The organism is Bradyrhizobium sp. ARR65 (genome assembly GCF_000472385.1).
Lineage (GTDB): Bacteria > Pseudomonadota > Alphaproteobacteria > Rhizobiales > Xanthobacteraceae > Bradyrhizobium.
In genome coordinates this window covers 56,326-170,120 of the sequence record NZ_AWZU01000008.1, presented here as the reverse complement: position 1 = coordinate 170,120, position 113,795 = coordinate 56,326, and the positions used below count along the sequence as shown (strand labels likewise).

The window sequence follows — 113,795 nt, the reverse complement described above, 5'->3', positions numbered from 1 at the left end:
GACGCCGGCGTAGCCGAATGCAGGAGAAGCAACGAGGCCCGCAAGTCCCAGGCCCGTCGCTAGGTCGCCGGCCAGGAGCTGCAATAGGGCGCCCAGCGACAGGTAGGCAACGATCAGGAGGGAGCCGGCGGCCACCATCAACGGCAGGTCTCCTCTGAAGGGGATCTGCAGTACGCCTTCTAGGAAGAGCGGCTCGGCCAACATGATGATGAAGAAGATGCCGAACAGGGGCGCGAGCTTGCCGGCGAGCGCAACGACCGGATCGCCTCCGGCACTTTCGAGCCAGGTCGATGCGTCGCGACGGCGGAATTCGGAGCCGACGGAATAGCCCGCGGCGAGCGTGATCACCACATGGATGATCGTCGGCAGCAGCGCACGGAGCAGGAACTGGGCGTAGTTCTTTTGCGGATTGACAAGCGCAATGGTCTCCCCGGCCAGCGTTCCGATGGATGCTGCCGCAGGCGCTGCGCGCTTAGCGGGAGCCGCGACCGCTGCCGCGGCGGAAAGCGCATCGCTCAGGCCCGAGGATGCAAAGCCGGCCGCCGTCAGGAACTGCTGGTTGTAGAACCCGACAACCTGCGGGCGGCGTTGGGCCTTCAGGTCGCGCTCGAAATCCGGCCGGATATAGATTGCCGAGATCGCCTTGCCGGAGCGTATATCCTGCACGGCCGTGGACAGCGTACCGGAGCGGTCTACGATCTTCAGGCTCGGAGACGCCGCGACATATTCCACCAGGGCACGCGAAGCGTCCGATTTATCCTCGTCGACGACAGTCACGCCGAGGCCCCGGATAACCGGATGGCTGAACACGGTCGTGAGAACCACGAACGCAAAGAGCGGCACGCCAAAGATCAAGAGCAGCGCCACACGATCGTGAAACAGCCAGCGACACTCGCGCTGGGCGACCAGCAGAAATCCCGGCTTTGACGCCAGCCTCATTGCCGCGACCGCCAGTCGAGATAGGCGCTCATTCCCGGTCGCAGCTCGGACACCGGCTGGACCGGGTAGGCACGGATCGAAAATGTCCGCAGATCGAAATCGCCCGAAGCACGCGTGGCCCGCCAGCTCGCATATTCGCCCTTGGTTGCAATGAGCTTGACCTCGACGGTGACGCGGCGGTCATCGAGAGCCGGAATGCGGACATCAAATCGATCGCCGACTTTCAAGCGCTTGACGAGATCTTCGCGAAGATCGAAGTGGATCCAGACATCGCCCAGATCGATCAGGGTCACCAGCGGCACGCCCGGCGATACGTATTCGCCAGGTTCGATGTTGCGCTGATAGATCTGCGAGGCGACGGGGGCATAGACCACAAGCTGATCGATGATCGATTGAACGCTCTGGATATCGGCACTCGCCCTTTCGACGTTGGCCCTCGAGATCGCCCGCTCCTCCTTTGTGTAGCCATTGACGGCCTGCTCGTAGGCCGATTTGGCCTGATCGACTGCGCGTTCACTTTCGTGCAACGTGTCCGTCACTTGGTCGAGACGGGCTTGCGGCGCGTTGCCTTGCTCGGTCAAGGTATGGGTGCGGTCAAACGTCTTCTGCGCCAGCACCAGCGCCGCCTGCGCGCGCTCCATCTCCGCCTTCCGGGCGGCAATGGTCTCCACGCGCGTTCCGATGAGGACGTTGGCAAGCTGAGCCTCGGCGACGGCCTTCGCCGCTTTCATCTGCTCGAGCTTGGCAACAGTTTCCGGATTGTCGATCCTTACAAGCACAGCCTTCGCCGGGACGTTCTGGCCTCGCTCGACGGGTATTTCCAGGACACGTCCGTCGACGCGTGCGGCGATGTCAAGCCGCGTCGCATCCACCTCGCCCTGCACAAGCAACGGTTCGGGTCGCAACAGATAATAGACCGAAAGCCCGACCACGACCGCTGCGACCACGCCGACGATGATGGATGGACCGCGTCTCGTGGAGGACGTGCTCTTCTTCTGCCCGTCACCCGGAGCGTCGAACGTACCTTCAGATTCCTTACCAGAAGTCGACACGTCGTCCATGTCTAACTCCATCTAGCTCGAATTGCCAAAAATGTCTCGTATGACACGACATTCAGGCGTCGCAAGCCGGGCAGATCGTACTCCATATTCGAAGGGACTGGCGAACTATTTTGAGACTGCTCGAGGCCATGGAAGCCTACCTGTTTTAGCGTCGACGCTCTCATTCGAGATCGTGGCGAGCATTCGCAGCACTGTTGCGGTCGAACGCTGACGGAACTTGCGTCGGATCGTCATACAGGTGTTCGCAATGTCAGAAGCCGCCAAGCAGAACAATCGAAGCGGTGGTGTCGGTACTGCCGTCCCTTGTCTCTTTGTCCCTTGGATTGAACGCCAGCCGCATTCATTCCATGAATCGCATTCATTCCATGAATACGGATGGTTCAGGACCGCTTCGCAAATCGGCTCCGCGTCCGTGGTGTCGTTCTTCTGGCGCTTGACGTAGGGCTTCACATAGGCCGGAGGCATCAATCGCACGGTTTGCCCCAACGTCTGCAGCTCACGGGACCAATGGTGGGATGACGCGCAAGCCTCAATTCCAACCAGGCATGGCGGCAGCTTCTGGAAAAATGCCAGGACGTGCCGGCGCCGCAACTGATGGCGTATGACCACCAGGCCGGCTGCATCAATGCCATGCACTTGAAAGACCGACTTCGCGATATCGAGACCGATTGCCGAAATTGACTGCATAGTTCGCTCCTCCGAATCGTGGGAGCCTCAAACGGCGCCCAGTCCTTGGCACTCTCGTGCCCGTGGAGGAGCCGTCCACAGCATCACAAGCGGACTCATGCATCGCAGCAAACATCAGGCAGACCCTTTCCCGCAGTCAGTTTCGTGTACTTGATTGTAACAGTCACTGTGCGGGCACGAGCGCCGGGGCGCTCTTGTCCTTGATCAAGAGCACCAGGAATTTGGCCGGCTGGGTGCCGCTTGCGTTCCGGTCGACGACATGGACGTCATCAGGGCCTTCATAGAAGAACTGTCCTGGTGTCAGTGTCACCTGTTGTCCACCCTTCAACTGCATCACGACGGAGCCCTCCAGGACGTAAACAAACGCATGTGCATTGTGTCGGTGGATAGCGCTCGACCCGCCGGGCGCATGCTCGACTGTGATCATCAGAGCTTCCCTGCCGGGATTCTCCGGAAGATCCTTAGAAATGAGTGAGGTGACCTTGGGCTCCTGAGCCATCGCCGTGCCGATCATGACGCAAAGAACCAACGCAACCAGTTTGATCGTCATAGTCGCCTCTTTCGTTCCGTTGCCCGGGACCCGCTCGTGACAGACCGGGCGCGCCTCCGATGCGGGATCAGGCTGCTGCCTGTGAGCGGCGGAACCATTCGTCGAAACCGATGCGGCCGAGGCGCGCCTCGCCCAGCGGCACGAGCGAGTGCTCGTCAACCCGGCCGCCCCAGTATCGGGCCTCGGGATCGCTCACGACCTCGCGCGGGTCGCCAACCGCCTTCAGGTAGCGGGCGATGATTTCGTTGAACGGCGCTCGTTCCGGGCCGGCGATCTCCACGATGCCGCTTCGCGGCGCCGCGAGTGCCACATCGGCAACGATGGCAGCAACGTCGTCCGCCGCGATGGGCTGGAACAGGATGGGCGGGAGCCTGACTATGTTTCCATCCGCACTTGAATCGGCGATGCCGCGGAGGAATTCCAGGAACTGGGTCGAGCGGACAATAGTATATGGGATGCCGGAGGTCTTGATCAGTTTCTCTTGGCGCGGAAATAGCCATTATCCGTCCGGTCGATTGCGACGATTGATAGTGCGACATGGTGCCGGACGTTCGCTGCGGCCTCCGCCGCGAGAAGGTTGCGTCCGGAGGTCTCGAAGAATTCCAGCACCGCCTTGTCTTCAAAGGAGGGCGAATTGGCGAGGTCGATCACCACCTGCGTGCCCGCCATGGCCTCCTTGAGCCCCTCGCTGGTGATGGTGTTGATACCGCTTTGGGGCGAGGCGGCCACGACCTCGTGGCCGCTCTGGCGCAGACTGGCGACGGTCTTCGAGCCGATCAGGCCGGTGCCACCGATCACGACGATCTTCATAGTTGATCCTCCGTTGTCATTAGACGCGCTTAGCTTCCGGTTGCTTGTGGCAATCGTCATAAGCACACCGGTCACGGCTGTTTCGATTGCTGCTGCGCCGGGGGAGAAGCGTGATGAGGCCCGCCCCTTCGCGCTCAACAATACCATATGGCGCAGCTTTGTCAGAGGTCCGTCAATTGGTCAGCAAAACTGATCGGTTTGTAAGCGGCCGGATGGCTCATTTGCGAGTTGAGCTGAGAGGCCAACATTGCCTGCTGACGTTTATTACTTCTGACCACTTCGAAACCGCCGATTGGCCACCAGTGCACCGGCCAGAGCCGTCCATCCGGTCTGATGCGAGGCGCCAAGTCCTTCGCCGGTATCACCGTGAAAGTATTCGTAGAATAGCAAAAAATCGCGCCATGCCCCATCGCGCTGGAAGCGTGAATCCGATCCCAGTGCTGGTCGCCGGCCGTTTGAGTCTCGGAGGAATAATCTGAGCAGTCGGCGCTCGAGTTCTTCGGCCACTTGCTCGAGGCTCGCCTGCCTGCCTGATCCTGTTGGCAATTCAACGGTAAACTCTTCGCCAAGGTTGGTATGAAGATGTTGTAGCGACTCGACCGCGAGAAAATTGAGCGGAAACCAGATCGGTCCGCGCCAGTTCGAATTGCCGCCGAACAGTCTGGTTCGAGACTCGCCCGGCTCATAGTCAAGACGAGCAACATGTCCGTCCATGTTGACGATGAGCAGATGTTCGCGGTGGTAACGCGACAGGGATCGCAGCCCGTAAGACGACAAAAATTCGGATTCGTCGAGCATACACGCAAGAAGCGTTTTCATGCGCGACTTGCCCACTAACGAGATCAGCCGAGGGCGATCGGCGGTCGAAGGCCAGTGCAGGAATTCGGCAAGGCCCGGCTTGTTGTCGATGTACCAGCGGGCGCGCTTGCGGAACATCGGCAGTCGTTCCCACAGCGCCGCATCGAGCTGTACGGCCGCAAAGATCGGCAGCACTCCGACCATAGAACGCGCGCGTACCATGTAAGTCGAGCCGTCGCGCTTGCGAAGCCGATCTTAGAAAAGCCGTGTTGTTCGTCCCAGAGCTTGCTCATGGCGGCGGCGATTAGAGCGAAATGCTCGAAGAACTTTACCGCGAGATCTTCGTAGCTAGGTTGATGGTTGGCAAGCCGGAGCGCCATCTCCAGCATGTTGAGACAGAACTTGGCCATCCAGGCGGTGCCATCCGACTGCTCCAGCACATCGCCGGCAGGGAGCATCTGCGAGCGGTCGAACGGGCCGATGTTGTCGAGTCCCGAGAAAGCCGCCCTCGAACACGTTGTCGCCACATGCGTCTTCTCGATTTACCCACCAGGTGAAGTTGATCGAGAGCTTTTAAAAAGCGCGAGCCAGAAAAAGCGAAATCGGTGCCGCCATCGATCCGGAACACCGCGAGCGTGGCCCACGCCTGAACCGGCGGATTCACGTCTCCGAAATTCCAGTCATACGCGGGCAACTGGCCGTTCGGGTGCATGTACCATTCGCGCGCCAGCAGCAGCAATTGATGCTTCGCTGCTGACGGGTCGATGTGCGCCAACACCACGCAATGGAAGGCGAGGTCCCATGAGGCATACCATGGATATTCCCATTTGTCGGGCATGACGATGATGTCGTGGTTGTTGAGATGGCGCCAGTCCGCGTTGCGACCGGACGTGCGTGCCTCGGGCGGACGTATGATGTCGCCGTCAAGCCAGCGCGCGACGTCGTAGTGGTAGAACTGCTAGCTCCACACCATTCCAGCGAACGCCTGCCGCATCACTGCGGCCTCATCCTCACTTGCGCTGTCCGGAGTAAGCGCTCTATTGTGCTCGTCAGCTTCGCGGCTCCGGTCGACGTGGATCCGGTCGAAGTCCGCCCTGAGATTCGCAGTCTGGCCGAGCCCATCACGTGTTGGCGAAGCCTGAGCTCGACCGTTTCGCCGGCAGCGACTTTGAGGCGATACCAGCAGGCCATTTTTGTACCCTGCTTGGCTGGATTTACCGTCGCCGCGCCGTGAACCACGCGGTCGTTGATGCCGTCCTTTGGATAGGGCGTCCGCTCAGCGGTGACGCCATACAGGTACCGGGCATCGGTTTCGTTTTCGCAGAACAGCAGCGGCGGCGGCTTTCCGGCCGGATCCGCCCCGGCAGCGAAGCGCCAGCGGCCCAGCAGTTCTTCTTCAGCGATCGCGCCGACGTCGCCAGTTTCAGCGGTCGCCCGGATAATCGGCCGCGCGACGCCAGCCTCCCATGACCAGCGGTTGCGGAACCACAGAGTCGGAAGCACGTGAAGCTCAGCCGGATCGGGTCCCGCGTTACGAACGCTGATGCGCATGCATACGTCGTCAGGTGATGCTTTGGCGTAGTCTGCGATGATCTGCCAGTAACGATCCCCTTCGAAAACACGGGTATCCAGGAGTTCAAATTCGGGCTCGTCCTTGTTGCGCCTTGCGTTCTCCTGCCGAAGCAACGCGTAAGGAAACTCCGCCTGGGGATAGTGGTAACGCCAACGAAGCCACGAGCTGGTCGGTGTTGCGTCGATGTACCACCAGTACTCTTTAGCGTCTTCGCCGTGATTTCCTTCTGGCCACCGAGTCCGAAGATACGTTCCTTGAGGAATGGGTCATGTCCGTTCCAAAAGGCGAGAGCAAAGCACAGGCGCTGCGCTCGATCGCAAAGGCCAGCAAGACCGTCCTCGTTCCACCGATAGGCGCGCGAGCGCGCGTGTTCGTACGGGAAGTATTCCCAGGCTCGTCCATCGGCACTGTAGTCTTCTCGCACGGTACCCCAGGCGCGCTCACTGATGTAAGGCCCGATCGCTTTCCAGTCGCCTGGAGTATCGGGCGACGAGTCGGCAAGCCTTGCATGCTCAGCCGAACGGGGCGGAACGGTTTGCCGGACATCGTCCATGCTATGTGGCTTTCGCAGGCCGCAAGAGCTCCTTGGCCGTCGTCACAACGTTATCGACAGTGTATCCGAACTCCTGCTGCAGGGCCTTCAGGGGGGCGGAAGCGCCGAAAGTGTGCATGCCGATGACCCGACCCGCCGAGCCAACGTAACGCTCCCAGCCGAACGTTGAAGCCTGTTCGATTGCAACGCGGGCTGTGACCTCAGGTGGCAAGACGGCGTCGCGGTACTCCTGCGTCTCGCGTTCGAAGACATCCCAGGAAGGCATCGAGACGACGCGCGAGGGGATACCAGCCAAACTAAGTCTCTCATGAGCGTCGGCCGCAAGGCTCAACTCACTGCCGGTGGCAATCAAGATTATGTCCGGCTTACCGTCGGGGGCGTCGGCAAGCACGTAGGCGCCTCGTGCGGCCCCGGATGCCGATGCATATTTGCTGCGATCGAGTGTCGGTAACGGTTGGCGAGACAGCGCCAGCAAGGCCGGCCGATGACGAAGCTGCAGGACGTAGCGATAGGCCTCGACCACTTCGTTGGCATCGCCCGGCCGGAACAGCGTCACACCCGGCATTGCCCGCATTGAGGCGAGCTGCTCGATCGGCTGATGCGTTGGGCCGTCTTCGCCGTCGCCCATAGCATCATGGGTAAAAACAAACACCACCGGCAGCTCCATCAGCGCGGCCAGCCGTATCGCGGGCCGGGCGTAATCGCTGAAGATCAGGAATGTCGCGCCGAACGGCCGCAGTTTCGATAGTGCCAGACCGTTGAGAATTGCACCCATCGCATGCTCGCGGATACCGAAATGCAAATTCTTGCCACCCGGTGTGGCGGCCTGAACATCGCCTGCGCCTTCGTAGGTCAAAAGCGTCTTGGTCGATGGACCCAGATCGGCCGAACCGCCGATTAACCAGGGAACGTTCTGCGCCAGAACGTTCAGGGCCTTTCCCGACGCCTCACGACCCGCGACGCCCTTCGAATCCGCTTGGAATACAGGCAGGTTGCGGTCCCAGCCCGCTGGAAGCATGCGCTGTTGCATCTGGTCGATTTCGGTTGCCAGCGCCGCATACTTCGCACGGTAACCAGCGAATAGATCTTGCCATCTGCGACGAGCCTCAGCGCCTCGCACGCCCACGCCGGCGGCGAAGTGTTCGAGAACGCCGTCAGGCACAAGGAAATTCGAGTCTTCGGGCCACCCATAAGCGCGTTTGGTGAGCTTGACTTCTTCAACACCGAGCGGCTCGCCATGCGCCGCGGCCGTATCGTGGCGATGTGGCGAGCCATATCCGATATGGCTGTTGAGTATCACCAGCGTCGGTCGGCCTTTCGTATCGCGAAACGCTGCCAAGGCCTGTTCTATCCCGGCAATGTCGTTGGCGTCTCCGACGTGAAGTATATTCCAGCCATAGCCCGTGAAACGAACCGCTACGTCTTCGGTAAACGCGAGCCGCGTGCTGCCTTCTATCGTGATGTGATTATTGTCATAGATCCAGCACAGATTACCTAGAGCAAGGTGGCCGGCGAGCGACGCCGCCTCAGAGCCAACGCCCTCCATCAGGCAGCCGTCGCCGCATACAGCATAGATGTCGTAATCGAAGACGGCAAATTCCGGCTTGTTGTAGTGCGCAGCGAGCCAGCGCTGGGCGATTGCCATCCCGACGCTGGTCGCAATGCCTTGTCCGAGAGGGCCGGTGGTCGTCTCGACGCCGGATACCAGGTGGTACTCGGGATGCCCTGGCGCATGACTCCCGAACTGACGGAAGCGCCGAATATCGTCGATGGTAACGGCAGGCCGGCCCAACGTCTCGTACTCGGCATTCACGGCCTGCGTACGGGTAAGGCAAAGCACCGACCACAGCAGCATCGAGGCGTGGCCGTTCGACAGCACGAAGCGGTCGCGGCCGGGCCAGATCGGATCCTGCGGATCGAAGCGCATCACTCGGTTCCAGAGCGTATAGACAAGCGGCGCAAGCGCCATTGGCGTGCCGGGATGGCCGGAGTTGGCGGCCTGGACCGCATCAATCGACAGCGTGCGGATGGTGTTGATCGCGAGCTGATCGAGTTCGGCGTCTGTCATGGCTGATTTCCTCCCGCGGGTGTCGATTGCAGGCCGCTCGCGCGCGCCAGCCAGTGTGCATACATCATCAGCGACAGGCTGCCGCCATCAAGCAACAGAGCCGGGATCGAGGAGCCCCTCGATCTACATTCTTCACTCCCTGCGTTACGCTACCGTCGGGTTGTGCCAGCCGCCCGGCGGCACGACATTCTCGTCGGCTTCGCGAGGGCCCCAGCTTCCGGCTTGGTATTCGTAGACGGGAGTCGTCTTCTTCAACACCGGATCGACGATCCGCCATGCTTCTTCGACATAGTCCTGTCGTGCAAACAGCGTCCGGTCGCCGTTCATCGCGTCGCCGAGCACGCGTTCATACGCATCCATCTCGTCGGCGCCAGGGCGCCGGCTCGCCAACAATTCGACCGGCTCGCCGACCTCTCGATCATCGTGGTCCATCACCATCGTGCCAAGAGCGATGGCCATGTCGGGATTGATGCGAAACCGCAAATAATTAGGTATCGCGGCGCAATGGGGAAAGATCCGCGGCGCTTCACGAAGGCGTACGATCACCTCCGTGCAAGTCACAGGAAGCGATTTTCCGGCACGGATGTAAAAGGGCACTCCCTGCCAGCGCCAGGAGTCGATCTCCAGTCGCAGCGCAGCGAATGTCTCCACCTGCGAGTCCGGAGCAACGCCCGGCTCCTGCCGGTAGCCGTGAAACTGTCCGCGCACCAGCTCGTTCTCGGCGATCGGCGGAATCGATCTCAGGACCTTGACCTTCTCATCACGCAGCGATTCGCTGTCCGATCGGGCTGGCGGTTCCATCGCCAGGTTGGCCAACACCTGAAACAGATGATTTTGGATCACGTCGCGAACTGTGCCAGTTTGATCATAGAACGCGCCACGACCCTGCACGCCGAAATTCTCAGCCATTGTGATCTGCACGCTGCTCACGAACTTGCGGTCCCAGAACGACTCCAGGAACGCGTTTGCGAAGCGAAAGAAGACCATGTTGTGAACGGGTCGTTTTCCAAGATAGTGGTCTATGCGGAAGATGTGATCTTCGTCGAACCTGGCGAGCAGAATCTTGTTGAGGTTGCGTGCGGAGGCGAGATCATGCCCGAATGGCTTCTCCACAATGACACGCGCGCCGTTGGTGCAATCGGCAGTGTCGAGCCGTTCCACCACGGTTGCAAACAATGCCGGTGGGATTGCCAAATAGTGTGCCGGCCGCTGCGCCGAACCGAGATGCTTGCGGAGGGCGTCGAACGTAGCCGGATCGGCATAGTCGCCGTCTACGTAACGCAAAAGACCGGCTAGCTTGTCAAACGCAGCGGCGTCGAGGCCGCCGTGCTTTTCAAGGCTATCTTTTACTCGGGCCTTGAGCTGTTCGAGTGTCCAGCCGGCCTTTGCGACGCCGATGACCGGCACATCGAGGTGCCCCCGTTTCAGCATCGCTTGAAGCGACGGAAAGATCTTCTTGTAGGCGAGATCGCCGGTTGCGCCGAAAAACACCAATGCGTCGGATTTAGGTTCGCTCATGGCTATCTGGGCCTCTCATTTGGCCGCCTTTCCAAGTGTCCACCGAACTCGTAGCGCATCGCCGAAAGCAGCTTGTTCTGGAAATCAGCCTCGCCACGCGAACTGAAGCGCTCGTAAAGCGCCGTCGTCAGCACCGGGGCGGGGACTGCTTCGTCGATCGCTGCTGCGATGGTCCAGCGTCCTTCGCCGGAGTCGGATACGCGCCCCGCGAATTTGGAGAGCGCCGGATCTTCCAGCAACGCCGTTGCAGTCAAATCAAGAAGCCACGATGCAATCACGCTGCCGCGCCGCCACAATTCTGCGATGTCGTGCAGCTTCAGGTCGTATTGGTAATGCTCGGGAATGCGAAGGGGGGTTGTTTCGGCGTCCGCCGCGTGCGCCTGCTTGCCAATGTTCGCTGCGCGCAGGATACCGAGGCCCTCGGCATACGCCGCCATCAGCCCGTACTCGATACCGTTGTGGACCATCTTGACGAAATGACCGGCGCCACTCTGTCCGCAGTGGAGATAGCCGTGCTCGCAGGTGCCTGCGGTGGCGTGCTCTCGTCCCGGGGTGCGCGGGATATCGCCGAGACCGGGAGCGAGAGTCTTGAAAATCGGGTCCAGCCGCTGCACGGCCTCGTCAGGGCCGCCGATCATCATGCAGTAGCCGCGCTCGAGACCCCACACGCCGCCGCTGGTGCCGACGTCTACATAATCGATGCCGTCCCGCGCCAACTCCTTGGAACGCCTGATGTCATCGATGTAGTAGGAGTTGCCGCCGTCGATCAGAATGTCGCCGGATTCGAGCAGCGGCAGCAGATCGCCGATCGATCTATCCACGACTGCCGCCGGAACCATCAACCAGATCGCGCGCGGTTTTTCTAGCCTTCTCACAAAATCCGTCAGCGAGTCGCTTCCCGTCGCGTTGTCCTTGACCAGTTCGGCAACGGCGCTTGGCGACATGTCGAAAACGACACATTGGTGACCACCCCGGACAAGTCTTCGCACCATATTGGCGCCCATCCGGCCGAGACCGATCATCCCGAGTTGCATGAGTGGCTCCTCTTTTTTGTGCCGCGGTGTGATTTTCCCCTGGTGCGCAGATATCCTGTCGTGTCGAGACCAGTATCTAGTGCGACTTGTCCCTGATCGTGCGATGTCGGCCAATCAATGCGTTGGTCGAGCTGTCGTGGCATTTGGCGGACCTTCCCACATTCGGAAGCCACCCTTGAATGCGTTGGCATTATCCCCAAGCCGGCATAATGGCGGCAGATTTTTTAATAATTTGGCGTTGCCGCCGCCCAGCACGACGTCCTCCGGTTGGAGTGCCGCAACCAGATATTCAACGACATCTTCGACGTGCTTACGCCATGCTTTCCTGCCAAATTCCTCCAACGCGCGGGCGCCGACATAGTCCTCATAGACCCCCTTCTTGTAGGGCAAGTGCCCAAGCTCCATCGGCTGCACGATGCCATCGATGATCATCGCCGAGCCGAGCCCGGTCCCTAGCCCGAGAAACAGCATTTTGCCGCCGCGGTAGCTGCCGAGCGCCTGCATCGCCGCATCGTTGATGACTTTCGTTGGCAGTTTGAATGCCGCAGCGAAGTTGAAGCCGATCCAGCCTTTTCCGAGATTGTGAGGTTCCGCCACTGGCCGGTCATGCACAACGGGGCCCGGATAACCAATCGAGACCACGTCATATTCCCAATCATCGGCCAGTTTCTTGACGCTCGATACCATCTGCCGTGCCGTCAGGCTCGGCCCGGAGTCAATTTCTCGTTTCATTTTTTCGCCGGAGGCAAGGATCTTGACGTGGGTGCCGCCCACGTCAATGACCAGTATCTTCATGGAAGACCTTTGTCTCGATTGGAATTTAGCTTGCCTTCTTGAGCACCTCGGTCTTGGCGGAGATGACGCTCATAAACTCATTCCAGGACTTGATAAACGATTTGGCGCCCTCATCCTGCAATGTCGCTGCTAGCGCTTGGATGTCGACGCCGGCCTTCGCGAATTGCGAGAATACCTCTTCGGAATCGCCGCCATCGGACGGCAACGTCTCTTCGATCTCGCCGTGATCGGCGAGGGCCTTCACCGTGCCTTCCGGCATGGTGTTCACCGTGAGCGGTGCGGCCAGCGCCTTGACGTATAAAACGTCAGACGCTGCCGGATCCTTGGTCCCTGTGCTCGCCCATAACAGGCGCTGTGGCCGCCCGCCCTCGTTGTAGATGCGGCGCGAACGCGCCGAGCAGAGCAATTCGCATGCCGACTTGTAGGTTCGTTTCGCGATCGCGATACCGAGCTGATTGCGTAATTGCGCGGGCACTTCGTTCGCTACGGCGGCATCCCAGCGGCTGACGAAGACCGACGCAACGGATCCAACATCTGGATTTAGGCCGGCTGCGATGCGCCGCTCGATGCCGCGCAGATATGCCTCGGCGGCAGCGAGATAATGCTCCCGGCTGAACAATAGCGTCACATTCACGGGCACGCCGGCAAAGATCGTTTCTTCGATGGCGGGCAATCCTTCCCGTGTACCGGGTATCTTGATGAAGAGGTTGGGGCGGTTCGCCTGAGCATGCAACTCCTTGGCCGCCGCGATTGTGCTGGCCGTCTCATGCGCGAGAAGGGGCGAGACCTCGAGTGAGACCCATCCGTCTACGCCGTTGGTGCGGTCCCAAATCGGGCGGAACAGGTCTGCTGCCTGGGCGAGATCTTCGATTGCGAGTTCGAAGAATAACGTCTCGCCCGACTTTCCCTCCGAGAGCTTGCTGCGGATCGCTGAATCATAGTCAGAGCTGTTCTTGATAGCATGGTCGAAGATTGTGGGGTTCGATGTGAGTCCCGTCAGCGAGAAGTCGGCGATGTAGCGCGTCAAAGTGCCGCTGGTCAGCAGGTCGCGAGTGATGTTGTCGAGCCAAACGCTCTGTCCGAGTTCGTGGAGCTTTTGTGTTGCTTTCATCGCTTCACCTCCGCACAGCGTCGAGTCGTGGGGCTGCCGCAAGCAGACGACCCAGATCGCAGTCGAGTAGGTCTCCGATCCGGTCCACCGTCACGTCGGGTGTGGCGAAGGAGGCGAGGGCGTTCGCGTCGTGCGCATATTGTCCCTGTCGGGGAAGGACGGTGGTGACGCGGATGCCCCAGGCCTCCTTGACCGCGGCAAGGATACGCGGCTTGTCGTCCACCAGAACGTAGTGCAGCGCCGGATAGCGGGCCTCGACATCATCGAGCGCGAGTTCCTTGTGGATGTAGATCAGCACGTGTGAGTTGACTGCCTCCGAAAGCCCGGAGCGCTCAACCTTACGGGGTTGAAACACGACGTCGCCATCGGTGAGAAGGACGGTTGGGCCCCATTGACGGAGTCGTTCGAGCACATCCAGGGATTCCGGATACAAACGATTGGCGAACGGGTAATCGACCAGGAATGACGACATGGACAATAGGTGCATGTCCTGCGGGTGTTCGACGCGGTACCGCTGCAGCGCACCGAGATAGTCTCGATACCCCAGTTCTTCGAACAGATCCTCGAGAATTGCCCAGTAGCGGTCGCGACAGGCGGCACCGTACTGGCGCTCGAGATGGGCCTTGATGTCAGCCTGGATGTGGTCGTTGTCGAGAAGCGTATTGTCGACATCGACCAGAAAGACGACCTGGTTCATCGGTCTTACCTTACGCAACTCTCTGCAATGTGCTCACCGTGTGCGCCTAGCACGCACGTGCATATTCAAGACTATGTTACTCCGACTAGCGCTTCCATCTTAGCGCGCGAAGGCTGGTGCGAACCGACCTTCGACGTGCCCGGTGTCGTTCCACAGCCGGACCGCTGGTTCTGACTGATCGTGTTCGTACCCAAGTATGCTCAGGCTTGCGGTATCGAGCGTGAAGAATCGTCCGGCCCCCGCATCGAGGCCTAACCAGCGTGCCGCCAAAACTCGGAGAAAATGTCCGCTCGAAAACAATAACACGTTCCCTGGGACGTTGCGAACGCGCTGCACGATGCGATCGGCCCGGGCGCCGACTTGATGCGGTGCTTCTCCTCCCGGACAGCCGTCGCGAAACAATTGCCAGCCCGGACGCTCTTCATGGATCTCCTTTGTGCGACGCCCCTCGTATTGGCCGTAATTCCATTCCAGCAGATCGCAGTCGGTTTCCGCTTCGACGCCGAAGCCAGCCAACTCAGACGTCCGGACCGCTCGCTTCAGGGGGCTGGTGAACACTTTTGCGAAAGTGAAACGCAGCAATCGCGTGCCCAAACTCTGCGCATTGAGTTCGCCGCGCTCGGTGAGAGGCAAATCTGTGAGGCCAGTATGCTGGCCTGAGAGGCTCCACGCGGTTTCGCCATGCCTTGCAAGGCAAATGATCGGAAGGACGGCGCTCATGGTCTCGCCCCTTCAGCCTTCGTCCTGCCGGCGCGTGCGGCGGGAAGGACTGAACTCGGAACACTTCGTAAAGGCATCTCTATCGTGAACGCCGTATCAAGGCCCGTACGCACCCGCCCACTGGTAGCGCGACTTCTTCGGAGAAGCAACGACCAGCCCTCTAGCGTTATGACAGTTTGCCACTAAGGGATGTACGTCTGAAACGCTGACCTATTCGCTATAGGCATTTGCGGCTGCGGCGCGGGAGTTCGTGCGTGCGGAAATAAGATCCCCACCGAGCCGGAGCGGGAGAGCAAGGTGTGGTATCGTTCGTCCTGGTCGGAAACCTAATCCGGCTGGCAGATGAGACCGAAACGCGTGATGCTTCTGGCTTAGCAATGCTTCTGCCTTGCGAGAGAAGCTTGCAACCTCATCTGGTCGTTGCTGGTGCCATTGTTGCGATCGTGGGCACCAAGCGGAAGCAGGAATAGCAACTGGTTACGTCAAGGCGCTGCTGCACAGCCTCGAGCAGATGCTCGTGCTCCCATTGTGTAATACGCCGCCCTGACAAAGACTACGACGTTACAGCTCAGCGTTTGGTCGGTAACTTCCCGGAGGCGTTTTCTCCCATTGCCGTTGTCAACCCAGCGCACAATATTATGCATTGAAATTATGCATGAAAACCGTGCGCGCAACGTTCCGGACTGCGCGCTTCTCTGAAGCGGCCGCAAAGCAGGGCGTCGATCGTGTGGAGCGTCCCAATCGTAAACAACCACAAGAGCGAGCCGAGTTCGGGAGCATGCTATGCCATTTAAGGTTCAGGTTGGTCCGCATCAAATCTCGATCCATCAGGGGCAAACGGTGCTGGTCAGCGAACCAGACGCACAAATCAACTGGCCAACCGAAAAGGGACTCTATTTCTTTGATACAAGAGTAATCAGCAGCTGGGCCGTCTACGCAAATGGTGAGCCTTGGGATCTTCTCAATGGAGGTTCCATCACCCATTACGCGTCCCGAATTTATCTTACGAATCCCAGCATTCCCACCGCCGACGGCTTGATCCCGCCGCGCACACTTGGTTTCGTGATCAGCCGATGCATCAATGGCGGGATGCACGAGGATCTCGACATTACAAATCACAGCATGAAGCGGGTACGCTTCCAGCTCGAGATCGCGATACGGTCCGATTTCGCAGATCTTTTCGAGGTAAAGTCGGGCGACATTGTGCGCCGCGGACGGATCACCACGACATGGTCGTCGACGAAGCAGGAACTTCGCACATGCTATCGCAATTGCGATTTCATCCGCGCAGTAGCCGTTTCTCCTGCACATCGCCAGAGCGAAATCGAGTACGCCAATGGTCGGCTGAGCTTCGAAATCGGCCTCGAGCCGGGCGAAGGCTGGCATTGCTGCTTGCTCTATGCGTTGGAGGATGGCGACCGGCACTTCGCTGCACCGGGTGAGTGTGTGGACGACCATGAACGAACCCGCCACGCCGAGGCGCTCTCGGACTGGCTACAATCGGTACTGAAGATCCGCTGCAGTAACGAGGAGTTCTACCGCCTTTATCGCCAGGCGCTGGAGGACATGGCGGCGCTTCGGCTCCCGATCGCCGGCACCGATCACATGGTGTTCCTGCCTGCCGCCGGCTTGCCGTGGTTTGTGGCTCCGTTCGGCCGGGACAGCTTGATCGTGTCGCTACAGAACATGCTGATCTATCCAGATTTCGCCCGTGGAACGCTCGATATCCTGGGCTCGCTCCAGGCGAAGGAACAGGACGATTATCGTGACGCGGAGCCGGGTAAGATCCTGCATGAAATCCGCTACGGAGAACTCGCTCATTTCAGACTGATCCCGCACACGCCATATTACGGCACGGCCGATGCGACGCCGCTCTATCTCATCACACTCCATGCGGCCTGGCGGGCAACGGGCGACAAGGCGCTGTTGGATCGGCATCTTGAGACCGCAGAGGGATGCCTGTCCTGGATAGACAATCACGGTGATAGCGACGGCGATGGATTTCAGGAATATCAGACCCGCTCTCCGGTTGGCTACGAGAATATGGGCTGGAAGGATTCCGGAGACGGTGTGGTTTATCCTGACGGATCTCTCGTCAAGGGACCGAAGGCGCTCTGCGAATTGCAGGGCTACGTCTATGACGCCTGGCTGCGCATGGCAGAAGTGTTCGATGAACTCGGCAAGGCACGCTGCGCCGCGGATCTGCGAAGGAAAGCCGCAGCGCTCTTCAAACGGTTCAACGAGGCCTTCTGGGATGAGGAGTTGGGTTTCTACGCCATGGCGCTGGATGGCGAAAAGAAAAAGGTCCTCACGGTTGCCTCCAATGCCGGCCATTGCTTGTGGTCAGGCATCGTTCCACAGGAACGCTCCGGTAAGATCGTGCAACGTCTCATGGCGTTGGACATGTGGAGCGGTTGGGGTATCCGCACGCTCTCGGCCTCGAACCCAGCGTTCAACCCATACAATTACCAAACCGGGTCGGTCTGGCCCCACGACAATGCCATCATCGCGCTCGGCTTTAAACGATATGGATTCCACGCAGAGGCCGCAAGGATCGCGCGCGATATCAGCGATGCAGGAAGCCACTTCCTGTCCAATCAGCTGCCTGAGCTCTATACGACGATCGAGCGTGATCAAAGGAGCTTTCCCGTTCAATATCTTGGCGCCAACATCCCACAGGCTTGGGCAGCGGGGTCGGTCTTCGCATTTCTTCAGGCGATACTTGGGTTCGCGCCGGACGCTCCGAAGGGAAGGCTGTATATTGATCCAGCTCTGCCGCAATGGTTGCCCGATCTGACCGTACTCGATCTGCGTCTCGGTACAGAGCTTTTCGACATCCGTTTCTGGCGCGATGGCGATGAGACGCGCTTTGACGTCCTGCGAGGCGCTCCAGGAGCCGTCCAGAGGAGGCCCTTCGGTGCACGGCTGGAGCTTCCACGTTCCTAGCGGATTCTGAACTTCAGAAATTTACGGGCCGCGGGCGAAGTGAGCGAGCTTGCGAGCAAGAAAGTTGAACATCCGGTGTGACTTTTTTGCCCCCTCGGGGCATTGACGACACGCCCGCCGTCGGGCTCGATCAGCGTCGAGCGAGCGGAGGAGACGAGATCATGGGCTACAAGCCGATCGAGTCCTACGGCGTCATCGGCGACCTGCACACCGTTGCCCTCGTCGGCATCGATGGGTCCATCGACTGGTGCTGCTTGCCGCACTTTGACTCGCCGAGTGTCTTCGCGGCGATCCTCGACGACCAGAAAGGGGGCTCATTCCGCATCGCCAGTCTCTACGAGGCCCAGCACAAGCAGATGTACATGCCTGACAGCAACGTCCTGGTGACGCGCTTTCTTAGCGACCAGGGCGTCGGTGAGGTCGTGGACTTCATGCCGGTCCAAGGCGCGTGCGAGACCAGAAAGATCCATCAGATCGTCCGGGTCGTGCGGGCCGTGCGCGGGTCGGTCCGCTTCCGCCTCGACTGCCGGCCGGCTTTCGACTTCGCCCGCCGGCCACACGAGGTCGTCCTGGAGGGCCGGGGAGCGATCTTCGAGGCGCAAGGCATGAAAGTCTCGCTGGTCAGCCGCTTCCCGCTTGCTCGGCAGGGCGACGGCGTCGCTGCCGAGTTCGTCCTCAACCCCGGCGAGACGACAACATTCATTCTTCGCCAGGTGGAGGAGAACGGCCACGACGGCGTTCATGACGGCGTCCTGCTCGAGGCGCGGCTGGTCGGCACGGAGGCTTTGACGCGGACGCTGGCGTTTTGGCGGCAGTGGCTGAGGAAGTGCAACTATTCAGGTCGCTGGCGCGAGATGGTTCACCGCTCGGCGCTGGTGTTGAAGCTGCTGACCTTCGCGCCGACCGGCGCGATCGTGGCAGCGCCTACGTGCGGGCTGCCGGAAGAGATCGGCGGGGTGCGCAACTGGGATTATCGATATACTTGGGTGCGCGACGCCGCTTTCACCAATTACGCCTTCCTGCGCCTGGGGCTGACGTCGGAGGCAGAGCAGTTCATGGCATGGTTGGAGCAGCGAGCCTTCGAGGGCGCCCGGGGCGACCCGTTGCAGACTATGTACCGCATCGACGGCGGGCACGAGCTGCCCGAGGAGGTGCTCGACCACCTCGACGGCTACCGCGGCTCGCGTCCGGTGCGAGTCGGCAACGCCGCTGTCGACCAGCTGCAGCTGGACATCTATGGCGAGCTGATGGACGCCGTCTACCTGTACGACAAGTACGGGGCGCCGATCGGCTATGACTCGTGGTGTCACTTGCGCAAGATGTTGGACTGGGTGGCGAACAACTGGGAGCGAGCCGACGACGGCATCTGGGAGGTGCGCGGTGGACAGCAGCAGTTCGTGTACTCCAAGGTGCAGTGCTGGGTGGCGCTGGACCGAGCGCTCCGCCTTGCGCAGAAGCGGAGCCTGCCGCTGGACCACATCCGCCTGGCCGCGGAGCGAGACCGCATCTACGAGGCCATCATGAGGCACGGCTGGGACACCGAGCGGAAGACCTTCGTGCAGCACTTCGCCACCGACGCGGTGGATGCGTCCAACCTGATCATGCCGCTCGTCTTCTTCCTGTCGCCGACCGACCCCCGTATGCGCGGGACGCTCGATCGGATCATGGCGGAGCTCGTCTCCGACAGCCTGGTGCATCGCTACGAGATCGGCAGAGGAGCCGGCGACGGCCTGACCGGCAGCGAGGGGACGTTCAATATGTGTACGTTCTGGCTGGTGGAAGCGCTGGCCCGGGCGGGCCGCGCCGAGGAGGCCCGCTTCATCTTCGAGAAGATGCTGACCTACGCCAATCATCTCGGCCTGTACGCCGAGGAGACGGGTCCGCGTGGCGAAGCGCTGGGCAACTTCCCCCAGGCATTCACTCATATCGGGTTGATCAGTGCCGCGTTCAACCTGGACCGCCGACTCGGCGCGAGGCCTTGAGCAAGAGGTGGACCATGAGCGCGCAGGTCGCTTACCTAGGGACTTCCGTCCCAGACTGGGTGGGGGAGCTTTCGAGCAGCGATCCGCTCCGGCGCCGCCTCGGCGCATACGCTCTAGGCGAGATCGGTCCCGCGGCAAGCGAGGCTGTGTCCGACCTCGCCGCAGCCCTTCATGACCCGGTTGGGTTCGTGCGCGTCTGGGCGGCGGCAGCCCTCGCCCGCGTGGCGCCGCCGGGTGGAGAGTCGGTCACCGTCCTCATCGCGGAGTTGGGCAACGAGCTTGCCTTCGTCCGCAGCCTGGCGGCCTGGCACCTCGGGCGCCTCGGTCCGGCCCTCCCGGGGATCGAACAAGCTCTCCTCTCGCTCCGGCAGCTGGCGGGTGATCAGGATCCGAGCGTGCGGGTGGAGGCCGCGCTAGCGCTGGGGATGCTTGAGGGGAAGGGCGCCCCACCACCAGAGCTGAAGTCCTTGTGCACTTGAGCCTCCGGCGGCATCGCCGCGCGCGGATTTGTTCGCGCACCTCCAGCAATACGATCTCGGCGTCAGTCACCGGGCTCCTTTCTCTCCCAACTCGAAGACTTTTCGTCGCCGCAAAGCGGACATTGGAGTTGACGACCAGGACGGCGGTGGGCCATGTGTCGACGGCTCCAGGTCGGTAAGAGTTTTCTTCACGCTTGCGGCGGTGGTCGGAGTGGCCATATGTTCGGCCCCGTTGGCGTCCTGACCCGCTTCTCTTTATCAGTCGTTACGTCTTTGGCTAGGCCGTCAAGTGGGCCCCGCCTACGAGCGAAACGAGAGAAAGAAACAAGGGAAACGTTCACGGCTCCTTGCAAACTGGGGGTGGCCGTGGGGGCGGTTCTGGATGATCCTTTCGGTATTGAGCAAGAATCGGCTCGAGAACCTCTTTTGGCCAGAATTTCGGAGAGGCGATTTGCTTCAAGCAGAAGGCGCTCCAATACAGCCCAACGCGTGACGGCGACTGACGAGCTGCAATGGCTTGCGCGACGGCTTCGATATCGTGGGATTCCGGATAAATGTAAACCGTCGTCGGGTTGTCCTTCAGCAATGGGATGATTTGCCCGGCGTCAGATCGCGACCAACTGGTACAGCCATCGCTGCGGCCGCCCGAGTAGTCCACCAGATTCCCGAACGGAACGTAACCGTTCTGGTTCGCGTACGGACTACGCGGATCCTTTCGAAGACATACTCCCTTTAATGAGACGGCCGCATGTCCGCCGATGGCGCGCTGTCTAGCGTTGGCGGTCTCGCCTTCGCCATCAAACTGAACAAACGAGCGTATCAGAATCGCATCTTGTTTGGTCGAGACGCGATAATAACCTTTAAAAGACGTTTTCGTCTCACGTGTCACATAAGCGCCGCCGGCCGTCAGATTCGAATTCATCGCATTGCTAAAATTCTTCGCGCACTCTCTCCCGTTCAAGAAATCCGCGACACCCTTCAAATCGCGACCGCTGCCGTGACCGGCGGGAATCGCACGAAACGACTGGTTAGCTTCGCAAATAACGTAAAACCGGTCTCCCAATCTGCCGTCACTCAAATAGTTCGGACGCGTCGCGTCCATGGCAAAATAGCACGGATTTTTCACGACGCCTTCGTTCACCTTTCGCAGATAAAGGGCGCGTGCCCTCTGCAAGACCACTCGTGCGATCTGCCCCTCGCCCTCGCCAATATGGCCCCGCAACCAAGCCGGAACGTCCCACGGCTGCTCCGCTGCAAGAGATCCAGCCGTGACCCACACGGTAATTGCGGCACTGAGACTAACAGTCTTGAGAAAGCCCAATGCAGACTGCAACGGAACATCTCCACCGTCGAAAGGGAGGATGTCGATCCATTTCAGGAGAACGTAGCGTATCGCCTGCATCTTCATCGCAGCAGGTCCACAACATGAAAAGAACGGACCGAAGTAGATACCAATCAAGGTATTCTCAGCGCATTTTGAAATCACAATCGATTTAAGAACGCCGCGGAGATATCGCGCAACCGCATCGCCCGTGTTGATCGCCTGCGCAATCTCGACGTGGCTCTCTGTCCATTCGCAAGGGTCCCATGTGATACTTGAACGTGCGCCGGCGGTTCTTGATGCCGGCCCCACGCCAGGCTTCGGTCAGACTCGTGGGCTCGTGTTCCGCACAATCATCGTTTCAAACGGGAGGCGCGTGACAAAATAACCAAGGGCGCTCAGCAGTGCGATGCAGAAGCTGACCGGCCAGTCCGTATGATAGGCGATGGTGATGCCGAGCCAAGCCTCGGCCAACGCGATCCCGGCTGAAAGTGTAATTCCGCTCCAAAACCCGGTCACCAGCCGCTGTGCGGTCGCCGGCGGTCCTACCATGAGGCTGAAAACCAGGAGAATGCCGACAATCTGGGCGCTCTCCGAGACTGCAAGAGCGACGATTGCGAGGAAGGCGGTGGACACGAAGCGCAGCGGCACACCCTTGGCTTCGGCAAGTTCCGGCTGCAGGCTCGCAAAAATGAGCGGCCGCATGATCGCGGCCAAAGCGGCCAGCGTGATCAGGCCCAGGGCGATGAGCGTCGCGATCATCGACCTGTCGACTGCAAGCACGTTGCCGAACAGCAGCGAAGTGGCTTGGGCAGCGAATGCCGTATAGTAGTGCAGAAACAGTAGCCCGAAGCCGAGTGCCAGCGACAAGACCACGCCAATGGCTACGTCGCGGCCACTGACGCGCTCGCCCATTACTCCCATCCCGATACCGGCGGCAACCGTGAACCCGACAAGCCCCCAGACCGGTGCCAGGCCGAGCAAGATTGCGCCGGTAGCGCCGGCAAAACCGATATGCCCGAGCGCGTGACCGGCGAAGGTCTGTCCGCGTAGCACGAGGAAGTAACCCACCAAGCCCGATACCACGGCTGCGACTCCGGCGGCCGCGAACGCGTTTCTCATGAAATCGTAGTCAAGCATGGTGTTGACGATCCTGAGCATGGTCATGCAGATGGTCGTGGCGCTCGACGTCGCGGCCTCGGGAAAATACGAAGATGTGCCCGTCGGCGTGGACGACGTCGATATCCGTCCCGTAGAGTTGTGACAACACGGGCGACGTCACTACCTCCGCCACCGTCCCTAGTGCGGCGCGGCCATTGCCGAGGTAAAGCACGCGATCGAGCGCTCCGATCAGTTGGTTGAGCTCGTGCGCACTGAATAGTACAGTTATATTGCGCTCCCGAGCGAAGCGGCCAACCAGTTCGATAATCGTCTCCTGATAGCGCTGATCGAGGCTGATCAACGGTTCGTCGAGCAGCAGTAATTTCGGTTCGCCGAGCAGCGCTTGGGCCAGTAGCAGCCGTTGCCGCTCACCGCCCGACATGTCCGACAGCGGACGCTCGGCGAGGTCGAGCGCCCCCACCGCCGCGAGTGAGTCATCGATCATGTTGCGGTCGGCTTGCCCACGCGTCGGCAGACCCCACCGATCGCCGCGAATGGAACTCGCGATAAAGTCGAACCCACGCATGCGCAAGTCCGGCGCCACCGTGCGCACCTGCGGAACGTAACCGATGAGGGCATTCCCGCGCCGTGGCGTACGGCCGAATACGAAGATACTTCCCGCGCTCGGCCGCAGGAGGCCGAGGATGGAGCGCATCAGTGTGGTCTTGCCAGACCCATTGGGACCAAGGACGCCGATGAATTCACCCTGTTTGATCGCGAAGCTCGTCTCCGCCAGGACGACATGGCCGCCGATCCGAATGCTTGCGTGATCGAACTCGAGTACGTTCATCAGGGGTTTCCGGCCAGGGCCTTTTCAGTCGCTTCGAGCTGCGTCAACATCCAATCCTGGTACGACAATCCGGGTGGGGTGGTCTCGGTCACGCCCACGACTGGAACATTGGACTTGTGCGCAAGGTCAACCATATGCTGAACCACCCGATCTGACGCCTGCTTGTTATAGAACATGATGCGCGCATTGTGCCGCTCCAGGTCCCGCTCGAAGGCACCAACGTCACTGGCGCTCGGCTCGGTGTTGTTCATGACCGCGAGCTGAAATCTCTGATTGAGCATCGTCAGACGCAATGCGGCTGCCATGTAACCGAAGACCGGCTCTGTCGCCGTGACTGGGAGACCGGCATACTTATTGCGAATAGTAGCGATCTTGTCGTTCATTGGCCTGAGCGAGGCAAGAAAGGAATTGAGCTGAGCATCGTACCTGTCCGAATGGGCAGGATCAGCTGCGGTGAACGCGGCGGCGACCGCCTTCGCGAGCGCGGGCATCGTGGCCGGATCGTACCATAGATGCGGATTGTCGCCGGCCTTCTTGTGCATCAGGTCTGCAGCCATGATCACAACGCGTCCGGGTTTCGGCGCGGCCTTGAGTAGCCCGTCCATCCATGGGTCGTATTGAGCGCCATTTTCGATAACGACCTGTGCGGCAGCCAAGCCGCGAACGACGGATGGGGATGTTTCGAACAGGTGTGGATCCTGATCGGGACTGCTCAGGACGCTGGTGACCGAAACTGTGTCACCCCCGATCTGCTGCGCTACGTCACCGTAGAAGTTCTCAGCCGCCACGACGACGATCTTTTCATTGGCGGCACGTATATTCGTGACGGCGCCAAGCATGATTAGTGCCGCCGCCGCTACACCGATGTTAATCTTTCTCATGATTGGCGGCCTAGCGTTTTAGGCAAAGCCAGTTCAAATGCTGCTTTAAGTTCATCGGGAGTGACCTCCGGGATCGACCTATGAACTTTTGCGATGGATGGCTTCTCTCCCTCTCTCAAAATCGCGACGACAGTTTCAACATCGGGACATCCCGGCTCACGACAGGAAAGCTCCGTCACGGAGATCGTGACATCATCTGCCAAGCCAAGCAGCTTCTGCGTCTGCAGCTTAAGTTGCTGAACCGCCTCGGGATAGCCGGTTCTTTGGGCGCGCAGACCCAAAGCAAAAGCAGTTTTTGACACGCTCGGCCTCCGAATTTGATTTGCGATTCCTCTCGGCTTGTTAGGCACGACAGGAGACGAAGTGTCTCCTGTCATGCTGTGACCGCGGTCGCCCAAGGTGGGCCTTGCGTCAATGACTCGAACTTTGGCAGCGGTTAAAGCCTTCCCTTAGAACGTCCTCCGGCAAATCGCGGCCAATAAAGACCAGACGACTTGTCCTAGGCTCGTCAGGCTTCCAGGGGCGCTGATGATCGCCTTCGAGCAGCATGTGAACGCCCTGAATGACGAAGCGATCGGGGTCGTCCTGGAATTGAAGAATGCCCTTGAGGCGAAGAATATCAGTCCCGAACTGCTGGGCGACCTCCTGTATCCACGGTAAGAATCTCTGGGCAACGAGCGGCGTCTCAGTCGTCAATGACAGGCTGTTCACGTGACTGTCGTGCTCATGGTCGTGGACTTCGTTGAGGAAGCCGGGCTCGAACTCGAGAACCCTGTTGAGGTCGAACGCATTCCGATCCAGGACCTTTTCGAGATCAAGTGCGCAACGTTCGGTACGATGGATCATGGCATAGGGGTTGATCGAACGAATGCGCGCCTCGATCGCCTTGATGTCTGGCTCCGAAACCAGGTCGGTCTTGTTCAGCAAAACCACGTCGGCGAATGCGATCTGCTCTTGCGCTTCGTGCGCGTGGTCGATCTCTCCGAGGAGATGTTTTGCGTCGATGACCGTGACGATGGCGTCGAGCTTTGTGTTGCGACGAACGTCATCGTCGACGAGAAAGGTTTGCGCCACGGGCGCCGGATCGGCAAGCCCGGTGGTTTCGACGATGATTCCGTCGAACTTCCCGCGCCGCTTCATGAGTCCTTCCAGAATCCTAATAAGGTCACCTCTTACGGTGCAGCAAATGCACCCGTTGTTCATCTCAAATATTTCCTCGTCCGCGTTGACGATCAGATCATTGTCGATTCCGACCTCGCCGAATTCATTCACGATGACGGCGTAGCGCCTGCCATGTGTCTCCGTCAAAATCCGATTCAGCAAAGTTGTTTTCCCGGCACCGAGGTATCCGGTGAGAACGGTAACGGGAGTCTGTCCGGCGGCACTGCTCATACGTTGTCCTTTCAGTTTTTGGAGCTTGTTGAATTCTGAATCGTGGGGGTGGATTCGAAGAGCGCTGTGGCGCGCTCGTGGAAAGTGAGTAATAGCCCCGCGACAAGCGCAAAGCCGAGGACGCTCAGACCTACGAGAGTCAGCACCATTCTGGCCTTTTCACGCGCGGAAATACCCGTGATCGTTGTGAACAGGTTCTTGATTACAGAGTCGTCGAGGTTGTGGGTAATGACGACAATCCGCGTGCGACGATCGTCCGAGGGCCAAGCCGGCAGCCGATGCTGATAGATCGCATGCTGAACGCCGTGCACGACGAGAGGCCGGTCCGGATCGTCCTCTAGTCCAACCAGTCCCTTGAGCCGGAGTAGTTGCGGGCCGGTGACGGCCTTGAGAAGGTCAAGGAAGGTGGCGAGATTTCTCGACGAGACCGGACGGTCTTCGAGCAATGCCAGGCTCTGTATGCCGCCGGCCACATGATGGCTGGGGGTTGGACGTTGCTTGTGAGCGTGTTCCTGTTGGCCCAACGCCTGCTCTAAAGCCAGCCACCCCTCAACGTCGCCACCTTGTTCGGAAGGAACATAGCGACGCGGCGCAAACAGGGTCGGGAGATCGAATCCGACGCCGTGACGGTCCACGATGGCGGCGGCTGGATTGATTTCGCGGACCTTCTGCAGGACTCCCGTCGCACGCGGGTTTGCTTCCACGCCAACATCTGTCTTGGTCAGGACGATACGATCAGCGAACGCCACCTGCTTCATGCATTCGAAATGCCGCTCCATCGAGTCTTCGATGGTGGTCACGTCGATTGCGCAGACGAGGCCAGACAATTGAAAGCATCGTGCTACGACATGATCGCGGTACCCCGCCGCCGGAATTCCACCCGGTGTGATCTGATTGATGATAGGGGCGGGATCGGCGAGCCCGGTCGTCTCGACGATCACGCGCTTGAAAGGCGGGACAGCGTCATTTTCCAGAGCGTCGTAGAGTTCGAACAGGGAAGATCTGATGTCGCTGGCGGCAGTGCAGCAGAGGCAACCCGTCGTTGTCACCATCAGCTCGCGATTGCTCACGCGAACGAGGTCGTGATCGATTGAGACATCGCCGAACTCGTTGATGACAATGGCGGTATCTGCAAACGCTTCGCTCGCTAAGAGCTCATTGAGCAGCGTGGACTTCCCCGCGCCCAGAAAGCCAGTAAGGATCGTCACCGGAATCGGTTGATCTATGTCATCGCCGCACAAGAAGTTGGCCATCGTTGCAACGTTATAACGTTACGTTTGGACAGGCAACGCGATTCTTATGGGCTCATTACGATCGATTGTGCCGCCGCAACATTTGCGGTCTGGCGCAGACGCTCGAATCCTAACATGGGCCTCAATCGGAGAAGTTCTGGCAATGTCCGTTGCCATTGATGGCGCTTCTGGCGGCTTGCTCGCCATGTATGTAACGTTATAATATTACATTGGTCGCCGCCCAAGGCGCCAACGAGGGAGGATCCATATGGCGATGTTCACGCATGTTACTGTCGGGACCAACGACCTGGTCAAAGCGCGATCATTCTACGATAGCGTGTTAGGGACACTTGGATATAAGCGCCTGACCGATCTCGGCGACGGCGGATCGATCTGGGGCGAGTCTGCCCCAGAGTTCTTTGTGTTGAAGCCGGCCAACGGGCAGCCCGCGTGCTTTGCCAATGGTGGCACGATCAGCTTCACTGCTCCAAGCCGGGCCGCGGTCGCCGCCTTCCACAAGACCGCCCTTGCGGCCGGGGGCAAAGATGAAGGGGCCGTTGGCCCGCGCGATTGGGCGCCGAACGCCTACGCCGCTTACGCTCGCGATCTCGACGGAAACAAGATCGCGGCCTATTGTTTCCGGCCTGAGTGACCCAAAAAGCATCGAAACGCGGGCAGTCGGGCGGACCGCTGCCCGTGGAAATTGCTGCTCATGGGCAGCAAGACGAGCCAGCGCAGGCGCTGACGCTTGCGGACATCTCGTCACTTTGCCGGCAGATTCTCGTTGCGCCTTGAAGAGGAGATTGCCCTTCTCTTCTGAGCGCCCAGGGACCGGTCTTCGAGTCTGCCCACCGAACTCAAGATGTCAGCTCACCGATTCGCCCGCGCATTTTGCGCACTCGCCCTCGACCTCAATCATCGGATGTCGGGGCCTGAAGCCAGTCGTTTTCGCCGCGCCTCGCAGGCCGCGTGCCACCAGGTCCGAGGCCGCTTCCTGAACCGCGCCGCACTGGCTGCAAACCATAAAGACCACAGTCTCACCTTCTCCATGGCGATGATCGCAGGCGAAGAAAGCGGAGCGGGAGGCCAACCGATGGACGCACCCTGCCTCCTGCAGGAATTCGAGGGCACGGTAGACCTGAACGGCCTGCACCTTCCGCGAACCGCTAAGCTTCTCGGCGATCTCGTAGGCGGCAATTGGTTTCCCAGTCGCCGCAAGCAACGCCAGCACGCGTTGACGCGTCGGGGTGAACCGCGTCCCTTTCGACGCAGCGTAGGAGCGGGCGCGACTCTGCACCGCCTCGGCGTCGATGACATCACAATGCGCGTGCGTGCAAGCTGCGCTCGGATCCGGATCACGATGCATTTTAAAGTCTCGCCTTGACGACCCGTGGTGTAATACCATAACACGCCATACGTTATAACATTACATTACACCCCGGAGTGTCGATGACCAAGCTCCAAATCGGGAGAGACTCCGACCTCCCAGTCTCGACCCCGTCCGGATACCTATATGGTGGGAAGACAGTCCGCGACACTTCGGCCACGGGAGAGATCGTTCTCGGGATAAACTTCAGATCCAAGCGCCGCGAGCGGGTCTACGACGCAGACAAGGTATGGTCCGGAGAACATACGATCCTGGATTACACCGAAATCTGAGACCGTTGCGCCGCGCAACTATCCGAAGCGCCGCAAAACCTAGCTGTCCCCGGTTCAACGCCGCACCCGCAAGCGACGGAACAATTGGATTTGCCGACAATCTGAAACGGCGCGAGCAACTCGGCTGCTCGCTGCTCCGGCGCAGTCGTGCTCAATTTCGCACGATCTCCACCGGACCGTGATCATCACAGTGGTTGCCGTGCGGATGGTGCAGACGACCGGCGACGAGATAATCGACATGATCGCCATGCGGAACCGCTTCGTGGCCGCAGCCAGGGCCATGAACGTGAGCGGCGTCATGCCCGGAGTTGCGATGGTCGGGCGTGCAACCATCCGGATTCCTGTCGCTCACCTCAATCGCATGTTCATCCACATGATCGGCATGCGGATGGTGAAGATGTCCATCGTGGAGATAATCCACGTGGTCGCCGTGTCGGATGGCAACGTGGCCGCAGCCGGGTCCATGCGTGTGGTCGTGGTTGGTGTGATGCGCAAGATTGCAGGTGGTCATTCGATGTCCTTTCCTTCAGTCAGTGATTTTCGCCGGCGTGCGCGATGGCGTTCTTGACGAGTTTGACCAAACGGGCCTGCAGCAGCACCTTCAGGCGCCCCGAAACCGTGACTATCCTGTCGTGTTCGGCTTGAACGAGTTCGCTAACATTCCGTTCCCCCGCAGCTAAAGTGATGAGAGTCTGGAGCCGCGCGGGATCACACAGAGCCTTGAACATGGCTGCTGCCTCCTCAAGGTGCGAGCGATGAAATCGGCTTGATCATTTATTCCATCATTCTATTGAACGTTGGTCTGTGAATGTGGGGCCAATTGGCTAAGAGAGAAAAGTGCCGCCGAAGCCTTATCGTAAGCCTCTCGGAAGCTGCTAGTTTTCGAGAGGTCGCCCTTTGCCCCCGAGTTTGCCGTTCGCTAGTGGGCTTCACGGCATTGTTGTCGATGACGTGCGATAGATTTCCTCGCAATGGGACGGCGCACATCCAATTGCGTCTGTTGATATGGACCATTGAATGGTCCATATTTTTTGCTCATGGATATCGACGATGCGGCATCAATGAAAATTTCCGTCACCGAAGCCAAGGGCCAACTCACCGACCTGGTACGCCGGGCAGAGGGGGGCGACGAAATAATCCTGACACGACACGGTCAGTCGGCCGTGCAACTTGTCCCTGTCAAGAGCGCGCGTCTGGACGCCCGTGGACGCAAGGAATTGCTTGAGGCTATCCGTGCTTCTGGCGTCGCAAACGCCAAACCCGGACCAAACCCTGCAAGGAGCCAGGATTTTCTTTATGACGGAGATGGGCTGCCCAAATGATAGCCGTCGATACGTCGGCGCTTATGGCGATCATTTTGGGAGAACCAATTGCCGATGCGTGCATCAGAGTGCTGGAGGCCGAAACCGAAGTCCTGATATCTGTAGGTAACCGTGGCGGAAGCTCTCATTGTTGCAGGTCGACAGAACGTCGACAATGAGATGGTACGTTTCATCGAGGGCCTTGGTCTGAAATCATCACGGTCACGCACGGCGCTCGCGATCATCATGGTCGCCTAAGTCCGCATCGCGCCGATCGCCGGCAGACTTGTTGGCTGTCTCCCGCACCGGCTGTTCCTGGTTGCCTGACCTGGTGCGCGCTTCTGGTGCAATTGCGCTGCCGTTCGTGACGCAGGTCTGGGAGGTCTATCTTCGGACTCCACTTCGACCAGTTTCACTGCAACAAATACTTGGCAATCTGCAATTCCGCAGGCGCGGCGCGGATCCTGTGCTTTCTGGCCGGGGTCTTGGACCGCGCGAGCTGCCACCGCACTGGATGTGTTGCGACGGCGTGTTCGGGGAAGCAAACCTCAATCTTGAAACTCGGGTGCGAGATCGCTAGAATCCCGACACGGGGGTGAGCAGACTCCCCGTGAGACTTCGGTCCAAGCTCTGCGCGACAGCTAATCCGTCGTGGAGCTTGCACATGAACACCGAAGGTCGGGCATTTCATCATTCCACAATCGCGATCCTCTGGCGCGGCGACGACAGCGCGCGTCGGGAGGCGACGTCCCAGAACAGTCGTTTCGTCCGGGTATTCGAGGCGCTCGCCGATTCGGGTATCGAAGCCTTTCCGGTTATCTATGACGAGAGCTTCGCTGGCGCGGTCCGGGACCAGCTGCTGACGGCGCACGGTGTTCTGGTCTGGGTCGATCCGATCCATCAAGGCAAGACGCGCGCGGCGCTCGATCCGCTGTTGCGAGAGATCGCAGCGCAAGGCCCATGGGTCAGCGCACATCCCGACGTCATCCTGAAGATGGGCGTCAAGGAGGTGCTCTACCGAACGCGCCACCTGGGCTGGGGCGCCGACACTCATTGCTACGACAGCGCTGATGCGTTCCGCACCGAATTCCCGTCGCGCCTTCGAGCGGGCGGTCCACGCGTGCTCAAGCAGAACCGCGGAAACGGAGGACAAGGCGTCTGGAAGGTCGAAATCTTGCCGGATACGGACACGAGGGTTCGCGTGCTGCACGCGCAGCGCGGTAGCCGACCCGAGGAGATGCCACTTGGGGCTTTCATTGCTCTGTGCGAGCCGTATTTTGGGTGGGGCGGCTGCATCATCGATCAGGCGTTCCAACCTCGACTGCCCGAGGGGATGATCCGGTGCTACATGAGCGGGTCGAAGGTTGCAGGCTTTGGCCACCAACTGGTCAAGGCCTTGATCCCGCCGCCCCCGGAAGGACCGGACTCACCTGAGGCACAACCTGGGCCTCGGATCATGCACGGGCCGGACGCCTTGCCGTTCCAAGCGCTACGAAGATTGATGGAGGATAAATGGACTCCCCAGCTCATGGAAACGCTGGCGATTGATGAATCGTCGCTGCCGGTAATCTGGGACGCGGATTTCCTTTACGGTCCGCAAGACGCGGCTGGCACCGACACATATGTCCTCTGCGAAATCAATGCGAGTTCATGCTTCGCGATTCCTGACGAGGCGCCGGCCGCAATAGCACGGACGGTCATGAACCGCATTCGGCAAACCGAGGGAGCGAGGTGCGGTCGACCGTAGCCTCTAGTGATCGATTACAGAACCTGGTCGAGGAGATTGCGCATGGACGAGAGAGAATTGCCGGCCAGCTCTGGTGGCGACCGCAAGCCGACCGACGTCGAACGCCGTGCACCCGGCCGTGCCACGCGTTGGCGAATTAACATCGGTGCAGATGCCATTTGGTACGTCGTCCGATCAAGTCCTCGGCAATTCTGTCCTTTGTCCAATCGACACAGTCACATACTGGGGGGACCCAGATAGGGTTAGCGAGGGCTTCGGCATCGCGCTCGGTGTATTGGACGCATATGCGGGCGAGCCTGGATCCGATCCGGTGATGCCGACGGCTCCTCGTGTGAGGGATGACAAGGTGCAGCACAAATCGCATTGACCAGATAATCTCGGCTCTGGCGCCGAGCCAGCATTTTCAGGGATAGCGTCCGATGACGGAACTGCCCTGTCGAATAGACGTTGCGATCCGCAAGGACGCTTTCGTGACCAGCACAAAATTGTGGAGCGAAGTCATGTCGGTGCGAACCCTGTCTCGGACTCTGGCCTGCTGCTTGATCGTCGCCTTCTTCACACCTGCGCACGCGCTCACGCAAGAGGAACTCGTCGCCAAACTCCAATCGGCTGGCTACTCTCAAGTCCGGGACATCAAATCTACCGCCGAAGGAATTTCCGCGAAAGCGACGAAGAATGGCAAGGAGGTGTCGATCGTCGTAGACAGCAGTGGCCAAGTCAAAGAGCGGAAGTAGCCGTTGCCGTATCGGCCGCCGACAAGTTCACCTCGCAATCGAGGGTGCGGGTAAGCTGATTGGCGCGGTGCAAACACTGAATCGGTAGAATGGACACTTCAGCGGAGATCGCTCTCCGATTGTCAGTTCGACATCAACTCGCGAATTGGCCAGCGGGCTTGCCCGCTTCACCATCTCTTTCCATAGGCGTAGTACGCATCGTACACAATCTGGTTTAGCCCTGCTTCCTGGATAATGGATGACCTTGTCGGGTCACCGCCAGAACGGCGTATTGGCCTGCTCCAGGGCCTCATCCCGGGTGAGCCCGAGGTCCGCGAGTAGATGCGGGTTGTCGGCGATGGCACGTAGATCAGCGCGCTGGCTCATCCGCTCGCTGCATGAGAGCCATTTGGCGAGCCGCAGCCGCCATATATTGCGTTGATGACCACCGGCTCCTGCACCGCGTCGGACTTGCGGAAGAAGATCGGTACTGCCGAATATCGTTGACATCGAATGGCTCCAAATCCCATCATTTCCTTATTCCGCCGTCTGAATAGGATCGGCGGGGTGAAGCCCGCAAAGCATCGTTTCTCGGGCTTGACCTAGTTTTTCTCATTGACCCGTCCAGAAAGCCTGACGATGCGACCGCGACTGCCGCCGCTAAACGCGTTGAAGGCTTTCGAGGCCGCGGCCCGGCATGAAAACTTTACGCGCGCGGCAGAGGAGCTTTGTGTTACGCAAGGAGCCGTGAGCCATCAGGTCAAGGCACTGGAAACCGAACTCGCAATCAAGCTGTTCAATCGTGAACGGCAGCGCTTGATCATCACTGAGGCCGGCCGGGACTATCTCGCGGTGGTGCGCGATGCGCTTGACCGGATCGGGGCAGGGACGGAGCGCCTGTTGAAGCGCCAGAGCGCAGGCGTCCTCACGGTCAGCACCTCGCCGGACTTGCCGCAAAGTGGCTGGTGCACCGGCTCGGCCACTTTGCCGAAGCCCACACCGGCATCGATTTGCGTGTTTCCGCAACGATGCATCACGTGGACTTCGCGCGGGAGGAGGTCGATCTCGCGGTGCGCCATGGCGACGGCAATTGGCCGGGACTCGACACGGTAAGGCTGAGCCCGGAGCAGCTCTTTGCAGTCTGCAGCCCCAAGCTGTTGTCGGGGCGGCGCCGCCTCGAGAGGCCGACCGATATTCTCAAATTTCCACTGATCCATCTCGACAGCCGCGCCGACTGGCAAAACTGGCTCCAAGGCGTCGGAATCGACTGGGCCGGCGTCACGCACGGTCCGGTCTTGAACCGCGCGAGCACGGTAATCGACGCGGCGGTCAACGGCCAGGGTGTGGCGCTTGCGCGCACGACGCTGGCGGCCTGGGATCTGATCAACGGCCGGCTCGTGCGGCCTTTCCCGGCCTCCATACCGGTGTCGAGGACCTATTGGATTGTTTGTCCAAGGGCGACGGCGACTCTGCCGAAGATCGCGACCTTTCGCGAGTGGCTGCTTGCGGACGCGTCGAGCGATCTTGGTCGGCTGAAATCGCTCGGCTGGACTTCAAAGGCATCGAAACAGCGCGAAGTCGGACGAGCGGGGTGCTGACCAGGGACCCCGCTCACAATCGAATGCCGAAACGCCGGTCATCTCTGCTGGATCAGATGGGTGATGGTGAAACAGCAGCTTCGATAAGAGCAGGTATCTCGATCAATAAGGGAGGTACCCACGACCAGACGAAAATCCCCACTTACCTCCGCCAACTGTACCAACCATCACCCGGTCAGCGAAGTCTGCGCCGGACTGACGTTCGCCGTTCCGTTCCGCTTCGAGGAGCGCGCACAATCGATGATTGGGGGGAGCCTTGTAACCGACAGACGCCGGCGGCTGCGACTCCCGTTGCCGCTTTCGCGAAACAATTCCAGCTTGACCGCGTGACTGTTATCCCGCCTGCTGAGCACCTACTTTTCCGACGAATGGTGCAGCCACCGTGAGCGAGCCCTCGGCGATCGCGAGCGGAAGCACCGCCAGACGCCGGGGTGCGGGCCCGAACACAACTTGTGCGCTTTCTCGTGGATTGAATTCGGAGTTGTGACACGGACATTTCAGAATTTTCTTGTCAGTTTCTGCCGCCTTCACCCACTCGGAGACGGGACATCCGGCGTGAGTGCAAACCACCGAATAGGCGACGATACCATCGGCCGATCGCGATCGAGACTGCTCGTCGAGTTCGCCCGGATCAAGCCTTAGCAGGACAATCTCGTTGAGCCGCGATCCCTTGCGGATCACCGAGGATTGCGGGTCCTTCGGCCAGGCGTGCACGGGCGGCCCGCCTAGCGTGAGATCGCTCGGTTTGATGATTTCGTCCGCATGCTCCCCTTCGGAGTGAACGAGAAAATCACCCTTTTGCGGTCGCTCATCGCTTCCGGGCTGATCTTCCTCAGCCGCAGCAGGTTTGCCAGCCAGGTATGCGCCGGCGGCCAGAGCCGTTAGCAGCAGCGAGCGTCGCACTGGGTCCTGACATACCATAACTTGTCTCCTTTCGACTGTACCTACAACATCTATTCCGGTCCGGACATGAACGCCTCGACACGGCCAGATAAGCGAGACAAACGAACGACTGCCTGGTGCAGTCGGAGAGAACCGACCTCGCTGAAGACGCTTCGGAAATCACCTCAGGCGCGGCTAGAGCTCCGAACGGTGCAAAATATGCAGCTCACCTTCCGCAGGAATGGGCAACCCACGTCGCTCAAGAGGGAATTGGCCGCAGTCCATCTCGCGATCATGCAGCTTTTGGTGTCCTGCTCAATCCAGAAGGAGAACATCAGCCTTTTCCAAGCGCGAATGATTTACCCGTAGGCGGCAAGATGACCCGGAACAAGCTTCCGGCTTTGCCATCGCTCGCGAGTTCGATGTGCCCGCCGTTCGCCTCCACCGCCCAGCGAGCGATCGCGAGCCCCAGTCCGACCCCGCCCTCTTCCCGAGAGCGGCCAGTGTCGACGCGATAGAAGCGATCGAAAATACGATCCCGGTGCGCGGCAGGAATGCCGGGGCCCGTATCTCGTACCTCGATCTTGGCCTGGCCGCCCGTTGCATTCACTTCGACGGTGATCGTGCCGCCATTTGGGGTGTATTTTATCGCATTGTGTATCAGATTCATGAGGGCATGACGGATGAGCGCGGCGTCTGCCCTAGCATAGACCGGGATCGGAGCTCGAAGCGCGAGTGCTTGCTGCTTTTCGTCGGCGAGCACACGGAGCTGATCGACGACATGTCCCGCCAACCCTCCAACGTCCAGGTCCTCTGGGGCCAGCTGGACTTTTCCCGAGTCGGCGCGCGTGAGAATCAGAAGGCTCTCGACGAGCCGCGTGAGCCTGTCGACCTCCTCCAGCATGCTGCCGATGACGTCGCGATACGTGACGGCGTCAAACCTATTCTGTAGCGCCACTTCCCCCACGCTGCGCATCGCGGTGAGTGGGGTGCGCAGTTCGTGCGAAGCATCGGCCGTGAAGCGGCGCAGGCGTTCGAAGGCATCTTGCAGACGGGATAGCGTGTCATTGAATACTGTCGCGAGCTGCCCGAACTCGTCCCTGGCGTTATCGACCGGGAGCCGTTTAGCGAGCGACTCCGCGGTGATTTCCCGAGCCTTTTGCGCCATGGCGCCGACTGGGGAAAGGACGCGGCCGGCAAGGAAGTAACCTCCCGCGACCGCCAGGCCGGCGGCGAAGGGAATACCCATCGCGAGAATGACTGCGAGCGTCCAAAGCGTGTCCCGCAGGGAGGTTTCCTCGATTGCAGCAGCCACGCGATAGGACGGTTCAGAAATGCTATGGACGCGATAGCGACGGCCATCCGACGCCGTCCAGGACAGCGGCGATGCCGAGTCGCCAATCTGCAGCGCACGCGACAGTCCTTCTCGCTCCCATGCTTCGGTTTGCTGACGAACGCCGCCGGCATCGTCCACCCGAAACAAAGTGATGCCCCACTCAGAGGCAAGATTCTTCAGTTCCTCCGGTTCCTCCCGATACACCTTACCGATGGTCGCAATCTCTCGCTCGAGTTGCGCGTCCAAGGCGGCGTAGAGGCGAGCATGGAGGAAAAGCAGAATGCCTGCGGAGAAAATGCATACGATCAGCGTCAGCACCGCAGCGTGCCACAGAGTAAGCCGTGCGCGGACGCTTGGGGGACGGAATCTCATCCTTCCCTCCCGCTCAGTAGGTATCCAAGGCCGCGGACGGTGTGCAGTAGCTTTCTTTCGTAGCGTTCGTCGATCTTGCGACGCAGCCGCGCGATCGTAACGTCGATGACGTTGTCGAGCGGTGTCGCCCTGGCCGTTGCGTGCCAGACATCGCGTGCGAGCATCTCCCGGGATACAACGTGGCCGCTGTGGCGCAATAGGTATTCGAGCAGGTCGAATTCCTTCGTGGTTAGGTCGAGAGGCTGAGCTCCCCTGGTGACTTTGTGCGTGACGAGATCCATCTCAAGATCGTCGTGCTGTAGCTTGAGGATCTGGTCCATGCGCCCGCGGCGGAGCAGCGCCCGGATGCGCGCAAGCAGCTCGGAGAATGCGAACGGCTTGGTGAGGTAATCGTCGGCGCCCTGATCGAGACCAATCACCCGGTCTTCAACAGCGTCCTTCGCGGTAACGACCAATATCGGCGTCTGATTGCCACACTTGCGCAACGTGGCAAGGACATCAATACCGTCGCGGCGCGGCAGCATGAGATCGAGCAACAGAAGATCGAAGGAGCGCTGGCTTGCAAGGAAAAAACCTTCTTCTCCGGTCGCCGCGATCGCAACTTCATAGTGCTCTGCTTCAAGGCCCTCGCGCAGAGCGTTCGCGACCTTCTTTTCGTCCTCAATGATCAGAATACGCACGATGTGCTCCGCCTCGAGAGCTGCTCTCGCATCAGGATTATAGACTGGTTCCTTGCTGCCGCAGCGTTCCTGACAGAGATTTCAGAAACTCTTCAGTGGTGGCGGCGCGGAAACACGACCAGCATTCGATCGCGGATAGGGACCGGGCCGCGCGCTCGTCGGACTGGCGGGAGCCAGTGATTAGAAACGGCGGATGACAATGTTGCGCGACCAGACCACTCGATCAAAGCGCACCGCGCGACAGGCTGCCGGCCGCGAGAGGGAGGTCTCGTCCCTCACGTCCTGCCGCTGGAGACTGAAAAACCGGTTCCGATGGCGCGACGGCCGTTACCGGCCTGATCGCCTGGTCCATCTCCGCAACAGTCACAAGTGATGGTGCAATAACGGATTTGAGAGCAGAGCATCTCGATCAATGAAGGGAGGTATCACATGACCAGACGAAAGGTCTTGCTTACGTCCGTACTCGGCCTCGTTGTCCTGGTGGCACCTTTCGCCGGACAGCGCTCGGCTCTTGCGATTGGCCCGGACCAGGAACAAGCAGAGTTGGCGAACGCATTGGGTGGGGCAAAGGTGAGCTTGCAGCAGGGGTTCACGGCAAGCGAGCGAGAGGGACAGCCGATCTCAGGAAAATTCGAGATGGATGAGGGCAAGCTCCAGCTCTCCGTCTACACCGCAAAAGACGGAAAGTTTTTCGAGGTCATCGTCGATCACGTGAGTGGAAATATCAGCAAGGTCGAGCCGATTACCGAGGGCGAAGATCTCGACCACGCGAAGGCAAAAAAGGCCGCAATGGACAGGGCAAAGGTCAAGCTGGCGGATGCTGCAACCAAAGCGAAAGGACAGGCTAAGGGAGAAGCGGCGGACGTGATCGTCGTAAGCGCCATGCCAGAGCTCAAGGGCGACCGTCCGGAGGCCGCGATCGTTCTGCTGCAGGGAAAGAAGTCTTCGACTGCTTCGGAACGGCTCGACTAGGAGTCTGAGCCGAAGAGAATCGAGCCGGGGAATCTGTGCTGACTGGCATCTTACAGGAGGATGCGATGAGAACTGACCCAAAGTGGATTAGCTTAATGCTGGCGGCCGGCGTGGTGACGATCGGTCTCGGAATTGACAGTGCAGGCTGGAGCGGCGCCGCAGTCGCTCAGAAGAGGTCGGAAGGTAGGGGATCAGTGGATCGGATCGTGAGCTCGTTGCGCGCGGTAGATACGGCCTACGCGTCAGGCAACGCGGCTGAAGCTCAGACCCGCTTCAGGGAAGCCCGTGCGGCCTGGAATGGCGTGGCGCCGAGGATTTCAGCGCGTGAGGCTCGCGAGCAGCAGTTGCTGTTCGATTCGCTTGACAAACAGCTCAAGAGCGGCGCGCCTGCCGCCAAGGTGAAATCGACCGTTTCCGGCATGATCGGCGAGCTCCATGAAGATATCGAGCGCGAACTGAGATAGGAGTGATCGTGTATCGCGGGCTGATTTGGCTCGCCTTTGTCGATCTGAGAAGGGCGTGGCTGCGATCACTGGTAACCGCGCTGGCGATCGCGCTCGCACTGATCGCAGTCACATTCTTTGTGGGGCAGATAGGTCTTCGACAGGCGGAGCTCCTGACCGGCTACGAAGCATCCGGAGCGGCGACGTTTGTTATTGAGCTTGGCAGCGCAGCCAGGGGCGAAGTCACGAATCTGGTTCAGGCGCTACGTTCGATTGCCGGCGTGCAGTCAGTCGTTGCTCCCTACAACGGGACTCAGCTCGGCCTGGTGGCGGACACATCTTTTATAGTCTTCGAGAACGACAAGCAGCAGGAATCTCTCGGTGCCCGGACCACTGTGCTAGGCGTCGATCCGTCATTCGATCCCGTGCGGGACTATTATGTAAATTTCCACGATCTGAATCCGAAGGCGCCCACGGCAGTTCTCGGAGTCCCGCTGCTTGCGACATCTGGCACAGTACGCCCGCCGGATCGCAACGAGGTCGTTGTTCCCTCCGGGGTCACTGACTACGTCGGAATTCGACCTGGTGCAGACGCAACCGTCGATCTGACGTATGTGAATGCAAATCCACCAATCGTTCGACGCTACGAGAAGCTGCGCCTGGTCGGGACATTCGCGCTCATAGGCCCGGATCAGGGTCGATTTGAGCCATTTTGGCGCCTTGCTGCGCGCGGCAGTGAAATCCTCACAGTCCGCCGGCCAGATGCGCCGGAGGGTGTGGCAACCACGCTGCCCATCCTTTTGAACGAACAGCTCGTGGGAGAATTTCTCAGATTCGTCGGCGAGCAATTGGCTGCTCGCGGCATATCACCCCCAAAGGATGCGGTAGCCAAAGAACTGGTCGTGCGAGCGAACTCAGTTCGGGCAGTGCCGTCGGTCGTACGCGAAGCGATATCCTTGTTCGATCAGCGCGGTCTCAAGCAAGACTGCGGCGCCGCTATTGGAGCATCATTCTGCCTAAGAGTGCCGGAGCGAAACAACTTCGAAGCGGCGCTCCAAGAGCAGAAGAAATTGGAAACAGGTGGGTCGTTCTTCATCCTTCTCCTGCTTGTACTCGTGGCGGCCGGAGCCGCTGGTCTGCAGATCCAGCTGGTCCTGGCACGCTGGCGCGAACTTGGCATCTTGCAGGCCGTTGGCTTTTCGCCGCCTAAAGTCCTGCTCTATTTCGCGATACGACTGTACACGGTACTTGCCGCGGGCGTGGTGATGGCCGGAGCGGCGGTCGGCATTCTGCCATTCGCTCGAAGCCCTTCAACGTTCGTCTTTGCCGCCGTGGTTGCGCTTGTCGCAGCAACCATCGCTGCCCTTCCGGCGCTGTTTTGGCCGCTTACTCAAGCGCCCGCCCAGCTCCTTCGGGTGTCTGCATGATCTGGGTGAAGCTTACCTTCGGAGGCTTCGGCCGCCGCTTCGTCGAAGCGCTTGCCGCGACCATCGTTCTCGCCGCTACCGGCGCGACGGTCGCTGCGTCGCTGATGGTCGTCGAGGGGGCTCGAAATACATTGAGTAGGGCCATACGTCAGGATCGGCCCGATGTCGTTGAGGTCAAGAGTCGTTTCAACCGGGCTCTGTTTGAAACGCCACGAAGTGGCAATCTGCCGCCGCTCACAATACCGGTCTATGAACCGCTCATCGATCCCGCCGAGCTGGAAACGGCTGCGGGTGACAGCCAGGTCGTCAAGCGACAGTCGCTCTTTCGTAATGTCCTCTCCGGCGACAGCTTTCTCAATATCTATATTTTCGGTATCGATCCTGATGTCGAACGTGGCTTGAGCAGCTTCTCGCTCGCGCGCGGTCGATTCCTGGGGAGGGGAGATCATGCTGTCGCGGTGCTCGATCAAGCATCAGCTCGGGCGCTCGGCGTAGACATCGGCGCGACCTTCCCGGTTCGGAAGGCGGACGGTACGGACCTGCAGCTCACCGTCGTTGGCATTCTCGACAGATTAGCGCTACGGGGCGCCCCGCCAAGGTCGGCTGAAGCGCCTTCGTTGAGCCCGGATTCGACCTTTGTCTCGAGCGGTGCGTTCGTGAACATCGAGACGAGCGAGGACATTTTCGGTCGCGACAGCCTGACCGATGCCCTCGCCGTTGCAAGAACCGCCTCCGACGTGCCAGCTCTCGTTGCCAAGCTCCGGGAAGCCTTTCGGCTGGAGCCAGGCATCTTCGTAACGGAACGATACAGCCAATACCAGCGCAAGGTGCGCGATTTCGTTCTGACCCTTGCGTTGTTTTCCACCATGAGTGTCGCGACGGTGTTGTTGGCCGGATCCTTTGCTTCAAACCTTCTGCACGACATTTATGTCGAGCGTCGGCGGCAATACGCTACGCTCATAGCCCTCGGCTTTCCGCCCGGGATGGGTATCGCTCCCGCGATCTTCTTGGGTCTAGTGCTTGGAGTGGCTGCGGTCGTGATTGGCGGTCTCGCCGCCCATGCTTTCGTGCCGCGAACCTTCGCGATGCCTTCGCTCATGGCTGATCTTGGCCCGACCGAGCCGACCATCGATTGGGTCGTGGGGTGCTCCTTGTTGGCGATCGCAATCGCTGCGGTCGGCGTCGGATTGGTCTCGACGGCTCTTCGTCTGTTGCGGCAGCCTCTTGCAATAACGCTCTCGGAGGACAATTTGTGATGCAGCCGCTTGTCTCCGTGCGCTCAGTTTCGAAGACATATCGCCGCGAGCGTTCCGTTGTCGGCGCATTGCGCGATGTGTCACTTGAAATCGGACAGGGCGAGCTCGTGCGGATCAGTGGTCCGTCCGGTTCGGGCAAAACCACGCTTCTCAATCTGATTGCAGCACTTGATCGGCCAGATCAGGGGCAAGTCATCGTGGCGGGAATTGATCTCGCCTGCTTGTCGGCGGCCCGGGCATCAAAGTATCGCGCTCAGCAGGTCGGGATGGTCTTCCAGGCCTATAATTTGATCCCGCAGTTGAGCGCTCTGGAAAACGTCCTGCTCCCGATGATTGCGTTGGGGCGAGCGAACAAAACCCGCGCCTGCGAACTTCTCGATCTCGTCGGCTTGGCCGATCGCAGCGACCACAGCCCGTCCCAGCTCAGCGGCGGAGAACAGCAGAGGGTGGCTATCGCCAGAGCACTGGCCAACGATCCCTCGCTCGTCCTAGCCGACGAGCCGACAGGGAATCTTGATGACCAAAGCGCCGAACGTGTCATGGGGTTGCTGACGAGCGCGGTGCGTGAACGTGGCAGGACGCTGCTGCTTGTAACCCACCAGCGCGACACGGCGCAGACGGTCGACAAGCATCTCGAACTGCGAGGCGGAGTAATCACTTCGGTCAGCGGGATGAACACCTCTGACGATCTATGCTCAGCGCCTTGAGCGCCGATCCACTCTAACAGTCGGGAAGGCCAAATGAGGGTATCACGAATTATCTTGGCAGTAGCTACGGTGATGACCACGATCAGCTCCCATGCCTTAGCGGAACGGACCGTTAGAGGGGTAGTCGTAAAGGTGGACGGGTTAGCCGGTATTATTTCGGTCCGCGAAATGCATCCGGGTATGGCCGGCGCGATCTCTTACGGCAAGGTCGAAGGGTTCAAAGCGCAGGATGGTCTGCTGTTTGATGCGGTGCGACCAGGAGACGAAGTGGTCTTTTCCGCTTCGGAGATGAACGGAGCTATGACGATTACAAAGCTTAGCGAGCAGTGACGGGGAGCAGCCGAATGTCGCTTGGATCGCGCCACGAGGCGGCGCATTCGGCGCGGATTTTTCGGCCAAACCGAGAACAGATCTCGCCTCCATTGCACGCTCACTAACCTGTTGTTGGCGTTCATTTACGGACTACGAGGGGCAAGCGCGCGGCACCCAGGAGACCTCAAATAAGAAGCGCCGAAAATCAGAAGAAAGTCGATAAAATCTGGAACTTGGTCAAACATGAACATGCTGCGGTGCTAGTCAGCATCAGAAAAGACGGCTTCCTTGGTTCAATCCCCATGGGATGCGTCCAGAGCGATTTCGACGGAAGGCTCTGGTTTTTAACTTTCAACGATAACCCGCGATTGCTTGAGATCGAGGAGAATGGCCACGTGCTGGTTTCCTATGTCCGGCCGTCACGGTACAAATTCGTTTCAATGAGTGGATGCGCGCGGATCGTGGACGACCGCGCCAAGGTTCACGAGCTTTGGCGTGAAGGGTTCAGTGTGTGGTTTCCTGATGGTCCGCAGAAGGATTGCGCTCATTGAAATCGACGTGAAGACGATTAAGTCCTGGAGCAAACCAGCATCACTCCTGACCTATGCTTACTACTATGTGCAAGCGAAGCTGACCGGAAAATCTCCCTCCCCCGAGCGGATTGCAGAAGAAGTCCTGGTACACTTTTGAAACTGTTCAGTTCGCATCTTCGTTTCGGCCAAGACGGTGTCCGCGGAGTTAGATATCTCTGCGCGAGGGCATGCGACCTCCGCTGCGAACAGGCGTCTGTCAGAAAAAGATCGTCGAGCAATTGATTTAAGCACGCCAACGAACTGCTGCGATTATCCAGCATCGCGCAGCGCTCGTCTAATCACGGTGTATCTCATGAGTGGCCCGTCGTCGGGGTCATTCCCGCAAAAGTGAACTGCGGCGCCGCGCGGCGGTTTGCGCGGCTTTCCGAATTGTTTAACCGAGGCCGCCTCGACAACCCGCAAGGAAGGATCTTCTGCGAACGCAGTCAGTGCCGCGAGTTCGGCGGTGCTTGCACCGCCTGAGCGCCACGACCCCTCCAAGACCCCAGATCGCCATTGACCGCGCTCGTCCACGCCTTGGCCAACGTCATAGTTTCGGCGTGAGGCGAAGAAGCCGGCATATTGAGCAGCATTTCCGTCATAGAGTCGAGCCTGCGTTATGGCGAGACGCGCCTCGGCATTCATCGGCAGAGTTTCCAGCTCTGCCCAGCCTCCGCGCACACAAATCAGATGCGAACCACCGTAAACCGATAGCCCTTGATTGTTTGTGACCGACCGTTGCGTGCCATGGTAGGCAATCGTTTGATCGCCAATCATTGTGTGCCCGATGCTGCGCGTCATAACTCCGCGCAGGTTCGTTTCGAGAACCAGTCCATGGGATGCGACCCTATCGGCCGACGAGTTCTCGAGAAAAGCGTCCAGTTCAGCAATCGTGCTAACCACACTTTGCCCGTGCCCGCCATCTCCTAGTGGCTCCTTGACGCGGACTGGGCCCTGCGACAGTAGCCGCCTGGCAGCCGTTCTTACGTCCTTAGCGTTGAACGCGACGTAGCCTGGCAGCACCGCAGTGCTGACGTTTTCTGCGAATGCTGCTGACCAACCATATGGGCGCGCCGCGTGCTTATTGATCAGGCGATGCGTGATGGCTTTCGTTTTGGCGAAAGGATAGGGCACAACCGCGCCATAAAGCTGACGGGGAGAGTGGATGCCAAGGCCCCGCGCCTCCTCGAGCATGAGTGTGTCGTCCGGAACGAAGAAAACATCCTCAATCGAGTGTTCGTTGGCATCGAAGACACCGGCGCACCTACAGCCTCTAAGCCGCGCGATGCTTTCGGCGACCACGGAAAGCGCAACTTTTTCGTGGAGGTACATCGGCGAGCCCAGCCGAGAGCGGTAGAGGGCGACCGCAGTGATCGCCTGCGGATTGAGCGCGATCTGACCGCCGGTGGCCAGCCGCGATCGGCGAGCATGACCGATAAGAGAGGAAAATTTCGAGCCGTCCATGCGCGCAACCATTCCGACACGAGGGGAGTGGCCAGTGCTTGGACGGAAAACACCCGTCTAACGGGGAGACTGCATTTCCCCGTGCGAATAGGATAGTAGGCGGTCTTCTCGAGCGCAAGGCATCGCCTAAAAAAGGTCATGGACGGTCATGCTTACGGTCAGCGCGCTGACGCGCTTGCACATCTCTGTTTCCTTTGAATTAAAGGATGGCGAATGCATCGCCCTGCAGGGACCTTCCGGAGTCGGGAAAAGCCTGCTGCTCCGCGCTATCGCCGATCTCGACCCGAACGAGGGAGCGGTCAAACTGGACGAAACGCTCAGGGAAGCCGTGCCGGCCCCACTTTGGCGGAAGCAAGTAACCTACCTCGCCGCTGAGCCGGGCTGGTGGGTCGATACGGTACAAGAGCATTTTACCGCCTGGGATGATGCGATGCCGCTGATCGCGCGATTGGGATTACCTCCCGACTGCGGAAGCTGGCCCATCCGAAGACTTTCCACTGGAGAGAAGCAGCGGCTGGGGCTTGCCCGGGCGCTGATGCTGCGTTCGCGGGTGCTTCTGCTGGATGAGCCAACCTCCGCGCTCGACGCGACGTCGACCGCGACCGTGGAATCGATCATTGCTGAGCGCATCTCGAGCGGGACAGCCGTTATATGGAGCACTCACGATAACGCTCAGGCCCGTCGCGTCGGATCGCGGTTGTTTGTTATGGGCGCCGGTCGCATTGAGGAACATCGGCTTTGAGCTATATCCAACTGGCTTACAGTGACCTCCTCCTGCCCGCGCTGCTCGTCGTCATGGACGGCGTTCTCTCGCTTGTGCTTCAACTCAAGCTTGAACGACAACTCGCCATCGCGGCTGTACGGATGGTGGTTCAGCTGGTGCTCGTCGGATATGTGCTCACGTTCTTGTTTGCCGCCGTCTCGCCGTTCTGGACCGCTCTCGCGGCCTTCATAATGGTGATCTTCGCATCGCGCGAGATCGTTGTGCGGCAGAGGCGGCCGCTGCTGGGTATTTGGACCTACGGCTTGGGCGCAGGATGTACGTTGCTCGCTGCTGGTACCGTCACCGTGTTTTCGCTGCTGACCCAGTTGCACCCCGAGCCCTGGTATCATCCGCGCTATGCGCTGCCCCTGTTGGGTATGATCCTGGGCAACACCATGACAGGGGTAAGCCTGGGTTTGGACGTGCTCACGAATGGTCTGGTGCGTGAGCGGGCGGCAGCGGAATCCTATCTCGCGCTGGGAGGTACGCGGTATCAGGCGCTGCTGCCGGTGATCCGCGACGCCTTGCGAAGCGGCTTCATGCCGACGATCAACGGAATGGCGGCGATCGGTCTTGTGTCCCTGCCGGGAATGATGACCGGCCAGATCCTTGCTGGCGTCGAACCTGTCGATGCCGTGAAATATCAACTCCTAATCATGTTCCTGATTGCCGGCGGAACGGGCCTGGGGACGCTTGCGGCCGTTATTGGAGGCGGACGTCTGCTCACGGATCATAGACACCGATTGCGCTTGGACCGGATCGCAAGCGAAACGCCGGGGTAGGGCTGCCTGATGTCATCACGGCCAGGCCGTGTGCTGACCATCCTCTCGAAGGAATTCCGGCACCTGTGGTCTGGACCACTAACGCCAGCAAAGATTCCGCGTGATCGCAGCGACCGCTCGAGTCCCGCGGGTCTTACAGCACGCTCCCGTCCGGAACGTCGCCTAACCTGCGGCTTACCTTGGCGTTCCCGAACCTCCCGAAACGTACCCAGCGCGTTGAAATATCGACCGCGTAGCCGCAAGGGGCAGCCGATTGCGCCTGCGCTTGCGCTCGACTGCAGGAGCAAGATGGCAACGGCTTGCTCGGGAGGGGTAGTCGTGAGCAGCTGTCGATTGGCGTGCCGCACCCAAAATGTCAATCGCGGAGCGGCCGGATGCTGGCACGAAGAGCTCCGCAATCAAAATATTTGCTTTGAAGGAACTCGGCCGACTGCATGCAGTTTCTCGGACGTGGCACCTCCAAGGAGGAAGCACCGCGAGGGACGCCATTCGGCGGCTGTTCGCGCTGCAGGAGGGCGGGTGCATCATCGTTCATAGATCGGGGGCGGAGGAGGAGACGAAATGAGGAAGATGATAGTAGCTGCTGCCCTCGCTAGCGCCGTGTTCGTTCCGGCTGCCATCGCTCAACACAGGGAGTCGGATGTCTCGACCGCTCCAAGTGCGCAAAACTCAGGAGCCGGAATAGCTGGCCAGCCCGGAAGCAAGAGTGGTCCTGCAACCAAGCCAGGAACGGTAGGCTCAAATTCGAGCAACCAAGGCAACCCTGCAGTGCAGCAACAGGATCCCGCGAAGATTCCGGGGGTGCCAGGAAACAAGAGCGGACCTCCCGCGAAGCAACCTTCCCCTCAGTGAGTGAGGGGTGGGGACGGTCGCCGGCGACAGCGGAGGTGTACTCAAATCTCACGGCACAGCTGGCCCAGGGGGCGATTTGAGACCGGTCGCCGTCTGTGGGTGAGTGAACCTCTCCCGCTTTCGTTAAGCAAGTGCTCGCTGGCGGTCCTCTCCTCACACTTTATTGCGAGTCTGGCAGATTATGCGGAGAGCGGGATTACGCGAAGTGCCGCCCTGTGATGGGCTGGTTTTCGCCGATTTCGGCGTGCTCCGCTCCGCATAATCCCAGGCGTCTCGGGCCGCAGTGATGCATTGTCCGCCTTAAGCCGAAGTCGCGTTTGGTCTATGTTGACGCGCGAGATGAACTGGGCGCGGGCTGCGAGCCGGTGGATAAGAATGACCCCTGGGAAGAGATTGCGCGCATCCGACAGCGGTTGGCTGATCTGGATGCCGAGCGGATGGCGCTTGCGCGCGAACTGGAAACACTCGAGAAAAAGCTGATATCCGATCGCCAGGTAGCTGAGCGTGCTCCTTTTGCCGACGCCCCTGTCACCAACAGCTCGTCATCGGCCGAGAAAATTGAGCTGTTCCGTCGGTTGTTTGCCGGGCGCCACGATGTCTTTCCAGTTCGATGGGAAAACAGAAAGGCTGGACGTTCAGGCTATTCGCCAGCTTGCTCCAACGAGTGGGTGAAGGGGGTTTGCGGCAAGCCAAAGGTGAAATGTGGAGAATGTCCGCATCAGGCATTCATCTCACTTTCCGGGGAGATCATCGAAAAGCATCTGCGCGGCAGCGATAAGCGCACGGGTGACTTTGTCGCCGGTGTTTATCCCTTACTGCAGGATGAGACATGCTGGTTCCTTGCCGCTGACTTTGACAAGGAAAGCTGGGCGGATGACGCCAGAGCATTGCTCGGGACCTGTCATGCGAAAGGAATTGCCGCGGCCCTGGAGCGGTCGAGATCGGGGAACGGCGGCCATATCTGGATATTCTTCTCCGAGCCCGTTCCGGCAAGGACCGCCAGGCAGATGGGCTCTGCCCTGATCACGGAGACCATGGAAAAACGGCCGGAAATCGGCTTCACCTCCTATGATCGCTTCTTTCCCAACCAGGACACGATGCCCCTTGGGGGCTTTGGCAATCTGATTGCACTACCGCTGCAAAGGAAGGCTCGTGAGATCGGCAACAGCGTTTTTGTCGACAACGATCTGCGGCCTTACGAGGACCAATGGGCATATCTGTCGTCCCTGCCGAGATTGTCAGCTGACATGGTGTTCAGGATCGCGGACGAGGCGGAACTGTCGGGTCGGGTTTTGGGCGTCCGCATGCCGGTGGACGACGAACATGCCGACGAACCGTGGAAGATGTCGCCGTCTCGCCGCAGTGCGCCGCGGCGTATTGAGGCCGCGATACCGCACAGCATCAGGATCGTGATCGCCGATCAGGTTTACGTCGACAGGACGGAGCTGCCGCCAGCCCTGATTGCGCAGCTTATTCGCCTGGCGGCATTCCAGAACCCGGAGTTCTATCGCGCCCAGGCGATGCGGTTGCCGACATTCAGCAAGCCTCGGGTCGTCTCGTGCGCCGAGCTATACGCGCAGCATGTCGCTCTACCTCGGGGTTGCCTCGAGGAAGCAATCGATCTCATCAAAAGCCATGGCGCTGTTGCCGATTTGGAAGATCTGCGCGAAATTGGCACGGCGCTTCCTGCGAGCGTATCCTTCCGGGCCGAGTTGCGACGGGCGCAGTTGGCGGCTTACGACGCTCTCGTTGCCCACGACAACGGGGTGCTCGCCGCGACGACTGCCTTTGGCAAGACGGTTGTCGCTGCAGCCCTCATCGCACATCGGGCCCGTAATGCGCTGATTCTCGTTCATCGCCGAGAACTGCTCACTCAATGGGTGGAACGACTCGGTTCCTTTTTGAACATTGACCCGAAACAGGTCGGCAGTATCGGGGGCGGGAAAAGGAAGCCGACGGGCGTCATCGACGTGGCGCTGATCCAAAGCCTGGTGCGCAATGGAGAGGTTGCCGATATCGTGGCCAATTACGGCCATCTCATTGTCGATGAGTGCCATCATCTGTCCGCAACAAGCTTCGAGCTTGTCGCTCGGCGGTCCAAGGCGCGATACGTCGTCGGCTTATCTGCGACTGTCGCCCGAAAGGACGGGCATCATCCCATCATCTTCATGCAGTGCGGCCCCGTTCGCCATCGGGTGGATGCGAGGGTCCAAGCGACCGAGCGGGGCATTCGTCATCGTGCCCTCGAGCGTTCGACGAAATTTGAATTGCCGTCGATCCTGGCCTCGGTCGAGCGCCCATCGATACCCGCGATCTATGCGGCCCTGGCACAGGATAGTAGCCGAAATGACCTGATCTTTGATGATGTGCTGAAGTCTCTGGAAGCCAAGCGGTCCCCAATCGTCCTGACGGAGCGAACGGACCACCTCGATTATCTTCGACAGAGATTCTCGCCGTTCGTGAAAAATCTTGTGGTTCTGCGTGGCGGTATGTCCGCGAAGGATCGCAAGCTAGCCAATACGACATTGAATGTTGCTGACGATGACGAACGCCTGATACTCGCGACAGGCCGCTACATCGGTGAAGGCTTCGATGACGCCCGGCTTGATACGTTGTTCTTAACGATGCCGATCGCCTGGAAGGGAACCCTGGCGCAGTATGTCGGTCGTCTGCATCGACAGCATGATGGAAAGAGAGACGTGTTGGTCGTCGACTACGTCGATAATGCAGTCGCCGTTTTGGCCCGGATGGCCGCGAAGCGACGCGCGGGCTATCGCGCGCTGGGCTACGTGATCGAGTAGTGGCGCTCCGCTGTGAGCGGAGCGCCCGCCTTCACCATCGGCATTATGTGGAGCGGAGAACGCCGAGATCGGCGAAAAGCAGCCCATCACAAGTCGGCACTTCGCATAATCCCACTCTCCGCATAATCGACTTTATGTGGTGCACCACATAAAGTCGAGAGAGGGCCAACTTGGGCGGCCTTATTTCGGAGAATCGTCGATCTCGCCTTCTTCGCTGCAATTGATCGCACCGCAGGTGGGCAGCACCTTTTTGTGCGCGAAGTCGTCCGCCTGACTGACTCCTTTGGATAGGAGTTCGATGCCGTCCATCCGCGCTCGGGCGCGCCGGCACCTGCGCAGAAGGCACGGCACACCCTGGTTTATGGAGGCCGGCCGCTCTGAACGTTCGTGGTGCAGCCAGAGGCGTGTGGGCCGCGCGACAGTCGCACAGTTATGCGCAACTATAACGTACCGAGCGAGGTACAGCAGTGCATGGGGCGGTCGGCTTGCGGCAATCCCGCAACGCTTCGAGCGTCCCCAGCGTTCTCCCCGGGCAGGGCGATCGGGTCGTGGCCCACAGGGAGATTGGTGCATACAATTTTTTAACCATTCGTTAACCATAGGTTTTCATGATGCCGCTCGCTGGTGTGTGTTCGTGACAGGGCGTAAATTACATGGCTCAGCGTAGTTCCAGAGCGTCAGTACGGAAAGACGAGAACGTCCTAAGCTTTGTCCCAGCGTCGACACCCGAGGACGGAGCGACAGCACTAGATTTGGTAGATCAAGCGGCGGAGGTCTTCCGCAGCATGGAGGAGCACGCCCGCGGGGCCGAAGCCCGCGCGCAGTCGCTTTGCACGAGCGCCTTGGAAAGATTGCGGGTTGCCGAAATGCGAGCCGAGGCCGCCGAGCGGGCACAACGTGAATTCGTTATCTCCACCGAAGATAAATTGAAAGAGGCGTGCAGAGCCCTTGAACAAGCGCAGACTTGTATCGAAGCCCAAAAGAATAAGTTGACGGCTGCAGAGCTTCGCGCCGAAATTGCTGAAGCCGAAGCGCGACAAGCCAATGAAGCGCTCGCGCTCGTTGAAGAGGCCATCCGCAAGCGTCTGCTTTGCGCAAGGCCGGATACCCATAGCAGGTCGACAGCGGTAGCTTGATGATCGCGACCGCCCTGGCTCGCGCGAAGGCCTTCATGCCTGATGCCTAGTCAGCTTGGGCTTTCGAGCAAACTTACTCGCGGCCAGGGCGGGCGCGGCCGTCCAGGTACTCGACCAGCGCAGGTACATGGCAGTTGTGATGAGGCCGCTCGGCGGTTTCAGGATGAACGAGATAAGCGAGTCGCCTAAGCTGAAAAGCGCCCAGCAGCAGGGCCTGACAGCCGGCTTTCTTTTCTTCTGCGCTCGCGCGCCCTAAGAGAGCGGGCGCAGGATCACTTTTGAAATATGAGCACGATGGTCAGGAGAGGCTCGGGCGCTGTCCGGGCCATCGGATCCACTCGTCATGCTGCGCGGCCGCCTTGCTCCGCAAGCGCTGGCGATCACCCTGGTTTGCGACCTGCTCCTAGACAGGCGATTGAAGCGCGCGTAGCGGTCATCTGGTGAAACCTTCACGCAACAGGCGCTGCAAGCTGCCTCGATCCATCTCGCCCAGACCAAGGCTGTCGAGTGCGCGTCCCCTCTTCATAAAGTCCTTACCGCAAATCGCGCCATCGATGGCGAGAAATGATCGAGCGAGCGGTGCCGAATTGCCTGCCAGTTCGGCTACTGATGCCAGAAACGAAAGGCCGATCTGCAAATCTTTGCGCATGTGGCGTGTTCAGTCAGAACGATTCGCTCTCGCCAATCCCCTGAATCGGTCAAACGATCGTGCGAGCCGCGGCCATACACATTTCAACAAGGTCGGGTGTTCGGCCCCGTCTCTGGTCGATGTACGCGCACGTATCGACCAGGAGCGCTGCCTCGCGATCAGGCCCGCGTAGTCGTATGGGTTTCCCGCAGAAGCGCGGGAAACTACGTTGCTTTTGGAAGCAGTCATGGCAGTTGCTCGGCCGTATACCCGCTATGGGCACATGAGCAGACGCTGTTCGGTTACTTCAGCGGTCTGGACCCGAGCCGGATGTCAATTTCCGAGCGCAGCAAGGCGAAGGCGATTGGCTTAGGCAAAAGCCGGCGGGCCCCTGTTCGATGGCTCTGCGGCCTCTGGGTCGCCATAGGCCGTGATCATTACCACGGCGCGCCATTCCGGCGCGTCGTGGTCGCGCTTCGGCAGCTCGGTGATGTAGTGTTCCGGGTTCGCGTACCTCGTCAATCACCTCGCTCTATGGAAGGCAAAGTACCAGCCGGATACGGCCCAATAAGGCAGCCAGTCTGCCAAGCGAATATCGCTCGACGATGATCCATCCATGAAATCGGAATTTTGCTGATCGAACAACTCGAACCCGGCAGCCTTGGCCATGTTCAAGACTCGTTGACGGGTGTACCACTGCTGGCGCTCACCGTCCGCGCGGACATAAGGATCGTATCCAAGCAACCGACGCAGCGTGTTGTTGCGACGGAGATATGCTCTTGGATTGAGGCGTTGCTGGGTCAGCTCGAACCATCCATAGCCGTTGGATGTCGAGGCCAAGAGCAGTCCACCGAGCCGCAGATTGGCGGCAGCATTTGCAAGCAGGCTTTCTGGTGGCGTCACGACTTCGGTTAAAACGTCAGCCATGATCACGGCGTCATAGGGAGCGCCTTCCCGGAAGGTTGCGGCATCGCCGACCTGCGCATCGACGCCGTGAGATCGGGCAACTTCGACGCACTCTGCCGAGACGTCGATTCCTTTGACTTGCCAGTTCTTGGCGACCAGCGACATCGCAATGGGCCCTGTCCCGCAGCCCAACTCCAGCACCCTGCGCACGCCCGCTTCGGTAAGATGGCGATGAATGAAATCGAGCTTCTTGATGTCGACGGGGCGGGTATAGGTTGTGGTGTACGATTCAATATTCATGCAGAAGTTCCGCCTTTTCCACTCGCTAGTGCTCACGCTCAATCTTGAGCTTGGCGACAAAGATTCGGAACGCCGGGCGGAGATGGTATCCTACTCCGATGAAATAGCCATAGATGCGATCGAAGCCGATCGAGCCCGTCACCTGCCTTTGGTGCCGACGGGGTTGGTGTCCTAAGCGGCCCTCCACGGACCGTGCTTGCGGAGGTCCTTGGCACTCCCTTCTAGGTCGCTTATGAGCATCGTCGCATAGAACGCACCGATCGGGGTTCGCGGTATGAGTCGCGCGCAACTCTTTCGAGATCGCAGCAGTATTTGCTGCGCCCCGGAATTGGAACTCCCTATGGTGTTACCCATACGTATTTTGCAATTGTGTCAGGTCGCGCATCTGCATCTAAAGTCCCCAATGACGCTGCGAAGCAAAAATTCGCCTCGCCGTCGCGAGTGTTGGAGATTTGTTTTTGAGATTGAGAGCTTCTGCAGCTGAATCGGATCGCGGAGCGCGCAGCGTAGGCAGGTTTAAACAAAGTTCGACGCCGCCGCTCTACGCAAGTCGGAACGGAAGAGGCGGCGGATCACTCACGGCGGGTTACCTGCGGTGATCCGTCCCGACGGAATTGGTAATCGCCTTCTGGCAGCGCTACCGCAAGCTGACTTGGATCTGCTCGCGCCCGGGCTGGAGATGGTCGCGCTCGCTCAGGATGAGGTTCTCTCGCGAGCGGGTGACCCGATCGAACATCTCTTCTTCCCTCATAGCGGTGCCATCTCGCTGATGATCGACATGGCGAACGGGCAGACGGTTGCCACCGCAATCATCGGGCGCGAAGGGGCAATAGGCAGCCTCTCGCTGCTCGGGCCGTCACCTTCGGCCATAACCGCCGTCGTTCGTGCGGCGGGGACTGCCTCGCGGATCCACACCTCCCAATTCCTTGCGGCTTTCAACCGTAGCCCCTCGATCCGGCACGCGATCCAGATTCACGCCAGTGCGATGCTGACTCAGTTTCAGCTCAGCGCGGCCTGCAATGCGCTGCATCCGGTCCAAGCCCGCATGGCCCGCTGGCTGCTGCATCTTCGCGACCACATCGACCTCGACGTTCTCCCGCTCACCCAGGAGGCGCTGTCGCAGATCCTCGGCGTGCGGCGCACGACCGTGAACGTCCTAATGCGCAATCTGCGCGCGTCCGGAGCGATCAGATCCGAGCGACGTGGCCAGATCGAGATCGACCGATCGCGGCTCACTGCGGCTGCGTGCGATTGCCACGGCACCATCTGCCGCGAAATTGAAGAGATATTTTCGATGAATACGGCGCCGATCCCGCTTTCAGGATGTTCCGGATGATGGCGCATCTCGGCGCGTTCGTCAGCCACGAGTCTGTGAGCCGCTTCCGTGCGGCCGCGTGCGCGAAAGGCTCTTTGCCATCGCCATGCGTTAAGGGACATTGATGGATGCTGCTTCAAATTCGTCGGTTCAGTGTTTGCTCGGTTCACGGAAGAACACCCTGATCGGGCGCCCGACCAGCATTGGGAATCGGCTTCTAGCGGTATTGCCACCGCCGGACTTGAGCTTGCTCACGCCTCACTTCCAGAGAGTCTCGTTCGAACCCGATACCGTCTTGGTGCGGTCCGGCGATCAGCTCGATAAGGTCTATTTTCCCCATAGCGGCGCCATTGCCTTCATTGTCGATATGCCAGACGGGCAAACGGTCGCGACCACGTTGATGGGGCGGGAAGGCGCATTGGCGTCGCTCTCCGCGCTCGGCCCCTCGCGTTCGTCCGTTACCGCGGTTGCTCGTGTGGCCGGCACCGCATCGCTGATTTCCGCCGCGACATTCCGGGTCGCCTACGCGCGAAGCGCAGCCATCAGGCACGTCGTGCAGGTCCATGCTCGCGCGCTGTTGTTGCAGCTCCAGCACGTGGCCGCCTGCAACGCATTGCATCGGGTGGATCGCGGCATGGCGCGGTGGCTTCTGCAGCTCCATGACCGGGTTCCGGACGACGTGCTTCCGCTCACGCAGGAGACGCTTGCCCAATTGCTCGGGGTGCGGCGGCCGACGGTGACGTTGATAATGAGCAAGCTTCGGGCGGCGGGCGCGATCTCGTCCGACCGGCGCGGCTTCGTCGAGGTCGACCGGGCGCGGCTCGAGAGCGCGGCATGCGAATGCTATGCGTGGATGCAGCGCAGGATCGATCGCATGTACTGCCAGGAATTGTCCACGCCGCAACCTGACCTTGCGCCAACCCGGGAAAGCTCCGCCGTCGCTCCGGATGAAGCCGACCGGCTCCCTTAGGCCCGCCAGCTTGGCGAACACGAGGAGTCGCAAGCACAACCGTATCAGGTCGGAATTCCCTGGGTCGGTTTCGCTCATTCAGTAGTCCGCACGTTCGCGGTAAGTGCTACAAAGGAGGGCTGTCGAATACCTGATTCCGCTCCGACGCGTTCTGCTTTTTGGCGGGCCCCTTCCCAGGCCCATGCAGGGCGCGACCGTGCCACGAGGACGCAGGCTTTTTAGTTCGAACGAATGGGCATTTGCGCGGAACATCAACTAGGGCCTCAAGGTTCTCAGCAAGTCCTAGCGCTGCCGGCGCGCTAGGCTCTGCCAGCGAAAGTGTCGGAAACCATGGGTCACCAGAGCTATCGTAGGAGCAGGCGCCGTTGCAGGGTATTCCGGCGCACATATGGTGTGAGCGGGCATGGACGTGATATTCATTGAACCGTGGCCCGAGCATGTCGAACGCATGAGAAAGCATGCTTTGCGCGTTACTCGCGCCACGGATGTTGCGGAATTCTCGGTTCCCATGCGGGCGCTGCACGTTACTGATGTGCAGCAGTTCGCGAAGCAGACGCCGGTCGATAGCGCCCTCGTTTGCAATGAAGTCCTACGACACGGCCTGGACGACCAAATGATCCAACAGTATCTTACGTCGGACGGGTACGTTGTCGCTCCAGAACTGCATGAATGAAGAGACGATCGCCAGCATCATTGCCTGCGGCAAGACCCTGGGGTGCACCGCGAGCAGTATCTCTAAACTTGCCCTGAGCCTGGCCACATGCACCGCGGCGAATCAACGCTATGCGTCTCAAAAGGGAGCTGCGGCTAAACATGCATGCGATGAAAGCGATGGCCATTATAGTGCTCCTGCTCCTGCTCGTGGTGAACGCTCTGGAATTGCTGCCGGCAGCGAGCGCATTCCAAATGTATCTATCGGGTGGGGCCGTGGTCCTGAGCCTTGTCGCGCTGATAGCGATTCTGGTCGGGCGCGGCCCGTCACGGGATAACCGAAGTGTTGGCGCTGAGGCGGCCCGACCGATGCCTGTTCCGAGCGGTGCAAACCAAGCAGACGCCGAGATCGTCAGCTTTTTGGCGATGCTGCAGGCAAGGGGCCGGCTGGTCGATTTCCTGATGGACGACATCAACGCGCATGACGACGCACAGGTTGGGGCAGCCGCGCGCGTGGTCCATGCCGGATGCAAAACCGCCCTGCTGGAGCACTTCCGAATCTCCCCCGTGCGCGCAGAGAGCGAGGGATCGACGGTGCAGGTCGCCGCTGGCTATTCACCGGACGAGTACCGACTGCTGGGCAAGATCAGCGGCCCGGCGCCGTTCTCGGGAGTGCTTGTCCACCACGGCTGGAAAACGGATGCAGTGAATCTACCACGCGTTTTGCGGAGCTCGACTGATCGACTTCCAGCAATCGCTCCGGCGGAGGTGGAACTGAGATAAGGGGGCTCGCATTGGCCGGCTGCCGGAGTCGGATCACGCGCAACCGGTGCTTTCCATCACGCGCGGCTATTGACGCGAATCGATAGCACGACAACCAGGACACCCCTCCCTCATGAGCGCTCGTTTCAGTCTTGCTATCGACCTCGGCACCAGCAACAGCGCAATCGCGATCGCAGATCTCGAGAGTGGCGAGACCAGGATTATCGAAATCCCGCAGACCCTAGGGCCAAATCAGATCGGCGAGATGCCGACACTGCCGTCCGCCGTCTATATTCCGCACTCCGAGGAGTTCCCGGAGAGTTCGTTTCCTCTGCCCTGGAACGATGCGGGGCAGCGCGCGATCATTGGCCAGTTCGCGCGCGAGCGGGGGGCGCTCGTGCCTGATCGCCTCGCGACCTCCGCCAAATCCTGGCTGTCCAACCCGCATATCGACCCGAAGCAGCGGATCCTGCCCTGGCGATCCGACATCGCGGAAGAGAAGGTCTCGCCATTCGAATGCTCACGCCTTTACCTCCAACACCTCAGGGATGCGTTCCTGCACACCGAACGGGTACAGGGGCGGGATTGGGACCTCTCGGAAGGCGAGATCGTTGTTACCGTTCCTGCCTCGTTCGATGAAATCGCAAGAAGCCTCACCGCCGAGGCCGCCAAGGATGCGGGGCTCGGGGACGTCACATTGCTGGAGGAGCCGCAGGCTGCATTCTACGCCTGGATGGCGCAGACTCGCAGAGAATGGCGAAACCTGATTGCTGATGGCGACATCGTGCTGGTCTGCGACGTCGGTGGCGGGACAGCCGATTTCAGCTTGATCGCGGTCACCGACGTCGAAGGCCGCCTGGAACTTGAGCGTGTCAGCGTTGGCGAGCACATTCTGCTGGGTGGCGACAATATGGATTTGGCGCTCGCATATGCGCTGAACGCCAAGCTTGAGGCCGCGGGCAAACGGCTGGACTCTTGGCAGTTCCTGGCGCTCGTGCATGCCGCCTCCAAAGCCAAGATCGTTCTGTTTGATGATGGCGCGTTGGCGCAGGCCCCAATCGCGGTGCCCTCGCGCGGCTCTAGCCTGCTTGCCAAGACTGTCTCAACGACTCTCGATCGCGAGATGCTGGAGCAAGTTGTTGTCGATGGTTTTTTCGCCAGAACCAGCCTTGACGACCTGCCGCGCGAGAGCCGCATAGCAGGGCTACACGAATTCGGTCTGCCCTATGCCTCCGACCCTGTCGTAAGCAAGCATATCGCCCGGTTTCTCGTTCAGAGCCTGCAGAACGTGAAGGCAAGCGAAAAGCTTGCCGCTCTGGTGGGAGCATCGGCTGGCGCGCAGGTGCTGATGCCGACCGCGGTCTTGTTTAATGGGGGCGTTTTCAAAGCCGCGCCAATCCGTACCCGAGTGCTTGATCTGCTGGCGTCCTGGAATGGGGGCCAGCGAGTCCGCGAATTGCAGGGTTTCGAACCAGACCTCGCCGTCGCACGTGGCGGCGCGATCTACGGACGTCTCCGCACCACTGGCAAGGGCATGCGCATCAAGGCCGGCGCGGCGCGCTCCTATTACATCGGCCTGGAAACGTCGATGCCCGCCATTCCGGGCTATAAGCCGCCGCTGAAGGCTTTGTGTGTTGTCCCGCAGGGGATGCAGGAAGGCACGGAACTGCTGATCGAAGGACGCGAGTTCGGGCTTGTGACCGGCCACACGGCGGAGTTTCGGTTTTTCTCCTCCTCGGTACGAAGCGGTGATACGCCGGGACAGATAATCCCCGATGCCGAGCGTGAGCTTGATGACGCTGGCCTGCTCGAAGTCGCGATCCCGGCACTGGACGTCCCCGTGGGGCAGGTAGTGCCGGTTCGCGTCAGCCCCGTCGTCACCGAACTTGGCATCCTTGAGCTTTGGATGAGGCACACGAACTCCGATCGCCGATGGAAGGTTGAGTTCCAGGTCCGCACGGAATAAGGGCCGGACCGCCTCTGGAGGTAATCCTTGAGCAAAGACCGCGCCCGCTTCGCCATTGGTATTGATCTCGGCACGACCAACTCCGCACTCGCATTCGCCCCGCTGCTCGGCCAGGGAACGCCAGAGGTCCTTCTCGTCCCGCAATGGGAAGGTCTTGCTAGTCTGACCGAGAAGCCAACGCTACCTTCTTTCCTGTACCTGCCAGAGGAAGCGGTCGCAGCACATTTGCGCGGGGAGGAGGTCGGAGCCGGGCAATGGATCGTCGGCCTTTTTGCACGCATGAAGGCAAGCGAAGCGCCCGGACGGGTGGTCCATTCCGCGAAGTCGTGGCTTTGCCATCACGCCGCCGACCGGTCGGCACCTTTTCTGCCATGGGGATCGGCCGTTCTGGCACGTGAGCAGAAAATCTCACCGCTACGCGCCTCGGCACTGATTCTGAACTATCTGCGGGGGATCTGGAACAGGCGGTTTGCCCAGGCCGGGTTTGCGTTCGACGATCAGGACATCACGGTTACCGTCCCGGCTTCCTTCGATGTGGCGGCGCAGCGGCTGACAATTACCGCTGCCGAGGAAGCGGGCTTCCCCGGCGATGTGCGACTGCTCGAAGAGCCGCAGGCTGCGTTCTATTGCTGGCTGGAAAGCCACGACCCAGCGCGCGAATTATGGCAGCGGCCCGACAACGGCGATGCCGGGCTGCGACACGTGTTGGTCATCGATATCGGCGGCGGCACCTCCGATTTCAGCATTTTTGAAATTCGCCTGAACGAGCAAACGCCGGACCTCGACATCAGGCGTGTCGCAGTCAGCGAGCACACGCTGCTCGGCGGCGACAATATCGACCTTGCCGTCGCCCATTTCCTGGAGCCGCGGCTTGCCGGGGCGGGCGGCCGGCTTTCCGGCCCGCAATGGGATCAGCTCGTCGCCGCCTGCCGTCATCTGAAAGAGCGCGCGCTGGCCACTACGGGGCCGCCGGATGAGCGGTTCGTTGTTGCACTGGCCGGTCGCGGGTCGGGGATGGTCGGCGGCTCGCAGACGGCGACCGTGATGCGGGCGGAAATCGAGAGCCTATTGCTGGACGGATTTTTTCCCTTCTGCGACGCCGCGGCGCGGCCGTACCGGACGCATGGGGCACTGAGGGAATGGGGGCTTCCTTATCCCCCCGACAGCGCGATAACCCGACACCTTGCCGAATTCCTCAATGACCGCCCGCGCATTGATGCCGTCCTGTTCAACGGCGGATCCGTCCGACCGCCGCTCCTGCGCCAAAGACTGCGCGAGCAGATCGGAGCCTGGCAGGACGGCTTCGTACCGCAGGTTCTGGAGAACGAGGAGCCGGATCTGGCGGTGGCGCGCGGAGCCGCGCGCTTTGGTGCCCTTCTCCACCATCGTTCGGGTCGCATCGCCGCTGGGGCAGCCGCCGCGATCTTTCTCGAAGTGGAGGGGATACAGACAGCGGATCGCGAGACTATGCGTGCGCCCCTCGTGTGCGTTCTTCCTGAAGGTGCAGCGCCGTCGCAGCTTTTTGAGATCGCTGATCTTGAGCTTAAGCTCCGCACCGATCAGCCGGTGCGCTTCCAGGCTTATTCCTCGACCCGGAAGAGCGACAGCCGGGCCGGAGACATCGTTTCCTGGTCCGAAGGCGTATTTCACCCGTTGCCCCCGCTTCAGACCATCGTCAGGACGGCTGAGCTATCCGGTCGGGAAGCGGGCGGGATGTTGCCGGTCGGTCTGACGGCGCGGATGAACGCATTGGGGCTGCTCCACATCTCGTGCGTCAGCGCCGACCCGGCCGTTCAGCAGTCCTGGCCGCTGGAATTCAACGTGCGCGAGCACGTCCAAGGCGTTTCGGGCACGCCCGGGGCGGGGCGGGCGCGGGAGGCAAACGCTCCGATTGCACCGAACGCTTCAGCGGACGCGCTGGAAACGGCACGCAGGCAGATCGGGATCGTGTTCACCCAGCCTGCCAATAACAGCAAAAAGAACAAGATTACTGCTGCCACGATCCTCAAGAGTATGGAGCGCATCCTCGCGTCTGCCAGAAGTGAATGGAACGGGCCGCTGCTGCGCGCCCTTTGGCCTGCGCTCGAGGAGCAGTGGGACGACAGACGACGTTCGGCGGATCACGAAGAGGCATGGCTCATCATGGCTGGATTTCTGCTGCGCCCGGGCTTCGGTGTTGTCGGGGACGAGCTTCGTATCGATGCCCTGTGGCGGGTGCACGATGATGGCTCGTGTTTTCCCGGTCGGCGCATCAAGAGTCAGGAATACATCCTCTGGCGCCGGGTGGCGGGCGGGCTCACGCGCGAACGTCAAACCAGGCTTATGGCCGGAGAGATCGACAGGATCCGCAGCGGCAGGGCGCCCGACGAACTCGTGCGCCTGGCTGGATCCCTGGAACTGCTCGACCACGACACCAAGGCGGAACTGGTGCGTTGCTTCTGCGATATCGCGGTGACGCTTGCAAGCGCCAAGCGGCACTGCGCTCCTTATCTTGCTGCGCTCGGGCTGCTGCTCAACCGAACTCCGCTCTACGCCGGGCCGGAGACTGTCGTCTCGCCCGATCTCGTCGAGCACGCGTATCACGCTTTCCAGCGCTTCGATTGGACTACGCCGGAGTTGCTCGACCTGCAGATTCTGTTCCTCCGGGCCGCGCGCGTCGTCGACGATCGGAGTCTGGATCTACCCGTGCCTTTGCGCGGCCTGATTGCCAGCAAGCTGGAGAAATCCGGCGTCTCTTCGCTGCAGACCGCAAAAATCAAAGGGTTCGTTCCGATCGGACGATCCGATCGGGCCAGTCTATACGACGATTCACTCCCTCCCGGTCTGCTCCTGATCGAATAGACAGGCGCGAGGCCCGCGCCGCCAGCGGCCATGTCGCCGCCGAACCGCGCGATGGTTCGAGGGTTTCACCCTGTTGGTTTGTTCCGCTCGCGCGATGGATGTTTGTTGTTTCGGACTCAGCCTCAATGTGGCGGCACGTCCGCGATGGGCATTAGAATACTCGGCCCGCGATGCAGATATCGCCAGCCTCAGCAATCCCTTCGAGGCGCACCGCCACATTGACACCAGTACCGAAAAGGTCGCCGTCGTCGCTCATGAGATCGCTGAAATTGATGCCAATGCGGAACTCAATCCGTCTCTCCTGCAGCACGTCGGTATTGCGCTCCGCCATGCCCGTTGCACCTCGACAGCGCAGCGGAGCGCATCCACAACGCTACTGAACTCAGCTGGCAGCTCGTCTCCGGTCTTCTTGCCGACCCGCCCACGGTGCTGAGCGATCTTCGGCTTGAAGAGGGAGCGCAAGTGATCCTGGAGCTGGGCGTGTGTTGCTTCCTCATCCAGGTTAGTCAGGCGGCTGTAGCCAGCCACATCTGCCGCAAAAATCGCAATGAGTCGTCGCACCAAGTGTTCGCGAGCCAAGGATTGTCATCCTCGCTATGACCTGACGCATTTGAGGCGCCGACTGTCCCGGAGGACGGCGCACTCGCGGCGCCCCGTAACTTTTTTGGACATTAGCGCTGTTCGTCTCCAGCTGCTGCCGCGAGCAGGGCTTAGTCCAGATCGGCCCGGTTGCCGGCATCCGGCCAACTCGGCGCTGAGGGGCGTGTGCCACGGGCACCGCTACGAGCCAGCCTTTCAGCACCGGTGTACGCCGAATTGCCCGGCGCCAATACTCAATGATCCGCTGAGGCTCGCTGCTCGCGATTGGGCCGGCGGCACAGCAGCTCACATTCGAAGGATCGCCATAGTGAAGGTCTTCTCGCGATTCAGCCAGCAATGGCAGGTCAATACCGATCGAACCATGTCGCAACGTGGTTACAAAGATCGAGCTGTGCCCCGTTTTATGAGTCCATCCTACACAACCGGGGAACGCGCGAGCCCGAAATGACGCAGCATGTCGACCAGTTCGGAAAGTCGCTGTTCGCGGTAGGCGTCAACATCCAGGCAGGAATAGTTGAGAAAGCCGGCGCCGGTGCGCAGGCCGATGCGTCCCTCCCGCATGTTGCGTGAGATGACGTCCGGCGCGCGATAGCGGTCGCTGCCAAGCGCGTCCTCGAGATAGCGGCTGGCGTAATAGAGAATATCGCCGCCGCCCCAATCGATGAACTCCAACAAGCCGAGAATAGCGTAGCGAAATCCAAAGCCGAACCGGATTGCCTTATCAATGTCTTCGGCGCTGGCGACACCTTCTTCGACCATCCGCGCCGCCTCGTTCATCGCCAGCGCCTGGATACGCGGCACGATAAAGCCCGGCTTCGCTGCGCAGACCACCGGTACCTTGCCGATACCTTCGAGCAGGCTCTTCATCCGTGCGGTAACGGCAGGATCGGTGGCCGCTCCGGGTGAGACTTCGACGAGCGGAATCAGATAGGCTGGGTTGAGCCAGTGCACGTTGAGAAAGCGGCTGGGGTGGGCGACCGCGCCAGAGAGATCATCGACCAAGATGGTGGAGGTCGTAGAAGCGATCATGACGTCTGGGCCAACCGCCTTTGAGGCAACAGCCAGCACATCGCGCTTGAGATCGACTACCTCAGGGACGCCTTCGAACACGATCCCCGCTTCGGCAAGTGCTGGGAGGCTATGATCGGCAGGGGCGACCATCACTCGCGCCAGCACCGCAGCCGCTTCGGCATCGGTCAGCAGTCCAAAGCGTGTCAGACTCGTGAGTGTTTTTCGAACTTCACCAAGCGCCTCCGTCTCAAGCCTTGTAAATTGTTCCGGCGAACGTGGCTTGACGTCGATCATGGTGACCGGGTGGCCGGCATAGGCGAATGCCACGGCGATACCACGGCCCATGCGACCGGCTCCTAGGCAGGCGATTGAAGGGCGCGTAGCGGTCATCTGGTGAAACCTTCACGCAACAGGCGCTGCAGGCTGCCTCGATTCATGTCGCCCAGACCAAGGCTGTCGAGTGTGCGCCCGGTGCTCATGAAGTCTTCACCGCAAATCGCACCACCGATGGCGAGAAATGATCGAGCGAGTGGCGTCGAGATGCCTGCCAGTTCGGCTACTGATGCCAGAAACGAGAGGCCGATCTGCAAATCCTCACGCATGTAGCGGTGTGCAGTCAGAACGATTCGCTCTCGCCAATCCCCTGAATCGGTGAGACGATCGTGCGAGCCGCGGCCATACATCCAGATCTCGCCCTCCTTGGCATAATGATGCGCCAGAGGAAAATGCGGTGCACCGTAGCCGAGCGCTTCCCGCACCGCGATTCGTTCGGCATCGAGCGCATCGGTAACGCGGCGGATTGCGGCTTGCGTGCCTTCCTTGTGGATGTCCCAGCCTTCGAAGTGCTCGATCGGGCCTGCGTTCATGATGATGAGCGGTGGGTGAATAATTGGGCCGGCGTTCATCAACGCGCCGGAGAGCGCGTCGCCGCAGGGTTCGGTCACTCCGGGAAATGCCTGTCCAATCACCGAGAGCGCATGATCGGCAGTGCGAAGCGGGAAGACCCCGACGGGAAGCCGTTTGGCACGAATAGTGATGGCAACCTCAAATGAGTCATGCTTGCGCGTCAGCCAAGGTAACGTGCCCGTCTCCGCAAAGCTTATGCTCGCGGGATTGCTCGCGTCACGCAAAGCGCTCGCAAAGATCATGGTGCCGAAAGTGGCCGGCGGTAAGAATATGACCTGGCCATCGCACAGATGCGGAGCGAGTTGTTTGGCGATCTCAGCCTGAGCGAATGCGGGAACAGGACAGACGATAAGCTCGGCCTGATGCACCGCATCGCCGATCTCGGTGGTCACCAGCGCGAGCCGCACATCGTGTCGGCCGTTTGAATCCTTCACGATGATGCGAGAGCCCTCAAGGCGATGTGCCAACACTTGGTCTGTATCGCGCCGCCACAGCCGCACATCGTGGCCTTGGAGTGCAAAATCACCTGCAGCGGCAAAGGAACCGTTGCCGCCTCCCAAGACCGCGATTTTCAATTTCCGTCTCCTCGCTCGCGTGATCGAGCATCGAGCTGTTTCACCAAGAAGTGCTGGACTTTGCCCAGCGCCGTTCGAGGCAGTTCCTCCACGAAGATGATCTCCCGTGGCACCTTGAAGCGGGCGAGTTGCGACTGAACATGGGCTTTCAAGCTTTCCGCCTCGATCTGAGCCCCTGATCGCCGGATCACGTATGCGACCGGGACTTCGTCCCAGCGCAAGTCCGGCCGGCCGATAACCGCGCATTCCGTGACATCGGGATGCTCCATCAGCACACGCTCGACTTCCGCTGGATAGATGTTTTCACCGCCGGAAATGATCAGGTTTCTTTTGCGGTCATGGACCCAAAAGTAGCCGTCGCTATCACGCCGCCCGATATCGCCGCTTCGGTACCAGCCCTCATGCAGCGCCTCGCGGGTCGCCTGCTCATTTCCCCAATATTCGTAGAACAGGTTGGGCCCGCGCAGGGCGATTTCACCTGGGGTACCGGGCGGCAGTTCGTTGCCGGCATCATTGATGATTGTCGCCTCGCAGCATAGGCCGGGCAGGCCGGTCGAGCCCTCCCGTGAAAGGTCGTCCCCAAGCCTCGTATAGATGGCGATGGGGCAGGTTTCCGTGGAGCCATAGACCTGCAGCACCGGCACGCCGCGTGCGACAAAGCGCTCGATCAAGTGCTGCGGCACGATGGTCGAACCCGTCGTAATTGCCTTCAGCGAGCACAGATCGACTGTTGGCCATGCGGGGTGATCGGTTACAGCTTGGATGGTCGCCGGCACCAGCACCGTCAGCGTTGGCCGATCGCGCTCGAACGCTGCAAGTGTCGCATCTGGTGAAAAGCGCGAATGAAGGGTGACCGTCGCGCCCTGATGCAGTGCCGGCGTGGTCTGGATGTTGAGGCCGCCGACATGGAAGAGCGGCAGGACGGTCAGCACATGATCGTCCGAGGTGAGGCCATGCATGTGCTGGCTCATGATCCCATTCCACAGCAAGGCTTCCTGGCGTAGCACGGCGCCCTTCGGCCGGCCGGTGGTGCCCGAGGTGTAGACGATCAGAAGTGGGCACGACAGGTCCGTGTGCGGGTAGCGATCATCGCCGCGGTCTTGGTCCAGCAAGCTGTTCCATGTGCTTCCGCGGGGAGGCGCAAAGTCGAAGCCGACAACAGCCGTGCCAGGCAGTTTCTGGGCGAAGTCCGGTAGAAGTGCAGCAAAGGCATTTTCAAGCACCAGGACCTTGGCGGCGGCGTCGGACAGGATGAAGAGCTGCTCGGCGACGGCGAGCCGCCAATTCAATGGCACCAGCATCGCGCCGAGCCGCGCGCAAGCATAGAGCAGTACCAGATAATCAGGCCGATTGAGGCTGAGGATCGCGACGCGATCGCCTCTGTTGACGCCGAGCTCCGTTTTCAAGGCGCGGGCGGCCTGCGCGATTCGTGCATTCAAGTTCGCGTAGCTGAGAGTCTCGCCCTCGAAACGGATCGCGGGCTTGTTGGGAGCGAACGCCGCGTTGCGTTCAATCAGCGTACAGATATCCACCGTCAGTTGTCCGTTTCCCCGACCTCATAGAGCGCCTCTCTCCCGATACGATCAAGGCACAGCTCTGCGGTCCATGGCAGCATCAGCGAGCCGCAGCGGCTATCACGATAGATTCGTTCCAGCGGCAGCGATTTCAGCATTGCCTGACCGCCGCAGGTGCGGATCGCCAGCGTCGCGATCTCGTTGGCACCTTCCATGACCGAATATTGCGCGGCATAGGCACGCAAGATCTGCTCCTTGCTCGGATTGGCGCGCGCCTCGCTGACCGCCTGAAACCAAATCGCTTTGATCTGCTCGAGCTTGATCTGCATCTGCGCGACTGCGATCTGCTTGGTCGGATACATTCGCCGTTTGACCGGCGGCGTGCCCGGAACTTCGCCGCGCAGATAACGGACCGTGAAATCATAAGCCGCTTGGGCAAGGCCCATATAGGTCGGCGAGAGCGTGAGGAACATATGCGGCCAACGCAGCGCCGCCTGGAAATAGACGCCACGCGGCATCAGGGCCGCATCGTCCTCCACGAACACGTCCTTAAACAGGAGCGTGCGCGATACCGTCCCGCGCATGCCAAGCGGATCCCAGTCGCCAACGACAGAGACGCCGCCCGTGTCGGCTGGAATGGCGAGATAGAGCGTGTTGCGACGCGACGCTTTTTCGCCTTCAGCGATCTCGGTGCAAAGCACGCCGTAATAGTCGGCATGTCCCGAGAGCGAAGCGAAGATCTTTTTCCCGTTCACGAGCCAGCCGCCCTTGACCGGCTTTGCTTCTGTGCCGAAGGCGACTCCGCCGGCAGCCGCCGCGCCACCTTCCGAAAACGGTTGCGAATAGATGGCACCTTCCTCGACGATACGTTTGTAGTGGATGGAGCGCCGGCGCTCATGCTCTGCGCGCGTTTGCGAATCCATATCGAGATCGTCGGCCAGCGGCCCCGACCAGAGCGTCGAGCAGACATGCATGTTCCAGGTCAGGGCGGTCGCGCCGCAGTAACGGCCGATTTCCGCGGCCGCAAGGGCATAGGTCTGATAGTCGGCTCCGAGACCGCCATGCTTTTTCGGGATGGAAATCCCGAGCAGTCCCGCACGATGCAAATCGGCATAATTCTCGGTTGGAAATCTTGCGTCACGGTCATAGGCCGCAGCGCGGTCCGCGAACACGGTCTGGCCGAGCTCGCGCGCGCGCGCGATGATCTCGGCCTGCTGCACGGAGAGGCGGAATGCGGCCGGATCGAAGATCGGTGCGTCGAGAGCGGCCTTGCCGATCCCGGTTGCATCTGTGCTGGCGTGTCGCGTCATTATGTCAGTGCTTCCGTTTGGTTGGCCTCCGCCTTGAGGAACTGGTCCAGGGCAGCGTTGAAGGCCTCGGGACGTTCCAAATTGGCGAGGTGGCCGGCGCCCGCGAGTTCAACATAGCTCGCCAATGGAATGAAGCTCGCCATCTTGGCCATCATCGACGCCGGAGCATTGTTGTCCTTTGTGCCCGAGAGCACTAGCGTGGGCCGCCTGATGTGCTTGAGCGCCTGGCGCAGGTCGAACCCGAGAAGCGCCAGCATACAGGCGCGATAACTCGCTTCGGGAACGCTCGCCATACACTCGCGGGCGATTTGCATCCCGACGGGGTCAGGATCATCGCCGACCAGTTCCGTAACCAATGCCGGCGCTAACGAGGCTATGCTCTCGCCGCGATCAAGCGGGCCAAGCCGTGCCGCGATGAACGACTTTTGCCAGTCACCGTCGGGTTTGCCGAAGGCCGGGCTTGTCTGCGCAAGCACGACCGCGCTGGCGCTCAGGGGATGGTTGACGAGCCATTGTTGGACGATCATGCCGCCGATCGAGTGGCCGACCAGCACGGGGCTCTTGGCGCCGACCTGTTGAAGGAAATCCTGCAATGCGCCGGCAAGCGTTGCGATACTTACGCTCTCAAGCGGGGCCGAGCCGCCATAGCCAGGCATGTCCCAGGCGAGAGCATGATACCGGCTACTGAACGCCTCGAGCTGGCCTCGCCAAGCCCGTGCCGCGCCTCCGATCCCATGCAAGAATATCAGCGGCGGCAGACCGGGATCACCGGCCGCTTCGTAGCAGAAGCGACCATCGTCGGTCTTGATGGGTGCAAAAGCAGGCACACCAGATCTCCGGTTTTCCGAGCGTGCCAATGCTAACAGGCTGCCGAAGGATGGGAAGCCATAATTTTATATCTAAAGCATCTGGGGCCCGCCTGGCCGGCCAGAGCCTTCCTTGCAAAACCTTGAGGTCTAAAATATACGCGAAGTACCGAGGCTGAACTCCACATGGGGAGGTCTGCGCATGTCCGGACTGCCGCATTCCTCACATGCATTGGTGACGGGCGGCGGTCGTGGCATAGGTCGCGAGATCGCCGCAGCGCTGGTCCGTGCTGGTGCGACAGTCACGGTCGTTGGCCGTCATCGTCCAGCTCTCGATGCGGCGGTAGCTGCGGGCGCGGCGCATTTCGCGGAAGTGGCCGATGTCGTGGAGCAGCCAGCAGTCCATTCGGCCATTGCGGCGGCCGCGGCTCGGCAGCCGATTGACATTCTGATTGCAAATGCGGGTACCGCCGGATCCGCCCCCTTTGAAAAATCCGATGATGCGCTGTTCAGGCGCATGATGGATGTCAATTTCATGGGCGTCGTGCATGCGATCCAGGCGGTGTTGCCTGACATTAAGGATCGGCCTTGCGGGCGAATTGTCGCCGTCGCGTCGACGGCGGGCCTGAAAGGGTATTCCTATGTGAGCGCCTATAGTGCCGCGAAACATGCAGTCGTAGGTCTTGTGCGCTCACTCGCGCTCGAACTCGCGAGCACGCGCGTGACCGTGAATGCGGTCTGCCCGGGCTTCACTGACACTGATCTCGTTGCGACCAGCATCGACAACATCATGAAGAAGACTGGGCGCAGCCGCGAGCAGGCTTTGGCCGATCTCTCCCGCCATAACCCGCAGGGGCGCCTCGTCACCCCGGCTGAGGTGGCCGACACCGTGCTTTGGCTCTGTGGTGAGGGCGCGAGCGCGATCACGGGGCAGGCCATCGCGGTTGCCGGCGGAGAGGTTTAGGATCGCTGGCGCGATACCAGGAGATAACCAAGAAGTAGGACATATCATGAGCCGTCCAGCCAATCCCGTCACCATACCCTTGGCGGATTATTCTCCTCGGCACTTCCTGCTGACCCTCGTTGAGGGCGTAGCCACGGTGACCTTGAATCGTCCTGAACGAAAGAATCCGTTGACGTTCGAGAGCTACCGCGAGCTGACCGATTTCTTTCGAGCCTGCCCCTTTGACGACGCAGTCAAGGCGGTCGTTGTCACCGGTGCCGGTGGAAACTTCTCTTCCGGTGGCGATGTGTTCGAGATAATCGGCCCCCTGGTGAAAATGGATACCAAGGGTTTGACCGCGTTCACCCGCATGACCGGTGACCTTGTTAAAGCCATGCGGGCATGCCCGCAGCCGATTGTCGCTGCGGTCGAGGGCATCTGTGCTGGCGCCGGAGCGATCATCGCCATGGCATCCGATATGCGGCTCGCCGCCGTTGGCGCCAAGGTCGCCTTTCTGTTCAACAAGGTGGGCCTTGCCGGTTGCGACATGGGCGCCTGCGCGATCCTGCCGCGCATCATTGGGCAGTCGCGGGCTTCCGAATTGCTTTATACCGGTCGTTTCATGACCGCCGAGGAGGGTGAGCGCTGGGGCTTTTTCAGCCGTATGGTCCCGGCCAGCCAGGTGCTGGCGGATGCGCAATCGCTTGCGCGTGAGATCGCCCAGGGCCCAACCTTCGCCAACACCATGACGAAACGGATGCTCGCCATGGAGTGGGCGATGTCGGTGGAAGAAGCGATCGAGGCGGAGGCCGTGGCGCAGGCACTTTGCATGACGACCGCCGACTTCACCCGAGCCTTCGAGGCCTTTGCGAACAAAACGAAACCGCTATTTCAGGGTAACTGACGCCTTCTACTCGAAGCTCGTTAGCGGGGACTTGCGCTAAATTATTTTAGGTTTAAAATAATTTACATTGCGATAGTCGGAGGCTCCCATGAAGGTCGCGATTATCGGCGGTGGACCGGCCGGTCTCTACGCCGCGATCCTCTTGCGCAAGCAGCGGCCAGAGGCCGAAATCACGGTCTACGAGCGCAATCGCCCGGACGATACGTTCGGTTTCGGCGTTGTGTTCTCGGATGCAACGCTGGACAATTTCGAAAAATATGACCTGCCGAGCTATCGCCGCATTACCGAGGAATTTGCCTATTGGGACGACATTGCCGTCCATTTTCGCGGCACCGTGCATCGGGTCGGCGGCAACGGCTTCTGCGGCTGCTCGCGACGCAAGCTGCTCTTGATCCTGCAGGAGAGGGCGCGCGAACTCGGCGTCACGCTTCGGTTCGAAACCGAAATCGACGATGAGGTCCGGTTCGGCGATGCCGATCTCATCATCCTCGCCGACGGCATCAACAGTCGCTTTCGCGAGAAATATGTGGATCATTTCCAGCCCGAGATCGACGTGCGCGCGAATATGTTCGCCTGGATGGGATCGACCCGGCCGCTGGACGCCTTCACCTTCATCTTCCAGGAGACCGAGTGGGGACCGTTCATTGCCCACGCCTATCAATATGAGGCAGAGCGCTCCACCTGGATTTTCGAGACCGATCCCCAAACATTCGAGCGTGCAGGACTTCGGGGACTCAGCGAAAGAGAGTCGGCCGATCGGATGGCCGAAATTTTTGGCTGGTTCCTCGGCGGCCACCAGATTTTGACCAACCGCTCGATGTGGCGCAACTTCCCCATGATCCGAAGCAAGCGCTGGGTCAAGGATAACATGGTGCTTCTCGGCGATGCCAAAGCGAGCGCGCATTTCTCGGTCGGCTCGGGCACCAAGCTTGCGATGGAGGATGCGATCGCACTGGCAGACGCTCTGCGCGACGCTCCGAGCGTCGCCTCCGCCCTGCAGAAATACGAGCAGGGGCGCCGCGAGGAGGTGGAAAAGACCCAGCACGCAGCCGACGTATCGCTGGTGTGGTTCGAACATGTCGATCGCTTCTGGGATTTCGATCCCGTGCAGTTTGCCTTTGGCGTGATGACCCGCTCGAAGGCCATCACTTACGATAACTTACGTTTGCGGGCGCCGGATTTCGTCGCCGAGGTGGACAAGGCTTTTGCCAGGCAGGTTCGCGCGAAGGGGTTTGATGTCGATCTCAAAAGGCCGGTCGCGCCAATGTTCCAGCCGTTCCGCCTGCGGGAGATGGAGATCGTCAATCGCGCCGTGGTATCGCCGATGTGCATGTATTCGGCCAAAGAGGGCGTGCCCGGCGATTTTCATCTCGTGCATTACGGCTCGCGCGCCATCGGCGGCGCCGGCCTGATCTTCACCGAAATGACCTGCGTCAGCCGTGACGCCCGCATCACGCCGGGCTGTGCCGGCCTTTGGAATGACGAGCAGGAAGCCGCCTGGCGGCGGATCGTCGATTTCGTGCACGCCAATTCGGCCGCGAAGTTCGCCCTGCAGCTCGGACATGCCGGGCGCAAGGGTGCGACGAAACTGATGTGGGAGGGTATCGATCGCCCCTTGGAAGAAGGCGGTTGGGACGTGGTGTCGGCCTCACCTATTCCCTACTTTCCCGACAGCCAGGTGCCGCGCGAGTTGGATCGCGCTGCAATGGATGCGATCAAGGCGGCCTTTGTTGCGGCGGCCGAGCGCGGTGAACGCTGCGGCTTCGATATGCTGGAGCTGCATTGCGCCCACGGCTATCTGCTTGCGAGCTTCATCTCGCCGCTCACCAACAAGCGTACCGACGCTTATGGCGGCTCGTTGGCGAATCGCCTGCGGTTTCCGCTCGAAGTGTTCGAGGCCCTGCGATCGGTCTGGCCTAAACATAAGCCGATGTCGGTGCGCATTTCCGCAACCGACTGGACAGAGGGTGGCATCACCGGCGATGATGCCGTGCAAATCGCACGGGACTTTGCCAAGGCGGGTGTCGACCTGGTGGATGTTTCGACGGGACAGACCGTGCGTGATGCCCAGCCGGTCTATGGCCGCATGTTCCAGACGCCGTTCTCCGATCAGGTCCGAAACGAAGCCCGGGTTTCCACGATGTGCGTCGGTAACATTACGACGGCCGATCAGGTCAATACGATCCTGGCCGCCGGGCGCGCGGATCTCGTGGCCCTTGCCCGCCCGCATCTGGTCGATCCCGCCTTCACCCTGAAAGCCGCGGCTTGGTACGGTGTGGAGGGCGTGTTCTGTCCGCCACAATATCTGCCGGGCAAAGAGCAAATTTTCCGCAACAGCGTACGAGATAGGCTGGATTTGGAGGACCTCAAAACTAAGGCCAAGCCGAAGACACGGGCGGAGCTGAAGGCCGAGGCGACAAAGCCGCTTGCGGCGGAGTGATTGGCCGTGCAACCCTAGAGCATGATCCGGAAAAGTGTGTAGCGGTTTTCCGAAGAGATCATGCTTAATGTCAATCAAAGAGCTAGAGCGCAATGACGATTCGACTCAATGTCATCGCGCTTTAGTGCCGTTCCGAAGCTCGTCCTCGGGTGTGCGGAGTTAGGGCGATGAAGGCAATTGTTGTCGGCGGCGGTATCGGTGGTCTGACCACCGCGCTGATGTTGCGGGCCCGCGGCGTTGACTGCGAGGTATTCGAGCAAGCCGACGCGATCCGCGAACTCGGCGTCGGCATCAATACGCTTCCTCACGCGATTCGTGAGCTTGCGGGAATTGGCCTATTGGACCGTCTCGACGAGGTTGCGATCCGCACCGCCGAGCTGTTTTATCTGACGCGTCACGGTCAGCAGGTCTGGCACGAGAAGCGCGGGCTCGACGCCGGGCACGACGTGCCGCAGTTCTCGATCCATCGTGGTCGCCTGCAGGCGGTGATCTATCGGGCGGTGCTCGACCGTCTCGGCCCCGATGCCATCAGAACCGGCTGCCGGCTCGGTTCGTTCTCCCAGGACGAAGGCGGAGTGACCGCCTATTTCTTCGACCGGAACGGCGCGCACGTGCACACAGCGCGCGGCGACGTTCTTATCGGGGCGGACGGCATCCATTCCAAGGTCCGGCAAGCGCTGTTTCCCGACGAGGGGCCGCCGTGCTGGAACGGATTGATGCTCTGGCGCGGCGCAATCGATTGGCCGGCCTTTCTGACCGGGCGATCGATGATCATCGCGGGTGGATTGAATGCCAAGGCCGTGGTGTATCCCATCGCCGAAGGTTCGAGCCCGGCAAGCCGGCTGACCAATTGGGCCGTGCTGGTGCGGATCGGCGACGGCACGGCGCCGCCGCCGCGCAAGGAGGATTGGTCAAGGCTCGGCAAGCGGGAAGAGCTGATGCCGCACGTTGCAGGCTTCTCGATTCCCCAGGTTGACTTTGCCGCTTTGGTCCGCGCAACGCCGGAGTTCTGGGAGTATCCCTGCTGCGATCGCGATCCGCTGCCTTATTGGTCCAGCGGCCGGGTGACGCTGCTCGGCGACGCCGCGCATCCCATGTATCCCGTGGGCTCAAATGGGGCGTCTCAAGCGATCCTCGACGCCCGGTGCCTGGCTGATGCGCTGGCGCGGTCCGAGCACCCGCGGCAAGCGCTGGTGGCCTACGAGCGTCAGCGCCTGCCGATGACGGCGGAGATCGTTGCCTCAAATCGCAAGGGCGGCCCGGAAGGGGTAATCGATGCAGTGGAGCAACTTGCGCCGGAAGGCTTTACAGATCTCGATAGCGTGTTGAACTACGAGGCGCGCGAAGCGATCGTGCGGGGATATGCCGCGAGAGCGGGATTTGCCGCACGCGTGGTATCCCGCCAGGAAGAGCGTCAGGCCAGTTAGGCCGGAGGCGGCGGCAAGAAGTGAATGTTGTATTCGGCCGCGAGCTTGACCACGTCCTCTGGGTTTTGCTGCTTCATGTTGTGAATGGCCCAGAACAGGTCATAAAGTCTGCGGGTCGGCGACACCCAGAACAGCGTCTTTGCCGGTTGCTGCGAATTGTTGAAGATGCCGTGCGGCTTGCCCATGGGTAGCCGCACCGTATCTCCCGGCGTTGCGAATTCCTCGGCTCCATCGAGCATGAAGTCGAGCCGACCCTCCAGGATGTAGAGATACTCGTCCTGATCAGGATGGAGGTGCGGCGGGACAAATGTGCCGGGCGGGAACGTCGCATGCCACGAAAAGCAGTTGTCCGTGCGGTTTTTCGGCACATAGATCTGGCCGAGGATGTTCCACGTGATGCCCTGAATGCCCTCGTTGGCCCGGGTGATGCCGGCGATCTCGGTTTTCATACGTTGTCCTCCCTCGTCTCAGTTGCCCGGCGCGCAATCCTTTGCGTAGCGATCGCCGTAATTCTCGAAGACCTTCTGCACGATTTCAGTCTGGAACCTTCCATCGGGACGCTTGGCCACTTTGGTCAGGTAAAAGTCCTGGATTGGATAACCATTGCTGTTGAATTTGAAGCTGCCGCGCAGCGAGGTGAAATCGGCTTTCTTCAGCGCCGATGCGACGGCATCCTTGTTGGTAAGATCGCCATTGGTGGCCTTCACGGCGCTGTCTATCAGCCGCGCGGCGTCATAAGCCTGCATGGCATAGGTGCCGGGCACGCTGTCATAGGTTGCTTCATAGGCGCTGACGAATTTCCTGTTCTGGGGATTGTCGAGATTGGGCGCCCAGTTGGCGCCGCCGAACATGCCGACCGCGGCATCCTGCTGCGCCGGCAGCGTCGATTCATCGACGGTGAAAGCGGACAGCACCGGGATGGTATCAGCGAGCCCGGCCTGACGGTATTGCCTCACGAGGTTCACGCCCATACCGCCGGGCATGAACGTGAATAACGCGTCCGGCTTGAGCGAAGCGATCTTGGAAAGCTCCGGCTGGAAATCCAGCGTGCCGAGTGGCATGTAGGATTCCTCGACGATCTCGCCCTTGTAGTCGAGCTTGAAGCCGGCGGCGGAATCCCGTCCCGCCTGATAATTCGGCACCAGCAAGTAGACCCGCTTGTAGCCGCGATCCTGGGCGACCTTGCCAAGGATCTCGTGCACCTGGTCGTTCTGGTACGAGGTGACATAGAAAAATGGGTTGCATCCCTTGCCGGCATAGCTCGAAGGACCGGCGTTGGGACTGATCAGGAAGGTCTTGTTGTCGACGACCGGCCGATGAATCGCGAGCAGAATATTCGAAAAGATCGGACCAACGACAAAATCGACGTTCTCGCGCTCGAGCAGGCCTTTCACCTTGGTCACGGCCGCATCAGGCTTGAGCTCGTCGTCGACGACGGTGACCTCGACATCCTTGCCGCCCATCTTGCCACCGAGATCTTTCACCGCGAGCGCAAACCCGTCGCGCGTCTGCTGGCCAAGCACCGCTGCTGGCCCTGACAAGGTGGCGATGACGCCAATCTTGATCTTGCCCTGCGCGAGGGCCGCGCTTGACACAGCGCTCAACAGGATCGCCAATCCGGCCCACTTCGATTGTTTGCTCATGACAACTCCCCTGACCAGTGGCCTCGACCTGAGCGGAAAGAGCTGGGTGTGATCCGAGCTCTCAAGCTTATTCCGGCTGTGGCTCTCGGCGCAAGCAAACCGGCAATGAGTTTACGCGGCCGCGACGGGATGCATGCAAGCACCGCGCCAGTTATTTGAACTCTAAAGAATCTGCCGGCTCAAGATCGGGAACGCTCAATTTTGACTTGTGGCGCGACGCAAGATATTTGAAGGTCAAAATGATTGGCCGGCCGGCAATTTTAAGATCAGGGCGCCGCTCACGGCTCCTGGCAGGTTGATTCGTCATGATGCTTGATTCAGAAACCAAAGCCGTTGAACTGCCCGAAGATCACGGCAATGAGCTGCGGTTGTGGCTGCGGCTTCTGACCTGCACGACGTTGATCGAGGGTGAGGTGCGCAGTCGCCTGCGCGAGCGCTTCGACGTGACGCTGCCGCGGTTCGATTTGATGGCGCAACTCGACAAGGCACCTGAAGGCATGACCCTGTCGGATGTGTCCAAGCGCATGATGGTGTCGAACGGCAACGTGACCGGACTGGTCGAACGTCTGGTCGAATCCGGCCATCTCGACCGGCGCACGTCGGAAACCGATCGCCGCGTTCAGGTGATCCGCTTGACAAAAATCGGTCGCGCGGAATTTCGCAAGATGGCGGCCGAGCATGAGCGCTGGATCGCCGACATCTTCTCGGACTTGTCGCCCAAAGACGTGCGCGAATTGATGCGGCTATTGGCGAAGACAAAAGCGTCGGCGCAGAAGGCCGGGAACCGACGGGCACCGTGAGCCAAATGACGGATATCGACTACGAGATCGAATACAACAATCGGGCCCGGGTTCCGGAAAATCCAGTTCTGATGGCCGGCTGGGCCCGAGATGCCGCTGCGTATCGCGAGCAGAACCCGGCGCGCACCATCGCCTATGGGCCAGGCGCCCGTCACAGGATTGATCTCTTTCGCGGCGATCGAGACGGCCCGATCGTCGTCTTCATTCACGGCGGCTATTGGCAGGCTCTGGACGGTTCGTCCTTCAGCCATTGTGCACGCGGACTGAATGCGCATGGGGTCAGCGTCGCCATTCCGAGTTACGACCTTTGCCCATCTGTTACGGTGGGTGCGATCATTGAGCAAATGCGCGCGGCAACTCGCGAGCTGGCGCGGCATGGCCGGCCACTTGTGATCAGTGGGCATTCCGCGGGCGGCCATCTCGCGGCCTGTCTGCTGGCGACGGATTGGCCCACCATCGCTGCCGAGCTGCCAAGGAACCTTGTTAGCGCGGCCTACGCCATTTCCGGGCTGTTCGATCTCGTCCCGCTGGTTGGAACGTCGATCAACAAGGCGCTGCGTCTGAATGAGGCCTCGGCACGAGCCGCAAGTCCATTGTTCTGGTCGCCGCGAGAGGGGACGATCCTCGATGCGGTGATAGGCGAAAGTGAAAGCGCGGAATATCTCCGCCAAAGCCGCACCATCGTCGAGCAATGGGGCAAGGCGGGTGTCGCAACCCGGTTTGGCACGATCGCCGATGCCAACCATTTTACCGCGATCGGGCCCTTGGCTGATCCGGATTCGGCGATGGTTGCACGGCTGAAGGAATTGGCCGGTCGCTGAACGGATCCGCCGCCGCCCACATCAAGGGCGTCAAATGCCCAACTTTCCGCTATTGCGCCGAATTATTTTAAGTATAAAATGTTTAGAGGATGAAGCGCTGCCGGGCGTCCTGAGTGTTGGTCCCGAACAAGAGGGGCGATGCAAATGTCAGGTCAAATTCCGAGCCTTGGCCCATCTGGCCACGTCGATGATTTCACGCGGCGAAACCTTCCGCCATTCCAGCAATGGCCGGCCTTGCTGCTTGACCGGCCGGAGTTTCAATATCCCGAGTATCTCAACGCTGCGGTCGAGTTGACCGACCGCATTGTCGAGAAGGGGATGGGCGATCGCATTGCGCTGATCGGCAATGGACGACAGCGCACCTACAAGGAGCTTGCGGACTGGTCGAACCGTCTTGCGCATGCGCTGGTAGAGAATTACGGCGTCAAGCCCGGCAATCGAGTCCTGATCCGCTCCGGCAACAATCCGGCGCTGGTCGCGGCATGGCTTGCGGCAACAAAGGCCGGTGCCGTCGTCGTCAACACCATGCCGATGCTGCGCGCGGGAGAGCTGTCTAAAATCGTCGACAAGGCTGAGATCGGACTTGCATTGACCGACAGCCGCATCTCCGACGAACTGGTGGCCTGCGCGAAGACCAGCCGCTTCCTCAAGCAGGTCGTCAATTTCGACGGAACATCGAACCATGATGCGGAGCTCGATCGCGTGGCGTTGAACAAACCGGTTCGGTTCGACGCGGTCAAGACTGGGCGAGACGATGTCGCTTTGCTGGGCTTTACGTCAGGCACAACGGGTGAGCCGAAGGCGACGATGCATTTCCATCGCGATCTCCTGATCATTGCGGATGGCTATGCAAAAGAGGTTCTCAAGGTCACGCCGGATGACGTATTCGTAGGCTCGCCGCCGCTCGCATTTACCTTCGGACTCGGCGGTCTCGCGATCTTTCCGCTGCGCTTCGGTGCCACGGCCACGCTCTTGGAAAACGCGTCACCTCCCGAGATGGTCAAGATCATCGAAACCTACAGGGCCACGATCTGTTTCACCTCGCCGACCGCCTATCGCGTGATGATGGCGGCAATGGAGAAGGGCGCGGACCTGTCCTCGCTGCGCCTGGCGGTCTCCGCCGGCGAGACCTTGCCGGCACCAGTCTTCGAAAACTGGACACGGAAGACCGGCAAGCCGATCTTAGATGGGATTGGCAGCACCGAGATGCTGCACATCTTCATCACAAATCGTGTGGGAGAGGCCGTGGCTGCAACGACCGGGCGGCCGGTTTCCGGGTACGAAGCAAAGGTCGTCGATGAAGATATGAACGAGCAGCCGGCGGGCACGGTCGGCAAGCTGGCGGTGCGAGGGCCCACCGGATGCCGCTATCTCGCCGACAGCAGGCAGACGAACTATGTGCGCGACGGCTGGAATTTGACGGGCGACGCCTTCGTTCGCGACGAAATGGGACGCTTTTGCTTCGTCGCCCGCGCGGACGACATGATCATCTCCGCCGGATACAACATCGCCGGGCCGGAGGTGGAAGCAGCACTGTTGTCGCATCCAGCCGTGGCCGAGTGTGGCGTCATCGGTGCGCCAGACGAGGCGCGCGGCACGATCGTCAAAGCCTATGTCGTTCTCACTTCGGGTTTCGTCGGCGACGACGCGCTTGTTGCGGCCTTGCAGGATCACGTCAAGCGTGAGATCGCGCCCTACAAATATCCGCGGGCGATCGAGTTCGTCGCGCAGCTACCGAAGACCGAGACCGGCAAATTGAAGCGGTTCGCCCTCAGACAGATGGCGCAGGCCGGTGCGACCTCGCCGGGCATGGCCGCGGAATGAATCTACTCGTATGATGGAAGATTGTTCGTGAGCACGCCGAAAGCACCTCACCTCGCGATTCTGCAGACCGCAAAGGACGGACCCGCCGAGGGGGCGCGGATCCTGCAGCCCGCCGGCTGGCCGACGCCCAAGGGCTATGCCAATGGTGTGGCTGCCGACGGCCGCATTGTGGTGACGGGCGGTGTGATCGGCTGGGACGACCAGGGTCAGTTGCCGACCAGTTTTGTCCCGCAGGTGCGCCAGAGCTTGAGCAATATTACGGCCATCCTGGCTGAGGGCGGGGCGCGGCCGGATCATCTGGTCCGCCTCACCTGGTACGTCGTCGATATGGACGAGTATCTCTCAAGCCTGAAAGAACTCGGGCAGGTCTATCGCGAGATTATCGGCTCGCATTATCCGGCGATGGCGCTGGTGCAGGTTGTGCGCCTGGTCGAGAAGGAAGCCCGGGTCGAAATCGAGGCCACGGCAGTCGTCCCGCGATGAGCCGCGGCTAAGCCTCCCCAGCTTTGTTGCAAAGCAAAAAAGCATCCGTCGCAAAACCTTCATGCGCGGCCTATACTTGGGGGCCATTCCCTCAGGTCCTTGCCGATATATCGGAGCCTACGCATGAAGCCTATCCGTTTTGCCCTGATGTTGCTGGTGCTGGCCGTGCTGGCGCCGTGGCAGTCGGCGAAGGCGGCCGATGTCATCTGCTATAACTGCCCGCCGGAATGGGCCGATTGGGCTTCCATGCTCAAGGCCATCAAGGCCGATCTTCACTATGACATTCCCCACGACAACAAAAATTCCGGCCAGGCGCTGGCGCAGATCTTGGCGGAGAAGAACAATCCGGTCGCCGATATCGGCTATTTCGGCGTCAATTTCGGCATGAAGGCGAAAGCTCAGGATGCGCTGGAGCCCTACAAGCCCGTCAATTGGGACCAGGTGCCCGCGGGTCTCAAGGACCCCGACGGTTATTGGACCACGATCCATTCGGGCACGCTCGGGCTGTTCGTGAACAGGGATGCGCTGGGCGGCAAGCCGGTGCCGGCCTGCTGGAAGGATCTCTTGAAGCCTGACTACAAGGGCATGGTCGGCTATCTCGATCCAAGCTCGGCTGCGGTCGGCTATGTCGGGGCGGTCGCGGTCAACCTTGCGCTCGGCGGGTCTGCCAGCAACTTCGACCCCGCGATCAACTTCTTCAAGGAGCTGCGCAAGAACGATCCCATCGTTCCAAAGCAGACGTCCTACGCCCGCGTCGTCTCAGGCGAGATGCCGATCCTTTTCGACTATGACTTCAACGCCTATCGCGCGAAATATTCTGAGAAGGGCAATTTCGAGTTCGTGATCCCCTGCGAAGGCTCCGTGGTATTCCCTTACGTGGTCGGCCTGGTCAAGAATGCGCCCGACAAGGAAAAGGCGAAGAAGGTGCTGGACTATCTTCTGTCGGACAAGGGGCAGGCGATCTGGACCAACGCTTATCTTCGCCCGGCCCGTCCCATCGAACTGCCTGAGGCAGTCAAGAACAAATTCCTGCCCGACAGCGACTATGCGCGCGCCAAGAGCGTTGATTGGGGCGAGATGGAAAACGCGCAAAAGGGCTTCGTTGACCGCTATCTGGCCGAGGTCCGTTGATGCAATATGGTGCCTCGGCTTTAGGGGCAGAGGCACCATCTCTTGATGTCGCATCGATCCTTTGTTGGGCTGTGCCTGTTGCCGCTCGCGGTGGTGACGGCGGCATTCTTCTTGCTGCCGATGGCACGGCTGATCGCCACCGGCGCGGAGGGGCCGCAGGGGCTGGCGGGATATCTTGCGATCCTGGTCGAGCCGCGCTACCGCGCCACGCTGATCAATACGGTGCTGCTGGCGACCGCCACCACCCTGGTGACCCTGATCGTGGCGACGATCGTCGGCATGTTCCTGCAGCGTCATCGCTTCCCTGGGCGCTCCATTTTGATCGCGATGCTGACCTTTCCTCTGGCCTTCCCCGGCGTCGTGGTCGGATTCATGATCATTCTCCTCGCCGGCCGGCAAGGCGTCATCGGCGATCTCTCGAGCCATCTGACCGGGCAGAAGCTCGTTTTTGCCTATTCGATCTATGGGCTGTTTCTCGGCTATCTGTACTTCTCGATTCCACGCGTCATCCTCACCATCATGGCCGCAGTGCAGAAGCTCGATCCTGGTCTCGAGGAGGCGGCGCGTTCGCTCGGCGCGGGCCCATGGGCGGTGCAGCGGGACGTGGTGTTGCCGGCGCTGGCGCCGGCCTTCGTCGCCTCCGGTGCCATCGCCTTTGCGACCGCCATGGGGGCGTTCGGCACTGCCTTTACGCTGGCGACGAATATCGATGTGCTGCCGATGCTGATCTACACCGAGTTCACATTGGCCGCGAACTTTGCGACCTCGGCTGCGCTCTCGGTCGGGCTCGGCGTCATCACCTGGTTCATCCTGGCGCTCGCCCGTTCCTTCAGCGGCAGCGCGGTGGCAGCTGCGGGATAGTGCCATGCGTGATCGCCTGCTGTTCACCGGACAGCTCCTTTTCACGTTGCTCGTCGCCGCGTTCCTGGTCGTCCCTGCCGGACTGTCCATCGCCGCCGGCGTCACCGTGAATTACTTCCGCGGTATTGCGTCGGGCGTGACGCTGGAATGGGTCGCACAGGTCTGGGAGCTCTATGCCGGCACCATCCTGCTTTCCTACGTGATCGCTCTTGCGACACTCGCGGTGACGCTGTTGGCCGGGGTCCCGGCGGCCTACGCGCTGCATGTGCGGAGCGGCAAGATTTCACGGATGATCGAGGAGTTGATCACGCTGCCCGTTGCGATTCCGGGGTTGGCTCTCGCGCTGGCCCTGTTGTTGACTTATGGCGGCGCCAGCGAATTTCGGCGATCCTGGCTGTTCATCCTCGTCGGTCACGTCATCTTCACCATACCATTCATGGTGCGTTCGGTCATGGCCGTGTTTGCCACGGTCGACGTCAAGACCCTCGATGAAGGCGCCGCCTCGCTCGGCGCCTCGCCCTGGCGGCGCTTCCGCGACGTGATTGTCCCCAATGCCGTGCCGGGTATTCTTGCCGGCAGCCTGATGGTGGTGACATTGTCGCTTGGCGAATTCAACCTGACCTGGATGCTGCACACACCCTTGACCAAGACATTGCCGATCGGCCTTGCCGACAGCTACGCCTCGATGCGGCTGGAAGTGGCCTCCGCCTATACGCTCATCTTCTTCATCATGATCATTCCGCTTTTGGTGGCGATGCAGCTTTTCGCGGACGGGAAGCAGACGAGATGAGCACGGTCGGCGGACACGGCGCAGCCGTGGACATCAAAAATTGCGGCAAGACCTTCGCCGACGGTACGCTCGCGCTCGAGCCCGCGACGCTCCAGATCGCACGCGGCGAAACGCTGGTTCTGCTGGGTCCCTCCGGCTGCGGCAAAACCACCATGCTGCGGATCATCGCCGGGCTCGAACAGCCTGATGCCGGCGGGACGGTGCTGTTCGACGGCAAGGATATGACCTCCTTGCCGATCGAGCGCCGTAATGTCGGCATGGTATTTCAATCCTACGCGCTGTTTCCCAATATGTCGGTCGCGGAGAACATCGCCTACGGCCTGAAGATCCGCGGCATGCCCAAAACGGAGCGTGCGGCGCGCGTCGCCGAACTGGTCGCTCTGACCAACATCGCAGGCTTGGAAAATCGGCGCATCGACCAGCTCTCCGGCGGTCAGCGCCAGCGCGTCGCATTGGCGCGCGCGGTCGCGATCCGGCCCGGCATCCTCTTGCTTGATGAGCCACTGACGGCGCTTGATGCGGCGCTTCGCGAGCGGCTTCGCGGCGAGCTCAACCGCCTGTTGCGCGCGCTCGGGATCACGGCGATCTATGTCACGCATGATCAGGCGGAAGCCATGGAACTCGGCGACCGCATCGTCGTCATGCGCAAAGGCGCCATCGCCCAGATCGGCTCGCCGCGCGAGATTTACTTTGCGCCGCAGAATCGCTTTGTCGCCGAATTCATTGGTGCCGCGAACATCCTCGAGACCGTCGTCGAAAATGGCCAGCTCGTGCTGCCAGGAGGACGCTTGCCAATCCATGGCGCGCAGAACCTGTCGGAAGCCGTCGTGATGATCCGCCCCGAAACGATCGGGGTTACTTCGGCGGACAGCGCCCACTTGTCAGGTACAATCGATAGCGTCAGTTTTGTCGGCGACCGGCAGCGCCTGGTCGTCAGCGGCGCCGCCCCCAAGCCACTCACAATCGACGCGCCGAATACGATCCAAGCCAAGGCGGGGGAGCGGGTCGGGCTATCGATCGCGCCCGACGCCGTTCGCCTGTTGCCCCCGGAGAGCTGACGGACCCATGCCAGAAAAGCCCGTCCTCATCGCCCAGATTTCGGACCTGCACATCAAGGCGCCGGGCGCGCTCGCCTATGGCCGCGTCGATACCGCAAAGGCGCTTGAACGATGCATCGCTACTCTCAATGCGCTCGAGCCCGCGGCTGATTTCCTGGTGATTTCGGGCGATCTCGCGGACACGCCGAGCCCGCAGGAATACGAGCATCTGCAGCGCTTGCTGCAGCCGTTGAAGCTGCCGTTTGCTGCCATTCCAGGCAACCATGATTGTCGCGAACTGATGCGCGGGGCGTTCCCGCAAGCCGGCTATGCGCACACCTCCGGCCCGCTCGACCAAAGGATCGAGCTCGGCGGGCTCGACCTCTTGCTCCTGGATTCAAATGTGCCAGGCGCGCCGCATGGCGAGCTGGCCCCGCGGACCCTGCAGTGGCTTGAGGCAGCGCTGGCCGCTTCAGCGGATCGTCCGGCGCTGGTCTTCCTGCATCATCCGCCATTCGTCGCAGGAATCTGGCATATGGATCGCCAGAACCTGCGCAATGCCGACGAATTGGCCGCAATCCTCCTGCGCCATCCACGTGTCAGGCACATTGGCTGCGGCCACGTGCATCGCGCGACCTTGACCATGTTTGCAGGCCGTCCTTGCACGATCTGCCCCGCGCCCAATCACGCGGTCGATCTCGATCTTGCGCATCTGCGCGAGCCGTCGTTCAAGGTCGAACCGCCTGCCTTGCACCTCCACGCCTGGTTTCCGGGCGAGCGGTTCGGCGACCTGGTGACCCACCAGGTGCCGATCGGCGAATTCGACGGGCCACACCCGTTCTTTGGGCCGGACGGGAAGCTGCTGTAAAGCATCCGCGAACGGCAAAGCCGGACAAGCGTCTTCGACCGAGCCCGTCATTGCGAGGAGCCAAAGCGACGAAGCAATCCAGGGTGTATCCGCGGAGCAAGTCTGGATTGCCTCGCTTGCGCTCGCAACGACGCCGAACGCCGGGCGCGCGAGCCTCGCTTCGCTCAGGTCGGTTTGCTCTGATCGCTCAGCTCGCCTTCGCCAGGTCCTCGTCCTCCGGCGAGTTCAGATACATGCCGGACATGGTGTCGACCCAACACAGATGGTCGTGCACCTTCTTCACGCCCTCGATATTCTCCGCCGCGATGATAGACGCCTCGCGCGCCCGTTCCTCGGTAATGACGCCGCTGAGGTGAACGATACCGTCTTTGACGATCACGCTGAGGCCAAACGGACACCAATCGTACTTTTCCATCGTGGCGATGATGCGATCGCGGATGTGATCGTCGTCCGCCGTCGGGTCGGGGACTTCGCGGGCGAGGCTCGCGACGGCCTGCAGCAGATTGGCACGAGACACGATGCCCACCAGTTTGTCGTTGCGCACGACGGGCAGCCGCTTGACATTGTTTCTCTCCATCAGCTCGACGATCTCGGCCAGGGCCGCGTCTTCGGTAATGGTCAGAGGCGTCTTGGTCATCACCTCCGAGACCTTGCGGCCGTGCTCCTGAACGAAATCGGAAGCCGATGTGCCCGGTCCCAGAATGAAACGCAGCCAGCGGCCGCGCTTGCGCTGCGTACCGATTTCGCTGCGGCGGATGAAATCGCCCTCTGACACGATCCCGACGAGCTTGCCGCCGGCGTCTACCACAGGAAGGCCGCTGACATGCTTTTGCAGCATGAGGTTGGCAGCATCGATGATGGTCGCATCAGGAGCGACTGTGATGACGGGCTTGGTCATGATCTGGTGAGCGCGCATGGGGGACTCCGCGAGTTCAAGATTGCTCTGATGTCAGAACGATATTCCGGCGGTGCCAGCGTCATTTGATCGAGGTCAAGTTCGGCCGGCCGCTGCGGCTTGATGTAGCTCAACATGGGCCTTGTGCGATGCCATATGGTGTTTGCCGAATGGAATTGACAGGAGGTTATCATGGCTGAGGTGTCCGAAGCGCGTGTCGCGACGGCCGACCTACCGGTTGTCGAGAAGGCAGGGCCAGTCGGCCAGGCGAACACGCGGTTCCTGAATGTCCTGTTCGGCGCCCAGCGGATCCTGGTCGAGGAGGCGATCTTCGCCACGGAGGAGTGGTTCGACCGGGCGCGAACGGAGACGCACTTGTTTGCCGAACTCCTGTCGAAGATCGCGGGAGCCCATTCAGTCAGCAACATTCAGACGATGTGCCGGGAATGCGGCCAACATCAGATCGATTTCATTCGACGCGACTGCGGCCGGCTCGTCAAGCACGGCCAGCGGATGGTCGAAGCGGCATCGAAGCTGGTCGGAACAGCCTAAAGAGAGTCCACCTCCTCTCGGAGGCCTGGGGCTTCACGGCCTTTCTCAAAGCAGGAGCTTCCTGTGCAGCAGATATCGACCAGCATCGAGAAGGCGCAAACACCATTGCTGCCCTGTCCTGCTCATAAGAGAAGCGAAGGGCAAAACCTCCACCTGCCTGGCAAAGCCGGAGCTTCGCCAGCGCCGAACCCGATTTCCGCATCCGAACACCACGTGGCCGATCGTGCTTTCCATGCGATGCTGGCGCGACTGACCGGGGGCATCTCGCCTGCTGCGCTGTCGCTCGCTTACATGGATTGGGCCTGGAATTTGGCGACGGCCCCGCAACGGCAAATGGAAATCGTTCAAGAGGCCGTACGGGGCGCCGGGCGTCTGCTCGGGGCGGGGCTTCGCGTCACCGCGCCGGATCAGGCCCCGTGGTCATTGATCAAGCCGCAGCCGCAGGATCGACGCTTCGCACAGCCGGAATGGGAGAACCCACCATTCAATCTCCTCGCGCAGGCGTTCCTGCTGAGCGAGCGATGGTGGCACAACGCCACCACCGGGACACGGGGAGTCGCACCCGCCAACGAAGCGGTGGTGGAGTTTTCGCTTCGACAAATCCTGGATACGCTGGCGCCGTCCAACTTCGCCGCGACCAATCCTGAAGTGCTGCAGAAGGCATTCCAGAGCGGTGGCGAGAACTTCGTCTTCGGTGTCCAGAATTGGTACGCAGATCTGGTGCGGCTGCTGTCACCGGGGAAGCGCTCGACCGAAGATCAGCAGTTCGTCGTCGGCAAAACCGTCGCAACTGCGCGGGGCAAAGTTGTTTTTCGCAACCACCTGATCGAACTGATCCAATACTATCCGACAACTGAACAAGTGCGCCCCGAACCGGTCCTGATCGTCCCGGCGTGGATCATGAAGTACTACATCCTCAACCTGTCGCCCCATAATTCGCTGGTGAAATATCTGACCGACGAGGGCTTTACCGTTTTCATGATTTCCTGGCGAAACCCGACGGAGAAAGATCGCGACATCGCGTTCGATGATTATCGCGTGCTCGGGATCGAAGCCGCGCTTGCAATGATTAACTTGATCGTTCCCGGGCGGCGAATCCACGCGCTGGGATATTGTCTCGGCGGAACGTTGCTGTCGATCGCCGGCGCAGCGATGGCTCGCGACGGCGATACCCGGCTGAAGTCGATTACGCTGCTTGCTGCGCAGACCGACTTCACCGAAGCCGGCGAGCTGACGTTATTCATCAATGAGAGCCAGGTGACGTTTCTGGAGGACATGATGTGGCAGCGTGGCTTTCTCGAGACCACGCAGATGGCCGGTGCCTTCCAGTTGCTGCGTTCCAACGACCTGATCTGGTCGCGGGTCGCGCGCGACTATTTGATGGGCGAGCGTGCACCGCCGAGCGATCTGATGGCCTGGAACGCCGATGCCACCCGTCTGCCCTACCGCATGCACTCCGAATATCTGCGCAAGCTGTTCCTGCGGAACGATCTGGCCGAAGGCCGTTATCTGGTGAATGGCAAGTCTATCGCGCTTTCGGATATTCATGCCCCAATGTTCGTGGTCGGCACCGTCAGGGACCACGTCGCGCCCTGGAAATCGGTTTACAAGATCCATTACCAGGTGGACGCGGATGTCACCTTTCTCTTGACCAGCGGCGGTCACAACGCCGGCATCGTCGCGCCGCCCGCAGAGCCGGGGCATACTTACCAGGTCATGACCAAAGGGGCGGACGCTCCCTATGTCGGTCCGGATGAATGGCTGAAGCTCGCGCCGCGACATGAGGGGTCCTGGTGGCCGGAGTGGAGCGCATGGCTCTCCGCACGATCAGGCGGCTTGTGCGAACCGCCACACGTCGGCGTCGCCAGCAGCCAGGGTCTGCCGGATGCCCCGGGCGACTACGTGCATCTATAATAGGACAGCAGAATCGAGCGAGGGCGTGAGGCTGGATTATTTCGATGCGGCAATACGAGCGCGGCATGCCCTAGCGGTCGCCTCAGGTGTCCCCGAGGCATCGATGATCGTCCAGTCGATATTGCCGAGCTCATATTGCTCCTGAAGCCGGGCGACCTCCGCCGTCGCATCCGAGGCATCGGCGTCACGCTGCGAAACTCTTGCCTGGCGGGTCTGAAGATCGGCCACCAAAAAGATGCCGATGAAGCGAACGTTGGAGCTGCGGGCGACATCGGCGATGGCGGTCCGCTCGGCCTCGCGGGCAAACACCGCGTCCGCGATCGCGGAATGGCCTTGGGAAATGACGCGACCGGCGCGCTCGGCGAGAATGTCGTAAACGTCGCGGCTGACTTCGGCGCGATAGGCGCTGCCGGGCAGTGCTTCCTTCTCGCCTCTACCGAAGAGCTGCTTGCGTAGCACGTCGCTGCGCAAGACCACAGAGCCGGGCTCCGGAAGAATGCCGGGCGCAAGCGCTCGCGCCAGGACCGATTTGCCGGTTCCGGACAATCCGCCGACGGCGATCAGCGTCGGCGGCGACGGATCGATCAATCGTTTCGCCAGATCAAAATACGCGCGGGCGTCCTCCGTGATGGCCGCTGCCTTGCCAGGCTTGGCCGGATCGATCCGCACTGCGAGCACATGCGCGCGAATGGCGGCGCGCATCGACATCAGAAGGGAAAGCGACGACAGCGCGTCGAGGTTCCCGGCGGGCGTGACCGCGAGATAACGGTTGAGAAGCGCATTTGCGGCTTCCCGCCTGCCATAACGAAGCAGGTCCATTAGCGGGAATGCCATATCGTAAAGCACGTCAGTCGAGGCGATCTTTTCATCAAATTCAATCGCATCAAAAAGAACCGGTTTCCCTGCGATCACGACGATGTTCGCCAAATGCAGATCGCCGTGACAGCGCCTGACAAATCCCGCTTTGCCGCGTTGCTGCAGCAAGTCGCGCAGGCGTGAGAATGCCGCCTGCGAGGCCTTGCCAAGCTGCTCGACATCGCCAGCGGAGAATAGCGACGCCGTTCGCAGTGCGGCCGTATTGTCTTCAATGATTTTTGGAATCGATTGCAGCCAGGAATCCGCGGCTACGTGGCGGGCGGTCAGATGGGAGGCCGCAATGGCGTCGGCAACCGCATCGACGAGATCGCGGTTGAGCGCGCCGGCTCGTGCAAGATGATCAATTGTCCGGCGTTCGTCGAACCGTGTCATTTCGACGGCGTACTCGACTGGCGTACCGTTTCCGTCGATGCTCAGCGATCCATCCGGCGTTTGGGTGATTGGCACGACGCGGCGGTAGATCTGTGGTGCAAACTGCCGGTTGACCTTCAGCTCCTCGTCGCAGGCGGCCTTTCGTTTTTCGAGCGTGGAATAGTCCAGAAACGGAAAGCGGACGGCCCGTTTGATCTTGAGCGCGCGATTGCCTTCGAGGAAAACCGACGCGGCGTGCGTATCGATCCGCTGCACATGCGGGTGAGCGGCAGGATCGGTCAGAAAAGCAAAAACGCGCTGCTGCAGATGAGAGTCGTTCGTCGCTGAAACCATCATACCTCACCTGCCACGGTTAAGGCCTGAGTACGGCCGCGCCCAGGATCTGTCCTGTTCGAAATTTCGTCAGAACCTCGTTGGCCTGCTCGAGGGGGAAAGCGGTCGTCTGGGTTTTGACCCCGGCTTGCGGTGCGATCTTCAGGAAATCCAATCCATCCTGGCGCGTCAGATTGGCCACCGATACCAACTGCCGTTCTTCCCAAAGGATAGCGTAAGGAAAGCTGGGTATATCGCTCATGTGAATTCCGGCGCAGACCACGCGACCGCTCTTGCGCACAGCTCGCAGCGCCGCCGGAACGAGTTCACCGGCCGGGGCGTAGATGATCGCGGCGTCGAGCGGTTGCTCGGGCCTCGTATCCGATCCGCCGGCCCACACCGCGCCGAGCTGGCGAGCGAATTCCTGCGCAGCCAGGTCACCTTGTCGCGTGAATGCGTAAACCGAGCGGCCCTGCCAAACGGCAATTTGGCAAATGATGTGGCCTGCCGCACCGAAGCCATAAATGCCCAGCCGCTCGGCGTGTCCCGCGATCACCAGCGAGCGCCATCCGATCAGCCCGGCGCAGAGCAGAGGGGCAATCGAAGCATCATCGCCGTCTTCGCCCAGCGGGAAGGCGTAGCTCGCATCGGCGATGGTGTGGCTCGCAAAGCCGCCGTCCCGGGTGTAACCGGTGAAGAGCGGACGGTCGCAGAGGTTTTCCATGCCTTCTTTGCAGAACCGGCAAACGCCGCAGGTGTGTCCGAGCCAAGGTATGCCTATTCGATCGCCAACACGGTGAGTCGTGACAGCAGGGCCGACCAGATCGACGCGGCCAACGATCTCATGGCCGGGAATGATGGGATATTTGATGTCGGGAAGCTCTCCATCGACGACATGGAGATCGGTTCGGCAGACCCCGCATGCACTCACCGCCACGCGGATTTCTCCCTCGCCTGGTTGCGGATCGGCCCGCTGTTGCAATTGAAGGTCGGACCTCGGTCCGGGCAGCACCATCGCGCGCATCCCTGAACTCTCCTCGCCAAAGGCCGTCCGGGTCAGAGAAAGCAGTATACCGGCTCGGATCGGCTTTCTTGACTTCTGTCAAAGCCGCTGACGCAAGAGGGTTGCATATTTAGGGGCGCACCCAAGGTCCTGCGCGTTGGAAGCGATAATATGTTAAGCTGGTACAAACCCACCGATACCACTGATGTCGACCTACCGCTTGAAGGAGCTGCTGTCGCCCCGCTCGGTCGCGCTGGTAGGCGCGAGCCCACGCCGGAACTCGACTGGGCGGGCTATTCTCGGGAATATTTTAAAGGCAAAGTTCGCCGGCCAATTTGGGCTGGTAAATCATCGCTACGCGGAAATTGATGGCATCTCCGCCGTCCGCAGGCTCGACCAGCTATCGTTCGCGCCGGAACTCGTCGTCCTTACGGCCCCGCCGGGCGCGATTCCCGAAATCATCGAGCAGGCGGGAAAGCTCGGCAGCGCCGGCGCCCTGATCATAACCGCCGGCCTTGGCAACGGGCGAGGCTCGCTCGCGGATTTGGCGGAGCGCGCGGCCCAGCGACATGGCATGCGTCTGGTCGGGCCGAATTGCCTGGGCGTGATGATGCCGGGCGCAAGGCTGAATATAAGCTTTGCAGCGCATATGCCCTGTGCGGGCTCGCTGGCCTTGATCTCGCAGTCCGGTGCGATAGCTGCCGGGATGGTCGATTGGGCGGCCCAGCGCGGGGTAGGCTTTTCGGGCATCGTCTCGATCGGCGATCAGCTCGACGTCGACATTGCCGACCTGCTCGATCAGTTCGCGATGGATGGCCAGACCCGCGCGATTTTGCTTTACATCGAGGCAATCAAGGACGCCCGCAAATTCATGTCGGCGGCTCGCGCCGCGGCAAGAATCAAGCCGGTCGTCGTGGTGAAGTCCAGCCGGATGGGGCAGGGCGCCAGGGCGGCTGCGACCCACACCGGAGCGCTCGCCGGCGCCGACGCCGTCTATGATGCTGCATTCCGTCGTGCCGGCATTCTGCGCGTCCCGCACCTTCGCGAATTGTTTGACTGCGCGGAGACGCTGGGACGCCTGGAATCGCCACCAGGAAAGCGGCTGGCTGTCCTGACCAATGGCGGCGGCATCGGCGTGCTTGCGATCGATCGGCTCGTCGAGCTTGGCGGTGTTCCGGCAGCCATTGCGCCGCATACTTTCGAAAAACTCAATGCCGTGTTGCCGCGGACCTGGTCCGGCTGCAATCCGGTCGATATCATCGGGGATGCCGAGGCCGCACGTTACGCGGCTGCTCTCGAACTGCTGCTCGCCGACCCCGGCAATGATGCCGTGCTGGTCATGAATGTCCAGAGCGCGCTGGCGTCGAGCGAGGAGAGCGCTGCCACGATCACCAGACTGGTGAGTGACTACCGAAAGCAGCAGAAACGCTGGGCCAAGCCGATCCTTGCGGTGTGGGTCGGCGCGCAACCTGACATCATCGACACGCTGAGCAGCGCCGGGATTCCCAATTATCCGACCGAAGATGATGCGGTGCGCGGTTTCATGCATCTGCTGCGCCATCGTGAGGTCGTCGACGCACTGATGCAGGTGCCGCCCGCCATGCCGACCACCTTCGCGCCCGATGTCGAGGCAGCGAGACGGATTGTCGATGCGGCGCTCGCCGAGGGCCGGCAATGGCTGGATCCGCTCGAGATCAAGCGGCTGCTCGAAGCCTACGACATCGCGATGGTGCCGACCTTTGCCGCCGCCGACCCGGATCAGGCGGTCGGTTACGCCTCGGAGCTGTTTGCACGTGGCGCAACCGTCGTTTTGAAGATCAACTCACGCGACATCGTTCACAAATCCGATGTCGGCGGCGTCGTGCTCAACCTCACCAGTCCCGACGCGGTGCGCGCCGCGGCCGTCGATGTCATGGCGCGCGCGAAAGCCCTTCGCCCGGAAGCGCGGATCTCCGGTATCATCGTTCAGGCGATGGTGGTTCGAGCCAAAGCGCGGGAGCTGATCCTCGGCTTCACCGACGATCCGACTTTCGGCACCGTCATCGTATTCGGTCGCGGCGGCACCGCTGCCGAGATCATCAATGACAAGGCCCTGGCGCTGCCGCCGCTCGATCTGCAATTGGCGCGCGACCTGATCGAGCAGACCCGCGTCTCACGATTATTGCGCGCCTATCGCGACGTGCCCGCGGTTAAGCACGATGCGGTGGCGATGGCGCTGGTCAAGCTTTCGCAGATGGCCGCCGATATTCCTGAGATCCGCGAGCTCGACATCAATCCGCTGTTGGCGGACGAGCACGGAGTCATGGCAGTCGACGCGCGCGTTGCCGTCGGGCGCGTGGCGCCGAAGTTCAGTGGCGCAGGTCCGGCCAATTTTGCGGTGCGGCCCTATCCGTCGCGATGGGAGCGGCACATTCAGATCAGGGATAGCTGGCGGGTCTTTGTGCGGCCGATCCGCCCCGACGACGAGCCGCTGATCCACGAGCTGCTGCGAAACATCACGCCGAACGATCTGCGTCTGCGTTTTTTCGCGCCCATGAAGGAATTCACGCATCAGTTCATTGCCCGTTTGACCCAACTCGACTACGCACGCGCGATGGCCTTCGTCGCCTTCGACGAGGCGAGCAACGACCTGATCGGCGTGGTGCGCATCCACTCCGATTCGATCTATGAGAGCGGCGAATACGCGATCCTGCTGCGTTCGGATCTCAAGGGCAAGGGATTGGGCTGGGCGCTCATGCAGCTCATCATCGAATATGCGAGATCCGAAGGGCTCAAGACGATCTCGGGCGATGTGCTGCGGGAGAACGCCGTGATGCTCGACATGTGCAGGGATCTCGGCTTCGAGGTGAAGTCGGATCCCGGCGAGGCTGATCTCTGCAAGGTGCGGCTGACGCTGTAACTCACCCGGCTCAGCGATCTAGAGCGGCGGCTATGAGCGCGAATGGGCCAAGGCGCTGCGTGAAAAGGGCGTGGAGGTCCGTATCGTCGACCCCAAGCGGGTCCGCCACGGCTTCTCACGATAGTCGTGATCAAGGGGACAATCAGCGACGGCAGAATCCCGTTCAACGGATGATGAACCATGCTGGAAATTTCCGCCTGCAACGTGCGCGCCTCAAGCTGCAGCGCCTCCAGCGAGCTCGCGTGAATTTCGGTCGCAAGCTCCAATTCGCGTCCCGCCGGAGGCTTGCCTGCCATCGCAAACAGGACCGCCGCAATGGCGAAATTGACAGCGCCCAGGATGACGGCGGCGTAAATGGCATTCAAGGCCTGCACCAGCGCGAAATAGGCGGCGAGCTCCAACATCGCCAATCCGAACGCCGCGACGAGAGCGGCAAACGCGCGCAAGCCGAGACCGACAAGCAGGTGGCGCAGCCTGATATCGGCAATGATCCTGTCCGTCCGCCAAAGCGCGCGAAACTGTTTGACAATTTTCTCGCTATTCACGCTAGTGTCTCCTCAACAGCAGGCCGACGACCACGCCGAGGGTGAAGGCCGAGGCGAGCGAGCTGACCGGACGATCGGCTAGCAGCTTCTCGAGCTGGTCTTCCTCCTGGCCCAACACCTCGCCTAGATCGCTCAGCGCCGTCTTGACCTGGCCGGCGAGAGCCTCGGCGCGGGATTTTGAGCTGTTCAGAATGTCCTCGCTCGCGGCATTCAAGAGGCGCGACAAATCGGCCTTCAACGACTGCAATTCGTCCCGCAACGCGCTCTGTTCAAACATTGCTCGACCTCGCCTTACCCAGAGAAATCCTAAAGGAGCGTGCTGCGGTGCTCTTGAGTTGCCTCAACAGCGTCGCCTGTTGCGGAAGATGGGACCCAATCATCTGAGTTAAGTCATTTGGGCCAAGCGATCTGAGCCAAGCCATTTTGAGCCAAGTCAATTGCGCCGCCGCGCGAAGGCTTAGTAGCTGTGGTGGCTTCGCAATTGCGCGAACGCGACGGCCGCACTGAAGGAAGGTCAAGCCTTGGCATCCGAACCCGTTTTGACAGCTACGCCGTCAGGCAATTTGCTTGAGCTGCGCCCGGAGGGGGCCTGGATTGCGACGAATGTCGCGCGCCTGGAGGATCTCACCGGGGCGGTTGTACCCGAACTCGATCGCTCGGAGACCGCGCGCGTGAACATGGCCGGGGTGGACGAACTGGATACGCTTGGGGCTTGGCTTCTGGAAAAGCTGTCTCGGCGCGCCGCTTCCGCCGGGCATTCGTCCGAAATCATCGGTATTGCCGACAATTATTCCAGCCTGATGGAAGAGGTTCGTCAGGTCAACCGTCACAACCCGGCGCCCACCCCTGCGCCTAATCCGGCCTTGGCGAAACTGGGTGATCTCGGCCGCGCCAGCGTAGGGGTGCGCGCGGACATCGCCGTTTTCATGGAGATGCTGGGGGCATTATTCATGTCCCTTATCGGCGTGATGCGCAGGCCGCGAACGCTGCGCTTCACATCCCTGGTCTATCAGCTCTACCGCGTCGGATGGCAGGCAATCCCGATCATGGTGCTGATCACCTTTCTGATCGGCGCGATCATCGCGCAACAGGGATTTTTTCACTTCCGCAAATTCGGCGCCGAGTCCTATACGGTCGATATGGTCGGCATTCTGGTGCTGCGCGAGCTCGGCGTTCTGATCGTCGCGATCATGGTGGCCGGCCGCTCGGGGAGCTCCTATACGGCCGAGCTCGGCTCGATGAAAATGCGCGAGGAGATCGACGCTTTGTCGACAATGGGGCTCGATCCGATCGCCGTGTTGGTTCTGCCCCGCGTCGCCGCGCTGGTGTGCGCGCTGCCTATTCTGACCTTCATCGGCTCGATGGCCGCGCTCTACGGCGGCGGTTTGGTGGCGCAGCTCTACGGCGACATGTCGCCGGCGATCTATATCGCGCGCCTGCATGAGGCCCTGTCCGTCACCTCCTTCAAGGTCGGCATTCTCAAGGCGCCCTTCATGGCGCTGGTGATCGGGATTGTCGCGTGCAGCGAAGGCTTGCGCGTGCAGGGCAGCGCCGAATCGCTCGGCCGCCAAACCACGACCTCGGTGGTGAAATCGATTTTCCTGGTGATCGTGTTGGACGGCTTCTTCGCGATCTTCTTCGCATCGATTGGAATGTAATCAATGCAGCGGGCAGCAGAGCCTTTCGCGATCCGCGTCCGCGACCTGGTGGTCGGTTTCGGCCGCCAGGTGGTGATCGACCATTTGTCGCTTGATGTGCGCAGAGGGGAGATTCTCGGCCTGGTCGGCGCATCGGGCGGCGGCAAGTCGGTGCTGATGCGAACGATCATCGGGCTGATTCCGCGGTGGGGCGGCGAAATCGAGGTCATGGGCAAGCCAATCGGAGATGCGCCGGATCGCGCTACGCAGAACGTAGCCGGCCAATGGGGAATTCTGTTCCAGCAAGGTGCGCTGTTCTCGTCGCTCACAGTGCGGCAGAACATTCAGTTTCCGCTGCGTGAAAACCTGGTGATGTCGCAGGCATTGATGAACGAGATCGCCACCGCAAAGCTCGAAATGGTCGGGCTCGCGCCGGAAGATGGCGACAAATTTCCTTCTGAGCTGTCGGGGGGCATGACCAAGCGCGTCGCGCTGGCACGCGCGCTCGCGCTCGATCCCGCGATCGTGTTTCTCGATGAGCCGACATCCGGCCTCGACCCGATCTCAGCGGGCGATTTCGACGCGCTGATCAAGACATTGCAGAAGACGCTTGGGCTGACGGTGTTCATGGTGACCCATGACCTTGCGAGCCTGAACACGGTCTGCGATCGCGTGGCGGCGCTGGCCGACGGTAAGATCGTTGCGATCGGGCCTATGCGCGAACTGCTTCAATCCGAGCATCCCTGGGTGCGGGCTTATTTCCACGGCAAGCGCTCCCAGATGCTGCAACCTCGAGCGAGCTGACTATGGAAACCCGCGCTCCTTTCGTCCTGATCGGCGCCTTCGTCCTCGCGGCGATCATCGCTGTCTTCGGCTTCGTCTATTGGCTGAACAATACCGGCGGGCTGGGGCCGCGGACGACCTATCATGTGCAATTTGAGGGCTCGGTGCCCGGGCTTTTGGTGGGCGCCGCGGTTCTGTTCAACGGCATCCGCGTCGGCGAGGTGGCCGAGCTTGCGCTTTCGCCGGACCATCCGCGACGCGTCAACGCGACAATCGCGGTGGCCACCGGGACGCCGGTCCGGCCCGATACCAAGGTCGGGCTCGAGTTCCAGGGCCTCACGGGTATTCCCATCATCGCGCTGGAGGGGGGCTCGCTGCCGCCGCCGAGCCAAATGCTGACATTGGTCGCCGAGCCCGGCGCCGGCCAGAGCATGACTCAGGCGGCACGGGATGCGCTGCGTAAGGTCGATGCGGTGCTGTCAGAGAACGCCGAGCCGCTGAAGGACACAATCGCGAATTTCAAGGTCTTCTCGGAAGGCTTGGCGCGCAACACCGGAAAGCTCGATGGCATCGTCGCAGGGCTGGAAAAGATGACGGGCGGCGGCAACCCCGCCCAGAAGATCACTTACGACCTCCGCGCACCACAAGATTTCCGAGTTCCGGCAAAGGCGCTCAGGGCCCAGCTGGCGATCCCCGAGCCAACCGCCGTGGCCATGCTTGAGACGCAACGCATGCTGTTTTTCCCACCGAAGGACTATCCTGGTTTCGCCGATTTCCTCTGGGCCGACAGTATCCCCAAACTGCTGCAGGCAAGATTGATCGATAGTTTCGAAAACTACGATATCGCGCATGCGCCGTTGCGCGGCGCCGACGTCGGGCAGATGGACTTCCAGCTCCTGATCGATCTCAGGCGGTTTCGGATCGCGACGGATGAGGGGCCCGCGGCGGAGATCGCGTTGTCGGCGAGGCTCATGGACAAGAGCGGCAAGGTAATCGCCTCGCGCCTGTTCGAGCAGAGCCAAAGGCTGGGTCAGATCGAGCCGGCGGCGGCGGTTTCTGCCTTCAACGATGCCTTCGGGCGGATCGCAAACGATGTGATCGAGTGGACCGCGCACGCGCTGTAGCGCCGAGCGATTTGGCGGCGGTCTGTACTTTGGCGCGAATTTCAGTCTGGTCGGACAAGATCGTCCAGTCCCGTCAGCGCGCCCCGTTTTTGTGGCAACCGGACATTCGGCCGGACCCATAGGCCTTAGGAGGTCCAAAATTGCCCTCCCGCCAAGTAGCAGTTCAATTCGACGCGACTTTTCAAAACCTCAACGCTAGCCTTCGCTGTCCGAGGCGCGGCCGGCCTATCCCGGACCGTGCCTGGCGGCGGTTCCACACGGAAGTCCCGCGATTGAATCGTTCACAATTGTCAGCCGGTTTGAACGCTACGGGGCTTGTCGTAAGCTTTTGCGCTCCCAGACTGCCTTGTCGAGCCCGTGGTCTGGTCACTTTTCGGGTCGGGCCGGAGGATGGGCAGAAGCGCCCGGCTTGTCTTGATCGGCCACGTATCCGGACTCTCCAGAGTTGCGGGTCTTAACCCCTTTGTCTGCCTCACGCTGCATCTGCTCGTTGGGCTCGCTTGTCTTGTGCCCCTTGTCTACATCACTGTGCATCTGCTCCTTAGTTTGTTCACTAGGTGCGGCCTGTTGTTGCGCCGTTGCTTGGAAGGCAATCGCGCTTCCGGCAATGACAATCATCACGAAGATTGATGTTCGCATAAGCTCTCCTCCAGTCGGTTGCCAGCAGGCGTAACGCGTACAATCTTCCTGGCTCTCGGCCATTTGCCCTGCCACTCCTTGGAAGAACCGGCCCAGGAAGAGATTAGGGCTTAATCAGTGGGCGAGCTCGAATAGGCGGCTTACGGCTCGGCGGCAGCGAGCCGCGCTTTCTCATCCTCATTCAGTTCGTCCAATTTCTTCAGCTCATTCAGTTCGTCCAATTTCCTCAGATACTCCACCGCCGCCACTTGCAAGACATTGAAGTCATGCTCTCCGGCATCAGAAAGACTGGTGATGTATCGGTAAAGAGCGGAACGACGATCATCAGTTTCATCGACTCCTTGATGGAGCAGCAGGTATGTGCGCCAAGCAAAAGCACAGGCACCTTCTACGGTGCGAGTAGTCATAAGCGTCCTCCAATTTGCTGGACAAACCTGATGGCTCGTTTTCGTTCCGGCGCGTCTCAAACTGGGATCGCTGTTCCGTCGCTGCGCCGCAGGGTAATTGCCGAGCGCCAGTTCTGCTGTGGGCACAAAGTCCGACGACGCGACAAAGCCAGCTATTGGGCGCAAACCGCAGATTCGGCGTCACACCCGCACGTCGCAGAACGGTGACGACGGACATTTTTTCGAGATGATGGATGCTGGTGCGCGTATTCGGCTCCTCTGAGCTTCTCCGGCCGACACCAGTGCTTGCCGTTGTTCAATTCCAGTGCCTTATAGCGGTAAGGTGGTCCGCAAGCGACGAAGCAAATCGCGTCAGCTTCACTAACAGTTTGCGGTGTTATTCCAGCGTTTTCAGATGCGACAGCAGGTCGTGGACCTGGTCGGGACTGAGCACGAATTCCGACATTGCCGGATGTCCGGTTTTGATGCCCTAGGCCAAGGCTTCGCCCAGCGTTTGCACACCATAGCGCAGGTGCAGGGTGCGGAACGGCGGTGCCGGTTCAAACGGGCTGCCGCCGGTACGGCCGATTGCATGGCAGCACACGATCTCATTGACTTGCCGGCAGATTGGCCGGGGAACCGATCGCCGGATTTGATCTGTATCAATCGCCAATTGGGCATTCGACTAAGATGTACCGACGGACGGAATCGGCGGACGCGCATAGCGCCGCCCGACAGCTCGGAGTTATGGATGAAGGCTTTTCTGGCCGCAATCGAGCCCACTGGGCAAACCTGTGCCGATTGCGCCGTACGCCAGTTCAGTGTCTGCGCCGCGCTCGACACGGCGGAGATGCAGGAGTTCGTACATTTCGGCCGCCACGTCCAGTTCGCGGCCTGTGAAACGGTGTTCGCCGAAGAGGAGCTCACCACGTCGTTTTACAGCCTGCTTGCCGGCGTCATGCGTCTCTACAAGCTTTTGCCCGATGGTCGCCGGCAGATTGTTGGATTTTCCCTGCCAGGCGATTTCTTGGGAATGAGCACCTCGGGGCGCAACAACTTCTCGGCCGATGCGATCGGATCCGTCGAAGTCTGCCGGTTCGCGAAAGCCGCCTTTCTTCGCTTTGCCGAGGACAGGCCCCATTTACTGCACCGCATCAATGAGTTGGCCGTCCGCGAATTGAGCCAGGCGCGCGACCACATGGTGCTGCTCGGCCGTCGCTCGGCCGAGGAGAAGGTTGCGACCTTCCTGATCAACTGGCGCGACCGACTGGCGCGGCAGGCCGAGCCTTCCGCGACCCTGTCGTTGCCGATGAGCCGCCAAGATATCGCGGACTACCTCGGCCTCACGATCGAAACGGTCAGCCGGACCTTCACCAAGCTGGAGCGTGACGGCGTGATCGAGATCATTCAAGGCGGCATCCGCCTTTTGGATCCGGCCCGCGCGGAGGCGCTGACGGCCGCGTAGCGAATCCTGCCGGTCGGGCCCCGCGGCTTGATCCGCATCAACGACCATCGCTCTCCACGGGCAATATTTCTTCAGGTTCTTAAGGGGAGATCATGATGCCGTTTGATGCATTGGTCGTGAGTGTTGCCGTCACAGTCGTCTTTGTTGGATTTGCGATCGTGCTCGCCTGGGCCGATCGTCGCACCCGACCGGCTCAGGCGCGGCAGTCGCCGGCACCAAAGCGACGCAGCTTCTAGGCGCAGGCCAGCTCGCTTGAAAGGCCCGAACATGCGGGTGATTGGAGCGGCCTTCTCCCGTGGGAGCGTATACGCTGACGTTGTATGGCCGTAGAAGAGCACGGGGAGATTGTGACCTTCGTGCGTTGACAGCCCTTGAATTCGGCGTGTTCTGCGCCGCCGCCGGGCGCTTTACGGTTGAAAATGACGCGCTCCTTGACTAGGGAAGGGATTGCGTGCCCAGCAGTTCCTCCAGGAGTCCGGCGTGCCCCAGGAAAAGGCAGGAGATGCTCGCCGCCACTCGAGCAGCAAATTATCGGTTCTGCGCGAGCATCCGATCTTCCGCGATCTCGAGCCCGATGCGCTCGACCAGCTCTGCCGCTATGCCAAACACACCGTGTTCAAGCGAGGCGCGACGATATTTTCCGAGGGTGACCCCGGCAACTGCCTCTATGCGGTGATCAGCGGCACGGTGAAGATCAGCACCTCCTCGCCGGAAGGCCGCAACGCGCTCCTCAATCTGATCGGCCCCGCCGAAGTCTTTGGCGATATGGGGGTGCTGTCCGGCCAGCCTCGCAGCGCGGACGCCATTGCCAATACCAATTGCGAGGTCTACGTCATCGATCGCCGCGATTTCCTACCTTTCGTGCGCAGCCAGCCGACGCTCGCGATGAAATTCATCGAGCTGTTATGTGCGCGTCTGCGCCGGACCAGCGAGCAGGTCGAGCAGGTCATACTCAAGGATCTGCCGGGACGGCTCGCCAGCGCGCTCCTGGGCCTGATCGAAAAGCGCAAGCCGGATCCCGGGAGCCATACCATCGCCATTACGCAACAGGAAATCAGCGAGATGGTCGGCATGACGCGCGAGAGCATCAACAAGCAGCTGCGGGCTTGGTCCGCGCGCAACTGGGTTCGGCTCGAGCACGGTGCGATCATCGTGCTGGATGCGTCCGCGTTGCGCGATCTTGCTGAAGCAGGCGCAGGCGGCGACGAGTAGAGCAGTCGCCGAACTGGGCGAAGGGGCGCCAACCTCTGTCGTCATTGCTGCGAGCCAACGGGTCCGCGCAAAGCGCGGCCCGATGACAGGCTCCGCGAAGCAATCCAGGCTCTCTCCGCGGATGCAGTCTGGGTTGCTTCGTCGGTTTCGCTCCTTCGCAATGACGGGCGTAAAGGCGCCGTCCGGTTCTGCAACTTGATCGGCGAATGCTCAAAAGCCGCCTCGGCGGCCTCATCCGCTAGAGATAACCCTCACCGGCTTCCGCGGCAAAGCGGCCGGGATCTCCCTCCCAGACGATGCGCGCGTGCTCGAGCACATAGACACGGTCGGCGTGGGGGAGCGCGAAAGTTACGTTCTGCTCGCCCAGCAGCACCGTGATGGACGTGGTCTGCCGAAGCTTTTCCAACGCCTTGGACAATTGCTCGAGAATGACGGGCGCAAGCCCCAGCGTCGGCTCGTCGAGAATGAGGATCTTCGGCTGCATCATCAGCGCGCGCCCGATCGCCAGCATTTGTTGCTCGCCGCCGGACAAGGTCTGCGCTAGCTGGTCTTGGCGCGCCTTGAGAATGGGAAACAGCTCGAACAGCCAGGTGAGCTGCCGCTCCCTTTCGGCTTCGGACAAATGTTGGCCGCCGAGATCAAGATTCTCGCGCACCGTCATCTCGCCGAACAGCTCGCGCGATTCCGGGCATTGCACGATGCCGGAGCGCGCGATTTTCGCCGGACTGATGCCGCGCAGCTTCTCGCCGTCGCGCACGATGTCGCCGCTATAGGGCAGAAAGCCCGAGATGGCGTTGAACAGGGTGGTCTTGCCGGCTCCGTTCAGGCCGACGATCGAAACGAATTCGCCGTGGTGAATGTGAATGGAGACGTTCTCCAGCGCCTGCGCCTTGCCGTAGCGCACGTCCAGGTTCTTCACCTCGAGCGCCGGCACCGCGTCCTTGAAGCTGGTCTCCGGGCGAGCATGGGTTTCAAGGGCGCCCCCGAGATAGACGCGTCGCACCGTCTCGTTGCGCATCACCTCGTCGGCGCGCCCGGTGACGATTTCCTCGCCGAGATACATCGCAAGCACGCGATCGACCAGCGCGGCCACGCTCTTGACGTTATGGTCGACCAGAAGCACGGCGCGTCCCTCGTCGCGGAAGCTGCGGATCAGCTCGGAGAAGGTGCCAACCTCCGCCAAGGTCAGGCCGGCAAAGGGCTCATCCACCAACACAACTTTGGGGTCTCGCGCGATCGCCTTCGCAAGCTCAAGCCGACGCAGATCGGCGAACGGCAACGTCGGCGGTTTGCGATTGACGACCGGGCCGAGACCGACGCGCTCGGCGATCCATTTGGCGCGTTCGGTCAGCGCCTTGTCGGGAAACAGCATGAAGAGGCTGTCGGGAAGCAGCGCGACCATGATGTTCTCCAGCACGGTCTGCCGGTTCAGTGGCCGCGAGTGCTGAAACACCATGCCAAAACCCTTGCGCGCGATCTTGTGTGCGGGCAGGCCCGCAAGGTTTTCGCCCTCGAAAGTGACTTCGCCCGCAGTCGGCCGCTCGATACCCATGATGGACTTCATGGCGGTCGACTTGCCCGAACCGTTGGGGCCGATCAGGCCGAGGATCTCGCCGTCGTGCAGGTCGAGGCTGAGGTTCTTCACCGCGGTGAGGCCGCCAAAGCGCTTGACCAGACCGCGGACTTGAAGCGTGGGGCGGGAGTTGATGCGGGCATCCATCACGAACGGGCCTCGCGCGAGAGGGCAGCTCCGAGGAAGCCGCCGGGAAAGAACAGCACGACCAGGAGCGCCACGAAGGAGACGATGAAGGTCGCAAGCTCGCCAGTCGGGCGTAGGAATTCGCCTGCTACGATCAGGAAGATCGCGCCGAGCGCCGCGCCCAAGACGGTGCGGCGGCCGCCCAGCACGGCTGCGACGATCACGTTGACGCCGACGGCGACGTCGACCACGGTCCCGACCGATGCGGTGCCGAAATAGAACACCAGCAATGCGCCTGACAGCCCCGAGAAGAACGCGCTGACGATAAAGGCGAACAGCTTGTGCTTGACGATATTGAAACCGAGCGCGCCGGCCTGGACCGGATCCTGGCCGCTTGCCTGCAGCACGAGGCCGACCGGCGATTGCGACAGGCCATAGAGGATAGCTCCGCTGATGGCCATGAAGCCGAGTGCGATCCAGTAGTTGATGTTCGCGCTGATAGTGATGACGTCGGGAATGGTGAGGCCGATCTCGCCCCCGGTGAGTTCGGCGAACACCACGACAAAATTCTGCAGCATCAGCACGGCCACGAGCGTAGTCAGGCCGAAATAGGGGCCGCGGACGCGCAGCGCCGGAAGGGCCAGCACGAAGCCGGCAATCACGGCCGCCATCGCGCCGAGAAAGATGCAGAGATAAACGGACCATCCATACTGATTGTTGAGGATGCCGGCCGTATAGGCGCCGACCCCGATCAGGAAGGTCGGCCCGAAATTGACCTCGCCGGCGAAGCCGAACAAAAGGTCCCAGGCCATCGCGAACACGCCGAAATAATAGGCAACCGTGAGCAGGCCGAGCACATAGCCGGAGACGTAGAGCGGCAACGTCGCTGCGATGGCGATCACGAGGATCGAAACCAGGAACAGCCGCGATTTGAAGAAATCGGTCATGCTCATCGCCTCCCCAGCAGGCCTTGCGGCCGGATATACATGACGAAGACCAGGAGCAGCAGGGCCGGGATGGTCCGGTAGGCGGGCGAGATCAGATAGGCCGTGACGGTTTCGAGGTAGCCGACCACGAAGGCCGCGATCAGCGAGCCTGACACGCTGCCGAGCCCGCCCAGCACCACGATCGAGAAAGCGCTCGCCGTGAGCGGGCCGACGCTGTAGGAGCTGACGCCTAAGAACATGCCGAGCAGGACGCCGGCGATGCCGGCAAGCACGCCGTAGATCGCCCAGACCACCAGGTAGATGTTGTTGAGTTCAAGCCCGAGCAGGGTCACGCCACGCGGGTTCATCGAAGCGGCCAGCACGGCTTTGCCGGTGCGAGTACGGTTCACCAGGAACCACAACAGTCCGATTACCAGCCAGCAGACGATCGCGGTGAAGATTTCATTTCTCGGCGTGCGCACGCCGAAAATGTCGACGACGCCTTCCACGATCGGGAGCACCGTCTTCGCATTGTTGGTGAAGAAATACGCGATCAGCTCCTGGATCATGATCCCCCAGAGCAGCGTTCCCGTGAGGACGAAGATCTCCTTCTCCTCGTTGGGGATGCGCTTCGATTTCTGGATCGGCTGCACCACCGCGAAATAGGTCGCAAAAGCAGCAATCAGGGCGAATGCGACCCCGATCAGCGCGCCGGTATAGGTGTCGGTGTGCAGCATGCTTGCGGCAGCCCAGGCCGCCACCGCCGCCAGCACCATGATGGCGCCGTGCGACAGATTGAGCACGCCTGAAACGCCGAAGATGAGGGTGAAGCCCGTCGCGCCCAGCGCATACAAGGCACTGACGGCGAAGCCGTCGATCAGGATCTGTAAAGCAAGCATCTAAATTCGGCCGCGGCAACGCCGCTACCTTCGCTCCACGAAATAGCAGACAGGATGATGCTCCCGGGCTGAACCCGGGAGCGCGCTCGCTTTCGCTGTCACTTCGAGGTGACCTTGATGAAGCTTGGGAACTTCAATTGGGCCTTGGCCACTTCCTTCGGCCAGACGGCCACTTGCTGTCCATCCTGCCACTGCAGCATCAGCCCCGTGATCAGGCCCTTGCCGTATTTGATCGAATGGGTGAACGGATCGTCCTTGCCGTAGAACTGCACCCGTCCGATGGTGCCTTCCCAATCCGTCTTCTCCAGCGCGTCGATCAGCTTGTCGGCATCGGTCGAGCCTGCACGCTTCACCGCATCGGCGATGTAATAGACCTCATCGTAAGCAGTGTAGCCGGCATAGGATGGATAATTGCCGAACCGCTTGTTGAAGCCTTCGGCGAAGGGGACCGACTTCGGTGTGACCGCCACGCCGGTGCCGGAGACACCCTGATAGATCACTCCATTGGCTGCCTCGTTGGTGTCCTTGCCGAAGGTCGAATTGGTTGCCTGCGAGCTGATCCCGAACATCGGGATCGGTACCTGCTGATTCTTCCACTGCACCGTCGGCTGCACGCCGACATGCGAGATGCCCGTGATGATCACGTCGGGCTTGGCGGCCTCGATCTTATTGAAGATCGGGGTGAAGTCGGTGGTATCGGGCGAGAAGCGGATGTGGTCGAGCACCTTCAAGCCCACTTTGGGCAGGCATTCCTCGTATCCGACATCGAGCGGCTTGGTCCAGGCGGCGTCCTCGCTCATGATCACCGCGCTCGACATGTGCTTCTGTTCGACGAGCAGCTCCTTGGCGGCGTCGCAGACCGATTGCGCCAATGCGGCCGACGTCAGATAGCCATGGAAGGTATATTTGTTCTTCTCGTAGTCGGCGTGCACGCTCTTGCTGATCTCATTGGAAGCCGCGCCCGGCGTGATGAAGGGCGTTTTCAGCCGTGATGCCCATGGCTCCAGCGCCAGCACGACCTCGCTGATATAGCTGGCGATGACGATGTTGACCTTGTCCTCGTTGACCGCGCGTTGGAACGCACGAACCGAATCCGCCGACGAGGAGTGATTGTCATAGGTGACGATTTCGATCTTGCGGCCGTCGACCCCGCCCTTGGCGTTGATCTCGTCGGCGGCCATCTGCGCGGCTTGGGGGATGGATGCGCCGGCGATGGCCTGGGCCTCGGCAATGACACCGATCTTGATCGAATCTGCGGCGCGCGCCTGTGGGGAAGCCATTGTGACCAAGCCCAGAGCCGTGGCTGCCAAGAGCCCGTGCAATGACCAAAAAACAGGCGATTGGGGTATCTTTTTCATATGTGTTTCGCTCCACTTGTTATTTCTTTTCGTATGTTGGAACTATTGTAACGGCGCAGCCGATCTCATCAAGCAAAACTGCGCCTCATCCCGCCCTAACAGGCCGGAACTAAAGTCGCAAGCATAGCTGAAAGATCAGGCCTCGACGATCGCGACCGCCCGCGTCCAGCCCGCGGAGGCGCGCTCGATCTTCACCGGGAAACACGAGACGGTGAATCCGGTGGACGGCAGAAGCTCTAGGTTGTGCAGCTTCTCCAGATGGCAATACCCGATATGTCGGCCCGCCTTGTGACCTTCCCAAATCAGGCTGGCATCTTTGGTTTCGGCGTATTTCTTCGCCGTGTAGACAAAAGGCGCGTCCCAGCTCCAGCCGTCGGTGCCGGTGAGGCGCACGCCGCGCTCAAGCAGATACATCGTCGCTTCATAGCCCATGCCGCAGCCGGAATTGACGTAGTCGGGCCGGCCGAATTTGGCGCCGGCGCTGGTGTTGACCACCACGATCTCGAGCGGGGCGAGCGTGTGGCCGATGCGCTTGAGCTCGTCCTCGACGTCCTTCGCGGTTACGACGTAGCCATCCGGCAGGTGGCGGAAGTCGAGCTTCACGCCCGGCTGCAGGCACCATTCGAGCGGCACTTCGTCGATGGTCCATGACCGTTCGCCCCGATTCATGGTGGGGTGGAAGTGCCAGGGCGCATCGAGATGCGTGCCGTTGTGGGTCGAGAGATTCACCTGTTCGACCGCCCAACCCTGACCGTCGGGCAAGTCCTCCGCCTTCAACCCTGCGAAGAACTGCAGCATGCGCGGCAGCCCCTGCTGGTGATCGATGTACTGGATGGTCGGATGATTGCCCGGCGGGTCGGCCGGTACGTCGTTCTGCAATGGCACGGAGATGTCGATCAGCTTTCGCGCCATCGCGCGTCCTCCACTCTGGTTTCGCAAACAGTCTAGGCGGCGAAATTGAACAGTTTTGCGGCGGTGCGCCCAAGAATATCAGCCTTTTCGTCATCGCTCAGCGAGTTACAGGCGAAAATGTGATCCACGGGATGCAACTGCCAGGGATAGGGGTAATCGCTGCCGAGCACGACCTGGCTCGCGCCGACCTGTGCCACCAGATGCCGGATCGCTTCGGGCGAGAAGATCAGCGAATCGAAATAGATCTGCTTGAGATACTCCGTCGGCTGCTTCTTCAGTTTGATCTCCGGATTGCAGCCCTTGGGCCCAACCAGGCAGGCGTGGTCGGAACGGTCGGCGTAAGAGGGCAGATAGCCACCGCCATGGGCCGCGATCACCTTCAGCGCGGGGAAGCGATCGAACGTGCCTTCGTAGATCAGATGCGACAGGGCCAGGGTCGTGCCCAGTGGATTGGCGATGGTGTTGGAGAGCCAGCCGTTGCCGGCAAGGCGCTTGCTCAATTCCGGTAAGCCCTGCGGATGAATGAACAGGGGCACGCCCAGCTCTTCGGCCTTGGCCCAGACGGGATGGAATTTCGGATCGGAAAATTCGACGCCGTTGACGACGTCGCCGATGGCTGCGCCTTTCAACCCCTGCTTCTTCACCGCCGTCTCGAGCTCCTGCACGGCGAGATTGGGCGCCTGCAGCGTGAGCGAAGCAAAAGCGGCGAACCGATCCGGCTTCGACGCGCACAGCTCGGCCAGCTTCTCGTTCTGGATCTTGACGATTTGCGCGGCAAGGTCGCGATCGCGATCATACCAGAAGGGATTGATAGAGAGCACTTCGAGATCGACGGCCTGTGCATCCATCGCGGCGATTCGCTTGTCGACCTCGATGAATGCTTCCTCCGCGCCGTTGACCGGCGGCACCTGCAATTTGGGACCATCGGCGCCGAGCAATGCGCCGGCTTCATGGAAATGGCAGTGGGCGTGAACGTCGATCGTCTTGATGCGCTTGCCGCCGACCGTAACCGGCAGCATCTGACGTGCGGGTTGGGCGTGGGCTCTCTGCAGAAGCCCGCAGCTACAGAAAACGACGCCTGCGGCCGCGCCAGTCTTGAGAAAATCACGACGCGTGGTCATGACGGCTTCCTCCCTCGCTGTTGTTCTTCTTGAAGCCAGCCTAGGACAGGCCAGACCTTCCCAGCAAGATGCAGAATAGGGGGATGCCGTACACAATCCGGTCAGACCGACTCGCCGGCCGGCACTATGGCATGTCGAACACAGCCACTGCGCGGATCGGCGAGGCCGTGCCCTCGCGCATCTTGAGCGGCAATCCGATGAAGGTGAATGGCCCCTGGCCGAGCAGGGCCTCCAGATTGCACAGGCTCTCGATGTGGGTGATGCCAAGGTCGAGGCAGGCCTTGTGAACCATCAGGTTTACGTCGCCCATCGGGCCCGGTCGCATGGAATCGATGCCGAAATGCACGACGCCCTGTCGCGCGAGCCATTCGGTTGCGGCGACGTTCACGCCGGAATTGTCGGTTGCATATTCCTTGCGCGGGAAGGTGCGGGCATGATGGCCGGTGCAGAGCAGAACCGTGCCGCCCCTCGGCACTGACGCGCCAGATTGTTGCACCGCGGCTTGCAGATCGGCCGGCGTGATTTCGGCGCGCGGCGCGATATGGCGCAGATCGATGCAGATGCCGGGGACGATGCACTTCTCCAGCGGATATTCGTTGATGGGGATACCGTGCTTTCCGAAATGCTTGGGTGCATCGATATGCGTGCCGGCATGGTCCGGCATCGAGATGAACATCGACGCAAGCCCGTACACATTGCCGGACTCGACAAAGGCATCGTCGTGGTTCTTCCAGACGCCATGGATGATGGGCGGATGGCCGGGATAGGTCGGTGCGCGATGATAGAGCTCGCGGCTGAGGTCGACGATCTTCATGCGGGACGCCTTTGCAGGACGGCTTAAGATCTCTCTATCGCAAAACGTGGCCGGGCAGCCAGAGCGAGATTGCGGGGATGTAGGTCACGAACATCAGCACCAGGAACATGACCGCATAGAACGGCCAGATCTTGCGCATCACCTGTTCGATCGTAACCTTGCCGACGGCGCAGCCGACAAAGAGGATCGATCCGACAGGCGGATGACACAACCCGATGCCCAGGTTGAGCAGCATGATCATGCCGAAATGCACGGGATCGACCCCGAAATTCTGCATCACCGGCAACAGGATCGGCGTGGCGATCAGGATCGAGGGCGCCATGTCCACCAGCGTGCCCAAGAGCAGCAGCAGGACGTTGATCAGGAACAGGATGACGTATTTGTTGCTGGAGATCGACAGGAAGAACGCCGTCATCTTCGCTGGCATCTGCGTCAGCGCCATGATGTAGCCGACGCTGGAGGCGCAGGCGATCAGGGTCATCACCATCGCGACCGTGCGCAGCGTCCGATGCAGCAGCACCGGCAGGTCGCGCCAGCGATAGTCGCGATAGATGAACATGGTCACGAAGAAGGCCCAGAGACAGGCCACGGCGCCGGCCTCGATCGCGGTGAAGATGCCGCCCAAAATGCCGCCGAGAATGATGACGAGCGTAATCAGCCCCCAGGCGGCATCGATGGTGATGCGCAGCGCATCCTTCGCCGGCACGGTTTGTCCCTGCGGATGGCCTTCGCGGTAGGCAATGACAAGGCAAAGCATGATCAGCGACAGACCAAGCAGCAGGCCCGGGAAAACGCCGGCCATAAACAGCGCGCTGATCGAAATGGTCCCGCCGGTGGCGAGCGAATACAGCACCGCGTTATGACTTGGCGGCACCAAGAGCGCCTGCACTGAGGAGGTGATGGTGAGATTGGTCGCGAACACCCGCGGATAGCCGGAGCGCTCCATTTGCGGGATCATCACCGAGCCGATCGCCGAGGTGTCGGCGACGGCTGAGCCGGAAATTCCGCTCAAGAATGTGGTCGCCAGCACGTTGACGATCGACAAGCCCCCGCGGAGCCGCGTGAAGCCGACCAGCACGTCGGCAAACGCAACGAGACGCCGCGCCATGCCACCTTCCGCCATGATTGCGCCGGCGAGCACGAAGAACGGGATGGTCAGCATCGCGACCTTGCTGACGCCATCGGAGATTTTCAGCATCAACGCCTCGAGCGGGATCCCGATCGACCACGCGCCGGCAATCGCGGCAAGCGCAAGCGAATAGGCGATGGGCATGCCGATCACAAAGCAGAACGCCATTGTCGCGAGCAGGATGAAGATGTCCATGTCTGTCTCTCGTGCCGATCAGTCGAAGGGCGTCGCTTCCGGTCCGTGGGCGATCGGGTCGGGTGGAAGCCCGAGGAAAATCCGCTCGATGATGAAAAGCAGCAGACAGACGCCTCCGACGGGTATTGGCAAATAAGTGAGACCGACCGAGAGGAACGGAAAATCGGCGATGGTATTGTGCCAGGTCACCTCGACCAGCCGCTCGCCCCAGATGATCATGAAGAGCGCAATCAGCGCCATCAGGAGCTGCACGAGCAGATCGAGCAGCCGCCGCGCGTAGGGCGGCAGCTTGTTCGCGAAATAGGCGACGTTCATGTGCAGGTTGAGTCGGTAGGCGGCGGCGGCTCCGATGAAGGTCAGCACGATGGTCAGAAGGATCGCGAGTGGCTCGGGCCATGAGGCCGCGCTGTTGAGCACATAACGCGTGAACACCGCATAAGGGATCACGGCCGAGATCAGCACCAGCGCGGTGGCGCCGACCAGGACGCAGACGAAATAGAGGTAGTCCATCGCTCGGCGAAACAATCCGGCCATTTTTAAGGTACTCCCGATGCAAAGCCAGCAATTGCCGCGTGCCGCCGGCTCAGATGGCCTGGATGCGCTTGATCATGTCCTGGTATTTCGGGCCATACTTATCCCACACTGGCTTCACCGCGTTCTGGAACGGCGTCTTGTCGGCGATCTCGATGATCTCGCAACCGGCCGCCTTGGCCTTCTCCATCGCCTCCTGCTCATATTTCTTCCAGCGCTCGCGCTCTTCGAACTGCGCCTCGCGGGCAAATCTCTTGGTCAGGTTCTGGTCGTCGGGCGAGAGCGTGTTCCAGACTCTCTTGGAGAACAGCAGCACCTCCGGGATGATCAGGTGCTCGGTGAGCGAATAGTGCTTGGCCGCCGTGTAGTGATTGCTGAAGACATAGCTCGGCGGATTGTTCTCGGCGCCGTCGATCACCCCGGTCTGAAGTGCGCTGAACACCTGATCATAGCCCATGGCGATGCCGTTGCCGCCGAGTGCGTTCATCATGTCGATGAAGATAGGATTGCCGATGACGCGGATCTTCAAGCCCTTGAGATCCTCGATCGTGTGGATCGGCTTCTTGGTATTGTAGATGCTGCGCGCGCCGGAGTTCATCCAGCACAGCCCGACCATGCCGGCGGTTGGGCTTGCGGTGATGCGCTCGAGCAGCTCCTGGCCGATCGGACCGTCCATCATCTGTTCCGAATGCGCGATGCTCTTGAACAGGAAGGGCATGTTGACAACGTTGATGTCGTCGACGATTGGGCCGAGCGCGCCGGCGGAAACGCGCAGGAGCTGGATGGCGCCGATCTGGGTCTGCTCGATGGTTTCCTTCTCGCCGCCGAGCTGCGCGGATGGATACATCTGCAGCGACAGCCGCCCGTTGGTGGCGGCTTCGAGCTTCTTGCCGAGGCTCTCGGTCGCGGCGACAGTTGGATAGCCGGCCGGTTGGACGTCGGATGCCTTGAAGACGGCCTTGGATTGCGCCGATGCGGTGGAGGGCGGCGCCGAGATCGCGGCAGCCGTTGCCAATCCTGCGCTAAACTTGATGAAGTCACGGCGTTTCATGATGTCCTCCCGGGGGTTATTGTTGGCTTTGATATTATGACGTGCGCGACTTCTTCGGTCGTGTGCAGGATCGATCAGTCTGGTTCGTCGAAGAACTCCGGATTGATGTCGTGAGTGACCGAGATGTCGCGCAGCAGGTGCTCCAGATGGCTCTCCATCGCATCCCGTGCGGCGGATGCGTCATGCGCCTCGATGGCGGCGAGGATCGGCACGTGTTCGGCGATCACCTGCGCCATGCGCCCGGCCTGCGGCAGGGTGAGGCGGCGGTAGCGATCGACGTGAACCTTCACCTGCTGGATCAGCGACCAGATCCCCGGATGCCCGGCGATTTCGGCGATGGCGGCGTGAAATGCTTCGTCGGCCTGGTGAAAGCCGTCGCGATCGCCGGCCGCATCGCATTCGCGCTGCCGCTCGAGAATGGAATGCAATTTGAGGATCTGGCTGGAGGTGGCGCGCTCCGCGGCCAGCCGCGCCGTCGTTTCCTCCAGCGCCTTGCGAATGATGATGGCTTCCGGCAGCGCCCCAAGGGGAATGCGCGAGACGAAAATGCCCGACTGCGGAAAGATATCGACCAGGCCTTCGTCGGCGAGTTTCAGGATCGCTTCGCGAACCGGCGTGCGACTGAGCCCGTAGGACAGCGCGATCTGCGCTTCGGAGATCGGCTCACCGGGGCGCCTTTGCAGGGACACCAGCTCGTCGCGAAGCTCGGCATAGATTCGCGATGAAGCGGTGGTCCGACGCGGCCTGCCGTTGCGGCGAACCGCCGGGCTTGAGAGGCGGGGCGCCGCCTCGGCTTTCTTGCTGGTCGCTCGTGGGCGCATGACTCTGCCTCAAGTAATATATTAGTATATGATATCGACCGGATTGGCAAATGAAGATGCGGTGCCAGGATCACGGGGCTGCATAGGGAGGTTTTGACGTGACGGACTATCGCAAGCTGTTTGATCTCACCGGCAAGACGGCCGTCGTGCTCGGCGCCGCGTCCGGCATTGGCAAGTCGTCGGCCGAGGCGCTGGCCTCGCTCGGGGCAAGCGTGTTGTGCGCGGACAGGTCGGAGGCGGGCGCGCAGGCGACCGTGGCCGCCATTCGCGAACGCGGCGGCTCGGCGGAAGCGGCGGCTTGCGATGCCGCGAACGCGGCCGATGTCGCGGCGCTTGCAAAAACCGCGATGCAGAAATTTCCGCGCCTCGACATCGCGGTGACGACGCCGGGGCTGAACATCCGCAAGACCATCCTCGACTATACGGAGGAGGATCTCGACCGCGTCATCAACCTCAATATCAAAGGCACGGTGTGGTTCTTCCAGGCTTTCGGCCGCATCATGGTTGAGCAGAAGGGCGGCAGCCTGATCGCCTGCTCATCCGTCCGCGCGGTCACCATTGAGCCGGGGCTGGCGGTCTACGGCTCGACCAAGGCGGCGATCGGCCTCTTGGTGCAGGGTTTCGCCTCCGAGGTCGGCCGCTTTGGCGTGCGCGTCAACGCGATCGCGCCGAGCATCGTCGAGACCGCGCTGACGGCTCCGTTCAAGCAGCGGCCGGACATCTACAATCTCTATGCCGGCCACACCGTGTTCAACCGCTGGAGCAGCGCCGACGAGGTCGCGACCGCGGTGGCATATCTGGCGTCGGATGCGGCAAGCTATGTGAGCGGCAGCACGCTGTTCGTCGACGGCGGCTGGACTGCTGTCGACGGTCCGCCCACCGGATTGACGCAGTTGAGCAAATAACGTCGAGCAGGGCGCGCCTTCAATAGAACAAGTTGACGTCTGAATCAGCAGAGCGGAGCGGACGAACTCCGCCCTGTTTAGACGGGCGGCTCAAAGCAAAAAGCAGAAGTGCCCGCAACCCTTCGATCGGCTCGTACTATCATCCCACCGCCCGGCGCGGTTAATATGCGAGCGTCCACGGCTCTGCTGGGCCAGCCGCTCGCGCGCAGCATCAGCGATCGGGGCGACGGAGCAGAGATCTATTTCAAATAGCCTGCGTAGTAGATTCCTATCACGTTTTTCGACGAATCCCGTATCGGCTTGTACCTGGTGATGTAAAGTTCGCCGAGTATGTCAGCCTCTCCATAGAATGCTTCGTCTTTCCTGATGGACTCGCTCGCTTTGCGCTTTGGATCCAGAATGGTCCCGATCGCTCGCGAGCCATCATCCTTTTTCACGTTGGTGGCGACGCGGACGTAGTCGTCACCGCTCTTCACGAAGATAGTGGCCGGGCCCTGAGCCTGCGTGAAGCGGAGATAGCAGCCGCACAACCTACAACAGGAGCTGGAGAAGATTAGGAACGTCGTGTCTCTCCCGGGTTTAGCTAGCGAGAGCAGAGGATGACCGGAATGGCTGGTAGTGATCTCTTTATGCACCCGGAGCACTGGCGCGAGCGTGCGAAGGAGACGATCGCGATGGCCCGCAACGTGCAGGAGACACAAACGAGAGAGCGCCTCCTCAAAGTTGCTCGGTCCTACGAGCGTTTGGCCATGCGGGGCGCAAGACTGGACAGCGGCTCCGCAGCGTGAACGGAAGTAAGTTGGAACGGGTGGGGCTGCTTCTGGCTTGCCTCACATGGCCAAATTGCTTCAGCGCCTCCTAACTAGCGCCGGGACATGGCTATGGCGCCCGTGGATCGTCGTAGCGGTGGTCCT

The 113,795-nt window shown here is 60.7% G+C and carries 110 protein-coding genes and 6 pseudogenes (2 of these 116 only partly in view); 55 read left to right on the top strand and 61 right to left on the bottom strand.

The genetic code is table 11. The annotated features are described in order from the left end of the window. The 15 genes and pseudogenes from F758_RS0112320 to F758_RS0112260 form a co-directional block, all read right to left on the bottom strand. Positions 1-939, bottom strand: the start of a protein-coding gene (locus F758_RS0112320; RefSeq protein ID WP_024508148.1) for an ABC transporter permease. The gene continues 1,392 nt to the left of window position 1, outside the view; 939 of the gene's 2,331 nt are visible here — the first part of the coding sequence; the start codon lies at positions 937-939; its stop codon lies off the left edge, out of view. Then, entirely contained in the window at positions 936-2,000 is a 1,065-nt protein-coding gene (locus F758_RS0112315) for an HlyD family secretion protein (RefSeq protein ID WP_024508147.1), read from the bottom strand. The genes F758_RS0112320 and F758_RS0112315 overlap by 4 nt, the downstream gene beginning before the upstream one ends. Before the next feature lie 384 nt (positions 2,001-2,384). Continuing rightward, a pseudogene (locus F758_RS47580) lies at positions 2,385-2,687 on the bottom strand (IS110 family transposase); the annotation flags it as partial. A 163-nt stretch (positions 2,688-2,850) separates the two neighbouring features. Further along, positions 2,851-3,237, bottom strand: coding sequence for a cupin domain-containing protein (locus F758_RS0112310; RefSeq protein ID WP_024508146.1), 387 nt, complete (start codon positions 3,235-3,237; stop codon positions 2,851-2,853). 67 nt (positions 3,238-3,304) lie between these two features. Next, positions 3,305-4,047 (bottom strand): annotated as a pseudogene (locus F758_RS43760) (SDR family oxidoreductase). 264 nt (positions 4,048-4,311) lie between these two features. After that, positions 4,312-5,049, bottom strand: a complete 738-nt coding sequence (locus tag F758_RS50805; RefSeq protein WP_024508145.1) for an MGH1-like glycoside hydrolase domain-containing protein — start codon at positions 5,047-5,049, stop codon at positions 4,312-4,314. Positions 5,050-5,173: 124 nt separating this feature from the next. Continuing rightward, complete coding sequence (locus F758_RS50800) at positions 5,174-5,683, bottom strand: hypothetical protein (protein ID WP_198026472.1); 510 nt, start codon at positions 5,681-5,683, stop codon at positions 5,174-5,176. Between the two features lie 155 nt (positions 5,684-5,838). After that, the gene (locus F758_RS50795) at positions 5,839-6,531 is read right to left on the bottom strand and encodes a hypothetical protein (protein WP_024508144.1); all 693 of its coding nucleotides are present in this window, start codon (positions 6,529-6,531) and stop codon (positions 5,839-5,841) included. Between the two features lie 441 nt (positions 6,532-6,972). Then, complete coding sequence (gene tkt / locus F758_RS0112290) at positions 6,973-9,039, bottom strand: transketolase (protein ID WP_024508143.1); 2,067 nt, start codon at positions 9,037-9,039, stop codon at positions 6,973-6,975. 144 nt (positions 9,040-9,183) lie between these two features. Continuing rightward, positions 9,184-10,557 (bottom strand): glucose-6-phosphate dehydrogenase, encoded by a 1,374-nt coding sequence (gene zwf, locus F758_RS0112285; RefSeq protein ID WP_024508142.1) that lies wholly within the window; start codon positions 10,555-10,557, stop codon positions 9,184-9,186. Positions 10,558-10,559: 2 nt separating this feature from the next. Then, positions 10,560-11,591 carry a phosphogluconate dehydrogenase (NAD(+)-dependent, decarboxylating) gene (gnd, locus tag F758_RS0112280; protein ID WP_024508141.1) on the bottom strand — a complete coding sequence of 344 codons (1,032 nt, stop codon included), beginning with the start codon at positions 11,589-11,591 and terminating at the stop codon, positions 10,560-10,562. A 114-nt stretch (positions 11,592-11,705) separates the two neighbouring features. After that, a complete protein-coding gene (locus F758_RS0112275; protein WP_024508140.1) occupies positions 11,706-12,386 on the bottom strand; it encodes an ROK family protein in 681 nt (226 codons plus the stop codon). Between the two features lie 25 nt (positions 12,387-12,411). After that, positions 12,412-13,497, bottom strand: a complete 1,086-nt coding sequence (gene tal, locus F758_RS0112270) for a transaldolase (RefSeq protein WP_024508139.1) — start codon at positions 13,495-13,497, stop codon at positions 12,412-12,414. 4 nt (positions 13,498-13,501) lie between these two features. Next, entirely contained in the window at positions 13,502-14,194 is a 693-nt protein-coding gene (locus tag F758_RS0112265; protein WP_024508138.1) for an HAD family hydrolase, read from the bottom strand. Between the two features lie 99 nt (positions 14,195-14,293). Further along, a complete protein-coding gene (locus F758_RS0112260; RefSeq protein ID WP_024508137.1) occupies positions 14,294-14,914 on the bottom strand; it encodes a histidine phosphatase family protein in 621 nt (206 codons plus the stop codon). A gap of 783 nt (positions 14,915-15,697) precedes the next feature. On the opposite strand from F758_RS0112260, the gene F758_RS0112255 reads away from it, so the two are divergent. From F758_RS0112255 to F758_RS0112245, 3 genes are all read left to right on the top strand, one after another. Continuing rightward, a complete protein-coding gene (locus F758_RS0112255) occupies positions 15,698-17,860 on the top strand; it encodes an amylo-alpha-1,6-glucosidase (RefSeq protein ID WP_024508136.1) in 2,163 nt (720 codons plus the stop codon). 161 nt (positions 17,861-18,021) lie between these two features. Further along, positions 18,022-19,842: a glycoside hydrolase family 15 protein gene (locus F758_RS0112250; RefSeq protein ID WP_024508135.1), complete on the top strand. Its 1,821-nt coding sequence runs from the start codon at positions 18,022-18,024 to the stop codon at positions 19,840-19,842. A gap of 14 nt (positions 19,843-19,856) precedes the next feature. Beyond that, on the top strand, positions 19,857-20,321 hold the full coding sequence (locus F758_RS0112245; protein WP_024508134.1) for a HEAT repeat domain-containing protein: 465 nt from the start codon (positions 19,857-19,859) through the stop codon (positions 20,319-20,321). 337 nt (positions 20,322-20,658) lie between these two features. Here the strand turns inward: F758_RS0112245 and F758_RS0112240 are convergent, their stop codons facing one another. The 7 genes from F758_RS0112240 to F758_RS0112210 form a co-directional block, all read right to left on the bottom strand. Continuing rightward, entirely contained in the window at positions 20,659-21,780 is a 1,122-nt protein-coding gene (locus tag F758_RS0112240) for a murein L,D-transpeptidase catalytic domain family protein (protein ID WP_245286478.1), read from the bottom strand. Positions 21,781-21,966: 186 nt separating this feature from the next. Continuing rightward, entirely contained in the window at positions 21,967-22,809 is an 843-nt protein-coding gene (locus F758_RS0112235; protein WP_198026471.1) for a metal ABC transporter permease, read from the bottom strand. Then, positions 22,775-23,593 carry a metal ABC transporter ATP-binding protein gene (locus F758_RS0112230; RefSeq protein WP_024508131.1) on the bottom strand — a complete coding sequence of 273 codons (819 nt, stop codon included), beginning with the start codon at positions 23,591-23,593 and terminating at the stop codon, positions 22,775-22,777. The genes F758_RS0112235 and F758_RS0112230 overlap by 35 nt, the downstream gene beginning before the upstream one ends. Continuing rightward, complete coding sequence (locus F758_RS0112225; protein WP_198026470.1) at positions 23,593-24,432, bottom strand: metal ABC transporter solute-binding protein, Zn/Mn family; 840 nt, start codon at positions 24,430-24,432, stop codon at positions 23,593-23,595. The genes F758_RS0112230 and F758_RS0112225 overlap by 1 nt, the downstream gene beginning before the upstream one ends. Before the next feature lie 38 nt (positions 24,433-24,470). Further along, positions 24,471-24,776: a nitrate reductase gene (locus tag F758_RS49495; RefSeq protein ID WP_157449977.1), complete on the bottom strand. Its 306-nt coding sequence runs from the start codon at positions 24,774-24,776 to the stop codon at positions 24,471-24,473. Between the two features lie 109 nt (positions 24,777-24,885). Continuing rightward, positions 24,886-25,866, bottom strand: coding sequence for a CobW family GTP-binding protein (locus tag F758_RS0112215; RefSeq protein ID WP_024508128.1), 981 nt, complete (start codon positions 25,864-25,866; stop codon positions 24,886-24,888). A gap of 11 nt (positions 25,867-25,877) precedes the next feature. Further along, the gene (locus F758_RS0112210) at positions 25,878-27,119 is read right to left on the bottom strand and encodes a CobW family GTP-binding protein (protein WP_024508127.1); all 1,242 of its coding nucleotides are present in this window, start codon (positions 27,117-27,119) and stop codon (positions 25,878-25,880) included. Between the two features lie 247 nt (positions 27,120-27,366). On the opposite strand from F758_RS0112210, the gene F758_RS0112205 reads away from it, so the two are divergent. Further along, entirely contained in the window at positions 27,367-27,750 is a 384-nt protein-coding gene (locus tag F758_RS0112205; protein ID WP_024508126.1) for a VOC family protein, read from the top strand. Positions 27,751-27,963: 213 nt separating this feature from the next. Here F758_RS0112205 and F758_RS0112200 read toward each other — a convergent pair whose 3' ends face one another. Continuing rightward, positions 27,964-28,464, bottom strand: coding sequence for a Fur family transcriptional regulator (locus F758_RS0112200; RefSeq protein WP_024508125.1), 501 nt, complete (start codon positions 28,462-28,464; stop codon positions 27,964-27,966). A gap of 83 nt (positions 28,465-28,547) precedes the next feature. Between F758_RS0112200 and F758_RS0112195 the strand changes: the two genes are divergently transcribed. Together F758_RS0112195 and F758_RS49490 are read left to right on the top strand one after the other, a co-directional pair. After that, positions 28,548-28,757, top strand: coding sequence for a hypothetical protein (locus tag F758_RS0112195; protein WP_024508124.1), 210 nt, complete (start codon positions 28,548-28,550; stop codon positions 28,755-28,757). Positions 28,758-28,935: 178 nt separating this feature from the next. Beyond that, a complete protein-coding gene (locus F758_RS49490; protein ID WP_024508123.1) occupies positions 28,936-29,325 on the top strand; it encodes a hypothetical protein in 390 nt (129 codons plus the stop codon). Here F758_RS49490 and F758_RS47570 read toward each other — a convergent pair. Further along, complete coding sequence (locus F758_RS47570) at positions 29,288-29,485, bottom strand: ArsR/SmtB family transcription factor (protein WP_198026469.1); 198 nt, start codon at positions 29,483-29,485, stop codon at positions 29,288-29,290. The genes F758_RS49490 and F758_RS47570 overlap by 38 nt on opposite strands. Before the next feature lie 333 nt (positions 29,486-29,818). On the opposite strand from F758_RS47570, the gene F758_RS0112185 reads away from it, so the two are divergent. The 4 genes and pseudogenes from F758_RS0112185 to F758_RS0112170 all read left to right on the top strand — a co-directional run bounded on the left by F758_RS0112185 (position 29,819) and on the right by F758_RS0112170 (position 32,539). Next, the gene (locus F758_RS0112185; RefSeq protein WP_024508122.1) at positions 29,819-30,079 is read left to right on the top strand and encodes a type II toxin-antitoxin system Phd/YefM family antitoxin; all 261 of its coding nucleotides are present in this window, start codon (positions 29,819-29,821) and stop codon (positions 30,077-30,079) included. Beyond that, a pseudogene (locus tag F758_RS51765) lies at positions 30,076-30,271 on the top strand (PIN domain-containing protein); the annotation flags it as partial. The gene F758_RS0112185 and the pseudogene F758_RS51765, both read left to right, overlap by 4 nt. 451 nt (positions 30,272-30,722) lie before the next feature. Further along, complete coding sequence (locus F758_RS0112175; RefSeq protein ID WP_024508121.1) at positions 30,723-31,805, top strand: Cj0069 family protein; 1,083 nt, start codon at positions 30,723-30,725, stop codon at positions 31,803-31,805. Positions 31,806-32,224: 419 nt separating this feature from the next. Then, the gene (locus F758_RS0112170; protein ID WP_502689136.1) at positions 32,225-32,539 is read left to right on the top strand and encodes a PepSY domain-containing protein; all 315 of its coding nucleotides are present in this window, start codon (positions 32,225-32,227) and stop codon (positions 32,537-32,539) included. A 252-nt stretch (positions 32,540-32,791) separates the two neighbouring features. On the opposite strand, the gene F758_RS0112165 is transcribed toward F758_RS0112170, so the two are convergent. Then, positions 32,792-33,028, bottom strand: coding sequence for a DUF1127 domain-containing protein (locus F758_RS0112165; RefSeq protein WP_024508119.1), 237 nt, complete (start codon positions 33,026-33,028; stop codon positions 32,792-32,794). Positions 33,029-33,157: 129 nt separating this feature from the next. Here F758_RS0112165 and F758_RS51760 point away from each other — a divergent pair, with 129 nt between their 5' ends. Next, a complete protein-coding gene (locus F758_RS51760; protein WP_245286477.1) occupies positions 33,158-33,631 on the top strand; it encodes a LysR family transcriptional regulator in 474 nt (157 codons plus the stop codon). Further along, positions 33,523-34,116 carry a LysR substrate-binding domain-containing protein gene (locus tag F758_RS51755; protein ID WP_245286484.1) on the top strand — a complete coding sequence of 198 codons (594 nt, stop codon included), beginning with the start codon at positions 33,523-33,525 and terminating at the stop codon, positions 34,114-34,116. The genes F758_RS51760 and F758_RS51755 overlap by 109 nt, the downstream gene beginning before the upstream one ends. Positions 34,117-34,449: 333 nt before the next feature. Here F758_RS51755 and F758_RS0112155 read toward each other — a convergent pair whose 3' ends face one another. The 3 genes from F758_RS0112155 to F758_RS0112145 form a co-directional block, all read right to left on the bottom strand. Beyond that, the gene (locus F758_RS0112155; protein ID WP_084305288.1) at positions 34,450-35,037 is read right to left on the bottom strand and encodes a QcrA and Rieske domain-containing protein; all 588 of its coding nucleotides are present in this window, start codon (positions 35,035-35,037) and stop codon (positions 34,450-34,452) included. Between the two features lie 295 nt (positions 35,038-35,332). Further along, positions 35,333-36,652, bottom strand: coding sequence for a sensor histidine kinase (locus F758_RS0112150; RefSeq protein ID WP_024508117.1), 1,320 nt, complete (start codon positions 36,650-36,652; stop codon positions 35,333-35,335). Positions 36,653-36,702: 50 nt separating this feature from the next. After that, positions 36,703-37,386: a response regulator gene (locus F758_RS0112145; protein WP_024508116.1), complete on the bottom strand. Its 684-nt coding sequence runs from the start codon at positions 37,384-37,386 to the stop codon at positions 36,703-36,705. 636 nt (positions 37,387-38,022) lie between these two features. On the opposite strand from F758_RS0112145, the gene F758_RS49485 reads away from it, so the two are divergent. From F758_RS49485 to F758_RS49480, 8 genes are all read left to right on the top strand, one after another. Beyond that, a complete protein-coding gene (locus F758_RS49485; RefSeq protein ID WP_157449976.1) occupies positions 38,023-38,358 on the top strand; it encodes a hypothetical protein in 336 nt (111 codons plus the stop codon). Between the two features lie 65 nt (positions 38,359-38,423). Then, positions 38,424-38,822, top strand: a complete 399-nt coding sequence (locus tag F758_RS0112135) for a hypothetical protein (RefSeq protein WP_157449975.1) — start codon at positions 38,424-38,426, stop codon at positions 38,820-38,822. Positions 38,823-38,824: 2 nt separating this feature from the next. After that, positions 38,825-40,228, top strand: coding sequence for a hypothetical protein (locus tag F758_RS0112130; protein ID WP_024508113.1), 1,404 nt, complete (start codon positions 38,825-38,827; stop codon positions 40,226-40,228). Then, positions 40,225-41,484, top strand: a complete 1,260-nt coding sequence (locus F758_RS0112125) for an ABC transporter permease (RefSeq protein WP_024508112.1) — start codon at positions 40,225-40,227, stop codon at positions 41,482-41,484. The genes F758_RS0112130 and F758_RS0112125 overlap by 4 nt, the downstream gene beginning before the upstream one ends. After that, entirely contained in the window at positions 41,484-42,191 is a 708-nt protein-coding gene (locus F758_RS0112120; protein WP_035721792.1) for an ABC transporter ATP-binding protein, read from the top strand. The genes F758_RS0112125 and F758_RS0112120 overlap by 1 nt, the downstream gene beginning before the upstream one ends. 33 nt (positions 42,192-42,224) lie before the next feature. Further along, complete coding sequence (locus F758_RS0112115) at positions 42,225-42,521, top strand: copper-binding protein (RefSeq protein ID WP_024508110.1); 297 nt, start codon at positions 42,225-42,227, stop codon at positions 42,519-42,521. 239 nt (positions 42,522-42,760) lie between these two features. Continuing rightward, positions 42,761-43,054 carry a pyridoxamine 5'-phosphate oxidase family protein gene (locus F758_RS53230; protein ID WP_502689137.1) on the top strand — a complete coding sequence of 98 codons (294 nt, stop codon included), beginning with the start codon at positions 42,761-42,763 and terminating at the stop codon, positions 43,052-43,054. Then, the gene (locus F758_RS49480) at positions 42,999-43,193 is read left to right on the top strand and encodes a hypothetical protein (protein WP_157449974.1); all 195 of its coding nucleotides are present in this window, start codon (positions 42,999-43,001) and stop codon (positions 43,191-43,193) included. Before F758_RS53230 ends, F758_RS49480 begins: the two co-directional genes overlap by 56 nt. Positions 43,194-43,345: 152 nt before the next feature. Here the strand turns inward: F758_RS49480 and F758_RS0112105 are convergent, their stop codons facing one another. Then, the gene (locus tag F758_RS0112105; protein WP_198026466.1) at positions 43,346-44,539 is read right to left on the bottom strand and encodes a DUF3182 family protein; all 1,194 of its coding nucleotides are present in this window, start codon (positions 44,537-44,539) and stop codon (positions 43,346-43,348) included. 148 nt (positions 44,540-44,687) lie between these two features. Here F758_RS0112105 and F758_RS0112100 point away from each other — a divergent pair, with 148 nt between their 5' ends. From F758_RS0112100 to F758_RS0112085, 3 genes are all read left to right on the top strand, one after another. Continuing rightward, positions 44,688-45,281, top strand: a complete 594-nt coding sequence (locus F758_RS0112100) for an ABC transporter ATP-binding protein (protein WP_024508108.1) — start codon at positions 44,688-44,690, stop codon at positions 45,279-45,281. After that, positions 45,278-46,084, top strand: coding sequence for an ABC transporter permease (locus tag F758_RS0112095; protein WP_024508107.1), 807 nt, complete (start codon positions 45,278-45,280; stop codon positions 46,082-46,084). The genes F758_RS0112100 and F758_RS0112095 overlap by 4 nt, the downstream gene beginning before the upstream one ends. A gap of 1,169 nt (positions 46,085-47,253) precedes the next feature. Continuing rightward, on the top strand, positions 47,254-49,737 hold the full coding sequence (locus F758_RS0112085) for a TOTE conflict system archaeo-eukaryotic primase domain-containing protein (protein WP_024508105.1): 2,484 nt from the start codon (positions 47,254-47,256) through the stop codon (positions 49,735-49,737). A gap of 180 nt (positions 49,738-49,917) precedes the next feature. Here the strand turns inward: F758_RS0112085 and F758_RS52770 are convergent, their stop codons facing one another. Then, on the bottom strand, positions 49,918-50,046 hold the full coding sequence (locus tag F758_RS52770; RefSeq protein WP_283805857.1) for a hypothetical protein: 129 nt from the start codon (positions 50,044-50,046) through the stop codon (positions 49,918-49,920). A gap of 476 nt (positions 50,047-50,522) precedes the next feature. Here F758_RS52770 and F758_RS47545 point away from each other — a divergent pair, with 476 nt between their 5' ends. Beyond that, complete coding sequence (locus F758_RS47545) at positions 50,523-50,873, top strand: hypothetical protein (protein ID WP_245286475.1); 351 nt, start codon at positions 50,523-50,525, stop codon at positions 50,871-50,873. A gap of 433 nt (positions 50,874-51,306) precedes the next feature. Here the strand turns inward: F758_RS47545 and F758_RS0112065 are convergent. The 3 genes and pseudogenes from F758_RS0112065 to F758_RS46445 form a co-directional block, all read right to left on the bottom strand. Next, a pseudogene (locus tag F758_RS0112065) lies at positions 51,307-51,602 on the bottom strand (glycerol-3-phosphate dehydrogenase); the annotation flags it as partial. A 268-nt stretch (positions 51,603-51,870) separates the two neighbouring features. After that, positions 51,871-52,023 (bottom strand): hypothetical protein, encoded by a 153-nt coding sequence (locus F758_RS49475; protein ID WP_157449973.1) that lies wholly within the window; start codon positions 52,021-52,023, stop codon positions 51,871-51,873. Then, positions 52,024-52,743, bottom strand: coding sequence for a class I SAM-dependent methyltransferase (locus tag F758_RS46445; protein ID WP_157449972.1), 720 nt, complete (start codon positions 52,741-52,743; stop codon positions 52,024-52,026). It abuts the gene before it with no gap. Between the two features lie 616 nt (positions 52,744-53,359). Here F758_RS46445 and F758_RS0112045 point away from each other — a divergent pair. The 6 genes from F758_RS0112045 (at position 53,360) to F758_RS0112020 (ending at position 61,212) form a co-directional block, all read left to right on the top strand. Further along, positions 53,360-54,043: a Crp/Fnr family transcriptional regulator gene (locus tag F758_RS0112045; protein ID WP_502689135.1), complete on the top strand. Its 684-nt coding sequence runs from the start codon at positions 53,360-53,362 to the stop codon at positions 54,041-54,043. A 226-nt stretch (positions 54,044-54,269) separates the two neighbouring features. Beyond that, complete coding sequence (locus F758_RS0112040) at positions 54,270-54,992, top strand: Crp/Fnr family transcriptional regulator (RefSeq protein ID WP_245286474.1); 723 nt, start codon at positions 54,270-54,272, stop codon at positions 54,990-54,992. Between the two features lie 403 nt (positions 54,993-55,395). Then, entirely contained in the window at positions 55,396-55,665 is a 270-nt protein-coding gene (locus tag F758_RS0112035) for a hypothetical protein (RefSeq protein WP_024508098.1), read from the top strand. A 140-nt stretch (positions 55,666-55,805) separates the two neighbouring features. Next, entirely contained in the window at positions 55,806-56,426 is a 621-nt protein-coding gene (locus tag F758_RS47540) for a DUF2760 domain-containing protein (protein ID WP_198026465.1), read from the top strand. Between the two features lie 112 nt (positions 56,427-56,538). Continuing rightward, positions 56,539-58,371, top strand: coding sequence for an Hsp70 family protein (locus F758_RS0112025; RefSeq protein WP_024508096.1), 1,833 nt, complete (start codon positions 56,539-56,541; stop codon positions 58,369-58,371). 27 nt (positions 58,372-58,398) lie between these two features. Continuing rightward, a complete protein-coding gene (locus F758_RS0112020; RefSeq protein WP_024508095.1) occupies positions 58,399-61,212 on the top strand; it encodes a hsp70 family protein in 2,814 nt (937 codons plus the stop codon). A 151-nt stretch (positions 61,213-61,363) separates the two neighbouring features. Here F758_RS0112020 and F758_RS0112015 read toward each other — a convergent pair whose 3' ends face one another. The 6 genes from F758_RS0112015 to F758_RS0111985 all read right to left on the bottom strand — a co-directional run bounded on the left by F758_RS0112015 (position 61,364) and on the right by F758_RS0111985 (position 67,955). After that, positions 61,364-61,543 carry a nucleotidyl cyclase domain-containing protein gene (locus F758_RS0112015; protein WP_024508094.1) on the bottom strand — a complete coding sequence of 60 codons (180 nt, stop codon included), beginning with the start codon at positions 61,541-61,543 and terminating at the stop codon, positions 61,364-61,366. A 683-nt stretch (positions 61,544-62,226) separates the two neighbouring features. Continuing rightward, positions 62,227-63,168: a 3-hydroxybutyryl-CoA dehydrogenase gene (locus F758_RS0112005; RefSeq protein ID WP_024508092.1), complete on the bottom strand. Its 942-nt coding sequence runs from the start codon at positions 63,166-63,168 to the stop codon at positions 62,227-62,229. Positions 63,169-63,209: 41 nt separating this feature from the next. After that, positions 63,210-64,304 (bottom strand): NAD/NADP-dependent octopine/nopaline dehydrogenase family protein, encoded by a 1,095-nt coding sequence (locus F758_RS0112000; RefSeq protein ID WP_024508091.1) that lies wholly within the window; start codon positions 64,302-64,304, stop codon positions 63,210-63,212. Continuing rightward, positions 64,301-65,836 (bottom strand): class I adenylate-forming enzyme family protein, encoded by a 1,536-nt coding sequence (locus F758_RS0111995; protein ID WP_024508090.1) that lies wholly within the window; start codon positions 65,834-65,836, stop codon positions 64,301-64,303. Before F758_RS0111995 ends, F758_RS0112000 begins: the two co-directional genes overlap by 4 nt. A 2-nt stretch (positions 65,837-65,838) precedes the next feature. Further along, a complete protein-coding gene (locus tag F758_RS0111990) occupies positions 65,839-67,128 on the bottom strand; it encodes an acyl-CoA dehydrogenase family protein (RefSeq protein ID WP_024508089.1) in 1,290 nt (429 codons plus the stop codon). Beyond that, on the bottom strand, positions 67,128-67,955 hold the full coding sequence (locus F758_RS0111985) for an alpha/beta fold hydrolase (RefSeq protein ID WP_024508088.1): 828 nt from the start codon (positions 67,953-67,955) through the stop codon (positions 67,128-67,130). The genes F758_RS0111990 and F758_RS0111985 overlap by 1 nt, the downstream gene beginning before the upstream one ends. 181 nt (positions 67,956-68,136) lie before the next feature. Between F758_RS0111985 and F758_RS0111980 the strand changes: the two genes are divergently transcribed. The 4 genes from F758_RS0111980 (at position 68,137) to F758_RS0111965 (ending at position 73,648) form a co-directional block, all read left to right on the top strand. Beyond that, a complete protein-coding gene (locus F758_RS0111980; protein ID WP_024508087.1) occupies positions 68,137-68,898 on the top strand; it encodes an SDR family NAD(P)-dependent oxidoreductase in 762 nt (253 codons plus the stop codon). Between the two features lie 46 nt (positions 68,899-68,944). Continuing rightward, positions 68,945-69,781 carry an enoyl-CoA hydratase family protein gene (locus F758_RS0111975; RefSeq protein ID WP_024508086.1) on the top strand — a complete coding sequence of 279 codons (837 nt, stop codon included), beginning with the start codon at positions 68,945-68,947 and terminating at the stop codon, positions 69,779-69,781. A gap of 88 nt (positions 69,782-69,869) precedes the next feature. Further along, positions 69,870-72,221 carry a bifunctional salicylyl-CoA 5-hydroxylase/oxidoreductase gene (locus tag F758_RS0111970; protein WP_024508085.1) on the top strand — a complete coding sequence of 784 codons (2,352 nt, stop codon included), beginning with the start codon at positions 69,870-69,872 and terminating at the stop codon, positions 72,219-72,221. A 167-nt stretch (positions 72,222-72,388) separates the two neighbouring features. After that, positions 72,389-73,648, top strand: a complete 1,260-nt coding sequence (locus F758_RS0111965) for a flavin-dependent oxidoreductase (protein ID WP_024508084.1) — start codon at positions 72,389-72,391, stop codon at positions 73,646-73,648. On the opposite strand, the gene F758_RS0111960 is transcribed toward F758_RS0111965, so the two are convergent. Continuing rightward, complete coding sequence (locus tag F758_RS0111960; RefSeq protein ID WP_024508083.1) at positions 73,645-74,097, bottom strand: cupin domain-containing protein; 453 nt, start codon at positions 74,095-74,097, stop codon at positions 73,645-73,647. The two genes, F758_RS0111965 and F758_RS0111960, sit on opposite strands and share 4 nt — an antisense overlap. Before the next feature lie 18 nt (positions 74,098-74,115). Beyond that, a complete protein-coding gene (locus tag F758_RS0111955) occupies positions 74,116-75,291 on the bottom strand; it encodes an ABC transporter substrate-binding protein (protein WP_024508082.1) in 1,176 nt (391 codons plus the stop codon). Positions 75,292-75,596: 305 nt separating this feature from the next. On the opposite strand from F758_RS0111955, the gene F758_RS0111950 reads away from it, so the two are divergent. The 9 genes from F758_RS0111950 (at position 75,597) to F758_RS0111910 (ending at position 83,906) form a co-directional block, all read left to right on the top strand. Then, positions 75,597-76,091, top strand: a complete 495-nt coding sequence (locus F758_RS0111950) for a MarR family winged helix-turn-helix transcriptional regulator (protein ID WP_024508081.1) — start codon at positions 75,597-75,599, stop codon at positions 76,089-76,091. Between the two features lie 5 nt (positions 76,092-76,096). Continuing rightward, entirely contained in the window at positions 76,097-76,912 is an 816-nt protein-coding gene (locus tag F758_RS0111945) for an alpha/beta hydrolase (protein WP_024508080.1), read from the top strand. Positions 76,913-77,056: 144 nt separating this feature from the next. Beyond that, entirely contained in the window at positions 77,057-78,736 is a 1,680-nt protein-coding gene (locus F758_RS0111940) for an AMP-binding protein (RefSeq protein WP_024508079.1), read from the top strand. A 27-nt stretch (positions 78,737-78,763) separates the two neighbouring features. Next, entirely contained in the window at positions 78,764-79,219 is a 456-nt protein-coding gene (locus F758_RS0111935; RefSeq protein ID WP_024508078.1) for a RidA family protein, read from the top strand. A gap of 123 nt (positions 79,220-79,342) precedes the next feature. Next, complete coding sequence (locus F758_RS0111930; RefSeq protein WP_024508077.1) at positions 79,343-80,350, top strand: ABC transporter substrate-binding protein; 1,008 nt, start codon at positions 79,343-79,345, stop codon at positions 80,348-80,350. A gap of 45 nt (positions 80,351-80,395) precedes the next feature. After that, positions 80,396-81,211, top strand: a complete 816-nt coding sequence (locus tag F758_RS0111925; protein ID WP_024508076.1) for an ABC transporter permease — start codon at positions 80,396-80,398, stop codon at positions 81,209-81,211. Between the two features lie 4 nt (positions 81,212-81,215). After that, positions 81,216-82,001 (top strand): ABC transporter permease, encoded by a 786-nt coding sequence (locus F758_RS0111920; protein WP_024508075.1) that lies wholly within the window; start codon positions 81,216-81,218, stop codon positions 81,999-82,001. Then, positions 81,998-83,059 carry an ABC transporter ATP-binding protein gene (locus tag F758_RS0111915; RefSeq protein ID WP_024508074.1) on the top strand — a complete coding sequence of 354 codons (1,062 nt, stop codon included), beginning with the start codon at positions 81,998-82,000 and terminating at the stop codon, positions 83,057-83,059. The genes F758_RS0111920 and F758_RS0111915 overlap by 4 nt, the downstream gene beginning before the upstream one ends. A 7-nt stretch (positions 83,060-83,066) precedes the next feature. Beyond that, a complete protein-coding gene (locus F758_RS0111910; RefSeq protein WP_024508073.1) occupies positions 83,067-83,906 on the top strand; it encodes a phosphodiesterase in 840 nt (279 codons plus the stop codon). A gap of 187 nt (positions 83,907-84,093) precedes the next feature. Here F758_RS0111910 and F758_RS0111905 read toward each other — a convergent pair whose 3' ends face one another. After that, complete coding sequence (locus F758_RS0111905; RefSeq protein WP_024508072.1) at positions 84,094-84,822, bottom strand: CBS domain-containing protein; 729 nt, start codon at positions 84,820-84,822, stop codon at positions 84,094-84,096. Positions 84,823-84,993: 171 nt separating this feature from the next. On the opposite strand from F758_RS0111905, the gene F758_RS0111900 reads away from it, so the two are divergent. Together F758_RS0111900 and F758_RS0111895 are read left to right on the top strand one after the other, a co-directional pair. Continuing rightward, positions 84,994-85,353, top strand: coding sequence for a hypothetical protein (locus tag F758_RS0111900; RefSeq protein WP_024508071.1), 360 nt, complete (start codon positions 84,994-84,996; stop codon positions 85,351-85,353). A gap of 237 nt (positions 85,354-85,590) precedes the next feature. Further along, positions 85,591-87,267, top strand: a complete 1,677-nt coding sequence (locus tag F758_RS0111895; RefSeq protein ID WP_024508070.1) for an alpha/beta fold hydrolase — start codon at positions 85,591-85,593, stop codon at positions 87,265-87,267. A gap of 36 nt (positions 87,268-87,303) precedes the next feature. On the opposite strand, the gene F758_RS0111890 is transcribed toward F758_RS0111895, so the two are convergent. Beyond that, positions 87,304-88,851 (bottom strand): bifunctional aminoglycoside phosphotransferase/ATP-binding protein, encoded by a 1,548-nt coding sequence (locus F758_RS0111890; protein ID WP_024508069.1) that lies wholly within the window; start codon positions 88,849-88,851, stop codon positions 87,304-87,306. A 16-nt stretch (positions 88,852-88,867) separates the two neighbouring features. Beyond that, positions 88,868-89,851 (bottom strand): zinc-dependent alcohol dehydrogenase family protein, encoded by a 984-nt coding sequence (locus F758_RS0111885; protein WP_024508068.1) that lies wholly within the window; start codon positions 89,849-89,851, stop codon positions 88,868-88,870. 184 nt (positions 89,852-90,035) lie between these two features. Between F758_RS0111885 and F758_RS0111880 the strand changes: the two genes are divergently transcribed. Further along, positions 90,036-92,729 (top strand): bifunctional acetate--CoA ligase family protein/GNAT family N-acetyltransferase, encoded by a 2,694-nt coding sequence (locus tag F758_RS0111880; protein WP_024508067.1) that lies wholly within the window; start codon positions 90,036-90,038, stop codon positions 92,727-92,729. A 110-nt stretch (positions 92,730-92,839) separates the two neighbouring features. Here F758_RS0111880 and F758_RS51745 read toward each other — a convergent pair. Together F758_RS51745 and F758_RS0111870 are read right to left on the bottom strand one after the other, a co-directional pair. Beyond that, positions 92,840-93,274: pseudogene (locus F758_RS51745) on the bottom strand (phage holin family protein); the annotation flags it as partial. A gap of 1 nt (position 93,275) precedes the next feature. After that, positions 93,276-93,551 carry a hypothetical protein gene (locus F758_RS0111870; RefSeq protein ID WP_024508065.1) on the bottom strand — a complete coding sequence of 92 codons (276 nt, stop codon included), beginning with the start codon at positions 93,549-93,551 and terminating at the stop codon, positions 93,276-93,278. Positions 93,552-93,795: 244 nt separating this feature from the next. On the opposite strand from F758_RS0111870, the gene F758_RS0111865 reads away from it, so the two are divergent. Genes F758_RS0111865 through F758_RS0111855 form a run of 3 tightly spaced genes read left to right on the top strand, consistent with a single transcriptional unit; the run spans position 93,796 to position 96,818 of the window. Then, the gene (locus F758_RS0111865; RefSeq protein WP_024508064.1) at positions 93,796-94,932 is read left to right on the top strand and encodes an MlaE family ABC transporter permease; all 1,137 of its coding nucleotides are present in this window, start codon (positions 93,796-93,798) and stop codon (positions 94,930-94,932) included. A gap of 3 nt (positions 94,933-94,935) precedes the next feature. After that, the gene (locus tag F758_RS0111860; protein WP_024508063.1) at positions 94,936-95,715 is read left to right on the top strand and encodes an ABC transporter ATP-binding protein; all 780 of its coding nucleotides are present in this window, start codon (positions 94,936-94,938) and stop codon (positions 95,713-95,715) included. Positions 95,716-95,717: 2 nt separating this feature from the next. After that, on the top strand, positions 95,718-96,818 hold the full coding sequence (locus F758_RS0111855) for an ABC-type transport auxiliary lipoprotein family protein (protein ID WP_024508062.1): 1,101 nt from the start codon (positions 95,718-95,720) through the stop codon (positions 96,816-96,818). A gap of 366 nt (positions 96,819-97,184) precedes the next feature. Here F758_RS0111855 and F758_RS0111850 read toward each other — a convergent pair whose 3' ends face one another. From F758_RS0111850 to F758_RS51740, 3 genes and pseudogenes are all read right to left on the bottom strand, one after another. Beyond that, positions 97,185-97,457, bottom strand: coding sequence for a hypothetical protein (locus F758_RS0111850; protein WP_157449970.1), 273 nt, complete (start codon positions 97,455-97,457; stop codon positions 97,185-97,187). 140 nt (positions 97,458-97,597) lie between these two features. After that, positions 97,598-97,864 (bottom strand): hypothetical protein, encoded by a 267-nt coding sequence (locus F758_RS0111845; protein WP_024508060.1) that lies wholly within the window; start codon positions 97,862-97,864, stop codon positions 97,598-97,600. Between the two features lie 376 nt (positions 97,865-98,240). Next, positions 98,241-98,441: pseudogene (locus tag F758_RS51740) on the bottom strand (c-type cytochrome); the annotation flags it as partial. Positions 98,442-98,594: 153 nt separating this feature from the next. Here F758_RS51740 and F758_RS0111835 point away from each other — a divergent pair. The 3 genes from F758_RS0111835 to F758_RS0111825 all read left to right on the top strand — a co-directional run bounded on the left by F758_RS0111835 (position 98,595) and on the right by F758_RS0111825 (position 100,520). Continuing rightward, positions 98,595-99,308, top strand: a complete 714-nt coding sequence (locus tag F758_RS0111835; RefSeq protein ID WP_024508058.1) for a helix-turn-helix domain-containing protein — start codon at positions 98,595-98,597, stop codon at positions 99,306-99,308. A 92-nt stretch (positions 99,309-99,400) separates the two neighbouring features. Beyond that, a complete protein-coding gene (locus F758_RS50790; protein WP_198026476.1) occupies positions 99,401-99,544 on the top strand; it encodes a hypothetical protein in 144 nt (47 codons plus the stop codon). A 244-nt stretch (positions 99,545-99,788) separates the two neighbouring features. Further along, on the top strand, positions 99,789-100,520 hold the full coding sequence (locus tag F758_RS0111825; protein WP_024508057.1) for a Crp/Fnr family transcriptional regulator: 732 nt from the start codon (positions 99,789-99,791) through the stop codon (positions 100,518-100,520). Between the two features lie 238 nt (positions 100,521-100,758). Here the strand turns inward: F758_RS0111825 and F758_RS0111820 are convergent, their stop codons facing one another. The 11 genes from F758_RS0111820 to F758_RS0111770 all read right to left on the bottom strand — a co-directional run bounded on the left by F758_RS0111820 (position 100,759) and on the right by F758_RS0111770 (position 111,976). Further along, the gene (locus F758_RS0111820; RefSeq protein ID WP_024508056.1) at positions 100,759-102,240 is read right to left on the bottom strand and encodes an ATP-binding cassette domain-containing protein; all 1,482 of its coding nucleotides are present in this window, start codon (positions 102,238-102,240) and stop codon (positions 100,759-100,761) included. Then, on the bottom strand, positions 102,240-103,166 hold the full coding sequence (locus tag F758_RS0111815; RefSeq protein WP_024508055.1) for a branched-chain amino acid ABC transporter permease: 927 nt from the start codon (positions 103,164-103,166) through the stop codon (positions 102,240-102,242). Before F758_RS0111815 ends, F758_RS0111820 begins: the two co-directional genes overlap by 1 nt. 2 nt (positions 103,167-103,168) lie before the next feature. After that, positions 103,169-104,044 carry a branched-chain amino acid ABC transporter permease gene (locus F758_RS0111810; protein ID WP_024508054.1) on the bottom strand — a complete coding sequence of 292 codons (876 nt, stop codon included), beginning with the start codon at positions 104,042-104,044 and terminating at the stop codon, positions 103,169-103,171. A 98-nt stretch (positions 104,045-104,142) separates the two neighbouring features. After that, a complete protein-coding gene (locus F758_RS0111805) occupies positions 104,143-105,324 on the bottom strand; it encodes an ABC transporter substrate-binding protein (RefSeq protein WP_245286473.1) in 1,182 nt (393 codons plus the stop codon). Between the two features lie 213 nt (positions 105,325-105,537). Then, complete coding sequence (locus F758_RS0111800) at positions 105,538-106,314, bottom strand: cyclase family protein (RefSeq protein ID WP_024508052.1); 777 nt, start codon at positions 106,312-106,314, stop codon at positions 105,538-105,540. A gap of 32 nt (positions 106,315-106,346) precedes the next feature. Then, positions 106,347-107,435, bottom strand: coding sequence for an amidohydrolase family protein (locus F758_RS0111795; protein WP_024508051.1), 1,089 nt, complete (start codon positions 107,433-107,435; stop codon positions 106,347-106,349). 124 nt (positions 107,436-107,559) lie between these two features. Then, positions 107,560-108,249 carry a cyclase family protein gene (locus F758_RS0111790; protein ID WP_024508050.1) on the bottom strand — a complete coding sequence of 230 codons (690 nt, stop codon included), beginning with the start codon at positions 108,247-108,249 and terminating at the stop codon, positions 107,560-107,562. Positions 108,250-108,283: 34 nt separating this feature from the next. Beyond that, positions 108,284-109,573, bottom strand: a complete 1,290-nt coding sequence (locus F758_RS0111785) for a TRAP transporter large permease (RefSeq protein WP_024508049.1) — start codon at positions 109,571-109,573, stop codon at positions 108,284-108,286. Positions 109,574-109,591: 18 nt separating this feature from the next. After that, positions 109,592-110,107, bottom strand: coding sequence for a TRAP transporter small permease (locus F758_RS0111780; protein ID WP_024508048.1), 516 nt, complete (start codon positions 110,105-110,107; stop codon positions 109,592-109,594). Positions 110,108-110,156: 49 nt separating this feature from the next. Then, positions 110,157-111,155 (bottom strand): TRAP transporter substrate-binding protein DctP, encoded by a 999-nt coding sequence (gene dctP, locus F758_RS0111775; protein ID WP_024508047.1) that lies wholly within the window; start codon positions 111,153-111,155, stop codon positions 110,157-110,159. Positions 111,156-111,229: 74 nt separating this feature from the next. Further along, positions 111,230-111,976, bottom strand: a complete 747-nt coding sequence (locus tag F758_RS0111770) for a GntR family transcriptional regulator (RefSeq protein WP_024508046.1) — start codon at positions 111,974-111,976, stop codon at positions 111,230-111,232. Between the two features lie 98 nt (positions 111,977-112,074). Between F758_RS0111770 and F758_RS0111765 the strand changes: the two genes are divergently transcribed. After that, entirely contained in the window at positions 112,075-112,881 is an 807-nt protein-coding gene (locus F758_RS0111765) for an SDR family NAD(P)-dependent oxidoreductase (RefSeq protein WP_024508045.1), read from the top strand. A gap of 239 nt (positions 112,882-113,120) precedes the next feature. Here F758_RS0111765 and F758_RS52765 read toward each other — a convergent pair whose 3' ends face one another. Further along, positions 113,121-113,516 (bottom strand): Cache 3/Cache 2 fusion domain-containing protein, encoded by a 396-nt coding sequence (locus F758_RS52765; protein WP_283805855.1) that lies wholly within the window; start codon positions 113,514-113,516, stop codon positions 113,121-113,123. Between F758_RS52765 and F758_RS51730 the strand changes: the two genes are divergently transcribed. After that, on the top strand, positions 113,490-113,669 hold the full coding sequence (locus tag F758_RS51730; protein ID WP_245286471.1) for a hypothetical protein: 180 nt from the start codon (positions 113,490-113,492) through the stop codon (positions 113,667-113,669). The two genes, F758_RS52765 and F758_RS51730, sit on opposite strands and share 27 nt — an antisense overlap. A 46-nt stretch (positions 113,670-113,715) precedes the next feature. Beyond that, positions 113,716-113,795: the 5' portion of a low affinity iron permease family protein gene (locus F758_RS0111750; protein WP_024508042.1), read on the top strand. It continues 253 nt past the right edge of the window; only the first 80 of its 333 coding nucleotides appear in the window; the start codon lies at positions 113,716-113,718; its stop codon lies off the right edge, out of view.

Bases quoted from the DNA above. Each gene is read 5' to 3' on its own strand.
- F758_RS0112205 (WP_024508126.1), top strand. From the start codon at position 27,367: ATGGCGATGTTCACGCATGTTACTGTCGGGACCAACGACCTGGTCAAA.
- F758_RS51730 (WP_245286471.1), top strand. From the start codon at position 113,490: ATGGCTGGTAGTGATCTCTTTATGCACCCGGAGCACTGGCGCGAGCGT.
- F758_RS0111805 (WP_245286473.1), bottom strand. From the start codon at position 105,324: ATGGCTTCCCCACAGGCGCGCGCCGCAGATTCGATCAAGATCGGTGTC.
- F758_RS0112005 (WP_024508092.1), bottom strand. From the start codon at position 63,168: ATGGGCCGTGGTATCGCCGTGGCATTCGCCTATGCCGGCCACCCGGTC.
- F758_RS0111800 (WP_024508052.1), bottom strand. From the start codon at position 106,314: ATGGCGCGAAAGCTGATCGACATCTCCGTGCCATTGCAGAACGACGTA.
- F758_RS0111970 (WP_024508085.1), top strand. From the start codon at position 69,870: ATGAAGGTCGCGATTATCGGCGGTGGACCGGCCGGTCTCTACGCCGCG.
- F758_RS0111900 (WP_024508071.1), top strand. From the start codon at position 84,994: ATGGCTGAGGTGTCCGAAGCGCGTGTCGCGACGGCCGACCTACCGGTT.
- F758_RS51760 (WP_245286477.1), top strand. From the start codon at position 33,158: ATGCGACCGCGACTGCCGCCGCTAAACGCGTTGAAGGCTTTCGAGGCC.
- F758_RS0112255 (WP_024508136.1), top strand. From the start codon at position 15,698: ATGCCATTTAAGGTTCAGGTTGGTCCGCATCAAATCTCGATCCATCAG.
- F758_RS0112310 (WP_024508146.1), bottom strand. From the start codon at position 3,237: ATGACGATCAAACTGGTTGCGTTGGTTCTTTGCGTCATGATCGGCACG.
- F758_RS0111880 (WP_024508067.1), top strand. From the start codon at position 90,036: ATGTCGACCTACCGCTTGAAGGAGCTGCTGTCGCCCCGCTCGGTCGCG.
- F758_RS0112315 (WP_024508147.1), bottom strand. From the start codon at position 2,000: ATGGACGACGTGTCGACTTCTGGTAAGGAATCTGAAGGTACGTTCGAC.
- F758_RS0111945 (WP_024508080.1), top strand. From the start codon at position 76,097: ATGACGGATATCGACTACGAGATCGAATACAACAATCGGGCCCGGGTT.
- F758_RS0111860 (WP_024508063.1), top strand. From the start codon at position 94,936: ATGCAGCGGGCAGCAGAGCCTTTCGCGATCCGCGTCCGCGACCTGGTG.
- F758_RS0111890 (WP_024508069.1), bottom strand. From the start codon at position 88,851: ATGATGGTTTCAGCGACGAACGACTCTCATCTGCAGCAGCGCGTTTTT.
- F758_RS0111920 (WP_024508075.1), top strand. From the start codon at position 81,216: ATGCGTGATCGCCTGCTGTTCACCGGACAGCTCCTTTTCACGTTGCTC.
- F758_RS0112175 (WP_024508121.1), top strand. From the start codon at position 30,723: ATGAACACCGAAGGTCGGGCATTTCATCATTCCACAATCGCGATCCTC.
- F758_RS0112235 (WP_198026471.1), bottom strand. From the start codon at position 22,809: ATGACCATGCTCAGGATCGTCAACACCATGCTTGACTACGATTTCATG.
- F758_RS47545 (WP_245286475.1), top strand. From the start codon at position 50,523: ATGGAGGAGCACGCCCGCGGGGCCGAAGCCCGCGCGCAGTCGCTTTGC.
- F758_RS0112185 (WP_024508122.1), top strand. From the start codon at position 29,819: ATGAAAATTTCCGTCACCGAAGCCAAGGGCCAACTCACCGACCTGGTA.
- F758_RS0112225 (WP_198026470.1), bottom strand. From the start codon at position 24,432: ATGCTTGGCGCCGTCACGAATATACGTGCCGCCAATGAAAAGATCGTC.
- F758_RS0112035 (WP_024508098.1), top strand. From the start codon at position 55,396: ATGGACGTGATATTCATTGAACCGTGGCCCGAGCATGTCGAACGCATG.
- tal (WP_024508139.1), bottom strand. From the start codon at position 13,497: ATGAAAGCAACACAAAAGCTCCACGAACTCGGACAGAGCGTTTGGCTC.
- F758_RS50800 (WP_198026472.1), bottom strand. From the start codon at position 5,683: ATGCCCGACAAATGGGAATATCCATGGTATGCCTCATGGGACCTCGCC.
- F758_RS0111780 (WP_024508048.1), bottom strand. From the start codon at position 110,107: ATGGCCGGATTGTTTCGCCGAGCGATGGACTACCTCTATTTCGTCTGC.
- F758_RS0111925 (WP_024508076.1), top strand. From the start codon at position 80,396: ATGTCGCATCGATCCTTTGTTGGGCTGTGCCTGTTGCCGCTCGCGGTG.
- F758_RS0111990 (WP_024508089.1), bottom strand. From the start codon at position 67,128: ATGACGCGACACGCCAGCACAGATGCAACCGGGATCGGCAAGGCCGCT.
- F758_RS0111835 (WP_024508058.1), top strand. From the start codon at position 98,595: ATGAAGGCTTTTCTGGCCGCAATCGAGCCCACTGGGCAAACCTGTGCC.
- F758_RS0111915 (WP_024508074.1), top strand. From the start codon at position 81,998: ATGAGCACGGTCGGCGGACACGGCGCAGCCGTGGACATCAAAAATTGC.
- F758_RS0111980 (WP_024508087.1), top strand. From the start codon at position 68,137: ATGTCCGGACTGCCGCATTCCTCACATGCATTGGTGACGGGCGGCGGT.
- F758_RS0111975 (WP_024508086.1), top strand. From the start codon at position 68,945: ATGAGCCGTCCAGCCAATCCCGTCACCATACCCTTGGCGGATTATTCT.
- F758_RS0112105 (WP_198026466.1), bottom strand. From the start codon at position 44,539: ATGGACGGCTCGAAATTTTCCTCTCTTATCGGTCATGCTCGCCGATCG.
- F758_RS0111770 (WP_024508046.1), bottom strand. From the start codon at position 111,976: ATGCGCCCACGAGCGACCAGCAAGAAAGCCGAGGCGGCGCCCCGCCTC.
- F758_RS0112195 (WP_024508124.1), top strand. From the start codon at position 28,548: ATGACCAAGCTCCAAATCGGGAGAGACTCCGACCTCCCAGTCTCGACC.
- tkt (WP_024508143.1), bottom strand. From the start codon at position 9,039: ATGACAGACGCCGAACTCGATCAGCTCGCGATCAACACCATCCGCACG.
- F758_RS0111850 (WP_157449970.1), bottom strand. From the start codon at position 97,457: ATGCGAACATCAATCTTCGTGATGATTGTCATTGCCGGAAGCGCGATT.
- F758_RS0112265 (WP_024508138.1), bottom strand. From the start codon at position 14,194: ATGAACCAGGTCGTCTTTCTGGTCGATGTCGACAATACGCTTCTCGAC.
- F758_RS47540 (WP_198026465.1), top strand. From the start codon at position 55,806: ATGCATGCGATGAAAGCGATGGCCATTATAGTGCTCCTGCTCCTGCTC.
- F758_RS0112115 (WP_024508110.1), top strand. From the start codon at position 42,225: ATGAGGGTATCACGAATTATCTTGGCAGTAGCTACGGTGATGACCACG.
- F758_RS0112025 (WP_024508096.1), top strand. From the start codon at position 56,539: ATGAGCGCTCGTTTCAGTCTTGCTATCGACCTCGGCACCAGCAACAGC.
- F758_RS0111790 (WP_024508050.1), bottom strand. From the start codon at position 108,249: ATGAAGATCGTCGACCTCAGCCGCGAGCTCTATCATCGCGCACCGACC.
- F758_RS0111885 (WP_024508068.1), bottom strand. From the start codon at position 89,851: ATGCGCGCGATGGTGCTGCCCGGACCGAGGTCCGACCTTCAATTGCAA.
- F758_RS0112165 (WP_024508119.1), bottom strand. From the start codon at position 33,028: ATGTCAACGATATTCGGCAGTACCGATCTTCTTCCGCAAGTCCGACGC.
- F758_RS0111910 (WP_024508073.1), top strand. From the start codon at position 83,067: ATGCCAGAAAAGCCCGTCCTCATCGCCCAGATTTCGGACCTGCACATC.
- F758_RS0111940 (WP_024508079.1), top strand. From the start codon at position 77,057: ATGTCAGGTCAAATTCCGAGCCTTGGCCCATCTGGCCACGTCGATGAT.
- F758_RS50805 (WP_024508145.1), bottom strand. From the start codon at position 5,049: ATGGTCGGAGTGCTGCCGATCTTTGCGGCCGTACAGCTCGATGCGGCG.
- F758_RS0112275 (WP_024508140.1), bottom strand. From the start codon at position 12,386: ATGAAGATACTGGTCATTGACGTGGGCGGCACCCACGTCAAGATCCTT.
- F758_RS0112135 (WP_157449975.1), top strand. From the start codon at position 38,424: ATGAGAACTGACCCAAAGTGGATTAGCTTAATGCTGGCGGCCGGCGTG.
- F758_RS52770 (WP_283805857.1), bottom strand. From the start codon at position 50,046: ATGGACGGCATCGAACTCCTATCCAAAGGAGTCAGTCAGGCGGACGAC.
- F758_RS50790 (WP_198026476.1), top strand. From the start codon at position 99,401: ATGATGCCGTTTGATGCATTGGTCGTGAGTGTTGCCGTCACAGTCGTC.
- F758_RS0111870 (WP_024508065.1), bottom strand. From the start codon at position 93,551: ATGTTTGAACAGAGCGCGTTGCGGGACGAATTGCAGTCGTTGAAGGCC.
- F758_RS0111905 (WP_024508072.1), bottom strand. From the start codon at position 84,822: ATGCGCGCTCACCAGATCATGACCAAGCCCGTCATCACAGTCGCTCCT.
- F758_RS0111855 (WP_024508062.1), top strand. From the start codon at position 95,718: ATGGAAACCCGCGCTCCTTTCGTCCTGATCGGCGCCTTCGTCCTCGCG.
- F758_RS0112125 (WP_024508112.1), top strand. From the start codon at position 40,225: ATGATCTGGGTGAAGCTTACCTTCGGAGGCTTCGGCCGCCGCTTCGTC.
- F758_RS0111810 (WP_024508054.1), bottom strand. From the start codon at position 104,044: ATGCTTGCTTTACAGATCCTGATCGACGGCTTCGCCGTCAGTGCCTTG.
- F758_RS0111815 (WP_024508055.1), bottom strand. From the start codon at position 103,166: ATGACCGATTTCTTCAAATCGCGGCTGTTCCTGGTTTCGATCCTCGTG.
- dctP (WP_024508047.1), bottom strand. From the start codon at position 111,155: ATGAAACGCCGTGACTTCATCAAGTTTAGCGCAGGATTGGCAACGGCT.
- F758_RS0112210 (WP_024508127.1), bottom strand. From the start codon at position 27,119: ATGGCCAACTTCTTGTGCGGCGATGACATAGATCAACCGATTCCGGTG.
- F758_RS47570 (WP_198026469.1), bottom strand. From the start codon at position 29,485: ATGTTCAAGGCTCTGTGTGATCCCGCGCGGCTCCAGACTCTCATCACT.
- F758_RS0112250 (WP_024508135.1), top strand. From the start codon at position 18,022: ATGGGCTACAAGCCGATCGAGTCCTACGGCGTCATCGGCGACCTGCAC.
- F758_RS0111795 (WP_024508051.1), bottom strand. From the start codon at position 107,435: ATGACCACGCGTCGTGATTTTCTCAAGACTGGCGCGGCCGCAGGCGTC.
- F758_RS0112245 (WP_024508134.1), top strand. From the start codon at position 19,857: ATGAGCGCGCAGGTCGCTTACCTAGGGACTTCCGTCCCAGACTGGGTG.
- F758_RS0111955 (WP_024508082.1), bottom strand. From the start codon at position 75,291: ATGAGCAAACAATCGAAGTGGGCCGGATTGGCGATCCTGTTGAGCGCT.
- F758_RS0112120 (WP_035721792.1), top strand. From the start codon at position 41,484: ATGCAGCCGCTTGTCTCCGTGCGCTCAGTTTCGAAGACATATCGCCGC.
- F758_RS0111960 (WP_024508083.1), bottom strand. From the start codon at position 74,097: ATGAAAACCGAGATCGCCGGCATCACCCGGGCCAACGAGGGCATTCAG.
- F758_RS0112170 (WP_502689136.1), top strand. From the start codon at position 32,225: ATGACGGAACTGCCCTGTCGAATAGACGTTGCGATCCGCAAGGACGCT.
- F758_RS0111895 (WP_024508070.1), top strand. From the start codon at position 85,591: ATGCTGGCGCGACTGACCGGGGGCATCTCGCCTGCTGCGCTGTCGCTC.
- F758_RS0111930 (WP_024508077.1), top strand. From the start codon at position 79,343: ATGAAGCCTATCCGTTTTGCCCTGATGTTGCTGGTGCTGGCCGTGCTG.
- F758_RS0112260 (WP_024508137.1), bottom strand. From the start codon at position 14,914: ATGAGCGCCGTCCTTCCGATCATTTGCCTTGCAAGGCATGGCGAAACC.
- F758_RS0111965 (WP_024508084.1), top strand. From the start codon at position 72,389: ATGAAGGCAATTGTTGTCGGCGGCGGTATCGGTGGTCTGACCACCGCG.
- F758_RS0112015 (WP_024508094.1), bottom strand. From the start codon at position 61,543: ATGGCGGAGCGCAATACCGACGTGCTGCAGGAGAGACGGATTGAGTTC.
- F758_RS0112230 (WP_024508131.1), bottom strand. From the start codon at position 23,593: ATGAACGTACTCGAGTTCGATCACGCAAGCATTCGGATCGGCGGCCAT.
- F758_RS49485 (WP_157449976.1), top strand. From the start codon at position 38,023: ATGGATGAGGGCAAGCTCCAGCTCTCCGTCTACACCGCAAAAGACGGA.
- F758_RS0112215 (WP_024508128.1), bottom strand. From the start codon at position 25,866: ATGAGCAGTGCCGCCGGACAGACTCCCGTTACCGTTCTCACCGGATAC.
- F758_RS0112200 (WP_024508125.1), bottom strand. From the start codon at position 28,464: ATGCATCGTGATCCGGATCCGAGCGCAGCTTGCACGCACGCGCATTGT.
- F758_RS0111845 (WP_024508060.1), bottom strand. From the start codon at position 97,864: ATGACTACTCGCACCGTAGAAGGTGCCTGTGCTTTTGCTTGGCGCACA.
- F758_RS0111820 (WP_024508056.1), bottom strand. From the start codon at position 102,240: ATGGATGCCCGCATCAACTCCCGCCCCACGCTTCAAGTCCGCGGTCTG.
- F758_RS0111950 (WP_024508081.1), top strand. From the start codon at position 75,597: ATGATGCTTGATTCAGAAACCAAAGCCGTTGAACTGCCCGAAGATCAC.
- zwf (WP_024508142.1), bottom strand. From the start codon at position 10,557: ATGAGCGAACCTAAATCCGACGCATTGGTGTTTTTCGGCGCAACCGGC.
- F758_RS0112100 (WP_024508108.1), top strand. From the start codon at position 44,688: ATGCTTACGGTCAGCGCGCTGACGCGCTTGCACATCTCTGTTTCCTTT.
- F758_RS0112155 (WP_084305288.1), bottom strand. From the start codon at position 35,037: ATGGTATGTCAGGACCCAGTGCGACGCTCGCTGCTGCTAACGGCTCTG.
- F758_RS0111785 (WP_024508049.1), bottom strand. From the start codon at position 109,573: ATGGACATCTTCATCCTGCTCGCGACAATGGCGTTCTGCTTTGTGATC.
- gnd (WP_024508141.1), bottom strand. From the start codon at position 11,591: ATGCAACTCGGGATGATCGGTCTCGGCCGGATGGGCGCCAATATGGTG.